Source organism: Vallitalea longa (genome assembly GCF_027923465.1).
GTDB classification, from domain to species: Bacteria; Bacillota; Clostridia; order Lachnospirales; family Vallitaleaceae; genus Vallitalea; species Vallitalea longa.
The window spans coordinates 115,344-230,686 of sequence record NZ_BRLB01000005.1 but is presented as its reverse complement, the minus strand read 5'-3'; the positions used below and the strand labels follow the sequence as shown (position 1 = coordinate 230,686).

Here is a 115,343-nt window from a genome sequence, read left to right as displayed (position 1 = left end):
TATAAAGTAGAAGAGTATTAATTTTATAAAATCAAAGTTACTAGAGTTATTCACAATTTAATGGAATTTATAAAAGTTATACACAATATGCATTAAGATATTAACAGATAGTAAGTGCGTATAATATTTATAATATCAGGAGGTATTTGTATGAATCTAAAAATAGCTTTACAGCTGTACACAGTAAGGAATGAATGTAACAAAGATTTTATTGGTACATTAGAAAAAGTAGCTGAACTTGGTTATGATGGTGTAGAATTAGCTGGTGTTTATGGATTGACCGCTGAGGAATTAAAAGTAGAATTAGACAGACTTAATCTAACAGTCATGGGAAGTCATATAGGTTTAGAAGAATTAGAGAAAAACCTAGACGATATTATCGAATATAATAAAACAATCGGTAATTCTTTCATCATTTGTCCTTATGCAAAATGTGAAACAAAAGAGCAATTAGAGGAATTAGCTAATAAATTAAATATTATCGGCAACAAGTTAAGTGCTGAAGGATTACAACTATTATATCATAATCATTCACATGAATTTGAAAAGATAGATGGCATTTATGGTCTTGATTTATTGTTTGACCTAACTAAGAATATGCTAATGGAGTTAGACACACATTGGGTAGAACGAGCTGACCTGGATGTTATAGATTATATGGATAAAAATAAAGATATACTGAAATTAGTACACATAAAAGATATGATTGAAATAGATGGCAAAAAAGATTTTGCCGCAATAGGTGAAGGTACAATGAATATTAAAGGCATTCTCCAAAAAACTGTTGAAATAGGTTGTTCATGGGTAATTGTAGAAAACGATCAACCAAAACCTACAGGTATTGAAAATGCTACTATCAGTATTAATAACCTTAAAAAGATGTTAGATTAATACACTATCTCCAGCCACTTTCTAAATGGCTGGAGATATTAACAGTTGTTATCTTTTCAATTCTAATTTCTCTTCTTTATTGTATATTACTATTGGATCACCATTCAAAAGTTTATATTCAACACCTTTTTCATCAACACTAACAAGTATTTTTCTCCCTTTGAACGAAATCCTGAAAGAATAAGAAGTCCATTTTTCAGGTAAGTGAGGAGAAAATCTCAGCATCCCTTTTTCTTCTCTCATACCACCAAATCCAAAAATTATAGACATCCATGTTCCAGCCATATTAGCTGTATGAACTCCCGCAGTAGTATTATTATGTATATCATCTATATCAGTTCTTACTGAATGAATAAAATAATCATATGCTTTATGGTAATAACCTAATTCATTAGCCATTATGCTAAAGATACATGTTGATAATGAAGAATCATGTGTAGTTATTTTTTCATAATAATCATAATCTCTTTTTTTTTGTTTATCATCAAACAGGTCATTAAGTATAAATTCCAATAGAATCAAATCAGCTTGTTTACAAACTTGGGCTCTATAGATATTAATAGGATGGTAATGCATTAGCAACGGATATTTACCTTTGCTTTTTTCAAAATCCCATGCTGGTTTTTGAAAAAAACTATCATCCTGTGGATATATTTTTTTATCTTCGTCATAAGGTATATATATATTAATATAAGCTTCATGAAACTTATTAATCTCAACTTCATCTATATTTAGATTATCTGCCAATTCTCTATACTTCAATGGATATTTGTTCTTCAAGAATATTACAGCTTCATAGGCATTTTTTAAGTTGTTCGCTGCCATAAAATTAGTATATACATTGTTATTTACTATAGCTGTATATTCGTCAGGTCCAGTGACACAACAAATATGGAACTTACCATCATCATTGAATTGTCCTATTTCCAACCATAATCTAGCCGTTTCTACCAATATTTCAACACCTTTTTCAACAAGGAAATCTTCATCTTCACTAGCTTCAATGTATTTGCATATAGAATATGCTATATCAGCATTTATATGATATTGAGCTGTTCCCGCAGGAAAATATGCTGAACACTCTTCTCCATTAATGGTTCGCCATGGATACAAGGCACCTTTATCATATTGCATTTCTTTTCCACGTTTTCTAGCTGCTTCTAACAGATTATATCTGTATTCTACTAATTCTTTTGCTATGTCTGGATTGGTATATATAAAAAAAGGAAGAATATATATTTCCGTATCCCAGAAGTAATGCCCTTCATAGCCTTCTCCTGTTAGACCTTTTGCAGAAATATTAGTAAGACCATCTCTTCCTACAGATTGTAGCAAATGATACATGTTGAATCTTACACCTTGTTGAACAGAATCATCACCGTCAATACTTATATCAGAATTATACCAGAATTCATCTAGATAATCTTTTTGTTTACATTTATAAAATTTATAACCATTGTCCATCACTTCTTTTAGTAGAATTATTAAATTGTCACTTGTGATTTTTTCTATATTGTCTTCAACATATTTATATGTCTTGTATAATACATACTTCTGAAGTATAATAGGTTCATTCTTCATAGCTTTCACATCATATGTATGTGACACCAATTCATTATATTCTGTGTAAGAAGTACTGCATTCACCAGTACAATCCAACCTGTTGCTCATGACACAAACTAATCCTAGATCAGATGATTTTGTTCTAGAAATTATTTTTCCTATATTATCATCTATACTTGACTTAATTACTCTCAGTTCATCTCCATTAAATTCAACACCTATTCTTGGATCATTCTCCTTAGTGATATTTTTTACATTCCCATTAATAGAAGAGATGATTTTAATGCTACCATCAAAATTAATAGGAGTAATCTTAACTTTTGATAATAGAAGATGCTTTTCATAAAAGCTTATCAACCTCTCACTTTCAAAGGATATCTCATCACCTCTTGGAGATATCCAAGTTAACTTTCTAGTCAAAACACCTTTTCTGAAATTGATTTCTCTAATATAATCTTTTGTTGTACCTTTCTCTACATTGAACAATTCTCCATTAATATATATGTCTATTTTTTTGCCATTGGTAACATTAAGCATAGCATGACTTCTACTTGGATACCCCTTATATTTTTCTCCATATGATAAATCATAGTAATCATAAAATCCATTAATGAATGTTCCGTCATATTCTTCAAGTTCTAATCCTTCTTCGAAATTTCCTCTAGTTCCAATATATCCATTTCCCAACGCAAATAAAGTAGCATTTAATGAATACTTAGTAGTATCAATTTCTTTTTCTGTAAGTCCCCACACATTTATGTCATTCATGTTGTTCACTTCCTATTCTTACTAACATGTCTATTACTTCATCTATAACTATTGTGTAATTGATTATTTGACTGCTCCAGCTGTAACACCTTGTATAATATGTTTTTGTGCAAAAATATAGAATATGATAACTGGTATGATAGTAAGGACAAGTCCTGCCATAGCCATATTCCATTGAATAGTGAATTCACCAAAAAAGTAAAATGTCGATAAAGGTATTGTCCTAAGAGATTTACTTGATAATATTAGTGATGGAAGCAAGAAATCGTTCCATATCCAAATAAGGTCAAGTATAATTACTGTTACAGTTGTTGGTTTTAATATAGGAAATATTATGTTCCAGAATATCTTCCATTTATTACATCCATCAATAGTCGCTGCCTCTTCAAGAGATATTGGTATACCTTTTATGAATCCATGAAATAGAAACACTGCCATACTTGTTCCAAAACCTATGTACATATATATAAGACCGAATCTGGTATTCAACATCTGAAAAATAGTATTTTTTGATATGAATCCCATGAATTGCATAAGTGGCATCATTACAGCTTGAAACGGAATCAACATTGTTGCAATAAAAGTAAAGAATATTATTTTACTAATAATATGTTTGGTCCTGACTAACATCCATGCAGTCATAGAAGCTAGTATTATAATGAATCCTATACTTAGAACAGCAATGAGTAGTGAATTTGAAAATGCTTTTATGTAATCCATTTTTTCTATTGCCCTTTTAAAAAACACAAAATCGAACTTATCCGGCAAAGCTAAAACATTATCATACATCTGAGCTCTATCTTTGAACGCGTTAACAATCATTATGTAAACTGGTAACAGATAAACGATACCAAGTAACAAAGCCAATACCTCAATAATTAATCTCTTCATTTTGTTCATTACATCTCAACCTCTCTTTTCTTGCTTAAATATACTTGAACCAAGGTAATCAAAGCCACAAAGAAAAAGAACATTACTGCTTTTGATTGTCCATATCCGAAGTTCTTGTAACTGAATATCTCATTATAAACATTCATAGCAAACATCTCAGTCGAGTTATAAGGTCCTCCACCAGTTAACGATAAGTTGACATCATATATCTTGAAGGAATTGGATAAACTCAGAAATAAACTTACAGTAAATGCAGGTGTAAGAAGTGGGAACATAATACTTTTAAATCTCTGGAAATATCCTGCTCCATCAACTTTTGCTGCCTCTAATAATTCTGTAGGAATACTCTGTATTCCTGTAATATATATAATCATTATATAACCAGCCATCTGCCAAGTACTAACTAGGATTATGGCAAATAATGCAAATTTCTCATCTAATATCCAATTAAAAAATATATTATCAAGTCCTGTAGAACTTCCTATTTGTTCAAACACTTTCATGAATATAAACTGCCATATGAAACCTAATATAAGTCCTCCAATAAGATTAGGCATAAAAAACATAGTTCTTAAGGTATTTCTTACTTTAAGTTTTTGAGTAACCAAAAGTGCAAACAATAATCCTAAAACATTAATGATCAATGCAGCTATTAATGTATATTTGACAGTTATCCAAATGGATGAAATAAATCTTTCGTCAGAAAACATATTGATATAATTGCTGAAACCAATAAATTTTTTCTCATGTAGAGCCATTCCATCCCATTCAAAGAAAGAGTATACAATTCCCATACTAAAAGGTATTAAGACTACTGTTAAAAAAATAAAAACTGTCGGTAATGTAAACACTGCGAACCACATTTTCTTTTTACTTTTTTTCATGGCTACCTCCTAAATATTATGTATAATAGATTGGTTGGAAAGCAATCTTTTCCAACCAATCTAATTAATGCTTTTTCATTTGTGCTTTTTATTTTGTTGCATTTTCCCAAGCTTTATCTAGTTCTTGTAAAAATTCATTACCTGTCATTTTCTCATTTGAGAAGAATTTCTGTGTAGCTGGAACAAAATCATTATTGACAATTCCTGCTGGCCATATGTTAAATACCCAAGGTAATGTTTTTCCAGAAGCAGTATACTCTGCAACTTCTTTTCCAAGAGGGTCTAGTGTATCTGTTTTCATATTGGTCATAGCAGGTATAAAACCGAATTTATCAACTATATATGATTGACCTTTTTCACTTGTAAATAACCAATCTAAGAATTCAAGGGCGGCTTTTATCTCATCTTCGGAAGCACTGGCATTAATTCCCCATGAATTTGGAATTCCAACACTTATTTTATCGTTTCCATTCACAGGCATTGATAAAATACCCATATCAAAATCTATATCGTAGCTATCAAACATACCATAAGCCCAGTTTCCTTGGTGAATCATTGCAGTTTTCCCAGTAGCGAAATCACCAGTCTGAGTATCATAATTAATCTCTAATGGATTCACTCCTTCACTTTTTATAATTTCCATAAATTTAGCCCATTCTTCAAAAATAGGATTACCAGTCATTTTCTTAGTACCATTGGTCAATTCTTCAACAAAGGCTTCTGGATCATCTTGAAGTGCAAATGGAACATTTAATATATGTGCTATCAAGAAATATGCTTCTTTTGTTAAACTCACTGCTTGAACATCTGATTCTTTCAATTCTTTTAATGTATTAGAAAAAGAATCATAATCTGTTATTTTTGAAGCATCTACTAAGGATTTATTATATACAAATCCAAATCCTTCAGCACCATATGGTATACCAATCAATTTACCATCTTTACTCCTAACCTCCATACCTGGAGCTATGTACTTAACGTATTCTTCATTGGATAGATCATACAGATAATCACTTAAATCTTCTGCTTCAGTACCAACCCCAGCAGAAAGTATTGTAGGTCCTTGACCAGCACCTAGTTTAGTTTGAAGTTGAGTCATATAATCATCACCAGTTGTACCCCATACTTCAACTTCAACACCATCTGTCATGTCACTGTATTCTTTTGCCAATTTTTCTAGTTGTTCTGTTATCTCTACTTTCGATTGAAATATAGTTATTGTTACATCTTTAACTTTTGAACCAGTAGTTTGTGTTGTATCTGTAGATTGAGTATCTGAAGCAGACTCAGATTTACAACCAACTGCAATTGTTGAAATGATCAAGATTGAAACTAATATGACACTTATTTTCTTTAACATTATTATTTTGCCTCCTTATTATATAAAACGTTTTACAATTTATAAAGCAATAATATCACTATAAAAACAAATTGTCAACTATGTTTTTATATAATATAGCCAATAATATTGTAATATATGTTATTTTTTTGTTATTTATACACTCACAAATATATAGTTGCAATATTATTTTGAAATACTTTTATCTTTTAATAAAACCTTTTATTAAAAAGGCAAAATTTTTTTTTGTTATCTACTTGTTTGTCTCCATCTTATATTTGCTTGTATTTTATTAGGTATTATGCTTTCTTCATGTTCCACTAGTATTCTGAATAATATAGTAGCTGCGTACATACCCCACTCATATTTTGGAGTTGATATAGTGGTAAGATGTGGTTCTAGATAATTAGCCAACTCAATATCATCAAATCCTATTACACTTACATCTTCAGGAATTCTTATATCTGATTCTTTAAAAGCTTTTATTACTCCTATAGCCATATTGTCATTTGCACAGATCACTACTTCTGGTATGTTCTTACTTATAATCATAAGTTTAGCTGATTGATAACCACTTTTTTCTGTAAAATCACCATGATAATAATTCTTAGATATAAATTCAATACCTTTTTCATTAAGCGTATCTTTCATGCCTTCATAACGCTCTATATTATCTTGAGTATGTTCAACACCACTAACATAAGAAAATCGAGTATATCCTTTTACAATCAATTCATTAACCAAATCACGCATGGCTCTATAATTATCTACAACCACTGAATAGATATTTTTTCCCTCTAGCTCTCTATCTAGCACAACAATAGGTAATTCATCACTTACTGCTGACAATATCAACTCATCTGAAACATTTTTATCTAAAACCATAGCTCCATCAATAAAACCATTTCTTAGAAATTTTTCTATTGAATGATGAGCACATATTATTAGGTCATAACCATTGTGTACCACACAGTCATTTATTCCCTTTATTATTTGGAAATAGAAATTCCTGTCGAATTCACTAAAACATAAAGCAACTGTTTTAGTTCGTTTAACTTTCAGATTTCTAGCCATAGTATTTGGGTAATAGTTCATTTCTTTTGCTATCTCCACTATACGCTTTCTTGTTTCTTCGCTAACATTTGCTCTACCATTAAGTGCATTAGATACAGATGATATGGATACATTCGCTTTTTTAGCGACATCTTTAATGCTTACCATATAACATCACCTTTCATAATTTTAAATTTTGTTTACATTAGATAATTGTATCATAGAAAACATATTCATGTCGACACAAAAAAATTAAAGAGGTATACCTCTTTATGAATCATATCAAATAATCAAAATAGAAGATACCATGGACCTTCATTTTATTTTAACTTTATTCCTACCGCTTTTCTTGGCTTCATACATGGCTTCATCTGCTCTTTCTATAATATCTTTTAAATGTAAATCATTTTTCTTCATACTTGTTAATCCGATACTTACATTAATGCTTATTCTACCTTTATGAGTATCAATATCCATTTCTGATATTTTGGTTCTAAGATCTTCTGCGGCTATAAAAGCTTCCATTTCTCCTATATCCATTATTATTGCAGCGAATTCTTCTCCTCCAATTCTACCGAAGATTGCATTTTTCCCTAGTGACTTCACACTTAAACGTGCCATGTTCTCAAGGACCATATCTCCTATACGATGTCCATAATTATCGTTCACGCTCTTAAAGTAATCAATATCTAACATAAGAACATTAAATTGTCGATTCTGCTTCTTAGCTAAATTGAATTCATTCACTGCAAGCTCCATGAAATAACTCCTATTATTAGAACCTGTGAGAGAATCTGTTCTAGCTTGTACTTTCAATTTGTTTTCATTGAATTTGTATGATACTCCTTCAAAAATTATGGTTAATAACAATAGTGTTGCTGCTATACTGAATACTATCAATATTATCTTTAAGAATTCTCTAATATCTTGATCTATATCCTTTTCTGAGATTAATTGTATTATACCCCAATTGTTCAATACGATTTCTTTATAATAAATATAATATGTATCATTCATATATATGATTTTCTTGTATTCTTGGCAATTATTATCTATAGAGCTAATACTATCTATGAGTTCATTCTTGAAATCAATATCATATTGGCTATCACCCACATAGGAATAAATATATTCTTTATTTTTATTAATCAAGAAATTCATTCCTTTTTTCCCTACGATATAATTTTTCATTATCTTAGGTATCTTTTCTAGATTAATATTTATTCCCATATAGCCGATAATATTAGAATCTTCCCGGAAAGCTTTTACTATCGATACAACCTGTTTGGAATTACTATATTCGGTATATGTATCAGTCAATATTACATCTGTTGAATTAGCAGCCAGATCTCTCCAAGGTCTTTTATATATATCATAATTCTTGTAATCTATATTATTATGGGCATCCAAATAAAAGTTAGCTTGTTCATTAGCTATCCAAATATTATCTATACCATCATTCAATTCTATAATATTATTAAAAGTTTTTATGATCTTTTTATATAATATATTGGTAGTTATATCTTTTCTTGTCGTCACTTCCTTGAGATATATTCTTATATCTTCATTGGCTTCTATTGTATTCAATATTATTTTGTTTTTCTCAAAAATATCTGATATATCTTTATTAACAAGTTGGGATTCAAGACGTATTTCCTTAGTAACATTACTGTGAAACTTTTTAGCAGTTTGCCGGTAGACAAAAATTGATGATAAACTAAATACAATAAAAACTATTATAAAACTTCTTATAATAATTTTAAAATTTAAGTTAGACTTAAATTTCCCACCCATATAATCGCCCCTAGTCCTAGTCTTATCATACTATTATATTAGGTATAATTCATTATAGTAAATATAATTTTAACATAATTTTACAATATTTTCAACTCTAATAGAATATATATAATGGTAAATTAGTATATAAATTAATCTATTTAATATAAAATTTATTAATTTAGAAGGTATTAAATTATCAATTAAATCAATATAAAAAAAATGAAATTATTGTTGACTATATCTATATATTTGAATATAATAATATATAGATATTAATAAAAGGAGTAAAAAATTATGAAAAAAGATAAAATCAAAGGTCATCAGGGATGGAGTTATATAATCATAATCGTTTTTTTTATATTAGGTATAGTCGACATAAGATTTGGTATACTAGGATTAGTTTGTATGGGAGCACCTATATATCATGCTCTTAGAGGTAGAGGAAAAATTCACTGCTCCAAATATTGTCCTAGAGGTTCATTTCTTGGTAAATTTCTTAAGAAAATATCAATAGGATATTCTCTACCAAAGTGGTTAAGAACCAAAAAAGCCAGAAACATTATACTGATTATCATGATTTCCGTTTTCAGTACTGTACTGACTTATGCCATCATCACTCATGGTTTCCATTTTGTAGTTATCGCTAAAGTGTTTTACAGATTTATGTTGATGTCATTTATCGTTGGTATCATCATAGGTATAATATTCAAACCTAGAAGCTGGTGTCAGATATGTCCCATGGGTCATGGATGTACACTAATCAAGGATGCTAAAGATAATAAATCAATAAAAGATAATCCTAAAATACCTGCTACTGATTAAATTATATTCTAAAATGATTATACTTACACTATACTTCTTAGTTTAGAATTCTTTTAATAAAAGCACTTATTATTATCTGTTCAGTGAACGAAACCAGAGTAATAATAAGTGCATATTTCTATTACAAACATTTTCATTATCTTATGTCAAGCTCTAATTGTCCCTCACAATCATCATTTCTGCTGTTTTCATTATTCAAATCATTTTCTGGTAAATCAAATTCCATATTCAGCTCTAATTGAATAGGGCAATGATCAGAACCTAGTATGTCTGATAGTATATCAGCACTCTTCAACTTATCCTCTATTTTTTTAGATACATTGAAATAATCCAAACGCCATCCTACATTGTTCTGTCTAGCACTAAACATATAAGACCACCAAGAATAAGCATCTTCCTTGTCAGGATTAAAATATCTATAAGAATCAATAAAACCAGCGTCCAGTAGATTAGTCAGTTTATTTCTTTCATCTATTGTGAATCCGGCATTTTTTACATTAGATTTAGGATTTTTTAGATCTATTTCTTTGTGAGCAACATTCAAGTCACCACATATCACTACTGGTTTAGTCTCATCTAATTTAGTTATATACCCTCTAAAATCATCTTCCCATTTCATCCTATAATCCAATCTGAGAAGTCCTCTTTTAGAATTAGGTGTATAAACATTAACTAGATAGAACTCATCGTATTCAACAGTTATGACCCTACCTTCATGGTCATGTTCTTCTATACCTATTCCATTCTTAACCGATAATGCTTCTTTCTTAGAAAATACAGCTGTTCCTGAATATCCTTTTTTCTCTGCATAATTAAAATACTGATGATATCCTTCAAGGTCTAGCTCTATTTGTCCTTCGGAGATTTTAGTTTCCTGCAAACACACAATATCTGCATCTACATCATTAAAAAAGTCTAAAAAACCTTTTTTGATACACGCCCTTATACCATTAACATTCCAAGATATTAGTTTCATGATGCTCTCCTTTCCCACAATTATTATATTTCATATTAATAATTTTTTATCTATATTCAACTTTCACACTTTAATCTCTATACAATGAAAAGCAATTACCTACTATAATCCGATTAAAGTAATGAAGTTGAATTAATTATATACTATGAACATGTGAAAAGCAAAGTAAATCACCATAAAACATCCTCTAAATTTTGCCTATCTATATATTATCTAAAATACTGTCTGACCTTATAATCCATGAACTTCTTTTAGATAATTTCTACTTATAGCCAAACTTTCAAATGCTTCAATTTCTCCTGAATCTCTTTCAATAGCAGCATATTTGACTCCTGCTCTATTACATGCTTCAATTATCTTATACCAATCAAAATTACCTGAGCCTATTTCAGCAAAATATTCTTGGTTGTCTTTTATGCCATAATCCTTAAAATGGACTACATCTACTTTTCCCTTTAATTTATCTATCCAACTTACAGGATCAGCTCCACCTGATTGAACCCAATATGTATCCAGTAAGATTTGAACACTATCATTAAAACCTTCTGCCATAATTTCCATAAAAGTTTTACCATCAACTTTTTCAAATTCGAATCTATGGTTATGGTATGTGAAAGTCAGACCCTCATCAGAAACTTTTTTTCCTATTTTATTAGCCCATTCTATGAACTCATTTATGTTTTCTTTATTCCTGTATTGTTCTGGCATGGCTCCTATACCGATATATTGGCAGTTCCACATTTTATGATATTTGATCAATGATTCCAACTCATCATTCAACTGTTCATAGCTCATATGGGTAACACATATTTTCAAACCATATATTTTTATCAATTCATTTATGAAATCAGCTTTTTCATCATCAATGTATCCCGCTCCTGATAACTGAATATAATCGTATCCCATTTCTTTTACTTTTTTAAAAGTCATTTCCATATCTTTTTTTGTTCCCAAAAAATCATGTACTGTATATAATTGCGCTGCAATCTTCATAATAATACCTTCTTTCATAATATATTGATTAAAATGTTCCCTTAACATCAAGTACCACATCTTTATTGTCTTTACTTACTACCGAATTCTTGATTTTATCTTGTAACATATCATAATAGAGATCTTCATCAATTGGTAGGTTCACCCAATCATCAATCCATGCCGATAAATGCATTGCATTAGATATTGTAAGTCCCCTAATGCCTTCAACACCAGGTGCAATCAGTTCTTTACCATCAAGTATAGCTTCAACTAGGTTGGTTAGAATAGCTACATGTTGCTGAAGCTCATTAGGTTTTACATCAATCTCACACTTCCAACATTCAGGGTTACCGAAGCCTCCCGTAAATGTTGCATTAAATTCTCTCTCTGAAACCCTTAATCTCCAGAAAGTTATTTTTCTATTTTCAACAACTATTTTACCTCTATCTCCACTTATTTCAAAACGATTAGTTCCTGGTGCATCACTTGTAGATGTTACAAATACTCCAGTAGCCCCGTTAGCATATTCCATATATGCTGTTACATCATCTTCCACTTCAATATCATGCATTTTACCAAATTGACAGAATGCTCTGATTCTCGTAGGCATACCACATATCCATTGCCATAAATCAAGTTGGTGAGGGTCCTGATTAAGTAATACTCCTCCACCTTCTCCAGCCCAAGTGGCTCTCCATCCACCTGAGTTATAATAGCTCTGTGGCCTATACCAGTCAGTAATAATCCAGTTGATTCTTCTTATTTCACCTAATTCTCCATCATCTATCAATTCCTTGACTTTACTATAGTATGGATCGGTTCTTTGATTGTACATAATAGCAAATACTTTATCTGTCTTCTTGCTTACTTCATTCATCTCTCTTACAGCTTTTGTGTAGACTCCTGCTGGTTTCTCGATAAGAACATGTTTATTGGCTTTCAATGCATCAATGGCAATAGATGGATGGTCATAATGAGGTGTTGCGACAATAATCGCATCTATATCCTTATTCTTCAACATATCATGATGACTACTGTAACATGTGACATCAGGATATAATTCTCTGCTCCTTTTTAATTTATCTTCATTAATATCACACACTCCAACTAATTTACCATTTTTCACTTTACCTCTATATATGGATTCTGCATGACTAGAACCCATATTACCAAAACCTATGATTCCAAAACGTACTTCACTCATTTTTATCCTCCTCTATAATCTTTTCAATAAATCTCTTAGAGCATTAGCAGCAACATTGAATTTAGCCGGTCCGCTATCTTCTAGACCCTCACTGACATCACCTTGTTCAAGTTCTGCAAAACCTTTGAAGTTACCTAAGTGAGGTTCTAATGATAAAAATCCTTCGTATGAAGTCTTCTTGACTTCCCTAAGTATTTTCAGTATTTGACCATCACCATAACCAGCTGGTACAACTTTATGTCCTTCATAAAGGGCATCTTTTATATGTAAATATACTATTTCTGATTTCAACAAGTTATATGCTTCCATTAAATCCTTTACATCACATTGAACGAAATTAGCAAAATCAAATATCAACTTGAACTGAGGACATTTCAGAGCTTCTGTCAATTCCAGACATCTTCTTGGAATATCTCCATAAATACTTTTTTCATTTTCATGTAGTAGAATGACATCATAGTTTTTGGCTGCATCCAAAAACATCTTCCATCTTCTGATAACCTCTTCTCTATAATTATCTGGGTTATCTCCTTCTGGTATGAAGAAACTAAACATTCTTATATATTTTGTATGAAAAATCTTGGATAATTTTAGAACATGTTTGAATTTTTCTAGATGAGGTTCAAAAGGGTCAGTTATCTTGATTTTACCTATTGGTGAACCTATAGCCGAAACCCCTACCCCTCTTTTACCAAGCTTTCTTTTTATTTCTCTTGCTTCTTCAATAGTGAGGTCTGCAACATTTTTGTCGTTGACACCACGTATTTCCATATAGTTGACACCATTCTCTTGTAGAACATCAAGTTGAATATCTATATCCATACTAGCTTCATCAGAAAAACCTGTTAATATAAATCTACTCATCATGTCACCCTCCTGTTTCATCAATCAACATTGCAAATATTGTCTTGATATTTCATTTTGTAATATGCATTGTTTCTACTGGAATTGTATATACCTTGTACTATCTCTAACGCTTTTAGACCTATATCTATATCTATATCAACCTTTTCTTCTTTCATTAATCTATCATACACATGATTAATAAATATCTTATGACCGTTTCCCCAATAACTTTTGGATCCATTAGGTTTCTTGTCTGCTACTATTTTCTGTATATTTTCATTTTCTCGCAACCATAATGTATCGTTATCCAATACAAGCTTACCTTTATCGCATATTATTTCGATTTCAATAGGTGAATTGGCAACATAATTATTACTACCATAGAAAAGACCGACTGCACCGTTTTTATATTTCAATGTAGCATCTGCCGTATCCTCTACTTCTATGACTTCATTAAGTATCCTCGTATCTATGTGTCCTTTTATTTCTGATATTTCACCTCCAAGCCACTGCATCACATCAAGAGTATGTATGGCTTGATTAATCAATAATCCTCCCCCTTCTGTTTTCCATTTTCCTCTCCACTCATCTTGATCGTAATATTCTTTATCTCTTTCCCATGTAATAAAAGCTCTTAACCCTTTTATATCACCCAACATATTAGAATCAAGTATTTCTTTTGCTTTCAATAATGATGGATTATATCTATTCTGGAAAACTACAGCTATTTGTTTATTCATCTTAATAGATAGTTCTTTCAATTCTTGAACATCTTCTAATTCAATTCCTGCTGGTTTTTCTAGAATGACATGTTTAGAAGCAAGTATTGCTTTTTTTGCCATTTCACAATGTAAATAGTGAGGTGTCAGGATATGAACCACATCAACTCTTTCATCTCTTAATACATCATCTATATTCACTGAGAATTCACAATTATATCTATCAGCTAAGCTTTTGACTTTTTCTTCATTAATATCAACTAAATACATCAATTCCACTTTATCATTATGAACTACAGTTTCAATATGGTTCGTAAATATAGTACCGCATCCCACAATTGCAATTCCTATTTTCTCAATACCCATTTACTCACTCCTTACAATCACAATAAATTTTTGATTTTCTATAGTTGAATTCTATAATATTATTGTAAAATATTCTATGAAAGTATTGCTTTATATATTGCATATATTGCTGTATAATTATATTGTATTTATAAGTATTTGACTCAACTTTTCTCATCAATAATTTATTGCAGTCAAATAAAAAGGGGTACCTGTTGTAAGTAATCAATGGAAAGTAGGTAATATTGTGGATAAATACACTCTAATTAAACAAGAAATGGATTTTATTTATTTTCATGCAACCTCATCAGGTTCCTATGATATCCCTCTTCACACCCATGATATTTATGAAATTTTCCTATGTATCAGTGATAATATTAATTATTATGTTGAAGACAAGGTATATAAATTAAATAAATATGATATAGTCATAACTAATGATAGAGAATTGCATAGACCTTTTTTAAGAAATAAAAATAAATATGAAAGGAAAATTATCCAATTCAGACCAGATTATCTATCTATTCTGAATTCAACTTATGATAATCCAATAGAACTTTTTAAAAAACGCAAATCAGCAAAAAACAATCTCATTAAAGCATCTCTAACTCTAGAGAATAATCTGCTCTATTACTTTATGGAGATTGATAAATATTATAAGAAACATTCTTCGGAATTGATGGTGAAGACGTTACTTCTACAACTTATAATAAAGATTAACTCTATAATATTTGATTCCAGCAAGACTAGAAATCATACGAAATCAGACCCTAAGATCGTATCCATACAGCAGTATATCAACGATAATTTAGATAATAACATAAATTTAGATTCGCTATCAGACAAGTTTTATATCAATAAATATTATCTATGTCACCTATTCAAAGAAAATACAGGAATAACGATAATAGAATATATCAATATAAAACGTATAGAAAAAGCAAAACACCTTCTATTAGAAGGTATTCCGGTTATAGGAGCTTGTTATTTAGCTGGTTTTAATGATTATTCCAATTTTTATAAAAAATTCAAGAAGATTGTAGGATTATCCCCTAAAAAATTTGTAGCGGATTATACTCATATATCAAAGTTACCTTAATTCTACTAATATATATATATATATTAATAAACCAATATAACAAGTTCCGATTTAGATTTTTTTTTTCATATTAATTTTTCATACGTATAAATCTAGTACCTAATATTAGATATACTATACCCATCAAGAGTAAAACCAATACAGGTGTAACTACCGCATCTATTCCATGACCATACATTATCATATCCTTAATTCCTTCCAAAGCCCATTTTTGCGGAGTAAGGTTAGCTATGAATAATAATGTCTTTGATTTAATCATCTCCAAAGGCCACATACAACCACCTAACATAGATGTGCTTACTGTAATTACAGGAACTATTGCTGATAATTGCTGCTGTGTCTTGAAAAATGATGATATAAATAATCCAAGGCATGTAACAGTAAATATAAAAGCTCCTAATATCAATAATATTCCAAGGTCACTTTTACCCCAATCTACATGGAATAAATATTTTCCTGCATAAACCATTACAAATATATTCAAAAAACCAACAATGAAAGTTGCCATCAGATTTCCTGATAATATAGCACTATTTTTTATGGGAGATACTAATTGTCGTTGCCATACATAGTTCTTCTTTTCTTCTATAATGGTTCCTATTCCGAAGAAAACCAGGAACATTGAAAAGAACAATGAAAATCCAGCTAGAGATTGCTTTAGGTTATCGTATCCATCATAAGTGCTATCTATAAACGAAGAATCAATCTTATAAAAAATTCTTTTATCCTTCAGCTTTTCTAGATCATTCATAATATTTTTGCTTAGTAAATCTTTATCTATCTCAATATTTTTGCTATTAAGATACTCATAAGTAATATCTGTAAGATTTATATTATTACGGAATGTCATAACAGCTGACTGTAATAGATTCTTAACCATCATTATATCAGTAGTTTCATTAATATACATTATAGATAGATTAATGTCGTTGTTCTTGCTTTGATTGAAAACTATTGCCGATATTGATTTTGAATTCTCTACATCACTTTCTGCTGCTTCATAACTGGTCTCTTCTATTTCTATATTATTACTATCCTTTAACTTGGAAATCATCATTCTGCTTATATCACTATCTATATTATCTACAACACTCACTTTAGGTTTATTGTCGTCAGAAGTAAATGAAGCTCCAAATATATAAGTGAAGATTAACATCATTGCAATAAAGCAAAGTAATAATGGTAACTCCTTTTTACAACCCAAGATTTTGACTTTTAGGACTGCAAACATCTATATTGCCTCCCTTCTTGTATTTATTATAATAGCAGATATTATTATGAATATGGCACCAGTACTAACCAAAATAGCATAATTGCTTAGCATGTCAATGAATTTATTGTTTCTCATAATACCTGTATATATTTTTATTACAACTCCACTAGTAGAAAGATAAGATAACTTGTTCATGAAAGCCGGCAGAGTCTCTACTGGTACAAAACTTCCTCCTATCAATGCTAGAAACTGAATGATTCCTAATTCAAATACATTAGCGAACTTATAATTTCCAGCAATCAGGGTTATTGTCGAAATAAAAATACCTAATCCACCAATAGCCACACTACTACTGATTACAGTTAATAAGACAAGTCCAATATCTCCCCAATCTATTTTTAATATAATACTAGAATATAATATCATAACTAATGACTGTAACATTGATATTACGAAGATCATTGAAAAATTGCTTACCATTATTTTGCTGAGTGGCACTCCTGCTACTCTATTCCTTTGATAAGTTATATTATCTTTTTCTTCCAGTAACAGTCTTCCACCATTACTGGCACTGTATAATATGAACATCGCCATCATAGCCACAGCATAGTATTGAAAACTTGTGATGTTCTTTTTTCCCTCTACGGTGATTCTCTCTATAGAATAATTATCTGAAACTTTATCATTCAATTGTTCCATCAAATATTCTATTCCTTCAAATGCAGTCTCCATATTGCTCAATCTCTGAACTTGATCGGTGAAAACCTCTTTATCCAAACAATAGTTATTCATGGTTTCACTGAATCCACTAATGATTTCTTCAACAACACTACCTCTGATATAAGAATCAGTATGTTTAATTACTTCTATATCAACTATATTTCTTATAGGTAAAATATAATTCATATATGTGTTATATATATAATTCTCAGGTAATATGACTACTGCATCTATTTGTTCTTCTTCTAACATTGCTTTTGCATTTTCTTCATCCTCAATAGAATAGGACATAAGTTTTTTGACACCATCCGAATCTAGGAATTCAAAAAATATATTTTCTACATTGTAATCATCACCAATAGATAAAAGACTTTTTCGGCTCTTTTCATCTATTCCATTAGCAAAAATACCATTTTTCATAGTCTCTTGAAATCTTTCAATATCTTCTTCTACATTATATTTCTTTACAACCGCAACATTAACAGAACCTATAGAAGATTCACTATCCCCAAACATATTACTTAGGGAAAATCCCAATATGGTCATAAGAACTATAGGCATCAAAATTATGATAGCCAATAATTTTTTATCATATATGATCTTTTTAATATCTTTGCTTATAATATATATAAGTTTCAAATTAGGTTCACCCTCTCTAATCTCTAAGTGCCTTTCCTGTTAAGTGTAAAAAGACCGTTTCTAAGTTAGGTTCATTAATGTCTATTGAACGGATATTGATATCTGTATTATTTAGAACATCTATAATTCCTTTAAAAGTCTCTTTCCCATTATTGACTGTTATTATTATTGTATTATCTTCGTAATTGACATCTGATACCTGTTCTACGTTACTTATATTTTTTATTAATTCGTCATCAGCATTATCAACTTTTACAAGAATACGCTTTTTGTCTTCAATCAGATCAACTAATTCCTCTTTAGTCCCATTTGCAATGATCTTACCATTATCCATAATACATACTCTGTTGCAGATATATTCTACTTCTTCCATATAATGACTAGTATATATTACTGTCATACCTTCTTTATTAAGTTCTAGAACAGTATCCAGAATATGTTTTCTCGACTGGGGATCAATTCCAACAGTTGGTTCATCCATTATAATCAACTCAGGTTCATGAAGAAGTGCAGCACCTATGTTGAGCCTTCTTTGCATACCTCCTGAATATTGTTCCACTTTATTTTTCAGTCTTTCAGTTATACCTATAATCTCAGAAATCCTCTTAATCCTATCCCTAAGTTTCTTACCTTTCAATCCATAAGCTCTACCCCAAAATTCAAGATTTTCTTTCCCTGTAAGATTAGGATAAAGTGCTATCTCTTGAGGTACATACCCTAGATTACCTTGAATCGCTTGTGGACTTTTTACAATATCCTTACCTTTATATTCAATAATACCAGCATCTGGCTTAAGTAGAGTTGAAATCATTGAAATAGTAGTAGACTTACCCGCCCCATTTGGTCCAAGCAGTCCCAATATTTCTCCTTCAACTATATTAAATGAAATATCATCAACAGCTTTTATGTCTTTAAAATATTTTTTCAAATGTGATACAGTCAATAATTCCATACATATACTCCTTCTAGATATATTTTTTTCTTCTAATTTATAAACCTAGGATTGAATCTAGATCTTTTAATTCTTTCATCTCAATAATGTCATCCTCTGCAATATCAGGAATATCTATAACTTGTTTTTTACCTATATCCCAATATTTATTGTTAAAAGATAATTTAATGGCTATTGGTTTACCATTCATCTTTTCAGAAATTCTCATATTCATCTCTATATTTTCTTCGATAAGGTATCCATCAAAATCAATATAAGCCTTAGCTTCAAAACTATCAAAAATAAGATTTGAAAAAGCTTCATTAATAACTTCTACAACATCCTCTTTTCTTATCTTATCTGTATTTCCCTCGTCATCAATTACATAAATGAAATCTTCTAAGATTCCAGAATCAATTATAGTATCAATAATGACTTTACTTAATTCATTTAATTGTTCATCCTGGATATTAATCGTTACTTCTTTAGCTTTTACTTGCCCTTCCTTTGTATCTACTATAGTATCATTACCCTTGAGAACATTTTCTTCCTTTAATAAATCTAACCATTTATCCGAAACCGCTTTGAATATATCATTATATTCATTATTGATAAATTTTTCTTTTGTTAGATTAATGTATTTATTGAGTACTGGAATTTTTACATATTGTTCATCACCATCTTTATAGTAATTAGAATCCAGTCCGATTCCGCCTAAATTCATATAAACATCTGTAGCTATCTTATCATCATCCATATCATACTTATTAGTAAGCTGATACATCATTTCACTATAATAATTTAACAGCTTGACTTCTTCCAATGACAAACCTTGTGTATCAAAATCAATATCCAACTTGATTTCTATAGATTGTTTACCAGTTTTCTCAGATTCAGTCTTAACAATTGCATTATTATAATCTATATATGCTTTTGTTGAACACCCCGTCAGAACTATTAATACAATACAAATGGATATAATTTCTTTTAATTTCTTCATATAATGCACCTCTATCCTCCAGTTATTAATCTTCCTTTAATTAATATACACTATAATGGAAAATACAACATGTATCTGATGTCACAATCAACCCATGACTTTTGGCACAAATCATTATTGCCTATATCTTATTTTTTATTGCAAAAATAGCCAATTGCGTTCGGTCTCTAAGATTCAATTTACCTAATATATTCGTGATATGATTTTTGACCGTCCCCTGACTCAAGAATAATTCATCTGCTATCTCTCTATTATTCAATCCTTCTGCCAGTAGACTACAAATATTTTTCTCCCTATCAGTTAATTTATTCACCTGTTCCAAAGATTCAGATTCATATTCATTACTAGCAAACTCTTTAAACCTGTCCATAACCTTAGTTGCCACAGCTGGATTAATCAACGTACCTCCATCGTACACAGTTCGTATAGCTTCAGATATCTCCTTAGGCATAGCATCCTTCAACAAATATCCTGAAGCTCCATACTTAAGAGAATCAAAAATATATTCATCATCATTGAAAGTAGTCAATACAATAATTTTGATGTCTTCCCTATGTTTTTTTATCTCTCTTGTAGCTTCCACACCATTCATAATAGGCATCCTAATATCCATCAATACCACATCTATACTTTCTCTCTTACACCTCTTAACAGCTTCCTCCCCATTCTTCACTCCACCTATTACCTTAATATCATTCTCCCGCTCCAATATCATACTCAATCCCTGCAACAAAATATCCTGGTCATCAACCAACAATACTCTTATCATCCTCTTATTTCCTCCATCTATACATTCTATTTCAACAAGATGTTCCCACCAATTTGGAATCCATCTTTACTCTCATACCAAAGCTCTCCTCCTAACAGATCAACTCTCTCTTTCATTCCTCTTAATCCATATCCTTCTACCACTTTATCACATCCAGCACCGTTATCCACTATACTAAACCCAATCCTATCTACATCATACATAATCACAATACTTATTTCCTTAGCTCTCCCATGCCTAACTGCATTAGTCATCGCTTCTTGAATGACCCTATACAAAGTTATGGTAACATCAGGTCCAAAAATCACCTTATCTCCCACAACCTTAAAATTTATACTAATACCGGTTTTTCTAGAAAACTCATCAACAAGTTCTCTAATATCATCTACATCATTACTCTTTTCACTTTCATCCTTAAAGGTTTCTACAATCTCTCTAACTTTTTTCAAGCTACTCCTAGCGTTTGTCTTAGAATCTTCCATGAGATTTTTTGCACTATCTATATCTTCATCCATCATAGTGCTAACCATCTCAAGTTGCATTATAAGACCAGTCATATCATGTCCAAGAGTATCATGAAGGTCTCTAGCTATTTTATTTCTCTCTTCTACAACAGTCAGATCTTTAATTTTATCAGCATAATCCTGTAATTTCTTATGAGCCTTCAATAATTCTTTATATAGGTTATCAATCTTTTCTCTTCCTTCTTGATGATACTTAGCAAATCCCAATATGACAATAACTAGTGAATTGATCAATATAAAAAGAAACATCTGCGAAATATTAGAAATAGTATTATTTATAGAAATCAGATTGATGAATTTATACATGGATCCAATAAATGATAAGAAATTGATTATATAACTACTTCTTAGATTAAGTAAAAAAGTAGAATCTATCATTATCAGTAAATATACTGCATGTATAAAATAATTTATAGCATATTTTGAATTGACTTCAATAAACAGCAATAATAATATTTTTATTATTAATGAAATAGCCTTTACTCTATTGTCACTAAAAAAATACTTAATCATACTCATAGTCAAATATGCCATAAACAATATTATCAGCAGAACAAATCTATTATCTTTTGCCCCTTCATAAGTAAAAGCAAAATAAAAAATAATTATGGTTATAATATCAATCACATAATATAGTGATTTTCTTGATTTCGTCATATACCAACATCCTAGCCTTTAGTATTTATTGTATATCTTCTTTAATAATATAAATTATAATCTATATGTGTACTGTTTTCAATTTTTGTGTTTCAAATTATTATTTATTTAGAAAAAGGGGCTATTCCTCATAGAAAATTTAAGGAAAATAGAAAGTAGCATTTTCTATTTAATTAAAAAATAGCTATCAAAAATGTTTTGATAGCTTTGAAAAATATTATTCAATATATTCTAACTTATTGTTACTTATGTTCTTTAACTGAACAAAACGCTTTTATTCTATAATGTTTTCTACGATAATATTCATCACTATAGAAGGAATAACATTACCATCTTCATCAATAACTTTGATCTGGATAGTATGTTCTCCATTATCTACAGTTGTAGTATCCCACTCTATAACCTCTGGAACACCTGAATATTCGTTAACTTTGTTATCATCAATATATAATTCTACAACTTCTATTGTTGTCTTTTCGTCTGCATTAGTGTTGATTGAGATAACATCATTAATGATATCGCCTTCATTGAAAGCATTTTCTTCTGATACAGCTAGGTCAGGTAATTCAACAACAGCTGCATCTAGTTTATCAATTTCGAAACTTTGAGTTGATTCAACAGGATATGTTGCAGTTAAAGTAAAATCAGTATCAAAGAAACTGAATGCTGATATTACTATTGAATATGTTCCTGTTTCAGTTGCATCATAAGAGATTGAATTTTTACTATTACCTATTTGATTATTATTAGGATCGTATAATTTCATTTTAAGTGATGTGTTGCTTCCTGATATTTCTAAATCAATAGTACCAGGAGCAGTTACATTAAGATCAACTTGTGCATTACCAAAAATACTTGCAGTTCCTGTATAAGTTTCAGTTACATAACCTACAGTTGTAGTATTATCTACAGTAACTGTAATTTCATTAGATAAACCTTCTTTATTAGATGTGTCTATTGCTTTTACTTTCAAACTATGATCTGCATTACTGACACTAGTAGTGTCCCAGTCATAAGTATAAGGTGCATTAGTATCTTCACCTATTTTATTATTATCAACATAAAATTCAACTTTTGCAACTGCTACATCGTCAGTTGCATCAGCATTTATTGTGATAGTACCATCAACTGTAGCACCATTATTAGGAGATGTGATACTACATGTTGGATCTTCTGTATCTGTTATATTATTTACTGTAACTGCTATAACATTAGAAGTTCCTACATTAGCAGATGTATCAATTGCTTTTACCTTAAGATCATGATTACCATTATTTACGCTAGCAGTATTGAAATCATAGCTGTAAGGAGCCTGATTATCTTCTCCTATTTTATTATTATCAACATAAAATTCAACTTTCTCAACTGCTACATTATCAGTTGCATTAGCATTTATAGTTAACATTCCATCAACTGTAGCACCATTGTTAGGTGAAGTAATACTACATGTTGGATCTTCATCATCTACTACAGCAGTACCGAAGTCCCCTGATGAGAAAAGAGCAAATGGTTGAGGTCCTTGTGGAACATTATATCCTTTTACTTCAACTGTATAATTTCCAATCTCTGGGTTATTAATGTAAATATTTTCTACGTTATTAACTCTATCGTAACTAGTATCATATGGTTGACTGAAATCATTACCATAATATACTGTTCCTGATGGAGATGTTATTTTAACATCTAAGTCATTAACTAAAGCTTTAGATGCTGAAGTTGATCCTGGATAATCTGACCATACTAGAGTTACTCTTAATGGAGTATTAGTTGACTCAACAGCATAAGTGAAGTTTTTAGTTTGATTAGTAGCTAAACTATAATCTTGATCTACATATTCATATTCTTTACTTCTTAATGAATCTTCTAAGCTAATACGTCCCCATCCTTGATCACGGCTTGGGAAACCAAAGCCTAAATCAGTACCACCATTGATTATAGCAGCTTTCATCATTGCTGCACTTGGTGTATGGTTCCATTCATCTACCATGTATTCACGAGCTACTGCTACTGCACCTGCAGTTAATGGAGTAGACATTGATGTTCCACCCATATATGCATAATAAGTATCGTAATCTTCCCAATAATTACTTACAGGAGCTACAGATGATTTTGTAGAAAGAATCCAAGTACCTGGTGCTACGATATCAGGTTTAGTTCTTCCGTCATCACAATCTCCACGACTTGAGAAATAAGCGATCTCATCAGGATTGTCGCCTGCAGTACCTTTGCTAGGACGATTGTTTTCAGTTGCACCTACAGTAATACAGTTTTTAGCAGTACCTGGTGCTCCTATTGAATTATATTGAGTTCCAGAATAACCATCACCTGAGTTTCCTGCTGAGAAAAGAATTATCATATCATCATTATTCCACACATATTCATCAACATCTTGAGAATCTGCAGTATATTGACCACCAACAGCAGCTCCCCATGAATTAGTATGAATACGAGCACCGGCATTATTACCTTGTTGGAACAATGTATTAAGATCATTTGGAAGACCTCCAAGTCCGCCACCTGAATCTAATACTGATTGCATTACAAGGTGTGCTTCTGGAGCAATACCTGTAATCTGACCATTTGAACGGTCTCCACTTCCTAATACTGAACCTGATACATGAGTACCATGACCATGAACGTCATCAGCTGTTGATCTACCAAGTGGATAAATAGCATCTATTCTACCTTGGAAATCTTTATGCATATTACTATTGTTAACACCAGTATCTATACCAGTATCACATACACATACAACTTGACCTTGGCCTTCATATCCAGTAAGTGCAAGATTATTAACACCCATATAACCTCTTGCTACATCATTAAATAGAACGCGTTCAACCATAGGCTCTATATATTTAACTGAACTAAGTTCAGCTAACTGTTCAATATCATTTCGATTCATCTCTACAATAACTTCGTCTTTAGTAGTATCAACTATAATTCCTTCTATTTTTTCTATATATTCATCAAGGACTGAAGGATCATCAAATGTAGCTATTCTAACTTCAACTTTTCCATTATCTCTAACTAAATTGTTTCTATTTTGTTCTAACAGTGGATTTATTTTATATTCTGGTTGGTATACAATGACTTCCTCAACAAAAGGAAGATCAACAACATCTGTAATTATCTCACTGGACAATCTTGATAAATATGAAAAATCAGGGATATATTCTACTAGTTCAGCACCCAATTCTATTACTTCTTCTTTCATATTTTCATCAATAGGTCCATTAAAAGCAATAATGTAATTCATATCTTCAACACTACTCTTAACCTTAGAAACTTCTTCAACATTTAATTCTGCACCTTTCAAATATATAGTCTGCGGCTTACTATTGTCGTTTTCTGTAGCTGCCAACAATGTTTTTGGAGCTAATGTAAAAGTTATTACCATAATAGTTAATACTAAGCATAACTTACTTTTAAGATTTCGTTTCATCTCAATTCCTCCTAATTATTTAATTATTTTTTTTATCTCTAAAAATAGCTGAAAGTTTAGAAGACAATCACCCTTTCTAATAAATATATATTATGTAATTTTAGGTATATTAAATAGACTACTTTGAGTTTTAAGTAAGAATTTGTAATTAATGAGAATATTAGAAATATGATAAGTTGGTGATATATTGAGTTTTTTTCAATTAATTAGATATGTTAGTAACAAGTTCAGACTATAATTTATAAATTATATAACATTATATTAACATATGTGGTAAAAAATGTAAACACTAATTAATAAATTTTTAATATTTTCCACTTGACTTATATATTAGTAAATGTTAATCTATTCATTGACAAGTATCTTTAACTTAGTCCAAGAGAGGCTAGGAAGGTAATATATAACGTGATTAATAGTGATATGATAGGGTTATGCTAGCATATAACCTATTGTAATATTAAAATAACTTATACCTTCCAATGATGGAAGTTTTTTTATGCCTAATATTCAAAGGTATTTTGCAAAAACTATCCTTAACTAGATATCTTGTTTGTACTTAATAACCTTTAATCTAGTACCGTGATGCTAAAAAGGAGGAACTACCATGTTAAAAGGTAAACATTTAATTGAACCCAGTGATTTTACAGTCAATGAATTAGAAGAGATATTCACTCTAGCAGATGACATCATTCAAGACCCTAATAAATATTTAGACGCTTGCAAAGGGAAATTATTAGCCACTCTATTCTATGAACCATCTACAAGAACAAGATTTAGTTTCGAGGCAGCCATGTTAAGACTTGGAGGTCAAGTATTCGGTTTTTCAGAAGCTTCATCTTCATCAGTATCAAAAGGAGAAAGTATTTCTGATACCATAAGAGTCGTAGGCTGTTATGCTGATATTGCTGTTATGAGACATCCAAAAGAAGGAGCTCCAAAACTCGCTTCTAAATATTCTGATATTCCAGTAATCAATGCAGGTGACGGTGGTCATCAACATCCAACTCAAACATTAACAGATTTACTTACAATTCGATCCTATAAAAAAAGTTTCTCCAATAATGTAATCGGACTTTGTGGCGATTTGAAGTTTGGAAGAACTGTTCATTCATTAGTTAAAGCCCTAAGTCGATATGAAAATATTAAATTCGTCTTTATCGCTCCACCAGAACTCAAAATACCATCGTACATTACTGAAGAATTAACTAATCATGAATTCTATCAAACTTCTAATCTTGAGGAAGCTATCCCTGAACTTGATATTCTATATATGACTCGTATCCAAAAAGAAAGGTTCTTCAACGAAGAAGAATACCTTAGACTTAAGGGATACTATAAATTAGACCATGATAAATTAAATAATGCGAAGGATGATATGATAATTCTTCACCCATTACCAAGAGTAGATGAAATAAGCCCAGAAATAGATAATGATAAGAGGGCAGTTTATTTCAATCAAGCCAAATACGGTATGTACGTTAGAATGGCATTGATACTAAAACTTCTAGGAGGGGATATAATATGTTAAAAATAAATGGTATAAAAAAAGGTATCGTCATAGACCATATAAAAGCAGGATCGGGCTATAAAATATTTAAAGAACTAAAACTAGATGAAGCAGATTGTACAACAGCCCTTATTAAAAATGCACCTTCCAATAAGTTAGGTAAAAAAGATTTGATTAAGATAGATAACGTAATCGATATTAATCTTGACGTCCTTGGATTAATCGATCCAGGCTTGACAATAACTATAATTGATGATGAAAAGATTGTTGATAAAATAAAATTATCCCTACCGAAAAAAGTTGTTGGCATATTGAAATGTAAAAATCCCAGATGTGTGACAACCATAGAGAAAAATGAAGAAATCACTTTCACTTTAGTAAATGCAGAAAAGAAAGAATATAAATGTGAGTATTGTGATACGAGAACTTCTCTATAATACTTTCATATTTGAATGAAACAATCCAATTAAATACTTAACTATAGGCTTTGCAGAATAAAATATATGATACTGTATTTTATCCCGCAAAGCTTTTAATCAACATGAATCATTTTATCCATATAATGATATTCAATATGTTATTACCGTTTATCAGCTTACCAGTACTATTGTATTAACTATATATTAAACTCATATATATTTCTTAACAACTTCATATTCTATTCTTAGCTATTAATCTCTTTCATAGCCAATATTTCCATTGACTATTGTTAAATCAACTTTTATATCTTTTATATTATCATGATCTATAATTAATATATCCTTATCAAGAACTACTAAATCAGCTAACATTCCTTCTTTAATGATACCCTTTAAATTCTCATCAAAAGAAGCATATGCCCCTTCTCTAGTAAAAGCACTTAAAGCTTCTTGAAGAGTCACTTTCTGTTCTGGTAGCCATCCGTCTTTTGGAAAACCTTCCAGAGTTTTTCTTGTAACCGCACAATATATTCCATGCAATACATTAAAAGGTTCTACTGGACAATCTGAACCATAAGGAGTATGAATGCCCATATTAATCAATTTCTTGAAATTATAACTATATTTTGCTCTATCTTTACCTATTCTTTTTTCTACTATGTTTATGTCTCCATCTAAGAATATAGGTTGTATGTATGCAATGACTTCTGAATCTCTAAAATCATCAAGTAATTGTTTCGTAGTAATCTGGCTATGTACAATACCATGTCTATGGTCTTTTCTTGGATAATTATTGAGAGCTTTCTTAATACTGCTAAAAGCCATGTTCATGATTTGGTCACCAATACAGTGTATGGCAATTTGCATATCATTTTTATGAGCCTTATCAATTAATGCGTCTAATTGACATTGAGTTAATTTACCAATACCACAAGTTGTTTTATCATCTTCATATGGTTCAGATAAGTAAGCAGTTCTAGCCCCTAGAGAACCATCTGCCAGTATTTTTAACGGTCCTATTTTGAAGAAATCATCACCAATGCCTGTTTTATATCCCTTTTCAAGAAATTCTTCTAAAATGTTTACGTCCCCTAGAAGGCACTGTTCATAGATTCTTACAGGTAGTTTTTCTTCATTTCTTAATTCTTTGTAGGCCTGTATGATCTTTTCATAATCATTGTCTGGAAAGTTATCTAAATCATCAGTTTGGATTGATGTAATTCCTTCACTCAATGCTATTTCACAAGCATTGAAAATCATATCTTTTATCTCTTCTTTTGTCGGTGAAGGCATCTTATTATAGACCATGTTCATTGCATTTTCTCTGAAAACACCCGTTGGATCATTATTGTCGTCTAGATCAAAATGTCCTCCTTCAATCTGTGGAGTATCACTTGTTATACCTAACAATTTCAAAGCATATGAATTAGTTACTAAAACATGTCCACATGCCCTGATAAAACAAACAGGTTTATCCACACTTATTCTATCAAGATCAAATCTATCAAGCATTTTGGGAATATGGAAATTATTTTGATTCCAACCTCTCCCCATAATCCATCCATTACAAAAATATCCATAACCAATATACTCTTTCGCTTTACTTATTATGGCATCTACAGAAGTCAGTTTAGATAATTTGACCATACTATTTGTATAAGCAAAATTGATAAGGTGCATATGACTATCATTAAAACCTGGTAAAAGAGATCTTCCTTTTAGATCTATCAATATGGTACTTTCTTTTTTATGTTCTAATACCTGTGTATCATTTCCTACTTCATATATTTTATTACCTTTTATGCATACCCCTGTAGCATTAAGTTTGTCATCATCCATTGTCACTACTTTACCATTATATAAGATTATATCCATTTTATCTCCCCTTAAATTATACTTTATATATAACAGATAATTATATATTATAAGTATAATTGTTTTTGGATAAAATTAAAAGGTATGCCAGCGTTTTTTCATCATATGTGCTGCTACTTTTGGTTGTCTTTGCCTTGTGAAAATACCTTTTCTATTTCCCATTATTCTTGTAGTTCCTTGTTTCGTAGCAAAATCAGCAAAATTCCATATTTGCTCCCCAATAACATAATCTAATCTATCAAAGACTCTATGAAAAGATTTCAACATCTCACATTGATACTCTTCAGTAAACATTTCAGGAGGATCTGAATGTAGACCCTGAATAGTATCGGCTCCATACTCAGTCATGATGATAGGCAAATCAAACTTGTCGTGCCAAGCTTGTAATTCATTTTCCAGTTGATATTCTATTAAATCCAACTGCCCACAGTCTTCGTACCAAGAATAATACTTATTCAAACAAATCACATCAAATAATCCTGCTACTTTGCACGCCTTTTCACCATAAGGGAATGCATAGTTAACCATTGTCATTGGTCTAGAATCATCTAACTCTCTTGTTCTTGCGGCTACTTTAGTGAAATATGGCACAGCTCCATCTTCCCATGAAGAAGGTTCATTAGCCACACTCCACATAACAACTGAAGGATGATTTTTATCTCTGTTGATCAATTCGTCCATAACATTCAAATGATGCTCTAGTGTGACATCATTGATTCTTTCATCCACAAAGACTTTTCTGTCTTCATTGAAAAAAGTCATTCCTACTGCAGGAGATTCGTCAATAACCATAATACCTAACTTATCTGCTACTTGTAATACTTCTTCGGCATATGGATAATGTGAAGTTCTAAATGAATTAGCACCTATCCAATTCATAAGATTGAAATCTTTTATGATAATGGAATTATCTAACCCTTTACCTTTAATATCCATATCTTCATGTTTACCGAAACCTCTAAAATACATAGGCTCATTATTTATAAGGAATTTCCCATCTCTAATACATACTGTTCTAATACCCACATTAAGGCAATATTCATCTACTATTTCATTATTAAGAATAATATGTATGACCATCTTATATAGATATCCATGTCCAGGTTTCCATAAAATAGCATCAGGAATTTTAACATTGCCTTGTAACCCTAAATTCATTCCTACTAGTTTATTGTCTTTATCAAATATAGATACTTTTATGTGTACTAGTTCATCATTACATACAATATCATAATCTATAATTCCATCATTATTTTCTATATCTGTATCTATGTCTACTTCTTTAATGAATATTTTAGGCGTTGTATATATCTTGATTGGTCTATGTAAACCTGCATAATTATAAAAATCATGAAAATATTTCTGAACTTTATGTCCATTAGGATATCTATGATTCTCTTTCATCTCAACAACTTCTCCTGGAGGAAGGGTAGTCCAGTCCAATACGTTATTGACACAAATGGTAATTCGATTCTCTCTTCCATACTCGATATATTCATTTATTTCCGCCTCGAATGGTAAATAACCACCTTTATGCTCTGCAACTTTTTTACCATTAACCCATACAATACCATAATGAGTAGCACTTCCCACTCTTAGTATAATCCTCTGATTGTGCCATGATTTAGGTATGATAACTTTTCTTTCATACCAAACATCACCAATATGGTCTTTAATTTCCTTGTTCTGTGTAATATCATTATAACTAGATGGTACTGGCATTAAAATAGTCTCTTGCAAATCTTCAAAATACCACTTTTCTTCTCTTCCTTTATTATTTTTGTCTAACTTAAAATTCCAGATACCTGATAGATCTTTAACTTCTCTTGAATAACTTTCTACTGGATAAAGCATGATGTCCTCCTTTATCTTAATTATGAAATTTTCTTATTATTTTATGTACGACTATTGACTCTAACTTAATCTTGACAACTAAAATCTACTATTTCCATAAATAGAAAAATGGAACGTAATATTTTTAACTTTAACATTATTATCAAATAAAATATCGTAATCCCCGTTCAACCTATGATTGAATATAATATTTTCTTTAAAAATCTGCACTTTACCCTTTTCCCACATATTTGTTCCATTCTTTTTGATATCAGCTATTATTGAATAATTATCACTTTTTTCTTTATTGGTTGTGCCTTTTATTAAGAAACTATCATTGTCATTATCAAAATACTCAAAAGAAATATAGCCCCTATAGTAATTATCTCTTAATCTCTTAGCTATACCTTCTTTAAATTTCAGATAGAGTCCCCCTTCATCAGAATAACTGATGATATTTTCATTTGGTAAGTTCACTTCCAGATAATCTATTGTTATTTGTTGCAAGACATTATCTAATAGTGATATTATCCCCTCAATCTCAAGCTTTGCCTCTACATAGCTTCCTTTTGAGACCATTATTCCTATTTCATCTAAAATAGATTCATAACAAATTGTTTCTAACCCAACTTTGTTCAAAAGATCTACTTTTTTTCTAAGGTCAAAAAGTTTAAAAGGTAAACCCATGCCGTCGGTGTTCTGATTAATACCCTTAAAATCTGCAGCATATTTTTCAGTAGTCAACAATTCTCTATATCCATCTATAATTGTAGGCTCTATTTGATGCCTTTCCGTATAATCATTCCATGAAACAATATATACAATATCTATATCACTTTTATTGACTGCATTGTATTTCCACATTTCTTCGTAAGTTCTACCATTATCTCTAGGTATGTGAGACAAATCATGCTTATCCCATGATGCACAGGCTCTATTGTCCATACCTGGTGCTGCACTGCTTATTTTTATTTTAAAAGAATCTTCGTACTTATCTTGTCCTAAGTTCAAGGTATCTAAATAATCTACTGTATCTTCTACCACTGCGTATCTATCCCAGTTATCATACTTGGTACCTTCTCCTTTTCTGACTCTAGTTGGCATCCATCCGAAAACTCCCTGCATTATGTCTAGCCATTTCGTATGTGTTAATTCATAATTAACCTTGTTTTCTGTAACCTGACCATTGATGGGTGCTCTAGTGAAAAACCAAGGATCTTTCAACCCTTGTGGAATTTTATATTCTTCACTCAATATGTTTTTAAATTCTTCAACAGTAGGACCTCCACCGAACATGAAGATTATTGGATGTCCATTAAATGTTACACCTGTTTTTTTACTGAATACATTATCTAATAAATATTGAAGAGATTCTTTAAATAGATTTACCTTATCTTGTCTATCATTTATGGTATGAAATTCTTCTATCCAATCATAAAAATGCCATGCATCACACCAATTTATACCTATCTCGAAATCATACTTCTTAGCAATTTCCATTATACCTAATAATTCTTTATTGCTTCTATGTTCTTTGAACCCCCATTCTACAAAAAAACCATCTATATGAGCAGCTTTAGCAAGTAAAATTTGGTACTCTATATAATGTGGATCATTTTGAGATTGTATACCAGTAATAGGATAGGACATTGCTGCAACATCATTTAACCCATTCTCTAATATTAAATCTCCGTTATAGTTAACTGTTCTATTTTTTACTTTGCTTTTTTTGGCAGTACCTGAAAACTTCCAATGTCCTAATTCACCATCAACAATCCTAGTACATCTTGGTCCATGATAATCGGCATAGACTTTTTTATTATTCTTATCCATAATCATCAACTCCTTCATTAATCTTATCACTATCTGATATTACATCATTTTGATAAAAATCATTCTAATATTATTTACTATAAATGTTGAAATCCAACGATATATTTCTAACTTTTCCATTCCCTCTGAAAACTAAATCCGAATCATTTTCTGCAGAATGATCTAACTTGATATTTTCTTTGTATAACCTTATTTTTGCCTGTTTCCACATACCTGTTCCTGTCTTAGAGATACTGCAAACATATGTAAAATCTCCTAAATCACTAGTTCTATCTGTAGCAGAAAAAACTTTTATGCTTTTTTTATCGTCATCATAATACTCGAATATCAAGTATCCTTCGTAATAGTTATCACGTAACTTATCACATAGTTGTTCACTAAATGTCATGAAAGCACCATTTACCACATCATAATCATTGCTTTCTTCATCAACATGACTTTCCAAACCATCATTTACATCATCTTTATTACTATCTTCAACATTATGTTTATTTATTGTAGAATCTGTTGAATCATTTTTATAGGCTAAGAGTTTTATTTCTTTGATTCTTACTCCTCGTCCCTTTTGTTCATTAGAATAAAATCTTACTTTATCAGTTTTGATAGGTGTTTCGAATTCAAATTCCATATCTTTTATTTTATTATTAGTAAATTTTGTATTAGGCATTGTATTCCAATTCATTCCATCCCAATATTGAAGTTCGAAATCACGAACTGCCCAACCTTTATCATCACCCATATATAATTCTGCTTTTACGATTTCACTTTCTTCGTCTAAATCTATTTCTAGCCAATGTTCATCTATATTTCCTGGTGTTTTCCACCTAGAATCTAAAGATATAATTCCATCAACCGCTTTTTCAGGACCATAATTTTTTAATGAGGCATTAGCTTTAACAAGTCTGTTTAGAGCTATATTCTCCATAGGTGGATAAATAACTACTGTATTTGATTCTGTTTTTGCCCCTTCATCATCATATGCTATTGCTTTTAAGTTATGTTGTTTACCTGAAATCTGGGCAATCTCATAAGTAAAAGTATCATCGTTTCCTTTCCACATTGTCCCTAAAATAATTTCATTATCAACTATATCAATTCTTTCTATCCGACCATCTATATCATTAGCTTTTACAGTAACTCTTATATTTTGACCATAATCATATTCTTCATTTTGTTTAGGATTGATTATCTCAACACTAGGGAACTCATTAGAAAACAATTTAATTTCTCGTATTATGATTGATGTATCTGGGGATTCGTCTATCCATATTCTGACACGATCAGTAGTAACTGATGATTCAAAATAAATACTAAGACTAGCCATATCATTATCAACTATTTCAATGCTAGGTATATTTATCCATTCACCATTGATAAAATACTGCAATTTAAAATTTCTTAATATACTGCTATCGTCTATTCCAGTAGCAATCGTAGTATTAGTTAAGTTATATGTATCCCCTAAATTTATTTCAACCCAGATAGGCTCAGATGAATTAATAGCCCTCCATGCATGATTATTTGACGTAACGCCATCTACAATGTATTCAATATCTGAACTATCATTATTAGTATTGATTTCTTTACCATAAGCTACATTTTTATCACTAGGAATCGAAATTGTTATATCATCTGATGGTATTTTTAATGAATGTTCTTCTGTTTTAATCAATCTTTCTAGCTTACTTACTTCAACTTCAATATTTCCTAATGATACCTTAGCATCATTGTATTCTTTAGAACTTATTTCTATCGCAACATCATCTAATTGATCCATCAACGAATCTATATCAAACCCTATCTTATGTAATTTTCTTACTCTTTTCCTTAATTTAAATATTTTTTCTGGTAGATCTACACCAGTAACATCCGATGTAATCTGTTTTAACTGTGCTGCATATTTCTCTGTTATCATTATTTCTCTATATCCATCTTCTACTGTAGGTTCTATTTGATGACCTTCGGTATAATCATTCCATGAAGCGATATAGACAGTATCTATATAATCTCTGTTTGTTACATTATAATTCCACATTTCTTCATAGACTTGTCCATCAGCTCTATCAATCATTTTTAATTCTGTTCCCCAACCTGCGCATCCTCTATTATCCATAGAAGGTGTTACGACACTATTTCTCAAAATGATATTATCATTTTCTATGAATGCATCTTTTAGAGCTTTTAGATATTCTATAGTATCTTCTTTAGTCGCAAATAGATCAAATTCATCAAAACCTGATTCTTGTGCATCTCTTATTCTATTTGGTATCCACCCAAAAGGACCATTAATTACATTATTCCACTTTGTAGCATTATATCTATACTCTACAGTATCACCTATTAGTTTTGATGACATTGATGCTCTTCTAAAGTACCAAGGTTGTAAAATACTGTCAGGTGTATCAACCGAACTTATTATCTCATCAAGTTGTTCATTATCGAAACCACCACCAAATACATAAATAATTGGATGACTTTCAAATAAAGCACCTGTTGGTTTATTATAAACTTCATCCAACAAATATTGTAAACTGTCTTTTGCCGCTTCAATTTTATCTTCATCTGTTTTTATATCAGGTCTTACTCTCTTTATCCATTCATTCATATGCCATGCATCACACCAATTGACTCCAACTTCAAAATCATATTTTTGTGCAATTTCTTGCATAACTTTCAATTGTTCATCCGATCCATGTCCTGGGAACCCCCATTCTACAAAGAATCCGTCAATATGTGCTATTTTGGCCAGTAATATTTGATATTCTATGTAATCCTTGTCTAATTGTGACTGCATCCCTACAATAGGATAAGCAGTTGAAGCTATCTGATTTTTTCCATTTTCATCAATGATATCACCATTAAATGCAAAATAATGTTTACTAGCACTGCTTTTTTTAGCATCTCCAACAAACTTCCAATTACCTAGATTTCCATCATGTTCCCTTGTATACCTTGGACCATGATAATCGGCATATACTTTTTTAATTGTATGAGAAGTAGTATTATCATTACTCGAAGGATTATTGGACAAAGTTTCACTTGCTATTGTAGTTTTCTTATCATCAATATTATTTAAACAATTTGGAACTGCTTCATTCTCTTCTGATGCATGAATTTCTAGATTTATGCGAAATGATATTACTCCAACCGATAAAACAATAAATAGAAAATATATAATAGTTCTCTTAGCTTTATTCATATAAACTGCCTCCATTTTCTAATTAATCTTTTTAAGTAATAATAATACAATATTTCCCTAGATTCTACAATATAACTTGAATTGACCTTAATTATAGTCAATCCAAGTTATTTTAAAAAACTGTCTAGTACTTATTTTAAATTACTAACTTTTTCATTATATCTGTCATAAGCAGTAGCATATATCTCTTCTAAACGATTACCGCCATGTCCTTCTAAATATTCAACAAATTTATCATAGTCTGACATGGAAGTTTCTCCTGTTATGAATTTTAATGAAGTTTCTTCTACATAAGTCAATAGATTAGTTTCGATTTCAGCTTTTTCTTCAAGTTCCTCTTCAGTAAAAGTTAAATTAATTCTATAATTATTTTCAAACATCTCTACTTCTTCTTTATATTTCTCTAACATATCTGTATATCCATCAATAAATTCTTCATAACCATCATCTTTTTCTATACGCATAAGACGATTATGATTTAAGCCCAAATCGTTTTCTCCATCAATAGTACCTTCTGGATTATAAGGTGCTTTAATTTCTTTCACATATTGTTTCATATCATTATCAACAATATAGTGTTTACCTTCTTCACCCCATTGTATTAATGTGGCTGCCTCATCTGAATACATATAATCAATCATTTCTAATACCCTATCCAAATGTTTTGTATGGGCTCCTACTCCAAAAGATGTCCAAATTCCCACAGTTTCAGCTATATTCAATCTTGGTTTTTCATAATAATTAGTAGTTAAAGGCATAATTGCTGATAATTGAAAATCTTGGTTGTCAGGATGTAATTTTCTGTAAGCCTCTGTTTCTGTTCTTGCTCTTGATGCATAATCTATTGTAAATACCCCAGTTTCATCTAATAATTTTTCTTCCCATTGTTGTCTTGAAGCAGTGAAGAATTCTTGATCCATTAATCCATCTTCCCAAAATCCGTTAAAATCTTCAACTAACTCTTTGAATCCCTCATTTAATGGTCCATATGTCCATTTTTCTTTATTTATGTCATAGAAAACACTTTGATTTGTATTATAATGTACACCGTAAGCCCATAAAAAATTCATTTTATTTCTGTTAACCATACCCACCATGTCTGGATGTTTTTCTTTGATGGCTTTTAATACAGTATGTAATTGATCAAAATCTTTTGGAATCTCCATATTGACTTCTTCAACTAAATCTTTTCTGATTATAGGTACACTCTTGAATTGTATTTTTTCAGAGAATCTAGGTAAATTGTAAATATGACCATCACTAGCTAATAAAGAGGCATATATATTAGGATCTTGTTTAACTTTTTTTTCAAAATTAGGCATTGCATCAAAATGCTCATCAAGTGCTATTAGAGCACCTTTAGCTCCGATTTCTTTTCCTAGATCTCCAGGTACAGGTGATATTATATCTGGAAGCTTATCCGAAGCAACCAATAATTGTAATTTTTCCATATGAGCATCTTTAGTATTACAATTGAATTTGATATTTATATTAAATTTATCTTTCATAATATTATTAATAATAAAATCCTCACCTGCATTGTTTTTATTATTAAGTAACATAAATTCAATATCAATAGGTTGCTTTCCGTTTTCTTCGTCTGTGTTTTGTGTTTGTTTTCCTTTATCAGCAGTAGCATTTGTTGATTTTCCTTTTTTACCACACCCAACAAATAAAGAACCTACTATCACAACTACTAAAATCATTGTAATCATTTTTCTTATCATTTTCATGTGCAAAAACCTCCTAGTTATTTTTTTTATATTATAATGTCCTATTTAAGAACTATTATAAGCTTTAACCTTTTAGTGACCCTATCATTACACCTTTTACAAAATACTTCTGAACAAAAGGATATACGCATAATATTGGAATCAACGCAACTATGATGGATGCACCAACTAGCATATCACTCGTTGGTGGTATCTGCCCCAATGCTTCCATTTCTTCCATACCAGAAAAATCTTGTTCTACAATCATATCCTTCAATATTACCTGTAACGGATATTTTACTTTATCTTTCATATAGATCATTGGATAGAAATAAGCGTTCCAATGTCCTACTGCATAGAATAAACCTATCGTTGCCAAAACAGGTTTTGATAAAGGAAGTACGATCTTACTGTATATCTGTAAATCATTTCCTCCATCTATCCTAACTGATTCAAAAATTTCTTCAGGTAATCCTTGCATATAAGTTCTTGTAATGATCATATTGTAAGTATTTATAGCTCCAGGTAATACAATGGCCCAAATACTATTATAAATACCTAAATTTTTCACAAGTAAGAAATTAGGAATTAAACCACCGCTAAAAAACATTGTGAAAATAACCAATATCGTAATTGTATTTTTAGCTATCAAATCTTTTCTAGATAAACAGAAAGCAAATGAACTGGTTAATAGTAGATTAATCACAGTTCCAACTACTGTATATAGAATAGTGTTTTTATATGCAACCCAGAAATATTTATCTGCAAAAACCTGATGGTAGGCTTGTAAATTAAATCCTTTTGGTATTATCGTTACTAGATTCGCTTGTACATATTCTGTTGAACTTAATGAGATTGCCAACACGTATAATAGTGGATATAACGTAATAATTAAAATTATTATCATCAATATTGTGTTAACGACATCAAATGTTTTTGAACCGAAACTCTTATCTTTTATCATTTATTTACACCCCTTACCATAAGCTAGTATCTGATATTTTACGGCTAAATTTATTTGTGACTATAATCAATACTAATGCTATCAATGAATTCATTAACCCAACAGCAGTACCAAAACTATAATTAGCTTTTAGAATTCCGTATCTATATACATATGTAGAAATGATATCAGCAGTTTCGTAAATTTTAGGATTATACATTAGAATGACTTTTTCAAATCCTACACTCAAAAGTCTTCCAAGCCTAAGAATCAATAAGACGACAATTGTCGGCTTAATACCTGGTAATGTAACATGCCACATACATCTGAATCTACCTGCCCCATCCATTTTTGCTGCTTCATAGAGCTGGGGATTAATACCTGCCATAGTCGCTAGATATATGATTGAGCCCCATCCAAATCCCTGCCATATACCAGATGATACATATAGATTTCTGAACCATCCTTTTTCCATAAAAAAGTTGATTTCTTGGCCGCCAAAAAATTCAATGATATTGTTAACAACTCCTCCATTAGGAGAAAGCATTGTTTTTAATAATCCAACTACTATAACCACTGAAATAAAGTGTGGCAGATAACTTACTGTCTGGACTGTACTCTTGAATTTTTTACTTTTTATTTCATTTAACAATAATGCAAATATGATAGGTATAGGGAATCCGAAAATCAAATCATAAAAACTTAATAGGAACGTATTCTTTATTAACCTCCAGAAATAAGGACCGAAAATGAACTGTTGGAAATATTTCAATCCAACCCATTGGCTTCCCCATATTCCAAATCTGAAATCATATTTTTTAAATGCTATTAATACTCCATACATAGGGACATATCTAAAAATTATATAGTATATCAAACCAGGTAATAGCAATAATAATAAATACTTTTGTTTTTTTGCTTTCTTTAATACAGAACATTTATTTTTATTACTTCTCAATATTAACAACTCCTTCTATTATTTTTTATATTGTAGGCTTAAGATATTTCCCTCTTCGCACAACTAGTTGACACATATTACGTTATCAATAATTGTTCTTACGGTAAAGAGTAACATTATTAAAATCAATGCATTATTTTCAAAACTATAGTGCATTATTTTAAATCAGCATAATGCATTATATTAAATGATTGTTTTTATGTATAATAAAGTCAATTTATTTTGTCACATTTTGTATGTTTTTAACAAAGACCAACCCTTATCTTTTTTGGATAAGGGTTGGTCTTTATAATTATTATTGTATTTATTTGTTTATATCTCTCTACTATCTTTTATGTTCAATCTGTACTCGTTTGGTGATATACCTACTTTCTTCTTGAATGTTCTGGCAAAATTATTATATGTACCGAATCCCACTTGCTCTGATATATCTTTTATCTTTTGATTACTGCTTTGAAGAAGGTCTTTTGATTTTTCTATTCTATATTCTACAAGATATTGAGAAAATGCTATTCCTTGATACTTCTTGAATAAAGTTGATATATATGCTGTTGATAGATTTATTGCTTCACTAATGATTTCTATTGAAAGTTCTTTCTCTTTGTAATGTTTTTCAATATAATCAATAACGAAATCACCCACATATTTGCTTTTATCTTCTTGAATTTCACTATCTTTGATTAATGATTTAAAGCTATCACTGAAATATTTTTTCCTCTCTTTTACAGATTGTATTTTAGTGATATCTGAATTGATCTTCTCTATATTACATTCAAATTTGAATTTAGTAGATACTCTAATATAAGCATTCATCATTTCCACTAGCAAATTGTTCATATATCTATTAGGAATATTCTTGTTTTTATCAAAGATGCCTACAATAATATCTTCTATAGCCTTCTTATTACCAAGATATATGTTTTCAACTAATTTTTGTTTGAAGTCCAGTGGTATATAAATACTGTTATTTGTTGCATTATCTACATTATATTTATATATGCCTGTTTCATTACTGCTATTGCCATAATTGATTATATTAACTGCTTGATCATAAGAAGTACCAATATCATAGATAGTTGTCACAATGTTTCCTATTCCAACAATAGCTTTTATATCATATTCACATTTTATATCCCATAAGCAATCAATAATTTTATCTTCTTTGATATTATCTTGATTAAGAATAACTATACAGTTATATTCATTTTCATAGATTTCTTTTATTATGCATTCATCAATCAATTTCTGTTTGATATATGCTATATAGTCACATAACGTGTTACCATCATCACTTATCATTTGCATAATGATAAATTGACTGAACTGGAATTTATTTTTCAACTTATTGTCTATAATACCATTTTTAAGTGCTTGTAGAATAAGTTTGTTTTCCTCATTATTATCACTTTCCACTTTAAGATAATTAACGTTACCCAGTATTTGAGCAAATTCATTTTTATATTCTTTTTTATTTTGTTTATCATCAAAACTATCTAGAATTTGAATGATAGGCTTGTAATATAATCTACTTGCTATAAAAGCAATTATCACTCCAAGAATAATAAGAAAAAGAATACTGTAAAACATCAATTTCTTAATATATTCAATATTTTTTAATATATTCTTATAGGGTGTTACAGTTAAGTAATACCAATCTGTGAACTCCGACCTAGAATATACTACCAAGTTATTATTATAATTGAAATTGAATCCGTCATTTTCGTTTATAACTTCTAGGTATCTATTATCTATTTTATTGGTAACAGAATTTTTGTCGGTACTTGATAAAATATTACCACTTTCATCTATAATATAAAAAGTCCCATAATCACTTATAACTCCATCATTAATAGAAGTTATTATTTTTTTTTCATTAATCATAGCAATAAATTTTTCCATCTCATTAGTATAACTTAAACTTGTATGAAACATTAAGTAATCACTATATTTTTTCATCTTCAAGTTATTATTGATCAAAACTTTCTGAGTAGGAAAATAATTAAAATTAGAGTTTGCCTCTATAATATCGCTGATAGTATCTTTCTCTATTGCTTTGAATTTATAATATTGTTTGAAGATATAATCTTTATTCATGCTTCCTTCATTATATAATATATATTTCTTATCAGTTCCATACAGCATACACATATCAACTAAGTTATTATTATATGCTAATTTATTTAGTTCACTTATTAAATATTTCTTATTATTCAAGTCGTCCATATTCTTGAATTTTGTTTTATTTTCATTGCTTTGTAAAAAAGAAAAAATTTCTTTACTTATATTATTGAATTTTTCATCTATAACTTTTCCATAATAATTCAAATAGTTTTTATTTATATCTATTTCCCTTGTTATTAAAGAACCCTTTAAGTAGTTATAAACCAAAATGCTTCCTATAGTAATAAATAAGATTATAACTATATAACTAAAGAATAATTTAATAAATGTACTTTTCATTTTATAAATTTTAATATTCTTCATAAAAAAATTAAGTCTTTTATTCATATTTTAGTCCTTATACACTTCAAAGTTTTTTCTTTAGTAAATTATTACCTATATAATATTACATTTTCAGACAATATTAGTCAAGTTTTTCTTTTTGCGATTCTACTATATTTTATTTTTTTATCTTATCAATAAAATCATTGGTTTTATCTACAAATTCATACATGCTGTTGACCAATAGATTATCAAATGCTTGCCCTGATCTCTTTTCCAAAAAGAATAAAGAAACTGCTCCAAGACCTACATGGGTACCTACTGCAACACCCATCTGCATAATATATATGTCACCTTTAAAATCTGTATCTCTTATCATTCTTTCTTTTAGATTTTCAGCATATTTTATATCCGAGGTATACCCTATTATTATAAAATTAGTATATCTTTCATCAACTCTTTTATTGAATTCGTTTATTAAATATGATAATACTCTTTTTCTTCCTCTTTCTTTTGCAACTATAGATCCTTTACCTTTTTTCATTGTCATTATCGGTTTGATTCTTAATATTTTCCCTATGAATGCACTAGCATTAGTAAGTCTACCACTTTTAATTAAATGATCTAGGTCATCTACAGTCAAATAATGTTTTACTTGTTTTTTGAAATGTTCTATCCATTTTACTAATTTATCATATTCGATACCTTTATCACGATAAATTGCTGTTTTCATTATTAGCCATCCGCTACCATGACTCATACATTTGGAATCTATTACAGTTATTCTAATATCAGATCCTTCATTTTCTTCATAAAAATAAGTTTTTGCCAGTTCTGCTGATTGATAAGACCCGCTTGTAGCACTTGACATACATATACATATAATTTCTGTATGTCCTTCATCAACAGCATTATTATATAATTTTAGGAATTCTGATGGATTAGGCATTGATGTTGTAGGTTCTTTGTCTAGTTCTTCGATTATTCTATAGAATTTATCTGCTGATATATCAATTTTATCTCTATATAATTTTTCATCGATATTAATAGTAAGGGGTGCAACACCTATATTGAATTTTTCGATTATTTCTGGTGACAAATCACAAGTTGAATCTGCAATTATTTTTATCATATTTTTACCTCCTGATGTCCATTTAATGTAGATTTTAGTTTATTTTTAAAATATGTAGCATCTGAATTATACTTACACTTAGTATACTCTATTTGCAATTAATTTAAAAGAATTGTTCTGGTACTTAAAGAAATTATTGTCAAAAAAAATTTTTCATATACTAAAAAAACTTTCCTAAATAAAACATTAAAAAAAGGCCCAATAGACCTTTTAAATATTTTTACCATATTGACTTTCCAATATTTTTTCTGTCAATAGCTTTGCATATCCATGTTCATTTATTATATGTTCCAATATAGCGAAAAACAGTTTAGGTAAGTTGTTTTTTATATTAGGGAGAGATTCTATGTTATCCTTCAATGAATATAATAATCTAATAAATTCTTCATTTATTTTACTGAATTCTTTAATGACAACTAGGATATTCATATTATTGAGTTTCGGATATATATTTGAAAGTTTGTAATTTACATCGTTGAATTTTTTAGTTATATTGTTAAATTCATTAATTATTTTCTTAGGGAGTTGTTTAGTTTCATTGGGACTGATGTTCATAATAATAGATGGATGTTCAGCACCTATGATGCTCCAAAAGTAGATCTGTCCATATATACATTGAATAGGATTTGTTCCAAGTCCCATTCTTCTAAAATTAGAGTTTATAACTACATTATCTGTGTTAACATCAGAAGTTATCATTAAAGGTCTGAATATTTCTTTTACATACATCTGTTCATATAGAATATGGTATGTAACTTGATATAATTCTGGGTAACCATTGAATCCTTCAAACTTCAATCTCTGCAATATCACCATGAAGTGATCATTTGCTATAAGGAACCTTTTTACCATAAAATAAACATTGGTATCTCTTTTTACATCAGCAAGTTCATCATAAATGTTATGAAATGATTTATACAACCTTTTTAAATCATTATTAAAACTCTCGTATACAACCCCATTGTTTGGTTTTGCAGAATTTATCAAAACATCTATATGTTGGTATGAATTTCTAGCCCAGTATCGAACAGTCTCTATTGTTACTGCATTTACAAAGGAGTAAATCCCACAATCAAACATATCCATAAAGCATCTCTCCTATAAAATATTAATATAACTTAATATTATTATAAGAAAGATAAAGTTGTTTTGTTACATTAACCTTGGTAATTGTCACAATAATATATAATTGCTTCTTTCATATATCTTGCTAATCCTTCTTTAGTTTTGTCTATATTTTTAGTAAAACGTTCATCTGCAACATATAGATTACCAAGACCTCTGAATATATCTATAGTACATTCATAGTAATTGTAAGTTATATGATTTCTCCAATCATCGATTAGTTTCTGAACATATGGATCGTCTACATCTTTATCCATATTGTCAGCTAATTCTTTATAGATTGTATTTGCTTCTTTATTGATTTCTTCCCACTTTTTCTTACTGTATTTACTGGTTTTCTTGTAGGTATTAATGGCTGTTTCTCCATATTTCTCTATTGCTTCTTCTTTATATTTTTCGTAATTTTCCATACTGAATGTATCTATCATGGTTATATCAAATCCTTCCTTTAAAGTTTTATCAATTGAGTTGATAATTTTGTTTAGTCTTTTTTTCTTCTCCAGTAATAGTTTTTTGTGCTGCATAAGTGCTTGTTCTTTATCAAATTGAGGATCGTTTATTATTTTTTTTATTGTCTCCAATTTGAAGCCTAATTCTTTGAAAAATAGGATCTGCCATAGTTTTTCTAGTTGTTCATTCTCATATATTCTGTAACCGGATTCGGTTAGTTTATGAGGTTTCAGCAGATTTATTTCATCGTAATAATGTAGGGTTCTTACACTTATATTTGCAATTTTGCTTACTTCGTTTACGGTCATTATAATCACCTTTGGTTTTATTAGTAATATCACTATGGTTTTATTATAGACTATTACGTAACGTATGAGTCAATACATTTTAATATTTTAATTTATTTTTTAGGAGTGTGGGCTAACGGATTGGTAGGATAATTAATTTAGTTAGTTTTTTGTGGACTAACGGTTATTGGCGTTAGTGATAAATAGTTAGTTTTACTTCGCCTTACTCCTGAAGGACCGGCCTTCGTAAAACTAACTATTTATCACTTTCTATTTTTGTGTAAGGAAGTTCGTATGGAATTATTATGGTGTTTATTTTTATTTGTATGTGTTTTATTGATTAATTAAGATATGGTCTAGATTAACGGATGAATAAGATTAATGAGTTTAGTTAGTTTTTTGTGGACTAACGGTTATTAACGTTTGTGATATATAGTTAGTTTTACTTCGCCTTACTCCTGAAGGACCGGTCTTCGTAAAACTAACTATTTATCACTTTCTATTTTTGTGTACAAGAGTTTAGATGAGTATTATATTATCTATTTTATATTGGTTATCATTTTATTTCAATTAGCTGTCAAATAAGAAGGATAAAGTGTTGTAATCACGCAGACCGACCGTTTTTCAGGGTAAGGCAAGTGATTGCAACACTTTACCATGACTTATGACCACCACTATCTATAAGTTAGTCTATTTACTAACTTACTAATATACAATTATTAGAGTTGGAACTAAAGATTAAAGTCAAGTCATAAGAATTATTACATTATTCTATGTCATATTTTTGAAAAAAGTTGAAATTGATACTATAGAAATATTATGTTTTTATCTTAAATTCTTTTTATAGTATAAAAAGGACTATTTTATAGTATAACTTCTATAAGATAGTCCTCTGATATTAATATTTTATTATCAATAATTTTATATTTAATTTATTTTTTCGGATGTTTTAGACTGTTGACATGTCTAATAGTTCTAGTTTTAATGTTTGTGCGTCGTTTGAGTCTGTGAGGATAATTAAGAAATCGCCTGCATATATTTTGTATTCTCCATTGGGGATAAGCTCTTTTTCTCCTCTTTTGATTCCTACTACTAAGCAGTTAGAAGGCCATGTTATATTTTTGATTTTTTTGTGTTCAATGTCTGAACCTAACATGACAGGTACTTCTAGTATTACTTTCTTCTCTCCTGCCTCTTTCATATAATTACCTTTATTATTTTTCAATAATTTTTCTAGAAGTAAATCGTATATTGCTCCTGAGTTAATCATACCTGTGACAACTTGTGCTACTAGGCAGATTGTGATGAGTGGAAGCAGATGGTTAAAGGAACCGGTCATCTCTGTAACTAGTATACTTCCTGTTATTGGAGCCTTCACTATGGCTGTAAAATAAGCTGCCATAGCTAAAGTGATGAAGTTGAGTATATATACTTCATCAATGTTAAATACTGAAACACATACTTGTCCATAAGTTTTTCCGATCAATGCACCTAATACAAGTACTGGTAGGAATATACCACCGGGTACACCTGAACCATAGGATATAACTGTGAATAAAAGTTTTAAAATGAATAGTACAATTAATATCTTAATGAGCATACTTTCATTTGTTAGTCTTACAATTAATTCATGTCCTCCACCTAATACGCTTGGGATAGTAAATCCTAATATACCTGAGATTACAAGAGGTATAACTGGCTTATATATTGATTTTATTTTTGTTGAACCATCTATGTATTTTGAAGCTAATAATAGTAGCTTATTAAATAGTTTTCCAAGGATAGCTGCTATAATACCTAATCCAACAATCATCAAATAATATTTTAATGGTAGAATCTCTAAATTAGTAAAATCAAATATAGGTTTTAGTCCGAAAAAGTTACTTGAAACAAAGTCAGCTGTTATCGATGCTCCCATTGCACACATAAGTATAATTGGGGAAAAGTTACGATGCAATTCTTCCAGCGCAAAAATAACTCCTGCAAGTGGAGCATTGAAAGCCGCAGCAAGTCCCGCACTTGCCCCAGCAGTAACCAAGTATTTCTCTTCCAAATGCATTCTTTTGAATATACGGCTAAACCCTAGTCCAGCAGTTGCTCCCATTTGAACTGAAGGACCTTCTCTTCCTAGAGAAAGACCGAATCCTATAGAAAGGATTCCGCCAAAAAATTTTAAAACCAATTCTTTTAACCAGCTGATATTAAGTTGTCTAACTAAGAATCCTTTGATCTGAGGTATACCACTACCTTTTATCATAGGATATTTTTTAATCAATAGTCCAAGTATTAATCCGACTCCTATAATCAATATGAACCATAGGATAATCATTATTGTTTTTCCGGACATAAATTCGTAGGCTTTTTCTCTGATTGTGTCTGCATGACTCAAGCATACTCTATATGCAACAATTATAATACCTGTGATAAATCCGATAAGAATTCCTTCTAATATTACTTTCAAGTCCAGTGTATACCAATGATTCAATGTATCTGTAGTTTTATTGCTTCTATTCACTTTGAGCACTCCTTAGGCTAATGAGATGGATTTACAATCTTCTAATATTGGTAATTTCGTATAACTATCAATGTAATCTTCTAGTCCTAATTTCTGCATTTTGATATATATTTCTTTATAAGCTTTATCTTCTAATGTAATGAAACAGGTCTGCTTGTACTTATTCTCATATAATCCTGAAATAGAACCACCTATTATTGTTTTTTTGATTTTCTTATCTAGACCGTCTTTTACTGTTAACCACAATACACTGTGTACACCATTTTCAATAGTCAATACACTTTCAAATATATTTTTTTTGCTTTCATCATTAATTGTACATAACACCAAGTACATTTTATTGCGCCTCCAATTTGCAACTATGAAATCCTAACTTTATTATTATCTTCGTTATTTTTATTGTGATACACCATTTTTAGAAGTATTGGTGTAATTATAGTCGTAATAATAACTACTATGATAAGTGGAGCGAAATATGTTTGATTCATAAGTCCGACTGAAGCACCTTTATCAGCAACAATTAGAGCTACTTCACCTCTAGATATCATACCAACTCCAATCCTCAGAGACTGTTTTCCATCGTATCCGCATAACTTAGCCCCTAAACCACATCCAACAACTTTAGTTAAGATTGCAATGACTAATAATGCAAGGGCAAACAGAATGATTTTCATATCCATATTTTCAACACTTGTTTTTATCCCTATGCTAGCAAAGAAAATAGGTGATAGAAGCATGTAGGATGTGATATCCATCTTTTCTGAAACGTACTCTGAATGAGTAACATTAGATATTATAATTCCTGCCAAAAATGCTCCCGTTATATCTGCAACTCCAAAATATTCTTCTGCTATGTAAGATAATATTAAACAAAACGCTAAGCTGTATATTGGAAGCCTTCTTTTCTTTCCATAGACATCAGACATTTTATTAAATACGTAGTAGAAAACAACTGCACAGACAGCAGCAAATACAAAGAATAATAAAATCCTTACTAAAATACTTACGATACTTACACTAGGATCTGCAAAACTTGAAACAATCGTTAATATAATTATTCCTAACACATCATCAATAACAGCAGCTCCCAGTATGGCTGTTCCAGACGGTGATTTTAATTTTCCCATTTCTTTTAGGGTTTCAACGGTAATACTAACTGATGTGGCTGTAAGAACAACACCTATAAAAATGTTTTCTAATAATTCTTGTTGAGTCATATGTATTAAATTACCAGCGAATAACCCTGCAACAACTAATCCTCCAACAAGAGGTAGTGCAACCCCTAATACTGCAATAATGAGTGATGCTTTCCCACATTTTTTTAATTCTTTCAAATCTGTTTCTAGACCAGCTGAGAACATTAAAACAATAACCCCTAATTCAGCCATCTTATCTATGAAATCACTTTCATGGACAACATTCAGTAGTGCAGGTCCAAGTATCAATCCCGCAAGAAGTGCTCCTACTACTTGTGGCATACGTATTCTTCTAGTCAATAAACCTAATAACTTAGTACTAAGTAAAATGATTGCTAAATCTAAGAAAAAACCATATGATAACATTATGTATATCTCCTTTTTATAGTTTTTTAACAAGTTTGGTATTTGTCTCTAAAGCTTAAATCACTTATTATCATATTAAAAGCTTGAATCACTTCAATGTTTTAATATATTAATAAATTAAAGTAAACAAATTAAATTTATACTGGAATATCATTACCTATTAGATTAATCCAACTTCAGTTGTTCTTCTAGATTACAATTAAATATAAACATATCAATCCGTTCACCTGTTTTCGTGCTAATATCATTATGAATACTAATTACTTTTGCTCCAGTTAAACTTTCCATAAGTTCTTCTAACTTAGGACGGATAATACTTTCTAACTGGATTCTGATTTCTTTTATTAATCCCTGACCTTGCTTAGTCATCGCTAACTGTTTTTCAGCTGGAGTAAGAGATTTTTTCATTCTAATGACAATCATATCATTACTGATATAAGTCTTAGCCCCTTCGGCGCCTCTACCCAATTGTTCTCTTTGGAAAGCTACCATTTTGTTGCTTATCAATGCTTCTAATTGACCTTTAGTCATTATATATTTCCTCCCTTAGAAAATAAATTCTAATAAAAAAAATCTATATAAAAGACCAGTTCAATTAAAGCTTATACTACTAAAAAGAAAGCTGTAAGAGAAACTGGTCCATAAAAATTGCTTATCAAAGATACTCAATATCATTTACCAAACTGTATCATATTCTTTACTTATAATATTATATTTAACTAAAGTAACTTTGTCAATGTTTTTGTTTTTAGAACAATTGTTTATTTTTTTTTACATTTTTTGTAATTAATTGTACATTCACCACTAATCTGCAACAAATTTTTAGTAAATTTCACAATAAAAAAGTTTATAAATTTATTTGTGAAAAATATATAAAAAAATTATTACAAAAATTAATTTCATATAAAAAACAATTTCATATAAAAAATTTTATAATAAATTTATTCCTGCAGCTTCACAGTCTTTTATCATTTCTTCAGGCCAGATACTAGCTTGTACTTCTCCGATGTGAGCTTTTCTTAAGAAATACATACAAATACGAGATTGACCAATACCTCCACCAATTGTAAGAGGTAACGTCTTGTTGAGTATCATTTTATGATATTTTAATTCTTTTCTACCTTCCGCTTTTGCAATAGCTAACTGTTTTTCTAGGGATTCTTCATCTACACGTATACCCATTGAAGATAATTCAAAAGCTCTATTAAGTACTGGATTCCAGAATACTATATCACCATTTAGTTCCCAATCATCATAATCCGGTGCTCTACCATCATGCTTCTTGCCTGATTTAAGTTCTTTTCCTATTTTCATAATGAATACCGCATAATATTCTTTGGCAATCCTATCTTCTCTCTCAGAAGGTACTAGATTCGGATACATATCTTCTAATTCTTGGGTAGTAATGAATTTGATTTCTTCAGGTAGATGCTTTCCTAGAAAAGGATATTTTTTATATAAAAATGACTCTGTATCCTTAAAAACCTTATATATATTTCTTACAACTTTTTTAAGAGCTTCTTCATTTCTATCATTTCTAGTAATTACTCTTTCCCAATCCCATTGATCAACATATATTGAATGGAGATTATCCATTTCTTCATCTCTTCTTATTGCATTCATATCTGTATAGATACCTTTACCAGCTTCCACCTTGTAACGATGAAGAGCCATCCTTTTCCACTTAGCAAGTGAATGTACTATTTCAGCCACTTTTCCTGTTTCTTTTATATCAAAACTTACAGGTCTTTCATAACCGTTAAGATTATCATTTAACCCTGTTTCAGGTAATACAAATAAAGGTGCTGATACTCTTGTCAACTTAAGTACGTCTGCTAGAGAATTTTCAAAAAAATCTTTTGTCTGCTTTACTGCTATTTCTGTTTCCATTATACTCATGTTTGAGTCATATCCGTCAATAATCATTAATCGTTTCATGTTGCCTCCTTATTCAAGCTTTAACGCTTTGCCTTTTTATTACATTAAACCATGATAATTGATAAATGTAAATACAATACTATAAATATACTGTTAGATACATAAAAAGTCAACCCAATAGAATTTCTGTAAAATATTAAATATTTTTACATAATTATGAAATTACTATTAAGAAACATACTGCGCTATTGAAATCGACATATATCTGCTATATAATCATATTTAGCATAAGTTATTACAAAAAATAATGTATATCATAACTTATGATTTAATCATATCGAGGAGGAGATATAAATGATTAAGAAAGTATTATTAAGTATGCTACTACTCTCACTGATTCTTGTGGGATGTAAAAGTAAGCCATCACTAGATGAAATGGTTAATAATGATAACCAACAAAACAAAGAAGAATCCACTGACGAAACAAATGATAATGACACTAAAGCAAAAGGCAATACTGATGTTGACAACAGTACTCAACCTGATTCTGATATCACATCCGCGGACCAAGTCAAGCAACTTGAGGACGTTGTAGCTGAAAAAGATAAGATTATTGAAGATCTTACAAATCAAATTAAAGATTTAAAAGATAAACAAGATGATAGTAAAAGCGCATCTAGTTCTTCTAATTCATCTAGTTCTAAATCCAGTGCATCTAGTTCTAAAACTACTGACACTTCAAAAACTTCTACATCTACCGCTACATCTAAAAAATATTATAGGGTAGTAGTTGGAACTTTTGATGATAAAGCTAATGCGACTGAACAAAAAGAACAACTTATCGCTAAGAATATTGATTCATACATAGCTGCCGGAGGCGGTAAATATCGAGTTGTAGCAGGTACTTTTGGTGAAAAGGAAAATGCTGATACCAGAAAAGAACTTGTAGATAAAGCTGGTTTTAGTTGTTTTATCATTCATGAATAATTGAGGATAAAAAAGCTGTCTTTTGTACATTGAATATTTGTACAAAAGGCAACTAATATCTTAAAATATCATATATCATTTAATAAAACTCTTTTCTAAATCCAATAGTTTTTCCTTAGTATCAATTCCTCCTGCATACCCTACAAGTTTTCCGTTTTTTCCTATCACTCTATGACATGGTATCACTATAGCGATTGGATTCTTAGAATTTGCCATACCAACTGCTCTACACGCTTTTGGATTATCTATTGCCATGGCAATATCTTTGTATGAACATATTGTTCCGAAGGGTATTTCAATTAATGCGTTCCACACTTTCTTCTGAAATTCTGTACCATTTGGATTTAATTTCAAATCAAAATCCATTCTCTGTCCTTTAAAATATTCATCTAATTGACGAAAAGTTTCTTTAAAGAAGTCTTCATTTCTGATCCATTTTTCAGATATATCAAATTTCTTGCCTGTTTTCGTTTCCAGATGTATGTAAATCAACCCCTCTTCATTTCCTACGACTATTATTGGAAATAAAGGTGAATCATATATTCCATAATACACTATATCACTCCTATTTTTTCTTTTTATATTTGTAATTGGCTTGACCTGTACAATCATCATTATCCCAAGATTGAGATTGAAACGCTAGAAATAATCCTACCCATTTATCAGAATTTTTATAATGAATAAATAGGCATCCATCCTGCCAAACACCACTATCTTTTTTCCATTTTCTAATATTTCCTTGATTCATATGAATATCATGCATACCCATTGAAGGAGTAAAATCGAAAATTCTATCTGGCTTACAATAATTACCTGTTTTCCATTTTGTACCATATATATAAATATCAGCATTTTCTGTTATTGCTCTATTTATGTAATGATTAAGTTTTTCATTTAGATCGTTATTAGGACCTGTTTTGTCGTGAGGAATTTTTTTCATCTTATCTCTATTAAAGTTCATATCTCCTCTAACATAATCAATAGCACAATCATTACTAAAATAAAATCCATATGGTAATTTAATAATTTTTGGAATAATGTCATGTTGAAAATTTTCATCAGTATAAAATAGTAATTCTGATAAAACATCATTAGATTTTATATTTATGGATATTCTATAATTCTCTTCATATGCTTTAACATGTATATGATAATGAGGTCTGTTGTTATCTCTTTCTTCTTTTGTTTCTATCGCTTTACATTTCAATAGTCCGTAAGCTTGTAGACTCATGAGGTACCCCTTTCTTTGATTTTTATTGAATTATTAAAAAACTGTACTTATTCATTATAACAAATAAATAATTTTTTACCACGAAAATTATCATAATATAAAAACCATGAATATAGATTAAAATAATCTACTATACCATGGTTTCTACTGTCTGTTAATGATTTACCATATCACTCTACAATCTATACTATAAATAAATTACTATAGTTACAGATATTTTAATTAATCCATAATTGAAGATTTTCATATGACACTATCCTACAATTATATTTCTATCCCTATTTCTTTCATTAAGTATACTGCATTAAAAGTGTTAGACACTCCCTTATATAATTTATAATCGAAATTGATTTTATCATTTTTATAGAATTCTTGGAAATGATAATTCTTCACTTTGGAATCTTGTTCTTTTTCTAAATCTGCTAATTCAAGATCATGGGTAGATACAAGACCTAATGTACTGCCTTTACATAATTTCTTGATAAGGGTTTTCGCTCCTATATGTCTATCTCTTGAATTAGTTCCTTTGAATATCTCGTCTAATAGATAAAAAACTTTTTCACCTTTATCAGTGGCCTCTATAATCTTTTTGATTCTTAGCAATTCTGCATAGAAAGAAGATATTTTATTATCAATATCATCTTTTACTCTCATTGAAGTATATATATTCATTATGGGGCATATGAATTCTTCTGCACATACTGGTGCTCCTGCATATGCCAACACTAAATTTATTCCTATAGTCCTAAGGAATGTACTTTTCCCCGACATATTAGAACCTGTAATAAGTAAAGATGCATATCTTCCTCCGAAACTGACACTGTTACATACTCTCTGATTAGCATTAATAAGTGGATGTCCCAATGCAGTAGCATATATCTTATAATCATCAACCACCTCTGGCATAACCCATTCTGGTTGTTCGTAAACGATAGTTGAAAGACTTGCCAAAGCTTCTAATTCTCCTAGTGCATCAAGCCATTTAACCATGTTTTTACCATATTTGTTTTTCCAACTTTCCAATGAAATAGTACATTGATAATCCCATAAAGTCAGTATATCGAATATCAAATAGAATTGTATATGTCTAACATTTATCATATCCATTATGCTATCTAATTTTTTGATTTGTTTAGAAGTCACTTCATTTCCAGTCTGCATCTGCTGTTGTAATTTGACCAATAGAGCAGAATCAAATTCTTGATTTTCAATAACTTCTATCATTTTTTCATATATCTGTACTTGTTTTCTATAATCATCAATCGATGATAGTCTATTGTTTCTCTTACCGAAATCTTTAAAAACCACAATAACTTGAATGCTGACAAATACTGCTGCATAAACCCATGAAAAAGAAGGTATTATAAAAGGCATTATTATACTACCTATAGATACAACAGGAAGAATCTTAACAAATAAATTCAATAAATTATTTAGATAGATTGATATTACATCTTTACTCCATCTTATCAGATTTCCTTCATCTTTACTCTTATTGCTATCTCTCATTCCAGCAGCTTGAAATTCATGGACCCAATTCATTTTGGTAGCCAACTCTTTTATGGCTTCTTGTCTTTCTTTTATTTGGTCAATATTTTTGTTAGGTCTTATATAAGCATCTCTTAATTTTTTCTTTCCTATTGGAGTGTTGGTATGATTTGTCCACTGGAATAGTGAACTTTTTCCAAATATATCTAAGTCCCAAGAATAATTATGAGTCTCATCAATAAATTCTTCTCCTGCTTCAATAAATTTTTTCCATTCACCTTTTAATCTTTTCAACCCATTTTCGTTTATTTTGATTAGAGCCTTCAATCTTGGTCTTTTTTCAATATATTTTTGATGTATCATTACTAAACTTATGAATAGAACTAATGTGATAATTAAACTATTTAAACTAAGTAGATAAGATTTTTTGGTATATGTCCATATTGTAATACCTAGACCTACTAATATAATAATAAGTCTTATGTTCCCGTAAAGATTTATCTTATGATTTAGCTTATCCAGTTCTTTTTTATACTTTTCTTTTCTCTTTACATAATCTCTTTTTGGATTCATATTTTCACACTCCATCATATTTATTTTCTTTTGTATTGATTTTATTTTCTATATTTTTTAATACAACAATAACACATATAAGATAATTTTTAAAGTGTGAAATATTCAAATCAAAAAATAGAGCCCATGAGGCTCTATTTTTTAATTAACTTCTATATTAAATGTATTTTGGGATTTTTCCTTTTTAGGAACTACAACCCTAAGTACACCATCTTTTAGATTAGCTGTAATCTTCTCTGGTACAATATCTTTCAAAAAGATACCTCTTTGCATAGAAGTTCTTTTTCTCTCTCTGTGAATATAGTGTTCTTGCTCTTCGTTAACATTTTCTTCATTACTTACGCTGATTGTTAATCTACCTTCATTATAATCTAGTTTGATATCTTCTTTATTGATTCCAGGCATTTCTGCTTCTACTGTATACTCTTTATCTGCATCTTTTACATCTACTTTGAAAGTATCATTGTACAGATTTCTTGGAAAAAAACTATTATCAAAGAAGTCATCAATCATGTCGTAAAAATCATTGTTAAGCGAGTTACTTTTTCTAATTGGATTAGTATTAAATGGTGTTAAGCCAAACATATTAATTCCTCCTCTATTTGATTTTTATTGTTAGCACTCGATTCAAGTGAGTGCTAACAATTTCTATATATAATATACCTCTATTATAAATTTTTGTCAAGTATATTATTAAATTTTTTTACAATATTTTATTTATAACTCAATTATGCAAAAAACATCAGATTAGTGCTTATTAAGATAAATTAATTAGAGATATATTATTACTACACCCCATAAAAGATTTCAAGAAAAATAGAAAGTAGAACTTTCTTACTTAATAAAAAAATCCATCAGTCATTTCAATTGAATTGATATGACTGATGAACCATAAATCTAAGCCTCTGCTAGTTCTTTATTATGAACAACAACTTTATCCATCCATTTTCCTTTTTTATAGAAATAATACATGAAGAAGAAACTAACGATGAATGATAATCCGACTCCTAACCATACACCTTTAATCCCTAATGGTGTATATGATAATGCATAAGCCAATGGAATTCTGAATACCCACAGGCAAATAAGACTAAGCCACATGGAAACAGATGCTGCTCCTGCTCCTTGAAATACATTGGACATGACAATTCTACATCCTACAAATGCATATAATAAGGTTATTCCATATATGTAATAACGTCCAATTGCAATAACTTCCTGATCATTTGAGAATATCTCAAAGAATACCGATGGGAATATTGCAAAAATAGCACCCATTATTACAAGAATAATAAATGATGATTTCATTGCATATTGTCCACTTTTATAAGCTCTATCTCTTTGACCTGCACCAAGATTCTGTCCAACCATTGAACTCGCTGCTTGAGCTAATCCCATTGTAGGCATTGCCAATAGAGATTCCAATCTATTTCCTATTCCATGAGCTGCCATAGCTATACTGCCAAATGCATTAACTCTTCCCATTATCACTGTTCCACCTAAACTTATTACCGCTTGAGATATACTAGATGGTACACCAATCTTAAATAACTGTTTTGTAAGATTAAGGTCAACTTTAAAGTTATGAAGATCAAGTTTTAAGAAAGTTTTACCTCTAAGTACTACATAAAAAATATATCCTGCCGCAAATATCCTTGAAATTACAGTTGCATATGCTGCACCTGATATTCCAAGTTCAGGGAAAAAGCCCCAGCCGAAAATCAAAAATGGATCTAATACCATATTAATTAATCCGGAAACTATACCTGCAATCATGGGTGTTTTGGTATCTCCTATTCCACGCAATATACCGCTCATAATAAAAAATATGAACATGAATAACATACCTACCATAATTATTATAAAGTAATCTTTTGCTATAGGTATAATATTTTCTGGAGTGTTCATAAGATTAAAAAGCTGTTTATAGAAAATTATTCCTCCAGCCACAAATATCAAAGCTATGGCACCAATTACTATTAGTGAAGTGTAAGTTACTTCATCTACTTTTTTATATTCTCTAGCACCATAATATTGAGCTGCTAATGTTGCAGATCCTATACCCAAACCGGCTGCTAAAGATACTAAAACAAATACAACTGAAAAAGTTACCGTTACAGCTGCAATAGCATCAGTACTATTTTCAAGCTGACCAACAAAATATGTATCTGTCATATTATATATAACTTGAATTAAATTACCTATCATTATAGGCCATGCCATTATCCATAGGTTCTTCTTTATATCACCTTTAGTAGTGTCAATATTATTGTTTCTCATAAGTAAATCCTTTCTCACTTAAGAATCATATTTATTTCAGTTTCTGTCTATTTGATTAATATTAATATAAAAGATATACTAAGTCAAGGACTTAAATATATCTCTTTTTAAATTTAATATTTGTATTATAATACTTGATATTCTATCAATTATTATTTAGATATTTATGCCTTATTATAATGATGTTTTTCTGATAAAAACAATATGCATAACAATATAAATGCTATTATACCAACAAAAGCAGTTAATATCCATCCTTGTGAGCTACTATGTGAGACTAAATACATTCCCATGAAATATGGAGCAGCAGAACGTCCAGCAGCCTGAATCATCCCTATTATTGAATTAAATCTACCTCTATGATTAACTGGTGAATGGTTAGAAATATAAACTCCGGTGTTAGTTGTTGCAATAATCTCACCTGTTGTCCATATGAATACTGCTACAAAAAATACCCATAATTCATTCACTATACCCATCATTCCAAAACCTATAATGTATGTTAATGATGCAATCGCTACATTAACTACAGGCTTTATTTTTCTTGTGATATGCATTATGACTGGTGTCAATACAACAACGATGATTGTATTAATTGCCATTACATTACCAAAATATTTCTCTCCATTTTCTGGGAATAACTCTATTAAATGAAAAGGCATAATAAAACCATGTTGATTATACACAAATCCTATTACCGAACTAATAAGTACAAACCCTAGTAAGTAAGGTCTCTTTAGTAATGCATTAATAATAGATCCTTTTTCTTCTTTTTCACCAACTCTATCTGAATCATTAATTTTCTTTATTTCATTCTTTGTAGGTCTAGTGTCTTTAATATAAAATACTACCAATAATAAACTAAGTAATGAAGTTAATCCATCACCCCAAAATATCCATTGTGTGTAATTTTTAAATAAATAAGCTGCAATGGTAAAACCAAAAGCAAGACCAATGTTCATACCCAAATACAATAATGAAAAACTTTGTTTCCTATTTTCAGGAGTTGTCAAATCAGCAGTCATAGCACCACTTGCAGGACCTGAAAAACTGGATATGAAACTAGATGCTATAAGTAAATATGGAATTACTATTGAATTACCAAGAAAACCACAAACAATAAAAACTAGTGCTGACAAAGTTCTAGATACAAGTAGAATTGTTTTACGATTGCATTTATCAACTAAATGGCCAGAAATAAGTGAACCAGGTATACCGACTAATGAACATACTAACATAAACACACCAATTACATCTTTCTCAAACCCTAATCTTTCGCTCAAAAATAAAGCTAAGAAAGCATAAACAAATCCACCAAGTGAATTAACGAATCGTTGAATAGCCAGGATATAAATCTCTCTCGGCAAACCTATGTACTGCTTAAAAGAATTAATAATTACCATTGCACCATCCCTTTCTTTTACTTTTTTAGACATTGTCATACTATAATGGACTAAATCGCTAATCTTGTCAAGTAAAATATCGGGAACTTAATAATATTCATTTTTCGAAATGTTCATAAATATCTTATTATAATTTGAATAAATTAAATGGATATTCAGCATTTGGTTTTAACTGAAAACTACAGATTTTATTTTCTTTCGGATGTTTAAAAGAAATACTTCCAGCCCATAGAGCTATTTGAGTCCATGTCCTCATTTTGACAAAAGTCTTATTATATTTATTATCTCCCCATAGCGGAAGGGATGCATTGGATAATTGAACACGAATCTGATGATGTCTTCCAGTTTTTAAATCCACCTTAATAAGACTTAACATACCATATTCTTCTGTTTCGATACTATCAATGCATTCATATTCTAATACAGCTTCTTTTGCATCTTTTATATCTTCAGAAACTACTTTAGATATATTATTCCTTCCATATTTCTTAAGATAATCTACTAATTGTCCTTTGTTTTCCTTTGGTTTTCCACAAACTACAGCATAATAAAATTTCTGAAATCTTTTTGTTCTGATTTCTTCACTTAATTTAGTGTTAGCAAACTTGGTTTTTGCAAATACCATTAACCCTCCAACTGGGCGGTCTAATCTATGAATTAATCCTATATATGGATTTTTCACATTATATTTCTCTTTTAAATAACCCTTTAATTCTGTTAACATATCTATATCACCAGTCTTATCATTTTGACAAGGTACTTTCGGTGGTTTCTCAGCAACAATAATATGATTATCTTCGTAAATTATATTTATATCCATATTTTTTCTCCTACTCCTATATATCATAATGTATAATCTATATACTAAATTTTTAAAAACATTCAATTTAGCAATTTAATTACCTTTATTTCAATTTCATACATAAGTATAATCTATATTCAATCAAATATCCATAACATTATTTAGATTATATAGAAGAAATAAAGAAACTACATCTACCTAAATGATTTTAAGTGAAATATAAAGTAGAACTTTCCTATTTAACAAAAAAGAGTAGGGTTATCTCTAACTCTACTCCATTAAATATCACCAATATAACTTCCAATCTTTACTTAAGCGGATGAGGGCTTCCATATAATAGTAGTCACCCCATGTATTGCATTCATCAACATTTCTGTTCCTACATGGATTATATGGAGATTTTCTTGCATAAACACCATGTAGTAATTGCCCATTGGATAATTTATTATCGTTAACTGCGTAATTATCAATTAATGATTTCAGTATCTTCAATGCAATATCTTTGTAGTAACTTGCTTTTTCTTCGTCAAGGTACTTCGACATTTCAAGCATACCACATACAGCTATTGCCGCCGCCGAACTGTCTTTCGGTTCTTCACTACCATCAGTGAATTTAAAATCCCAATAAGGTACCAGGTCTTCTGGTAGATGTTCTATAAAAAAGTCTGTTATTTTATAAAATTTCTCAATATAATCAGGATTCTTGGTATACATATAACTTAGCGCAGTTCCATATATTCCCCAAGCCTGCCCTCTTGACCATGCCGAATCATTACTGTATCCTTGCCTTGTCTCACCGTACAGTGGTTTTCCTGTATCTTTCTCAAAATAATATGTATGATATGTGGAACAATCATCACGCATGATAACCTTAAGGGAAGTATCTATATGCTGTTTAGCAATCTTAGCATATTTATCATCACCAGTTACATCACTTGTCCAGTACAATAGTGGAAGATTAAGTAAGCAGTCAATTATTAAACGATAATTATCATCTGCTCCAATATTTCCCCAAGCTTGAATGAATTTACCGTCTTCTCTATACCTGGAAATAAGATTATCTGCCGCTAGAATAGCTGCTTTCTTAGCATTTTCATTACCTATTAATTTGTATGCGGCAACACATGATAGACTATAGAGAAAACCCATATCATGATTATTGGTCTCAATCTTATTCTCTATTCTGTGAAGAAAACTGTCTACTTGGATTTCTGCTGCTTTTCTATATTTCTCATCACCTGTTACCTCATATGCCATCCATATCTGTCCTGTCCAGAAACCAGATGTCCATGAAATATTATCACTAGGAGCATAAAAATTATCAGTTGTCCCATTAATCTTGAATTTATATGTAAAATCTTCTAAATCTGTCTCTACCTGAGTTACTGCATCATCTAATGCTTGACTTATCTCTGAATCAGTGACTTTCTCATAATCTTTCATATTAACCATTATTATCTAGTCCTTTCATTAAGAATGGGTCATTTATTTTCTCCAAATAATCTATCAAACAATCATCATATTTTTTGCATTGTTCATCATCGCAACTCAATATCAATGGATTCAATTGATAAGGATCTTTCTCATTATCATATAAGTATCTTTTTTGCTTTTCATATGGATAAGTACCATTATCAATTACATAAGTGTGTGTTTTAGTTCGAATTCCCCTCCAGCCAAAAGATTTATGGTTTAATCCTCTTTTTCTGTAAGGTTCTATAAGTTCAGGCATACCAGGAATCATTGATAAAAATACTGTTTCTGGTTCATCCATCTTTCTATCCTTAATAATATCTTTAAAGCTTTTCCCTTGTACGGTTTTCGGAATATCAACTTCCAATAAGTCCAACAACGTTGGCATATGGTCGATACTTGAAAATAAGCACTGCGTCCTTCCAGGTTCTATATCTTTTCCTCTAATCATAAAAGGAATATTAATGGATTCTTCATACCAGATATTCTTACCCATTATTCCCTGTGAACCCATCATATCTCCATGATCTGCGGATAATACCACAATAGTATCATCTTCCAGGTCATTTTCTTTCAGATATTCCAATATTCTTTTGAACTTCTCATCTAGTCCTGTAACTGCTCCAAAATATTCTTTTATGGTTTTCAGATATTCCTCATCTTCTCTCATTTTTTCTGGAACATTTACCCTAAGAGGAATATCGTCATACATATCAACATATTTTTTAGGTACTTTATCATAAGGTGGGTGAGGTGGATTCCATGAAACGAACATACAGAATGGTTTACTCTTATCTCTATTTTGTAGATAATCAAGAGCTACATCTGTTTCGACTTCAGGAGACCATTTTCCTGGTTCGATTTTCTCTGGTGTATTTCTCCAATAATGTGGATTAAGATGCTTGTCCATCGCCCCATATGAAAACCAATAATCAAATCCTTGCCTTCTTTCTCCTTCAGGTGTGTAAGCATCCCAATTGATAGCACCTGACTCTGGATTCTTATTGAAATTCAATTCACTTGCATCCAGATGCCATTTTCCCACATAAGCCGTTTGATAACCATTTCTCTTTAGAGTCTTTCCTATAGTCTCTTCTTGTGGTTTCAACATAACTGTTTCATCCAATCCTATTTTACAATTTGTCCACATGCCACAACAATAAGGATACTTTCCTGTCATAAGCGCTGCTCTATGAGGTGAACAAAGAGGATATGTACTAATGGCATTATCAAAAACTTTGCTTTCCTTGGCAAATGAATCCATAGCAGGGGTTATTACCTTATCTTGTCCTTCTGCTCCTACTGCGATTTTACGCCATTGGTCTGCAAAAATATATAATAAATTCTTTTTCTTCATATGAATCTCCTTCCGAACAGCTTATACTAAAGTGTAAACTTCACCTTTTTTCCCTTGCAAAACGATATCTTCTTTACTGCTCTCTATTAATCCTTTACTATTATCAATTACAATCTTTTCTTTAAATCCCATTATAATTTCCAGTGACATTATTTTACCTTTTTCATAAGTAAGATTAATTTTGTGACCGCCTATTGTTTTTACTCCCCTGATACTTCCTTTTTCCCACGACTTCGGAAGTGAAGGTAATAAAAATACTTTTCCTTCATAGCATTGTACAATACACTCGATTACTGCTCTTGTGGCTCCTAGATTTCCATCTATCTGAAAAACAAATTGAGTATCTTCATTTCTTACAGTACATCTTGGAGGTCTAGGATGTAGGTCTAATAAGGCAGAAGAGGATAGCTCAGTAAGTAAATAACTTAATTGGTGATTAGCTTCTTCTCCATCTTGTAGACGTGCAAACAAACATGCTGCCCACGCTCTACTCCAACCAGTTCCACCACCATTTTGTGCTAGTCTATACTCTAATGATTTTCTTCCTGCCTCAAATTGATTGGTTCTATTAACCGGATTGAACAGTGTAGACGGGAATACTCCATATAGATGTGAGAAATGGCGATGTCCTTTTTCCACTTCCATCTTATCTTCATCATCCCACTCTAATAGACGTCCATCACTTCCAATTTTGAAATCAGGTAACCTACTTCTTAACTGTTCCCACTTAGTACACTCTTCTTTATCAATATCTAGTATTTTGGCTCCATCTATTGCATATGTAAAGGCATCATAGGCTAATTGTATATCCATAGCTGATGATATACACATACTCACTGGAAAATAACCTGTACCCTCAAAACGATTTTCAGGCGACTGACTTGGCATTATCTGCGCTACACCATCATCATCCACCTCAATATAATCCATGTAAAAATCTACTGTTGATTTGAAGAAAGGATAAGCTACTTCTTCTAAGAAAATTTTATCTCCATTATATTGGTAATGCCACCAATAATGTTGTCCAATCCATGCGGCTCCTCCAATCCATGCAGCATAATTATAAGCCTCAGGAGTAGACACAGCCCAATGATCTCCATTGAGTGATAATACAGTACCATTACAACCATATAAGGATTTTGCTGTTCTTCTACCACTTTCTGCAAACTTATTTACATAATCAAATAGTTGCTTTGAATACTCCGGATAATCCAATTGTTCTATGAACCAATAGTTCATCTGTATATTGATGTTAAAATGATAATCGCTGAACCACGGAGGTATTATATCACAGTTCCATTTTCCTTGGAGATTCAATGGAAGTTCTCCACAGATGGAACCTGAAACCATTAGGTATATACCGAATTTTGCATATATCTCTATTAGATTAACATCTTCATTTCCTTTTCTGACTCTTTCAATTCTTTCATTTATATATAAATCAGATAATTCATCTGTTTTGTTATCAGTTATATTAATATCTGTTTTACTCATCGCTTCAGAAAACTTTTTATTATGATTTTCTTTCAGTTCATTTATCTCCCCTGTAGGAAAAGGATAATCATTAAGTTCTTTTTCGATATTTTTATAAGAAACTCCTATATTGATAAATGTTTTTATGTATGTTGCATTTTCTATATGCATGCTCATATTACCATATTCAATTAAGCCATCTGTATCTACTTTCACAATAACTTCAAAACTACTTACTGAATCTATTTTACATGTGTAAATTATATGTTTTCCATCTATATTCATATCTTCTATTGCCTCATCTTCTTGTCTTTCGTAAAAAAGAGTACCGCCAAATTCTTTAGTACTCCTCCATGATGAGACCATTATTCCTGTTACACAATCAGCAAAAGCTTCTAATTCTACATCTCTTCTAACTACTTTAGCTATACCATTATGGATATCTAATATTCTTTCAACAAAATTTCCTTGTGGATTATCATATCTGAATACTAATTCACCAGCAGGTTTATATGAATCTTCTTGGCGTGGATAGGGGGAAATTCCCCCATTACCACCAAATGCCAAGGAAGCTAAGGCTGTTGCTCTAAAGTAATCTTTTTCTATTAGAAGTTCTCTTACTTTAGGTAAGTACTCATATGAAGTTCTATTTGTTCTATTTCCATGCTTACCAGTCCATAGATATTCATGATTCAGACTAAGTATATCTTTTTCATTATTTCCCCATACTATACCGTTAAGTCTGCCATTACCAATAAGCAATCCTTCTTTCCAGTCTTCTGAAAAGTTATTATACCTAAGCTTCATCTTTAATTCCATCCCTCACATATTATTTTCCTAAGAAAGTATCATAAGCTGTTTGGTTGATTTCTATAGCTCTTTCTATTCCTCTACTCTTTAATTCGTTGATGAATCCATCATAATCTTTTTCGAAGTCTGACGCTCCCAATAACCATTTTTGGAACATTTCATCAACATATGGTCTAATTTCTGACATGATTTTCTTATATTCTGCTTCATCATCAGTAGAATATTTCAATCCTAACTCACCATCTAGATATGGAGGCATATCTTCTCTATACCATTGTGGATTACTATTGTATAATTTTGCTGCAGCACTAGCTTCTGGTGTCATAAAAGCATATTCATATTCAGCATCTTGCAACATACCAATACGATATTGAATACCTAATGAACGTAAATATCCTAGAGGTGTCTGTTCACTATTAAGCACTGTATCTGTATAAGATTTTGTTCCATCATCATTAACAGTATATGTTTCGCCTTCAATACCCCAGTTCATTAGAGTTGAACCTTCTTCTGTAAACATATAATCAAAGAACTTAATAAGAGTTACAGGGTCTTCACATTGAGAAGAGATTCCCCAACCTACTCCTGGATATCTAGTTGTTCTTTCAATCACTTCACCATTTTGATTTGCAGGAGGAGCGATACTTACATTATTAAATCCTGGTATATCTTCTGCAAGACTTCTGTTATAATTTCCTGTACTTGGCCAATCATGGGTCATACCACCGATATTGGAACTATATAGTATATCTCTTGATTTTGCACCACGTGTTAGTATTTCTGGGTCGATCAATCCTTCTTTATACCATTTTACAAGATTAGTAACACCTACTTTGAAATTCTCTTCCATTGGTTCAAAAGTCATTTTTCCATCACGTGGATAGAATTCAGTACTTGTATCCCATAAGTATAAATATTCGTCTGGCATTTTCCATCCAGCTCTATCGAATAGAGGTATCTCATCTGCTTCACCATTTCCATTAGGATCATTATTCTTAAAAGCTGTCAATACATCATATAATTGATCTACTGTAGTTGGTACGTCTAAACCTAGATTATCTAGCCAATCTTGACGAACCCACCAAAATTCAGCAGATACCAGACTTTGATTTTTAGGTATATAATATATATTTCCATCAAGAGCTGTTGCGCCTTGTCTAAACTTATCATCATTATCAAGAACGGCTTGAATATTTGGAGCATGTTCTTTAATCAAATCATTAAGTGGCACTAAACCACCATCACGACCTAATTTTTCTAGTTCAGCTGGATTTTTAAATCCTATGATGTCTGCAAGTTTTCCTGATGAAAGCATTAAGTTGAAAGCTTCTTCTTCATTAGAATTAGATTGTGAAATCACACCTTCAAGAGAAATATTCGTTTTCTCTGCAATTTCCTGCCAAAGACGCCATTCTGGATTGAAAGGCATATTATTGAAATTGAGGAATATTGAAAATGTCTTTGGTTCAGAACTGATTAAACTTCCTTCCAATTCTTTTTCACCCGATTTATTCTCTGTTGTTTTTGTATTTGTATCTGTATCCTTTTCGTTATCATCTTTTTTACCACAACCAATAAATAATGTTGCCATCAAAGTAAAAGTTAACAAAATCGCTAATATTTTTTTTGTTTTCATAATTCTTCTCCTTTTCTCTTAATGTTATTTATTTCTTCATAACTAAAGTTTTTCTTATAGTTATGGAAAAATCATATGTACATCAGCCTTTTACTGCTCCAACTGTAGCACCTTTCTTGAAATATTTCTGTACAAAAGGATACGCTATCATCATAGGAATTATCGCTATGATAATTATTGAATATATGACTGTTGTCGGCGAATATAATGAATTAGCTGTTACTATTGCAGCTTCCGTTTCATTAGCCACTTTATCTACAATTAGTTTTTTCAATAAAACTTGTAAAGGTACTTTATTATCATCTTGAAGTAAATTCATTGCCCAGAAATAACCATTCCATCTAGTAACCGCATAGAACATACCAACTGTCGCAAGAGCAGGTTTTGATAGTGGCAAGAATATCTTTGAAAATATCTTCAAATTATTGGCCCCATCAATGAAAGCTGCTTCTTCAAGAGATTTCGGTATTTGTTCAAAGAAACTTTTCATTATTACAAGATTGTACGTATTAATTGCAAATCCCACTATTATTGCTGTTCTTGTATCCAATAGATTATAGTCTTTAAAAGCCATATATAGTGGAATCATACCTGCATTAAACCACATAGTGAATATTGCCATTAGAGTGAAGAACTTTCTGAATATCAATCTTTCTCTTGACAAAGCATATGCCATTGTGGTCGTAAAAAACATATTGACGACTACACCTGCTATCGTATAAAACATAGTATTTCCATACGCTATCCAAATACCATCTTTCATAAAAGCTTGCTTATAACTTTCAAAATTAAAACCTTTTAACCAAAACATTACATCTCCATTTTCAACAAAAATAGGTTTGCTAAATGAAGCGATCAAAACATAAAATATTGGATAAAAAGCAACAATTGATATGATAATTCCTACAACTGTCATTACACCATTGAATATCTTTTCATTTCTAGTAACTAGTTTATCTGATTTTGCCATGATTTATCTCCTTTCTCTACCAAAGTGATGTCTCAGAAAGACGTTTACTGATTTTATTTGCAAGGACAACCAATATCAATGCAACAAATGCTTCAAAAAGTCCAGCCGCTGTAGCTAATCCATAATTTCCGTTTTGTATACCCGTTCTATATACATAAGTAGCGATTACATCTCCAGTACTATAAGTTGTAGGTTTATATAGAAGTAGAATTGCTTCATATCCCACTTTAACCATTTTACCGATATTCAGTACAAGCATAACAACAACAATAGGCAAAATACCTGGTATGGTTACATGTTTAATCTGTTTCCATTTACCTGCACCATCAACCTTTGCTGCTTCATAAAGCTGTTGATCAATACCCATAATCGCCGCAATATAAACAATGGCACTGAAACCAGCAGTTTTCCATAGAGTCATCGTAGTGTAAACTCCTCTAAAATACTCCGGCTTAACCATGAAATATATAGGTTCAAACCCTAGTTTCTGTAATATGAAGTTAATTACTCCCGTACTTGGAGATAGGAAATTAATTGTCATACCACAAACCACAACAATCGATATAAAATAAGGTAAGAACGTAGCCGTTTGAGTTATCTTACTTACAACCTTGTTTTTCATTTCCGTAACTGCTATTGCTAATATGATAGGTATAGGGAAACAAATTACCAACTGCCAAAAAGCAATCATTAATGTATTTGTCACAGTCCTTGTGAAATCAGCACCCTGTATGAACTGAATAAAATTATCTAATCCTACAAATGTACTACCAGAAAAGCCTTTAAATATATTGAAATCATAAAATGCTGTTCGAAGTCCTATCATAGGTTTGTAAGCAAACATGATATACCATATCAGACCTGGCAATAATAAAAGGAACAAATCCCAGTCCCGCCTGAATCGTTTAGAAAATTTACTACTGCTTTTGACATAACTTCTATTATTTATGGGTAATGCCTTACTTGTTTTGCTCATATTATTGTCTCCTTTTCTTATCCCTTTCTTAATTGTTTATTTTTCACAATCAAAAGTTGTTTATGAAAGGATTATACATAATATTAAACAAAAAATAAATCATCAATTTACAACCCATTTGCTTTTTATACAAAACCATATCTGTTTAGAGACTAATTATATAAAAAGTTTTTTTATATGCATTTTTCAACTATATACATTTTGTTATTTTTATATCTATTTTCTATTACTTTTCAATTATTTTTTAATATATAAATAGGAAATTATACATTTTTCTTTGTATAAATCTATCAATTCTTCTTCATTAATATTTATTGTATTATTAAAATATAGACAAAAAAAAATGAGATACAGTTGATTTTATATCCATTTTCATCATGAATTTAATCTACTATATCTCTTATCTATCTTATAGCTGTTTAATTTGTTCTGAAAAAGCTTTTGGTGTCATCCCAGTGTACTTAGTGAACACTCTGATAAATGTATTAGAACTATTGAAACCAACTTGTTTTGCTAATGTTGAAACCTTAATTTTAGTATTACTATACATTATCTCTTTTGCCTTTTCTATCCTGTAATTGTTTAAATAATTTTTATAATTGTCTCCTACAGCTTTTTTAAACAAAATGCCGCAATATTTTTCAGAAACATTCATTTTTTTTGCCATATCCACTAACATTATATCTTCCGAATAATATTCATGAATATACGACAGCATCTCTTCTGCAATTGAATTCTCACTATCCTTTTTATTATTATTAACATACAACAATATTTCTTCTAAAATGTTTCTTAATTTTGGTATAATATCTTTCCTATTCCATTGATCTGAGAGAGTGGAAAAATCATCATTGTCTTTTAGGAATACATGAGAATCTATCTTCAATTCCTGAACTATTCTACTGATAGTACCAATAATGGCGAATATCAAGTTTTTGAAAGCCTTTGGTGATAACTTTTCTCCCGCACCATTTTCATTTATTAGCTCATTGAATATTTCTACTGCATTTATATCTCCGCCAAGTACACTGTGTATGAGTTTATTCTCAATAACCAAAGGATAATAATACGAATTTTGGTCTAAATCTTCTTTGATTTGTTTCATTGTCAAAATAGTCCTTTGATTATATAAAAACTTATATTCTAATATCTTTTTACTTTCTTCAAAACATTCTTTGATCTTTTTAGTTCCATAGGCTACATTACTGATAGCTACTCTTATATCATAATCATAATCAATTTCTACTGTCTCCAAAAGAGAATGTATCATGGTTATGGCATCTTTTACTTGGTCACATTGGATAATGATGGCACAAGTATAATAATTGATATTTGCATAACGCAATGTATTAACATCTTGTGTATATACAAGAATTTCGTTTTTATATAAGAAGATATTATCACCTACATCTTCATATGGATTATTGAGAAACTCTAGTACCGCTACACAATAATTGTCATCTTTCATTAGTTGGTCTTTGTATATGGATTTATTGATGTTTATACCAAACAACAAATCTCTGTTCAACCTTTGGACTATTAGATTATTTCTTTCACTTATTGCTACCTTCAACTGTTGATTGAGATTTTTTATCATATTAGAATTTTGCTTTAATATTTTAAATTCATCAACATCCTTTTGACTGCTATCATCAGAGAAAAAGTCATCTAAAACTTCTTTTATTGGTCTATACAATTTGTTCGTAATGATTCTTGATAGAAATATCGATAATAATGTAAGTAATACAAAAGGAATCATAAAATATATAAAAATCATAGCAGTATCAATATTCTTATCCTTATATGAATAAAGCAATATCCAATCTATGTTATAAAAAGATTGTTTGAATACATTATTATCTTTATAAATAAATTTGTTGGATTTCAATTCGCTATTCTGAAATGCTTTAAATATTTCATCTGATGGTATTTTCGCATCATTTTTCATTGCGAATATACCACTATTATTACATAAATACCAATCATTCTCTAAATTTTCCTCAACAAAAGAATTGTAATTTATAGTTGTGAAATACAATATATCTCTTTTCCTATATTCCTTTTTGGTTATGTAACATATTTGTGAAGTACCATTTGAATTTTTAATCGTAAAAGCCATATAACTAGAATTTTCATTAAAATGATTATAAATTTCCTTTATTTCTTTTTGACTTAAATTAAGATTTTCATTAAAATAATAATCTTTTGTTTCACTGGAAACAGGTGTAATAACTAATGAATCTTCATCTAAAAAAGTAGCTGAGATTTGGAAATTTACATTATTCACTTTAGAAGATGATTTTTTAATTTTATACTGCATTTTTAATGCTCCAAGATAAAACATCTCATTATTATCACTTTCCGACCAGCTCTTAGCTTCATCACTCTCTGTTACTAAATCAAGTGCACTATTAATTACCTCTAATTTTATTTGGCTGTTATTAAGTGTTGTTTTGATTGTATTAATGATGGTAGCTTCATACTCTTTAGATCTGTTATCGAAAACTATTTTTAAGAAAATGCTCATAAAACTTAAAATAATTAACGTAAACACAAGTAAAAATACTGTATTTAATTTTTTCTTGTATTTGCCACGTACCATAGTTCTTTCCACATCCTTTAATTTTATATATGCCAAATTGTCTTCTTATTGTAGATTTAAAAAATGATGGAGCGTTTATAGTAAAATAATACCACATAGTCACATAGCATAATTTATGTATTTTTTATAAATAGTCAATTGATGTAAATATTATAATAACATTAATGCACAAAAAAAACAAGAATAGAGTTATAATTATTGATTATAAGCCCTAACTTGTTAAAAAAAAATCTATTTTTTTATAAGTTTTGCATAGTAGCTGTCTATAGACTCATTAATTCTTATTTAGTACTATTTCTATAGGTTTTGCATCTTTACATGTAAATTCTAATTCCGTTTTTCCTGATTTGCTACTTAATAATCTACAGTTTTCATAAGAAGAACTAAGATTCCACTCACCATTTAACATCAACTTCACTGTTGAACTTCCACTTTCATTCTTGCACCACTGTCTAGAATATATACTTACTTCTTTCCTATTTCCGTTTTCATCATACTGACTTTCGTCTTTTCCTTCATATAGTCTCAAATCTGGATCAACAATACTAAGAACCATATTATCTTTTGATTGTTTTGTCATAATCATAGTTGGAGTATCTACACCTTCAACGATCCCTTTGTCTATGTTGTCATTTGCTTCAAATACTGCATAGCCAGTTGTATTCGTCAATCTATCCTTGACTATATGAGCGGTTTTATCTTTCTGTAATACAGTATATAAAGCTGTTTCTCTATTACTCATTTGCTTAGTGAAATCATTTATCTTTTCTTCATCTGTTTTCACAAGAATCGCATACTCATAGCCTTGGTTTTTCGGAGCTTTTCCATGATCTATCCAAGCTGTTGCAAAATCGCCTTTGGTATCTTTCTCATTTTTATGATTCTTTGAGTCTTGAGTACTGCGGCTTATTCCTATTTCATGACCTTCAGGAATGTAGTATCCATTGTTATTGTTATCCATCAACCAGAAATCTTCGTCTGATTTCAAATCTTTAACATAAGGGAATTCAGTAATATTTTCTTTACTGTTAACCCATATAGGCATATTCTTATCAGCCAAATAGTTCTGGAACATTGTTGTTTGTGTATTATGTGTACTATCATTATTTTCAATATCCGAACCTAATAGAATAATTCTGTCATCGAAGAAAAATACTGATTTCCTAGCTCTATGTGATTCATCATATTTAGGGTGTTCATGAAGTTTCATAGCGAACATGCCATTCTCACCTTCGATATTGAGGGCACCTGAATATGATTCATCAGATATCAACATTTCTTCAAAGCCTGAGAATTCATCAAGATTCTTGACATCTGATTTGAGTTCTTCAATTGGCAATTGGATAGTTGTTGTACCAGGCCAACGATTCCAATTGTATCCGTTAGGATTGTATCCACTGTCTTTATTGTTGATTGGGTCTCCTTGACTCATTATCTGAACTTGTCCATATGTGATGTAACGTCCATACAAGTTGGAATTGGTATATGACTCATTACCCCAGAGATATTTACTATGGCCTCTTACCCCTACCAACCAATCATCTCTTCTATGTAATGCTAAGTTGGAATAATTCATTGTCCAGTTTCCGTTAGGGTCATTTTCTGGAGTATAACCCATCTCCAGTAGCATCTTCGCTGTTTTACTTGGTTTTTCCAGATTGGTCAATCGCAAATATGCAGCAGCCACTTCTGGATCTATTTCTTCTTCACCATCAGGTATACCTGCTAATGCCATAAAACCAAAACATTTATCATTTATTTTTGAAGTTCCATCAACGCCACGTCCAGAAAGACTTACCAACCACTGATATTTATTGGTATATAGTCTTGTAACCATTATCACTTTTTTAAGCAGTTCATGTGCTTCTTCTTTCAAGCCGTACTTAGTTCCACTCATATAATAAACAACTGGTGTCAAACCGTTAAATGCAGGATTGGCATAACCTGGATATCCATTTCTGTGATGGAATCCTGAACCATCTTCCTTGAATCCTCCAATCAAACCAGGTGTTGTTTTCATACATCTGTTCATCCAATCAGAGAAACCTTGAAAATCTCTTACCTTATCAGGTGTATCATCTTTCACCAATATGCTTATCAACATACCTTGTATTGTAGTGTTCAATATATCTACGTTACATGGCTCTTTGTCCTCATAATCATATATTCTTCCCATACCTGTGAACCAGTATATGGATTTTTGCACTCTATCCAATAACCCTGCTTCTTTTAACTGATTTTGCATAAGGAAAACAGCATTATAGTAGCCACGCATATTGTATCCGATGTGATGGACTGTTCCAAGTATACTTCCCTCTTCCCAACCTTGATCCAGCATATGTTCTGTCATATCAATGAATATACTGCTTAATTCATCTTTATGTTCTGGATTGTCAGTAGAATGATATGCATTAGCTATATTGAACATGATATCTGTGTATTGTTTTCTTACGTTAGTGTGTTTCAGATCAATATATACCGCATCCAATAATTCTTGAGGATAGATTTGTTTTATAAATGGTAGATCTACTGAATTACCTGTTATAGTACTATCTTTTCTGACTATGTTGAAAGCATGGAATTGTTTTCTAATACTATTCATAGCCTTTTCATCAATATTCTTTTTAATGAATAGATTGTCATATAGTCTTTGTGAAATCATATCAAAAGCTTCCATGTCTTCCTTAGTGACTTCTTCTGGTAATTCTTCCTTACTTTCTAGATTATAGAATTTGTATAGTGATACCCAATGCTTATTAGCCATATTATCAGCCTCTACATTTACAAAAGGCACTTGAAAATCTCTATTCTGATGTCTAGAATCCACAGGATTAGTTAATATTATCTGATCGAAATATAATGTTCCCTTTTCTACATTTGATGGAGCTTTTATTCTCATCGTATCCATATCTTCTCGTGGTTTCCCTTGCATATCCCTTTCATAAGAAACCCATGCTGTACGCCATCCACTGAAATTAAGACCGAATGTGAAAGAACAGTCTATATCATCTCCTCTTCCGAATTCTATCAAAATTTCATCATCTACAGGTTTTTCATTGTATACCCAAAAAGCAAAAGTATCCAGCTTATTACTTCCAGAGCTCTCATCAAAAGCTTGAAATCCTATAGGTGTTGATAGAACCATTTGGGAACCTTTTTCATAATTCCACTCAAGTGATCTGTAACCACCTTTATGATGTTTCTCACTTAATGTCATTTTTGAACTGCTGTCAGCTTGCAGTTCTTCTGGTATACCTGATTCAAAAGTATATAATTTCGTATTCGTTTCTGCTGCTTTCTTTTCAATCACATTGGTTATAATTGATGTACCATTAACGTCTCTTAAGCTCAATGATTTGTATACCAGTGAAGCCAAATCATCTCTAATCAACATCTTATCAAATTTCTTCTTTTCATCATCTGTCCATCCGTTCTTTTCTTTTAATATTTCCAGAGCATTACTTTCATTTATATCTTCTTCATATCCTAAAAGTTTTAATAATGCAAAAGCAAAGCTATTACCCTCAATATTTTTCTTAGGATCGATTTTATCATCAAATATGATTCCTTTTTTTATTGCATATGCAATATATTTTTCTGCCCACTTAGATACCGAATTTCCATCAGTATACTTGTCCATTTCTGTTCTGACTTCATTTTCAGTTAATTTCTCTACTTCTTCAACTTTGTTACTTAATCTTAGAGCTATTATTATTCCTTCTTCTCTTGTTACTGGATAATCTAAATTCAATTGTATACTTGTGTCCGAACTACCTTTTACAAAACCGAAATCATATAATTTCTTTGCCTCTTTTTCATACTTCGGTTTAAACAATTCTGATGCCTGAATTGGGTTTACTTGCGTTAGGCATAGACTAACCAACAATAAAAACAATACCCCTTTTTCTAGAATTTTCATTTGTAATACCTCCTAATAAGCATTTAATTGTCAATCATCTCTCATTGTTTATTTATGACAAACAATCAACATCAGTCATTTAATTATAAGCATTATCCCACAGTAAATAAATCATTATTTTACAACTCATCTGCTTTTTGTACAAAAAGCAAATTAATAATCAGCATTTAATGGCAATATTTTTTTATGTGCATTTTTCAAATATATACCATTTCTTATATTTCATGTAATTTTTGGGATTATATTAATGATTTGACGTTATTGGATAAAGAGATAACATATATTTTTGAAATCGAATATCAATATATAAAAAATAATTTGAAATTACAAAAAAGGAATATTTTTTTGATAGCTAACGTTCAGAATGAGAATGGTATATGATCTTTTTACTTCGCCTTACTCTTTATGGACCGGTCTTCGTAAAACGAACCATATACCACTTTTATATAAAGTGATGACTTAGTAGAATCTATTAGTTTCAAGACTTTGTTTTTTTTACTAATATATTATGGTAACATTTTATTTCTGTTTATCAATTTTATTTTGATACTCTAATACAGCATTTGGACCAGAATGATTTTCCATTCCCGGTTTATGTTTTCTATATTTTTTATCATACTGACTTTTGAGGTTAAAGAAATCATCATTAGTTTTATCTATGTGTTTTTTTAACTTTTCTCTATACTGCTCAACGATATTTGAGTATTCTGGTTTTACAGCTAAATTGGTTTTCTCCAATCTATCATTTTTCATATCAAATACTTCTTCGCTCTTCTCTTCTAGATATACAGTATATTTGTAATCTTTATCCCTATACATTCTCCCTGGAACTATATATCCATCATATTCATCATACCATTCGGCACTGACATATTCATTGTTGACTGCATCACTTTCTCCAATGATTTGTTTATAATGGCTTATTCCTTCTTCTTTTTTATAAGTGGTCAAGCCTGCATACTCAGCTAATGTTGGATAAATATCAAGAAGTGAAACTAACCCATGAATTCTTCTTTTACCTTTTATACCATTTCCAGTGTATATTAATGGAACTCTATTGGTTTCTTCATAGAATGCTCCATATTTAGTAACTAAACGATGAGATGCCATACCTTCACCATGGTCAGCAAAAAACACTATCATAGTATCATCCTTTTGACCTGATTCTTCCAAAGCCTTTAATATTCTGCCGATTTGCTTATCAACAACATTGATGTAGTGATAATAGGCATACAGATAGTGCCTGAAATCATCTTCCCCCCAATGAATCGTTTGACTCTGTCGTCTATGACCACAGCACATGTATTGGATGAATTCAGGTCTATTAGGCACATCATCGAAATTATAATTATCTGGTAATGCTGGCAGTTCTTCTTTTACACCAAAATCTTTATGTCCAAATTCATTTTCACCAATATACGAACATATGTTATGAGGATTCTGTAAGTCTGCAACTAACAGAAATGGATTATCAGAAGTTTTTCTTTTCAAATATTCAACAGTTTTTCTCGTAGTGTCTTCATCGTAGAATGTTTCGTAATTGACTGTTATAGCAGGATTATCTCTTTCACTTTTGATTTGTTCATAATCCATTACATCAAAACCTCGTAATGCTCCATAATCATGCCTTTTACCAATATGTACACATTCATAACCATTTTTGCTGAATAGTTCACCTAAAGTTTCTATATCAGTAGAAACTGAATCAAAACCTTGATCTGGTAGATTACTTAATACTTTTGTTTGATGTGGGTATTTTGAACTCCAAAAAGATGCTCTTGCAGGTTGGCACAAAGGACATGTCGTATAAGCATTATCAAATATAACACCATTTTCTGATAAACTATCAATATTAGGTGCCTTAACATAATTATTACCATAAGCATTAAGAGCTGTAGCACTTAATTGATCACAAATAACCATTAATATATTTTTCACTTTTTCCACCTCTCCATATCTCTTTCGTTGAATGACTTTGCAATAAAACATAATATATATAATTCAATTATAGGCGCTATTGCCAATAAATAAATCATCAATTTACAAGTTATGTATTATTTCCTATGATTTCAACATTTTATAGCATATGAAAACGTTTCTATTCCATATATTTGGATTTTACTATAATACAAAAAAAGGTCATTCAAAGAAATTTCTTCAAATGACTGGGTAATGTGATGTATTTTATAATAATATTAAATTATTATAATCACTATTAATATTATAAACCTGTAATAAAATTCAAATTACTACCAACTTAAAAATCAGTAGACTTCTTGAATAAGATTTTTGACTGTATTGATATTGTCTCTATAGGATAATCATGATGTTCCATTCTATATAATAATTGTCTTACAAGTCTTTCACCTAAAGCATCATTTCTAACCTGTACTGTGGTCAAATCACCTGATAGATGTGTATACTCTCTACTATCATCATATCCTGAAATAGCGATATCATCAGGAACACTATAATTATTTTTTTTGAGATAATCCAATACAAAATTGGCTATGAAATCACTAGCACAGACAAAAGCTTCTGGCAACTCATCTAGATGAGATAGGAATTCATTGATTTCTTCAGCATATGTATAGATGCCTATACTATCTATAAGACAATAATCTTCATTAATATCTAAATTATTATTATTTATTGCAGCTGTAAAGCCTTCATATCTGGTATAGTTGGTTAAAGCATAGTTGATATCACCTATAAATCCTATTTTTTTACGTCCTTTTTTTATGATGTTCTCCGTTATATTATATATGGCATGATATCCTTCCAAGAGGACTAAATCACCAGTCAGGCTAAGTGAAGTAATCGCTGGTACCATATCTAGAAATACTTTTGGTATCGATAAGGAATTAATCAAACTCATAACTTTATAATCATAAATATTTAGAACTATTACTCCCTGTACCGTACCATCATATAAAATTTCAGGCAGTTTATAATTCTCATATACTTTAGCTGGAATATAAGTATACATAAGATTTATATTATATGTAGATAATGTTTTTGCTATATTATGAATAATATCCATCCAAAAAATAGAGGATTCCGGACGAGAAACAACTACAGATATAGTCGTTTTTTCATTACTTAAATTTGCTACTCTTTCTGTATTATTGTTTATATCATCGGTATGCAATTTTTGATAACCCAACTCATTTGACTTTTCTATTATTTTCTTACGTAATGTATCTGAAACTCCTGGATAGCCATTATGAACTTTCCAAACAGTTACACGAGATACATCTAGAATATCTGCAATAGTCTGCATTGTTATTTTTTTCATCATATAGCCCCTTATTTCATAAGTTATTTTAACATTTTTATTTAACATTTCTATTTAACATTTTTATTTATTATAAATTTTAACATATGTATTAACAAAAGAATCAACATTAACCGTCAATTAATGATAAAAGTCGTTAACTAGCCTAATTACTGTTAATCTCAAGTAACATATATATTCATTATACTACTTAATAAATTATAGCATATTGTAAAACATAGTACAATAACTTCATTATGTTAATTTGGTAGTTAAATGTAACCATCTTTTTTATCATTATGTAAACTAAATTACTGTTTTAGCCGGTATTTTTTAACAAATGTTAAATTATATTAATACAGTAAATAATTTTATTTAGTTAGTTATTCATTTTACCACTAAAAATGGCATATATCAAATACATAATATACATTTTAAACAACTAAAATATATAAAATGTTAAAAAAAGTTGCATTTTCATATTAAATATGTTAAAGTAAAGTTACACAAAAAAGCACAGAGAGGAGATTATAATTTATGGTAATGGTTAAGGGAACAAAAAAGAACAAACAGAAAATTAAAAATGTTAAAAGAAAATGGCGAAAAGATGATTTCGAATTAACATTACTAGCAGCACCAACTTTTATATGGTACATATTATTTAGTTTTATTCCAATGTTTGGTATAATTATAGCTTTTAAAAAATACGAAACGTTTCCTGGAAGAGGATTCATATATAATTTATTACATAGTGACTGGGTAGGGTTTGAAAACTTTCGATATCTATTTAAATCTAATACGCTATTTATTTTACTCAGAAATACAATTGGTTATAATCTAATATTTATCATATTGGGTATAATCGTTCCTGTTACTTTAGCTATTATGATAAGTCTTATATATAGTAAAAGAAAATCTAAAGCATATCAGACTATGATGTTTTTCCCACATTTCATGTCATGGGTTGTAGTTAGTTATTTTGTATTTGCTTTTCTAAGCATGGACAAAGGAGTTTTTAATAATATACTTACTTTCTTTGGTGGAGATTCAATTAAATGGTATATGGAATCAAAATACTGGCCCTACATATTAATCTTTATGCAGTTATGGAAAACCGTCGGTTATAACATGGTTATCTATTTGGCAAGTATTGCAGGAATAAGCGGTCAATTATATGAAGCAGCCGTTATTGATGGTGCAACTAAATGGCAGCAGGTGAAATACATAACATTACCATCATTAAAGACTATAATTGTTATGATGTTCATCCTTAATGTAGGTCGTATACTTAATTCGGATTTCGGATTATTTTTCCAGATAACAAGAGGTATACCTGGCTCATTATATAATGTAGCTTCTACCCTTGATACATATGTTTATATGGCACTACGATCTTCTTCTCCAATAGGAATGACAGCAGCGGCAACTTTCTTCCAATCAGTAACTGGCTGTATTACTATTTTATTAGCGAATTGGATTGTGCGTAAAGTAGATAATGAAAATGCTATTATATAGAACGGAGGGTAATCATAGATGAGAAAAAACAAAAAAAACAAACCAGATATTTTGAAATTCAATAAAATAAAAAAATCTTCCAATGTAATCTTTAATATTATTTTTATAATTGCTTCTATTATAAGTATTGCACCAATTATATATGTATTAATGATATCGTTAACATCAGAAAAAGCATTGGCAAGATACGGATATCATTTAATACCAAGAGAATTTTCATTAGATGCCTATATTTTCTTATATCAAGAAGCAGATGTAATATTGAAAGCATTACTTATCTCAATAATAGTTACATGTGTAGGAACTATTGTAGGTGTCATTCTTACATCAACTATGGGGTATGTATTATCAAGACCCAATTATAAATTAAAAGGTTTTTTAAGTTGGATAGTTTTCATTCCAATGATATTTAACGGTGGTATGATAGCAACTTATGTAGTATACACTAATTTTCTTGGATTAAAAGATACTATTTGGAGTTTAATATTACCTTTAGCTGTAAGTTCATTCAATGTTATAATCTGCAAGACATTCTTTAAAACGACAATACCTGAGTCCATTATAGAATCAGCTAGAATTGATGGTGCTTCTCAGCTAAATATATTTATTAAAATTGTATTACCTATATCAAAACCTGTATTAGCAACTATCAGTCTTTTCTTAAGTTTTGGATATTGGAATGACTGGTTTTTATCATCATTATACATAAACGATTCAAATTTGCTTTCACTACAGGCTTTACTAAACAATATACAAAAAAATATTGAATATTTAGCCAACAATCCTACTGCTGGAGTTTCTTTACAGCAATATAAAAACCAAATGCCAAAAGAAGGAGTAAGGATGGCTATTGCAATCATCATTGCATTACCGATCGCATGTATTTATCCATTCTTCCAAAAATATTTTATTTCCGGTTTAACTATTGGCGCTGTAAAAGGATAATTCTGATATATCATATTATATAGCTTTTATTCGCTGTAATAATATATATATATATAACAAATGTTACACAGACAATTAATGTCTATTAAAAGGAGGAGAAATGTTATGAAAAAAAGAAAGTTAGTGTTATGGGTAGTATTAATAGCAATGTTAATATCTATTGCTGGATGTGGAAAAAAAGCTGACACCAAAGATGATAATACAAAGGATGTAGCGTCAGAAACAGACGATAGTAAAGGAACTGAAAAAGATAACGGAAACGAACAAATACCAACTCTTATATGGAATACTGTTGGTAATGGTATGCCAACTAATTATGATAAGTGGCAAGCACATATTAATGAATATCTAGAAGAAAAAATAGGAGTTCATGTTGATGTTCATGTTATCCCATGGGGTGAATGGGATGATAAGAAGAGCCTTATAGTTAACTCTGGTGAATACTTTGATATATTATTTACTAATGAAGGTAGATATAATGCAGAAGTAAAATTAGGAACATTTATGGATATCACAGATTTACTTCAAACAGAAGCTCCTGATCTATACAACTATATTCCAGAAGATTATTGGAAAGCAGTTTCTATAGATGGAAAAATTTATTCCGTACCAACATATAAAGATAGTTCAGCAACACAATATCTAGTATGGGATACTGCAATGGTTGAAAAATACGATATAGATATTCAAAATCTCAAAAGTCTTGAACAATTGACAGAACCTTTCAGAAAAATTAGAGATGGAGAAAATGTTGCACCTTTCAAATTATACAAAAACGGACTAGATTATGTATATGTCAACTATGATTCAATGCAAGCTGGATTACCAGCATTAGGCGTTCGTTTTGATGATGAAAACATGAAGGTCGTTAACACTTTAGAACAAGAAGATGTACTTGAAAGATTAAATATATTACATCAGTGGTACGAAGAAGGTATTATCAATGCCGATGCCCCAGCTCTAGACGAGCAGTCCGGATATAGAGTTGCCTTTATTGCTCAAGGTTGGCCATCAGCTGCAAAAACAACATGGGGACCTAACACAGGTATAGATGCAGAAGCTGTACAATTATATGATACTATTGTTTCTAATACAACAGTTGGTGGTTCTCTCAATGGTATTTATTCAGGAACTAAATATCCTGAAAAATGTATCCAACTATTAGACTTAATCAATAAAGACTCTTATGTTAGAGATGCATTCTACTATGGACTTGAAGGTGATAACTTCGAATATACCAGCGATGGAAAAGTCCATAAAAATAATTCTGATTGGAATATGGCCGGATACACACAAGGTACTTTCTTTAATGTTACTCAAGAAGATATTGCTGAATTTAACCAATGGGATGAAGTAAAAGAGTTAAATGCTAATGCTATTCCTTCAACATTAATAGGATTCAGCTTAGATTCAACTAATATTGAAAATGAGTTAGCAGAATGTAGAGCCGTATATTTGAAATACAGAAGTGAATTAACAACTGGAGCAAAAGAACCATCTGAAATAATCAAAAACATCAATGATGAATTAGACGCTGCTGGATTCCAAAAAATCCTTGATGAAGCTCAAAAACAAGTTGATGCATTCAAGAAGTAAAAAACTTAGTTAACATTTAGTTAACTATAATAACACCATTATAATTTCTTGTATGGCAAGTGTTAGACTAAGTTTATAATCTTATATTCAATTATAATTATATACTTAAGATGTAAACTTTTGTTTTATGCTTGCCATATATATTAGTAATAATTTTAGCCCATATTATTCATAACAGAACTCATAACCAAAGAAAATATATGATGATAGATATGTCATGAATAATATGGGTTACCAAATGTTAATTTAAGTAAGGAGGACATACTAAATGACAAAAATTATTGGAAACAGTTTACCTAGTATACCTTGGCAAGATAGACCAGAAGGATATGAAATGCCAATATGGAGGTATGATAATAACCCTATAATCAAAAGAGATGCTATACCTAGTTCAAATAGCATTTTCAACAGCGCTGTAGTTCCATTCAAAGATGGTTATGCAGGTGTTTTTAGATGTGATAGCAAATCAATTAGTATGGATATATTTACAGGTTTTAGTAAGGATGGAATTAATTTTGATATATCTCATGACCCTATTGAATTCCAATGCGAAGAAGAAGAAATATCAAAATGCGAATTCCGTTATGACCCTAGGATATGTTATATTGAAGATAGATATTATGTTACATGGTGTAATGGTTATCATGGTCCTACTATAGGCATAGGTTACACTTTTGATTTCAAAGAATTCCACCAAATAGAAAATGCTTTTCTTCCTTTCAATAGAAATGGTGTACTATTCCCAAGAAAAATAAATGGAAAATATGCTATGTTAAGTAGACCCAGCGACAATGGTCATACTCCATTTGGAGATATCTTCTACAGTCAAAGCACTGACTTAACATATTGGGGACATCATAGACATGTTATGGAAACTGTAAAAGGTAATGAATCAGCATGGCAATCAACCAAAATCGGTCCTGGACCTATTCCTATTGAGACTGATGAAGGGTGGTTGTTGATATACCATGGAGTAATAACTACTTGCAATGGCTTCGTATATAGAATGGGTTGTGCTTTACTAGATATTGATGAACCATGGAAAGTAAAATACAGATCAAAGAATTACATAATGACTCCGCTAACTAATTATGAATGTATAGGTGATGTACCAAATGTTATATTCCCATGTGCTGCACTAACTGATTCCGATACAGGAAGAATAGCTCTGTATTATGGATGTGCAGATACAGTAACAGGTCTAGCTTTTACAACAGTTGATATACTTATCGACTATCTCAAAAAAAATTCATTCGATAGATAATAGGGAGAAAAATTATGAACTACAAATATAAAAATCCTAATTTGTCACCTATAGAACGTGCTGAAGACCTACTTTCATTAATGACATTAGAAGAGAAAGTAGGTCAACTAAATCAGAAACTATATGGATTCAGTATTTACGAGAAAAAAGATAATTCTTATTTTATAACTGATGAATTTAAAGATGAAGTTAAAAAATGGAGTGGTTTAGGTTTTTTATATGGCTTGTATCGCTCTGACCCATGGTCCAAAAAAAACTATAAAAGCGGTATTCCTAAAAATAAAGCTATGGATATCTATAATGAAATTCAGCGTTATGTTATTGAACATTCAAGATTAGGTATCCCAGTCCTAATTACCACCGAATGTCCCCATGGACATCAAAGTTTGGATAGTTACCTTCTACCTGTCAACTTGGCAATGGGTGCAACATTCAATACTAGGTTGATTGAAAAAGCTTTTGGAATCTGTGCCAAAGACGTATCCACCATGAATGTCGACTTTGCTCTAGTTTCAGTTCTTGATGTACTTAGAGACCCTAGATGGGGCAGAAGCGAAGAATGTTTCGGTGAGGACCCCTATCTGGTTAGTGAATTCGCAAGAGCAGTCATAAAGGGTTTACAAGAAAATGGTGTTTATGCAGTTGCAAAACATTTTTGTGGACAAGGCGAATGTACTGGTGGTGTTAATGCCAGTGCTGCCAGAATAGGAGAACGAGAGCTACGTGAAATACATCTTCCTCCAGCTGAAGCAGTTTGCAGTGAAGGTGTCAAAGGTATTATGGCAGCTTATAATGAGATTGATGGTATACCTTGTCATGCCAATAAATATTTGCTTAGGGATGTTCTTAAGTCCGAATATGGATTTGACGGCATTGTCATGGCTGACGGAGTAGCTATTGATAGATTGGATATAATGACTGGCAACAATGTCAAATCAGGAGGATTGGCTCTTAATTCAGGAATCGACGTAAGTCTATGGGACAATGGATTTACCAAGCTGACACATGCCTGTAATAACAACTTCGTATCTATGGAGACAATTGATTCGGCAGTGAAAAAAGTTCTTACCATTAAATTTGAGAGAGGTTTGTTTGATGATCCTTATATAAAATCCAAACCAAAGATTTACTCTTATAGTGATTACGATGAATCTCTTCAGATATCAAGAGAATCCGTAGTATTACTTGAGAATAAAAATGATTATCTGCCTGTTGACGTCAATCAAATATCATCAATTGCGGTAATTGGACCTAATGCAGATAATTTGTACAATCAATTAGGTGATTATACCCCCTATGTGAAAGAAAAAGATGGTATTACTGTATATGAAGGAATTAAAGATTATATTAAGTCAGAAACCCATAAACCAATAAAAGTAGAATACTGTGAAGGTATAAATAACACTGGTAAAATGGATAGTAACAAATTACAGCAAGCCATACAATTAAGCAGAAAATGTGATGTAACAATACTAGTATTAGGTGGAACATCCAGTAGATTTAACGAAGTCAAATTCGATAATAACGGTGCTGCTATAATTGATGAGACCAATGATGGTAGTAATTTCATGGACTGTGGTGAAGGAATTGACTGTGCCAGCTTAGCCCTTCCTGAGAATCAAAGTCATCTAGCGGAATATATTTATAAGAATGCCAAAAAAGTCGTCACTATAATGATACAAGGTAGACCTTATATCATTAATAATATTGTAGAAGAATCAGATTCAGTATTATCGGCTTTCTATCCTGGAATGAGAGGCGGACAAGCATTAGCAGAAATCATTTTCGGTAAGATTAGTCCTTCTGGAAGATTACCTGTTTCAATTCCAAGACACGCTGGACAAATACCCTCATATTACAACTACAAATTGTCTTATGATGCAATGAATTATTACGATATGAAAAAAGGTCCATTGTACACTTTTGGATATGGACTCACATATTCCAACCTAATATACAGTAACATAAAATTATCAAAAGATAAAATATCAAAGAAATCTTTAGATAAGGAAAATATTACTCTTGAATTTGAAATAAAAAATGACGGTAACTATGATACATATGCCGTACCACAACTTTACATCAGAGATGTACAAGCATCTGTAATAAGAAGGGTTAGAGAACTAAAATCATTCCAAAAAGTATGGATTCCAAAAAATAAGACTGTATCTGTAAGTCTTGAAATAACAAAAGAATCTCTTTGCTTATGGGATTATAGAATGCAAAAAGATATTGAAGAGGGAGAATTTTTATTATATCTATCAGATAACGGAACAGATTACTTGAGCGGTATCTTAAGAATCATCGGGGACGGTTCTTTTTGATTCAAAATCAAAAAGGTCCGTCCCTATTGATTACTATTGATTATTTAACAAAATAAACCTCATCATCATTTATCATCTTAGCATACATATTATTTATATTGCCATAGTAATAATAATTCTTCTGCATCTTATCGTTACTTGTCTCCGCAAGACTGAGGTTATTGTCATGAACACGAAGTGGGGCTGCTTTTTCAATTAATGACATATATGCACAAACATCATTTGTAAGTGTCATTAACTCTTGAGTAATTTCATTAATTCTGTCTCCATTAGTTTCGTTAAATAATTCATTAAGCATTTCTGAAACATTATATTCCTTATTAGATGTTGGTGCTGTCACAATTCTATCTTCTCCTGCTTCTAAAGGTTTCCACCCAGTTCTTACACTAGTTATATAATAATCATTATATGATTCCCAAGGATGGGCATAAGTTGCTGCACCTGCTAAGAACATACAAGATATCATTTTATCATCACCTTTAGTATGATCATTCCATACACCGAATTCCATTGGTTTGAAATCAATATCGAATCCAAATTCTGTCAACATAGTAGCCATAGCCTCACCAGTCAACATGAAAGATGGCCATGAATTTATTGTTGCAAGAGTTATTTTAACAACTTCACCTTTTTCATTAGCCCATTTACCATTGACTTTTTCCCAGCCTATAGATGTTAGATATTCTTCAGCTTTTTGAGGATTATAGCTATAGTCTGTCAATGTATCAGTAAAACCTTCTTTAGTGTAACTGTCATGTAATGATGGTAATAATCCTGTATTTTTAGTATCTCCCAAGAAGCTACCTGGTTCTGCTATGCTAACTAATGTCTTATGATCTACAGCAGTACATATTGCTTTTCTTACTTCTGGAATATCAAGAGGATATTTATTAACATTGAATGAATATCCTATTTGTGCGAGTTCTGGTACAAATACTTTCCTCATGGAATCTGCGAATTTCTTATCAATCTGAGCTGACATATCTGGACTAAGTCCACCATTCTCCATTGTATACTGTTCTTCCAGTAATGCTGTTGCAAATGCTGTCATTTCTCCAGGTCTTAGTCCTCTTACTTTTTTGACCAATAAATCTTTTCTGAAATGTTCATTAGCCTTGAATAATATTTCTGAGGTTGTCCCACCATCAATTACATATGGACCTGAACAGATAACATCTTCTGGATCAGGTTTAAATTCAAGAACACTATTATTTATTTCACCAAGTTTCTTATTAGCTTCTTCAGTATATGCATATGTATTGGTTTTTTCATTTAGTACTCTTCCCGTTTCAGCTATTTCTTTATACTGGTCGGCCCATTCTTTATAGACTTTTGCAGGTGTCATTATCGGTTGAACAAATGTGATGTTAAGTACTAATGGACTTTCTGAAACATATTCGATCTTAACAGTTAGATCATCAACTTTTTCAATCTTCTCTGCATATTTCCATACTGTACTTCTGCCGACATACATATAGAAATTAGTCAATATATCATCTGCAGTTAAAGGACTACCATCACTCCATTTGAGATTATCTTTTAATTTCATTGTCAATACTTTGTCTTCAAAAGAATAATTTTCAAGTAGGGATGTTGTAAATTTCTGCTCTTCATATGGGCTGAAAAAACATAAGTAATCAAACATCAAAGGCTGAATTGACCAATTAAGACCTGCCACATCAAATGGATTTCCATTAAATGCTGGTGGTGGATCCGCATTAATTAATGTAGTAAGAACTTTCTCATCATCTTTCAATGGCTCACCATCCAGCTTGAAAGTTCCTCCATGAGTTTGTGGTAGTACCTCAGCTTGTTGCGAAGAATTATCTAACGTATCTACCCCAGATCTATCCGTCTCCTCAGATTTATTTGAGCATCCTGAAAACATACCCAAAACCATAACTAGAATTAAAAATAATGATACGAATTTGAATTTTGATTTCATCATTATACCTCCAATTAATTTTTTATTTTACCTACTTACATTAATCTATTTCTACAGATAATATTTTTACTAATACTTGTCTACTTATTAATAGGTTAGACAAATTTTTAATTATAGCAGATATTCATATACTATATTAGTAAATATATTGTCTGTTAAAAATACTTGTTTGAACATTAACTTGAAGATTTAATATATCATTATACGTCTTTAGAGTTATTCATATATATAATAATTATCCATTACCTTTTTAAATTCAGATACCCTTTCACCTTGTTTATATAGAAATTGCTTCATATCAAAATTTATGTCCCTCACCTCGTTTGTTCCAAGTAATAAGTCAATAAAATGATGTCCCCCTTCTTTAAAAGGTTTTAACCATTGGAATCCACTACAGTTTCTTCTAATTTCATCAAGCATATATAAACCTGTTTTAAATGGTTCGAAGCTTTTTCTATCTGTTATATGAATTTGTATTCCATAACAATCTACATCCTTATATTTAGAGAAAGTGGGTCTAAAATAAGTCTGTCTGAATTTTACTCCATTCAGATTTTTTTTCTCCATGATTTCAATTATTTTCTTTGTATCAAGCCAAGGTGCGCCTATTATTTCAAATGGCTTAGTCGTACCCCTTCCTTCTGAAAGATTAGTCCCTTCAAAAACACAAGTACCAATATATATAAGAGCACTTTCAATAGTAGGTATATTAGGCGACGGCATAATCCATAACAAATCTGTTTCGTCATAATATGAATCTCTCTTCCAACCTGAACAAGGTACTACTATTAGATTACAACCTATATCTTTTTCAACATTTATTAACTTGGCGAATTCACCTATTGTTAAACCATACCTTGTTGGTATGGAATATTTTCCTACAAATGATTGAAATCTCTCATCCAACAATGTTCCTTCTGTTTTCTTCCCTCCAAGAGGATTAATTCTGTCTAGTACAATAAAAGGTATACCTTTCTTTTTACAGCCTTCCATGGCATAAGTCATCGTATAAAGGTACGTATAAAATCTTGCTCCAACATCTTGTATATCAAAAATCATGATATCTATATCTTCTAACATATCCGGTGTAAGGTTTTTGTTTTTACCATATAGTGATTTTACAGGTTTATTGGTTTCTTCATCTATGTATGACTCTACTTTAGCACCTGCCTGAATATTTCCTCTAACACCATGTTCAGGCGAATAAAGGCAGCAAAGATTATAATTTCTATTGATAATATCTATCGTTGGCTCTAAATTTTTATTTACACCAGTAGGATTTGTAATTAGCCCTATTCTTTTATTTTTTAATATATCATCTATTTCAGATATATTATCTATACCATTTCTTACAATAATACTCATTTTATAGCTCCTTTGTTGTTATAAAATTCAGTGACTATATTATTATGTAATAATTTTCTAAAACGTATGATTCCTTCATTTTCTCTTCCGTAATGAACACGATTTGTAAGTAGAACTACATACAATCCAGTTACATAATCAACAAATATGGATGTTCCCGTATAACCGGTATGTCCAAAGGAACCTATCGGAAACAAATCCCCTGCTGGATTTTCTCTAGTATCTTTTATGCTAAATCCCAATCCTCTACTTTCTGACATATTATAAGTATAATTATGGATTCCTGCATTAAACATGGGTATTGATATGAATTGTTTTCCATTTATTTTACCCCTATTAGAAAGCATTTGTGCAAATACAGCTGAATCATGTATATCAGAAAATAATCCTGCATTAGCTGATACACCCTCTAGATATCTTGCGTTCTCATCATGAACTATGCCTTTTAGATATACTTCCAGATCAGTATCAAATTCTGTAGCTGCAATGTTATCACTTTTTGGACAAAACTTAGTATTACTCATTCCTAAGGGTTCAAATACATACTTTGAACTTAATTCATCAAGTTTCATATTACCTATAGTTTCAAGTATCTTGCCAAGAATTATATATCCCATGCAACTGTAGACTACTTCACTTCCAATATCATTGCATAGAGGAGAATTGAGAATAGCATCAATCGCTTCATCTTTACTTTTACATTTATCTTTCAATAGGAAATGTGCTGTCAAACCGCTTGTATGGGTTAATAAGTTTAATATTGTGATATCTTCTTTATCATTGGGTACAGTTAGAAAATTGGATAATCTATCATGTAAATGTAGAAGCCCTTTTTCTATAAATCTATATGCCACCATAGTTGTTGCCATAACCTTGGTTAATGATGCCATATCATAGAGGGTGTTCATATCTGCATATATTTTCTTTGGATATATACTAGAATAGCCAAAAACTTTCTTTATGAAAATCTTATCTTTCTGCCCTATTGCAATTGCAGCTGAAGGGAAATACCTATTGTTTATGGCTTCTTTTATTAGTTTAATCGCTTCATCAAAATCCAAGGATATCCCTCCTAAAATGCGTTGACAAAAACTCTCTTGGACATTTCTTCAACGTTGAATGCCTGTGCATACTCTTTTCGTACTTCACAACCTCTTAATGCCATTAGATGTGAATAGTATTCTTTGTATTTAAATGAAGTACTATTAACAGTAAACCAATGTTGTGAAATAGCTTTCTCCCATAGCTTGAAGCCTTCCTCTGTTACTTCTACATATGTATAAGGTTTGAAACCATAAGGATCTTCCCAGTTTTCTGCATAATATGGACCTTGTGCATAATGTGGTGGATACTCCCTCTCAAATCCAGGTAGCCCAGCATAAAATTGAGCATCTTTTACAATTTGATGTGTAGCAGCGTGATCTTTATGAATGCTGTTTTTCCAATGGGTTATTATTACATTGGGTTTATATTTTCTTATGACATCGCATAACTTGAACTTAACTTCATCATTAACAGGAAGTTCTCCATCACTGTATTTGAATACTATTGCTTCTCCATTTAACATTTCTGCAAATTTATTGGCTTCTTCTATTTTCTGTTTTCTGTAATCCGCTACAGACATATTGGGTGGATTCCCTTTTTCTCCACCAGTTAAGGCAACTGTAATGATTTTATGTCCTTCTAAAGACATCGATGCAAGAACTCCACCTGCTGTCAACTCCATGTCACCTATATGTCCACCTATTGCCATTATTGTTTTTTTATCATCCATTTTGGTTTATCTCCTTCCTCATATCAGCCCATGTCTTTATGATTTTGAAACCTGCTGATTCATAAATATTCCTTGCAGGATTTTTTTCACCTGTGAAGAGTGTCATAAATGATGCTCCTTGGTCTTTTAGGCTTTTGCACAAATACGAAAATAAAACTTTTCCTGCACCAAGTTTTCTATAATCCGAATGTATTCCTATACCAGCAAAATATCCTCTACCACTTGGCTGTACATATAATGGTCCTGTAAATCCGCATACTTTTCCTTTGTGTTCAACGATTAATACAGGCTTACCGCCATTTTGTTCATTAACATTTTTCATTATAGTCTCTCGCCAAAGTTCATTATTGAAATCATCAAAAAGTTCATTCAACCCATGATGTTTGTCTCTGTCATAATAAGTTATAGTTATGTCTTTTTGCTTTAATTCTAGTATTTTCCTATGAATCTTATCTGAGAATTCAAAGTTTTCAAGTTCTCTATAATATGAATTCTCATAAGCAACATCTCTATATCCATTATTCTTAAAGAAAATATATCCTCCTAGAGAGACATCGACACCTGGTGCATTAGGATGGTCGTGTCCATTCGTTCTTGGAACAAACCATTCAAGATTGATAGGATTGAAGAACAATATATCAAATCGCGTTATTCTCCCTTTTCCAATCTTGAGAAGTTTGTCTTCCACTGCTTCCAGAAGCTTATTTCCTATTCCTTGAAATCTATATTCTTTTCTGATAAGAACAAAAGTTATATATCCTTGGATGGATTCTTCTTTATAACTTCCATTAGAGAAACCTATTATTTCATTTTGTTCTTTAGCGACAAAGTTCACTTTACGAACATCTTCTGATTCTCTAATGAATTGGTTATTAAAATCTTTGAATTCTAGATCTTTATGTACAAATTCTCCATTTCTGGCATATTCATTCCACATATTGTTAACTTTCAGAATGTCTTCACTTGACAATTCAACTATATCCAAGTTCATTTCTCCTTTCCATAAATATGTAGTAACCTCCCATTGCTGGTGAACATTCATTTTCTATCAGCACTAGTTCGGGTATCTGTTTTTTAATTAAATCAATAACAGTTCTTCTCACAAAATCTATTTTCATAATACTTCCACTAAAGGTTATATTTCCTCTATCAAGAGCCATAGATGTATTCAAAGTCTTTATCAATTCATATAATTTTTCCCCTGCATCAATAAAAATCTTAATAGCATTTTTATCATTTCTTTCAGCCTCTTTTAATATTACCGGTACTAGAGAAGCTATTTCACCTTTACTTGATTTGTAAACATAATCAATAAGATATTTGATTTCTTGTATATCCAAATGTTCTAAAATCTTTTTGCTTAGATTACTTAATCCTTGTTTTTGGTCTCTCTCATTAACTATTCCTCTGATGGCTTCCATCGCAATATAATATCCGCTGCCTCTATCATCTATTAAATGTCCCCATCCTCCACAACGTTCTATTATATGCTCTTTCTTACCATAAGCAATCGAACCAGTACCTGATATGAGTAATATTCCGTTTTTGCCTTTCAGGCGTCCATACATAGCTAATTTTGCATCATTAGTAATTATAATTTTTGTTTTATAATACTGCTTTAGATAATCTTTTATATAGTTTAATGCATCACCCGTTTCCGCTCCTGCTGCACCTACGACTATGCCTTCACATTGTGAATTCTCTAATGTCTGTATACATTCATCTATTGCTGTTTTTATATTGATTAGTGCTTTATCTTTATTAACTATCACACTACCATAAGAACTATTTGCTTCTTGCAAGAATTCTCCTTCTAAAGTATAAGCTTCTGAATGGGTTTTCGTACCTCCTGCATCAACACTTATTATGTAATTCATTGTGGTATCACCTTAATCATCTATTATTTTTTTTAATATCTTAACTGCTATTAATGAACTAACAGTTACTACTGCATTTACTATTATAGTAATTGTATATGCTACATTTGTTACTGTATCTTTTCTCGCTATTATATAAGCTGCAACAGTAATCAATAGAAGTGTACAAGACATAATTCCTATTGCTTTAATAAAGAAGGTTACATCTTTTATACTTAACTGCTTATTGCTCCTTTTTGTATTTGCCTTTTTTCGTTTATTTCCTGTACGTAATGGCATGCTACCAAACCTCCATCGTATTCCATTAGTTTAGGTTCTATCTCTACACATTTTTCTGTGTAATAAGGACATCTTGGATGAAATTTACATCCAGTTGGAAGATTCAACAAATCAGGCATATCTAATGAGCGAAGAGGAAGTTTGTTAACATATTCACTTCTAGTTGATGGATCTGCCTCTGGAACTGCTGCTATTAACGCATGGAAATAAGGATGTTTTGGAGATTTTATCGCTTCATGTATCTTATTAGTCTCTATTAATCTCCCAAGATACATAACCATAATTCTTCCATGAGAAGCGATATATCTTGCAGTTCCTAAATCATGAGTTATATAAACAAAAGATATTTTATATTTTTTATTCATTCTCGACATGAGGTCAAGAAGTGATATTCTTAACGATACATCTACCATAGATACTGGTTCATCTGCTACAATCAGTTTTGGTTTTACTGATAACGCTCTTGCAAGTAATATTCTCTGACGTTGTCCACCACTTAACTGGTGAGGATATTTTTCTAAAAACTGGCTTGCAGGATTAAGACCGACTTCATCAAAAAATTCAGTTAATATCTCTATTGCCTGATTGTGATTTCTAGCTATTTTATGCTGAAATAATGGTAATGAAAGTGATTGATATATAGTTTTATTTGGATTTAGTGCGGCATATGAATCTTGATGAACCATCTGAACACTAAGTCTATAGTCTTTGAATTGTTTTCCTTTCAATTTAAATATATCCTTCTCATTATATAGGATCCTACCTTTAGTAGGTTTGTGAATACCTGCTATCATTTTTCCAAGAGTTGTTTTTCCGCATCCGCTTTCACCGACAACAGCTATTATCTCTCCTTCATCTATACTCATATCTAAATCGACCACAGCACCAATCTTATTTTTCTTTTTTTTGCCTGTATTAAATTCAATGCTTGCATTCTGTATTTCTATCAACGACATATTTTATTCACCTTCTCCCACATATAGCATCTAGTCAACTGATCAGGACCTGAGGTATATAATTTATCTGTTTTTTTACTATCACCATCGCAAATCCCATCTTTATACAAATAACATCTAGGAGCAAATCTACAACTATCAGGTAATTCCAAGAGATTAGGTGGATATCCAGGAATTGCTTTCCTCTTAGAAACATCATCATGTAAAGAAGGAATAGCATGCATTAATCCGTATGTGTATGGATGAGTAGGCTTCTTAAAAATATCTTCAACCATTCCATATTCAACAAGCTCTCCTGCATACATAACTCCTAATCTATCTACTATTGAGCCTATTACAGATACATCATGAGTTAGAAATATCATCGTAATACCCATTTCTTCATGTACTTTCCTTAGTATATCCATTATGTACCATTGTGTTATTACATCAAGAGCTGTAGTAGGCTCGTCCAGTATTAAAATATCAGGACTCAATAGCAAACTTAAGGCAATAATTGTTCTTTGTTTCATTCCTCCACTTAACTGGTGAGGATAACTATCGAGTACTCTTTCTTCTAATCTTACATTCTTAAGTAATTCTTTTGTCTTATCCAATATTTCATGTTTAGTTAATTTATTATTGTGAGCCCAAGCTGTTTCAAGAAAATGTTCCTTTATCTTCAGCGTTGGATTTAATACATTTTGAGCCGCTTGGAATACTGTAGTAATATTGCTCCATCTATATTTGGCATATTCTTCTTCTGTTAATTTCAATAGATCTATTTCTTTATCCTCTTTATCACAGTAGATAATCTGTCCCTCTGATATTTCTCCCGGACTTTTGATTGTTTTTAAGATACCAGATGCTAATGTGGATTTTCCACTACCGCTTTCTCCGATGATTCCTACAATATCACCCTTATATATATCCAAAGAAACATTATCACAAGCTCGTAAAGTACCATTATTTACTTTATAATCAATTGATAGATTCCTTATTTTTAGAATTGGTTCCATCTTTCACCCTCCTAAGTTCTAAGTCTTGGATTAAGTGCTTCATCTAAACCTGTTGCAAATAAATAGCTACCTAATTGGAATAATATTAGATTAACTACAGGAGCTAAGAAGTATACAATTGAACTAGAACCTATAAGTGCACCTGTTGACGACATTGACAACTGTATCATCATACCCCAATGATTTCCCTTAAAAGGTACTAGACCTAGATACATCAGTCCGACACTTGCTAATATTGCCCCTTTCATGATTGCAATGAAGTTAACTGCAATATATGAAATTATATTAGGTATGATGTCATTAGTTATAATTCTGAATTTACTAATTCCCAATATTCTACTGGCTTCTATAAATTCCTTATGTTTAATACCTAGCACCTGAGCTCTTATAGCTTTTGCTAGTCCAGCCCATGACCACAAACTTAGAACTAATCCAAAAGTAAGTTGATTATCAACCTTAAGTACCATTGATAAAATCATTGTTACTGGAAAGCTAGGTATAGTAAGAACTACATTAGATACAAGCATTAATATTGCATCAACTTTGCCCCCAAATAAACCCGAAACTATTCCAACTATACAAGCAAATGCTATTGCAAAAAATGCAGCATAAAAAGCTACTAATAATACATCACGTGAACCCAATACAAGTTGCACCAGTATATCTTTTCCTGCATAGTCAAGACCTAATGGATGTTTCCATGAAGCAGGTTGTAATCTATGTGCATAATCTGATTTGGGATCTTGTAATATCATTGGTCCAAATATAGCCATGAGCAAGAAAAATATTAAGATTATCAATCCGATTCTGGACATCTTATTTTTCCAAATAGCTCTAAAAAATCCTTTTATACCATCCCCACGATTAAGTTTATATTTAACTGAATTCATTTCTTTTGCCATAGATCAACCCTCCCTTAATCTTGGATTCAATATTTTATATAGTAATTCTGCTATGAAACTTGATAAAACAACCATTATGATAATCATTAGAAACATACCCTGCATTAATGGGAAGTCACGTCTTGCTATAGCTATATTGAGATAATAACCTACCCCAGGATATAAAAAGAGATTTTCAATTAACGGTGAACCTCCAAACATTAATCCAAAGTTAACAGCTAGAATTGTTATCATAGGTAACATTGCGTTTTTACCTAGATACTTAATCAATATTCTTCTTCTTGGTAATCCTCTTACTTGTGCATACGTGATATAGTCTTCGCCTAATACACTAAGTGAATTGGCTTTCATAGATATAATCCATCCTGCTACTGTTGTAGTGAAATAGGCTAATACAGGAAGTATTGCATGTTTTAACATATCACCTATAAAAGCACCATTAAATCCTGGGGTTACATTAGAGCTATAAGGTCCTCTTGATGGTAGCCACCCTAATGTGACTGCAAAAACAATTACCAATAAATATCCGACTACGTAATTAGGTATTGCTCCAAATATGGATTGATAAATGATTAAAGCGGTATTCAAACCTTTTTTCCGTTTCCAAGCAATGTATATACCTAACAGGACACCAATGATAAATGAAAGTAATAAGGATATACTTACTACTAGTAATGTCCAAGGAAGTGCTCCCATAACAATATCTATTACATCTTTTTTATAAGACATGGAGGTTCCTAGATTTCCTGTAACTATTCCTTTTACATATTTGCTGAATCTATTAACCAATGGTTCGTCTGGATCATAATTGAGAATACTTTTTGCTCTTTGATAAGCTAACTCATATTCAAGATGTTCGTTTTTCACAATATCCTGAGCCATCATATCAACAGGATCACCAGGCATATTCTGAATAACAAGGAACATAACAATAAGAGAAATAAATACTGTTATAAGTGATATTAATATTTTTTTCAATTCATCTGCCCCTTTCTCATTATCTTTTGTTCTTAATTAAATTAAATCTTTCTATTGAATTACTAATATGGCTATCACATTCTTCTAACATTTTTTTTGCTGCTTTTACGTCAAGTCCTGTTTTTTTTATGAATATTGCTAGTTTCACATTATAATTAGTCAAATCCAATAAATCTGTTGCCTCATCATAATTAACTTCAGTTGCTTCTGATACTATTTTTTTGGCTCTTTCAATTAATTTAATATTAGAGGGTTTTAAATCAACCATTAAATTACCATAGACTTTACCTAGTTTTATCATCGCCCCTGTGGACAGCATGTTAAGCACTAACTTTTGAGCTGTACCAGCTTTCATTCTCGTTGAACCTGTCACTACTTCAGGACCTACAACGGGAGCTATCGGTATTTTAGTTAATTTAGTAATCTCTGAATCAGGATTGCATGTTACACCTATCGTTGTTGCACCTAATTTATTAGCATAATTAATTCCTCCAATTACATAAGGTGTTCTTCCACTTGCTGTTATTCCTACTAAGACATCATCTTTATTGAAATTTCGTTTCTTTAAATCTATCTCGCAAAGGTCTAATGAATCTTCAGCACCTTCTTGAGCTTTGAATATCGCGTTATACCCTCCAGCTATAATCCCCATAACCATTTCATCGCTAACACCGTATGTCGGAACACATTCAACTGCATCAAGAATTCCCAATCTTCCCGAAGTTCCTGCACCACAATATATCAAACGCCCATTTTTCTTGAATTTATCAGTTATCAAGTCAATCGCTTTCGCAATCGCACTTAACTCTTTTTCTACTGCATACGCAACAATTTTATCTTCTGCATTAATAATTTTTACCATTTCGTACGTAGAAACTTTGTCAATATTGTAAGTATTAGTGTTTATCATTTCTGTTACCATTTTATCTAATTTTACATCCATTTCTGTCTCCCCCTTTCTTAATTATTTGTTATATTGTTATAAAATTCAATAAATAAAGGAACTTTTTTATGCTTCTTTGCAACTTAAAAATCGAATATGGGGTTTTGTTTTGTTTATTTTTACTAATGTCATTATACACTATTATGAATTTAATTTCAATAGTTTTTTATACTTTATGAAATCAAATTTCATAAACAATTAAAAATTGATAAGAATATAAGTTTAGTGGGAAAATATGTAACGTTGTTCATAATTAGGTGATTGAAGCAATTGTTGCTCTATGGTAAAATCAAAATACTATCAATAATAATTTCTTAGAAACGACAAAGATAGAATTATCTTAAATAAATCAAGGTTATTTTTTGTAGGTTATTTTTTGTACATAATAGCATAACATCAACACATTCTTACACTAACTGTAAGTATTATTCTTCTGTGTCATTTGCTATAATTAGCGCAAAGAATATCAGGAGGCAATAAAATGAATTCAAATAGAGTTTTACAAGTTGAAAGTATTACAAAAGTCTACGGGAAGGATGATAATAAGACAGAAGCACTTAGAGGAATCAGCTTTGATGTACTTGAAGGTGAATTCCTTGGAATTATGGGTGCTAGCGGTTCGGGAAAAACTACGCTACTTAATTGTATAGCCACAATGATAAAACCAACTTCAGGAAAGATAATGCTTAAACATAGAAACATCTCGTCTTTCAAAGGAGGACAGTTGGCTGATTACCGTGGTAAAGAAATAGGTTATTTATTTCAGGAATTTGAACTTCTGGACAACTTGACAGCAAAAGAGAATATTATTCTTCCATTGTCACTTCATGGCATAACAGGCAAGCAAGCTGAAAGTAAACTATATGAGTTAGCCAACCGTTTGGATATTGTGGGTGTTCTGGACAAATTCCCATCGCAGATGTCTGGAGGGCAGAAACAGCGTGTGGCAGCAGCCAGGTCTCTCATTTCAAACCCGAGTATCGTTTTGGCAGATGAGCCCACAGGCGCACTTGACAGTAAAAATTCCAAGATTCTCATGGATAAGCTTTCCAAAATTAATAAGGAACATCAGAAAACAATTGTAATGGTCACTCATGATGCGAATGTCGCAAGCTATTGTTCGCGTATTCTTTTCATCCAAGATGGTTGCCTATTCCATGAGCTCAGAAAGAACATTGAAACAGAAAACACTGACAACTTTTACGAGCGCATTATAACTGTTATAGCTCAGATGGGAGGAGGGAGTGCAAATGTTCTTTAAATACGTTCAGCGTAATGCCTCAAAAAACAGGAAGAACAATGGACTGTTTTTCGGTTCCCTTGTAATAGCAATTGTCGCATTTTATACACTGTTATCTTTGGGTGACCAAGATGTTATGCTTTTTTTGAAAACAATGGAAAGCGACGCTGTCAGCAGACTAATGTTGATGATTCCAGTCATCTACATTATTTCACTTTTCTTTGTTTTCTTTTTGGTTTATTTTGCATACCGTTATCAGTTAGATAATCGTAAGAAGGAATTCGGATTATATATGATGATGGGTATGAAACGAAACAAGCTTTTTGCCATGCTTATGAGTGAAACGCTTTGGAACAGCATTATATCTGTTTTGATTGGCTTGCCGATTGCTTTACTCCTTACGGAGGGAATCAGCCTTGCAACGGCTAAAGTGGTGGGACTGGGAATAATCGGGCACAGAATCTCGTTTTCAATCTCTGCGGTACTTGGAACAGTTATTGGCTTTGTCATTGTTCAACTGATAGCTATGTTTTTTCTGTGTGTTGAATTCAGTCGCAAAGAGCCAATGCAGTTACTTCAAATGGATTCAGCAGACAAGCAAGTATCCATTCCACAAAAGACAGGCTGGTTATGTTTCGTACTTGGGTTGATATTTTTAATTCTGGCTTATGTGGTAGGAGTTATAATGCTGAGAGGGCTTGATTTAGGCATTGTGGCTTTGATTCTTGTTCTCGGTGGAACAGGAACTTTTCTGTTCTATCATGGTATTGGTGTATTCATTGGACGTAGAATCCATCAAAAAAGCTCTTCACAATCCGGTTTATTCACTTTTACTGGCAGACAGATACAAGAAAACGTTCTACATCAGTACAAAGCGTTGGCAATTTCTTCGTTACTTTTATTGATGGCATTAGCTTGTGTGTCATTCGGAATAGGTATTGCTTCTGGTCGAGGATCTGCAGATGTCAGAACGACGGATTTTTCCATTGAGGGTACTGAACAAGAGGTTAGTGAAGCTCTAAATGCCGAAGCAAACAGAAAATTGATTTCAACATATTATCCAATGTTTCTTAGTCATATGGACATAAATACTCATGAGTGTTCCATGGCAGGGTTGAATACAGCACTCATCAGCCAACCCAAAACAGAGCTTAGAAACAATATAATAGAAAATATTTCTAACAGAATAGATTATATAATATCAGCAACAAGTTATAACAATCTTCTTGAGTCAATTGGAAAGGAGCCAATCAGACTTGAAAAGAATCAAGTAGCATTATATACTTCCATGAAAGATAGCCGCGATTTTATAGATATTTTAAATGGTGCGTTGAAGTCCGGTGCTTATATAGAGATTGACAATCAACGTTACGAACTGTTGAACGACATTTATTATGATAATGTCGTTGCTGACCGCAAAATTACGCTATACAGTGCATTAATCGTTTCGGATGAAAACTACCAGAATTGGGTTACTGACAACAATGAACCATTTTGCTGGAACTTATTGTTAAGTCCGGATTTAGTAAAAAAACAAGGCTTGATGCAGTCACTTCTATTGATGGAAAAGAATCTTGCAGGAACGGGATTGGAATATGAAAGTTATATAGAAGGAGTGGGCAGAAATCTTTTCTATACAGTGGCTGCAAGCTACCTTACAATATATCTTGGTATTTTATTCATGATAATTGCAAACACTGTCATTGGATTGAAATACCTTATTCAGCAACGTACAAATAAGCATCGTTATCTCACATTGCTGATGTTTGGAGTTAACAAAAAGGAGCTTTGTGACTCAGCAAGAAAACAAATTCGATTATACTTCTTTTTAGTACTTGGTATGGCAGTTTGCAGTTCTGTCTTTGCGGTATGGTCCATGTTTACAAGTTTCATGAAGCTACCGGCAGGAGTATCGGCAAGTGGAGTGATTTTACTCTCAGGTATCGGTTTTATCCTGTTCGTTGTGATTGAATTTATTTATATTACCATAGTGGAACACGCTAGCAAGCGTGAAATACTGGAATTGAAGGTAACAGATAGGAGGTAATGCTATTTGAGCAAAATCATAGTAATTGAAGATGACATTTATTTGCGAGAAGAACTTGTTAATACCTTCTTGAAAAAGGGGTATTCGGTATCGAGTATTGATTCTTTCGCTACACCTGAGCAGGAAATTCTAGATAGCAAACCCGATTTGGCAATGATAGACATTAATCTTCCTGGCAAATCTGGATTTGAGTTGTGCAAGTGGTTAAAAGCTAGAGCGACTTTCCCAATACTCATTTTAACTGCACGGGATACCCTACCAGATGAATTATACGCATTAAAACTTGGAGCAGATGATTTTCTTACAAAACCGTGCCATCCTGATCGATTGATTGCCCGTGTAGAAAGACTGCTTCAGACATATGGGAAAATTCAAAGCTTAATACAGGTTGAAGGACTTACATTAGATACGGATACCTATAAGGTGATTTGCGGAAACACTCATGTAGTTTTGTCTGAAACAGAAGGCAAAATCTTGCAAGTATTGCTTGAGCAGTATCCATCAATTGTTAATAAGCAGGAATTGTTTTTTGCACTTTGGGGCGGTAAACAATATGTTGACGAAAATATCCTCCAGGTTAATATTACCCGCTTAAGAAAAAATTTAGACATTATAGGCCTTAGAAATATTATACGAAATGTACGAGGTCAGGGATATCGCTTGGAGGTGAGTAAGACATGAAGCAACATAGAGTGAATTTGAAATCAGGAACATTATGGCTCTTATTGTTGCTTATATCAAACCTTTTTTTTGCATTTGTAATGTGGTTGATAGCTCCTGAGGCTTTTGGAAGCATCATTGTAATGATTGTTCTTTTTACCATTATTATTATTATTGTAGGATATTGGATAAACCATAAAAAACAGAAAAAGCAGATGGAAGCATTGCAATCTTTTTTTACCAGTCCTGATGAAGAATCAAAACAAATTTTATTGGCAACGTTTGATAATTTCTGGCACCCTATCATTCAATGTGCATCAACACAGATGAGAGAGCAAGTTGAGATTATAAAAGATAAGCAATTAGAATTACAGAACTATCAGGAATTTATCGAAGCGTGGACTCACGAAATCAAAACTCCATTGTCTCTTGCTACATTGGTTCTGGACAATCACAAAGATGATATGTCTCCTTATGTTTACAAAAGGATGGAGCATGTGCGATATGTTATTAACAGCGATATTGAAAAGATATTATATTATGCACGTCTCCATGCTGATCACGTTGACTATAGATTCAAAAAGATAATTTTAACTGATTGTGTGAATGAGTGTCTTGAAGATTTCCGTGGAATAATTGATGAAAAAGACGTTAATCTACAATTAAACCTTATACCATTGCAAATTGTAAACGATAAAAAAGTCCTTATATTTATGATTTCACAGATTCTTAGTAATGCATTTAAATACACTCCATCTGAAAAAGCAGTTATCAATATCACCAGTTGGAGAGATACTCAAGATAATTCAAGAATACATCTTGCTATACGAGATAACGGTAGAGGTGTTCCTCCTGAAGATATGCCCTTTCTGTTAGACAAGGGTTTTACAGGAAATCATCCTGACCGACAGAATGCAACGGGGATGGGTCTATATTTTGTTAAGAAATATGGTGACGCATTATCCATTGAGGTAAATATCAGGTCAGTATCCACGGACTGTAAAGGATTTGAAATCGAATTAATTTTTCCTGAGGTTGTGTAAATTAACTTTGATATTATTTACTTGTGGATTAACTGCTCTTCTAAATAAAGAGAGTATTTAAAAAAGTTAAATACTCCTCTTATAGAAGACATTTTTATTATTTGTGAATGTCTATCATAAGGGGAGCATATCATTGAGTACAACATCGCTTATACTTATTATTTATAGTTTTAATTGAGATATCACTTCTCTTGTTTTCTGTAGATATTCCTCATTTTTATCAAAATTATTTTTTACTACACCAACGAATAATAAATCAACAATAAATAATTGAGCGTATCTAGATTGTACAGCTCCTATACGTATTTCATTTTCGGTATTAGGCAAAAGCAAACACATATCAGCAATAGAAGCTAAAGGTGATTTACCGCATTTAGTTACAGCTATACATTTTGCACCTTTTTTCTTAGCTGTTTCTACTGCAATATTTACTTCTCGTGTTCTTCCCCCATATGAAAATGCAATTACTGCATCCTTATCGGTTATATGAACTGCACTGGCTACTCCTAAATTATAATCTGTATAATATATACATTTTTTATTTATCCTCACTAGTTTTTGAAGCATGTCTTCAGCAACAATGCCAGATGCACCAATACCAAATAAATATATAATTTCAGCTTTTCTCAGAACATCAATTGCGGCTTCTAATTGTTTTGGTTTCAGTAGATTATAAGTCTCATTTAATGTAGAAGATATATTAATCATAACTTTTTTACTCATTTCTTCAAAACTATCATCTGAATGCAAGAGACAATCTAGGGATTCACTATTTTGTGATTCAACATCTCTAGCAAGTTGAATCATCATTTCACTATAACTATCATATCCTAATTTTCTGGTAAATCTCACAACAGATGCTGGCGATACCTTACTTGCTTTTGCAAGTTCATTTGCATTTAGTCCCAATACCTTACTAGTATTTTTAAGTATGTAGTTAGATATTTTCTTTTCAGAAGCAGTAAATTCTCCAGATAACTGCTTTATTATTGATAAACAACCCATAATATCACTCTTTCTAATAAGTTTTTTGCATCATGATGATTTAATGTCTCATATATTAAATTATATTATATATTGTTAATTTGTAAATAATTTCTTCACCATTATGTAGTATTTTTATGGATAAATTTATTATATATTGGTTTGCATAGTTTTGCAATATATTTTCATTAATTTATAGCTTATTTAGAAATTTCATTTCTAAGGATCATAGGGGACGGACCTTTTTGATTCATTCAAAATTTTTTTAATCATATACTTAACAATAATCATATTCTATTATGAATCAAAAAGGTACGTCCCTATTGATTCAGTTTTTGTTCGCATATATTTACTATCTTAGCTTTAGAAAAATCAATATCGCTTTCTAAGATATATATGATATTATCATTTTGAAATATTATTTCTGAATTATTATCTGATAAATAGTAACCTCTATCTGCTTCCCATGAATCATTATATACTTTACTTATACTTTTTTCTTCTGCCTTCGCTTTTTCTATATCACCGTATTCTCTATATTCTGATATTCTCTTTTCTAACCTTTTTTTCTGTTTTTCCACATATCCATCAAAAACATAATCTGCTATGCTCTTATTTCTACATTTAATATATGTAGTTCTTATAGATGTGATTTCATTCTCTTCCGTTTTTCTTCCAAGGCTTTCATAATACTCTAGGTATTCTGGAACCAATATACTTGATTTTTGGTGGCTACGTAATCTTTGTGGAACATCACTGATGCCAAAATCCGATAATTCTAATACTGCAATTTTTTCTGGAATAAAATCATTGCCATTAAAACTTCCAATAGTAAACATAATGCTCATTGTAAAACTAGCAGTAATGATAATGGTAGTTATTATGACAACGGTTAAAACAAATATAATATTATGTTTACGCGTATTTTTCTTTGTTTTAATTCTCCTATAACAATACCTTCCAACTATGAATGAAATTATAGCAGGAATAAGAGCTATTATTCCCTTAATATTTTTATAGCCATCTGTAATCCCAAATATTGCACACATCAAATATACTGCAATCATGCTCCATGAGATTGTAGTTAATACTAATCTACCTCTATATGAAATAAAATCCAATTCATTACCTCTACTTATATTAATCTTATTTCTTATGAACCATATTATTGATGGAACATACAACAACAAGCCTATGACTAATAAAAATATCGGAGATATAATGACAAACAAAGTCCTGTTACTAAATAAATCACTATAATCAAATCCCATTGCTTGGTTAAATGACATAGCTAACATCAAAACTATACAAAGCATAGCTATGAATTCTGTTTTCAAAAATATGTTCTTGATTATTCTATATTCTTCTCTACTATCAGTATGTATTGGAACAACATCTATATTTTCTTCTTTATAAAATATCTGATATATTTCATTACTTGCACAATATTTCCATCCACTATCTTCACATAGCTCTCTATAGTATTTTTCTTCTTCATAATCTGGATAATCAAATGGGGTTGAAGGATAAAAAAGGCTGACATTGAATGTCAAGTTTCTAGGAGTCACTTTCTTAAATATTAGTATATTCTTCTTAATCTCACTAAGCATCAATCCCATAGCTGCTTTTTTTTCAAGATATTTTTCCAGAGTTTTATATTCTGTTATAGATGTAACCCTAACAACTTTCTTAGTGTCTTTACTCATTTCTATCATCTCCCAACATCAAATCACCATCTGCTACCAATTGTTTCAACCTAATATGTTCTTGTCTTAATATATCTCTTCCTTTATCAGTAAGTTCATATATCTTTTTATTATCTTCTGTGGATACTTTAACAACGATATCTTCTTTTTCGAACCTAGATAAAAGTGAATACAAAGTTCCTGCTCCAACCTTCACTCTACCTTTTGTCATCTCTTTTATGTTTTTCATTATCCCATATCCATGTCTTGGCTTTATTAAATTAAGTAGTACATAATACATGGGTTCTGTTAAATTTTGGAGTTGTTTTCTTGCCATTTTCAATACCTCCATATATCGAGTATAGATATATTATATATCAATACTCGATATAAATCAAGAATCATTGAATCAAAAAGGTCCGTCACTAGTGATTTATCCATTGATTTTGATTAATCTCCTAGTCGTTACTCTATAAAATACTCTCATGCTTATAGTAAATATAATGAACAATATTGTTAATCCTAACATACTTATTAATAAATATTTACTACTTGCAAAATGAATTATCATCCAAATGTAAGCGCTAAGTCCACCAAAAATATATGTTATGCTGAATATCAATGATATTTCTTTTTTTATTGTTCTTATGATATCTTTTTTTTCAACACCCAGAAGCCTTAATTTCATGAATTTCTTTTTATCTCTATCAATATCTATGAATATTTTAAAATATAATATGGCTCCCGACGCAACGAAGAAAGTTATAGTTAATATAAAAATCAGAAATGAATAACTAATTTGATCCTTTATAGCATTTTTACTACCTGCATTAGCCGATTTAACTTTGACATTCAACTTATTTTTACTTATATATCCTCTTAAGATTTTTTCTTTTGATTCTAAATCAGTATCATTTTCAAAAGTGACTATTGAGTATTCCTGCAAAGTATTTTTTAGTTGTGAAAAAATTTTTTCGGATACTCCATATACTATGTCAGACCCATTAATTAAGATTACATCACTGTTAATATCTTTTACCAGTAAATTCATGTTATCCCCGTTTTCTAATGAGATTACCTTTTTATCACCTATACTTTTTACTGAATCACCATATATGATTATCTCTTCCTCATTCAAATGGGTATCTAATCTTATACTATCATCTATAGTATTATTATCCACAAAAAAATAACCATCATATACTAACCCTTCAAACTCACATTTAGGTTTTATATCTAATCCTAAATTTTTATAATCGAATTCCTCATCTGTACTTTGAATTATTTGCAATTCATTAGGATTCATTCTCTCGGAAATTTTTATATTGGAATAAAAGCTTCCTGCCATGCTACTACTGATTAATAAACCCATAAATACTGTTATTGACGTCAAATATAGAACTTTCTTATACTGACCGAACATGTAATTGATATCCATAAGATGTAGGATATTATTATAATAGTATTTCAGATTCTTTTTTGCTTTATAGTTAAAGAAATAGCTCAAATTCGATATTATTAAATATACTGATATAAAATACAAAAAGAATTTTACCAGCATAATCATTGAAAAATCAATTACATCAATAGAATCTAAAATTCCTATGATATATATACAGCTAAATAATATACATCCTATTATTAGTGAACCAAATTTACCCTTTGATTTGTTTCCTATGTCTTCATCTTTAATTATATATGTAATATTACTTTTTCTGATTTTACTTATGGATCTGACATTTGTAAATACATACAACAATAATAACACAATTATTGTTATAAATAGATTTGTCACATTGAAATGCAAAGATATCTTATTGAAGTATTCAATATCCACTAATATCCTATTCAATATTTCTGTTATAATCATTGATATGGAAATTCCTATAAACGACGCAACTATCATCAATACAGTATTTTCAATAAAAATAAATTTATATATATCATTTTTTTCTAATCCTAACGATAAATATATACCGAATTCTTTCGACCTTGATTTGTTATATGCTACTATCACATAGTTAATGAATACAAATGAAAAGAGTAGCAATACACAATATAAAACAGCCACCATTGGTTTTATACCGGTTATATCATAATCTGCATTACATAATACAATTCCTAGTTGATAAATGATGAAAGCAATAATTATATAACTTAGAATTAGGGATATATGATTTTTCAGATTATATTTTAGGTTTTTTATAATGATATTATTTTTTGTCAATCTTGACACCCCCTAAGATATTCTCATATCCCACTACCTTTTTTATAAATTCATCATTATCACTATCTTTTTTACTTATAGTATTATGTATTTCACCATCATGTAAAAAAATCACTTTATTGCAATATTTTGTTGTTAAAGCATCATGTGTTACCATTATAATTGATGTATTTTTTTCTTTATTCAATTTGGAAAATAGCTCTATTATATTATCCGTTGTATATGAATCTAGATTTCCTGTGGGTTCATCAGCTAATAACACCTTAGGACTATTTATTATTGATCTTCCAATAGCAGCTCTTTGTTGCTGACCCCCAGATATCTCATGAGGATATTTATCCCACAAAGAATCTATTTTCAAATATTTCATGATATCTGTTACTTTTTCTTCAATAAAGCCGACAGGCTTTTTGTCAAGTATTAATGGTAATGCTATATTTTCTTTTACATTAAGGCTATTCATTAATTGATAATTCTGAAATATAAAACCTAAATTAATCCTTCTGAAATTAGCTATCTCTTTTTCCCCTAACGACTCTATTTTAGTATTGTCTATAATTACACTACCTTCAGTTGGCTTATCATAACCTGCGATAATATTCATCAATGTGGATTTGCCACTTCCTGAAGCACCCATAATTGCAACAAAATCTCCCTCATCTATTGAAAAATCGATTTTTGATAGGGCTTGAAATTTATTGGATTCCAAACTCCCATAAATTTTAGTTAAATCTGCCACTTTTAATATTTTCATAAGTATATTCTCCTTTTTTTACTATTGAATTTAAAACATCATTACATTATTACTACATTACTTATGTAATGTAGTATATTACACTTGATTTATTTTGTCAATATCAACTAAAAAATCGTGATAACCCTTATCTAAAGGGTTATCACGATTTTTATTTTCTTCAACTGCCAAAACATCTTTTATCTAACATCAATCTGAATCAAAAAGGTCCGTCCCCAATGATTCACACACTGAATGCCCACAAATTATTAATCTGACCCATCAACACATCAATATCCCATTCTTTATTACTTCTTGAAATGCTATTAGGATCATTGACTGTTATTTTACCTTCATCTGTTACCCCAGTTAATATAATGAAATGTCCTGTGGTAGTAAAATCTCCTTTTCTTACGCTGACAATTATTGGTTTCCCATCTCTAAGATTCGATTTGATAATATTTTCGTCTAGAGGTAACACTTTTGATTTTAATCCTAAAGCCTCAGCTCCCTCTGACATAAGTGTCCAACTTGTACCTGCACCATCTACATAATAACCTTTCTCATAACTAAAATCGGACACAACTTTCGGATTTTTATCCGTATTACCTGTAAGACCTACAATAACCATTGATAAAGCAGTTGGTCCACATCCTGAAAGTGCTATAGGTGAATTTCCATAATTATAATAACCCCAACGCTGATCCCACTGTAAGAAATGTGGTATTTTGCCATCTTTGTAATCGTCAGTAATATCTATGTATTCTTCTTTTCCTGTTGTTGGATATTTAGTAGGAAAGTTTTTTACGAAATCAATAGTTTCAGGATTTCTTAATATCAGTTCCAAAAGATCGTCAGGATAGTTATTGGAATTCTTCAAAATTTCCTTTAAGTCTGGATAATCATTCGTTAAATCTATAAGTTCATCTCTATTAGGAATATCCATAGAATAATCGTCCACACTTATTGTATCTGTAGTATCAATATTCTCTGAAATTGTATTTGTTTCTTCTGGAATGGTATTCGAATCTTTCGATACATTATCTTTTTCATTAATGAATACTACTTCATCACGTAAATCATTACCCTTTATTAAACTTGGATTAAATATTTTATATGTGATAAAAGCAATAAGTCCACAACATATTAAAAATAGTGTACATACCATTGCTAATCTATATATTTTCTTTTTCCTTCTTCTTTCATATCTTACTTGTCTGTATTTATCTTGAGAGTTATCCATATTTGTTTCTTTCCTTTCTTCGTCTTTTCTATAATATAACAAAAATTCAAATTAGGAAAGTGTATTTTTCACTTAATTATTTCTTAAGATTTTATTAAGTTGATTTATTTATAATTGATTAATCATACTAGCATTATAGGCAGCACCAAAACCGTTGTCTATATTTACAACTGAAACCCCAGAAGCGCAACTATTCAACATTGATAATAATGCTGATAGTCCATTAAAATTAGCACCATATCCTACACTAGTGGGAACAGCAATAATGGGTTTATCTACCAATCCACCTACTACACTTGCAAGGGCTCCTTCCATACCTGCGATGACTATAACAACTTTTGCTTCTCTAATAATATCTAATCTAGCATATAATCTATGAATACCTGCAACTCCAACATCAGTGATTACTTTTACTTTATTACCCAATATCGATGCTGTTTCTTTGGCTTCTTCAACTACTGCTAAATCTGAGGTACCAGCAGATACTATAGCTATATAGGAATCTGTTTTTTTTATTTCATTTACCTCTAAGGTAATCGTTCTTCCTAATTCATTATATTTTAGTTTATTATCTAGGTCTTTTACTTTATCAAACATTTCTTTAGTAGCTCTTGTAGCCAGGATATTGTTGTTTTTAGTTAACATGAATTTTATTATTTCTCTTATTTGGGGTATGGTTTTATTTTCACAATATATCACTTCAGGATAGCCTACTCTTATTTCTCTATGATTATCTATTTTAGCGAAACCCAAGTCCTTAAATGGTAAATCTTTTATTTCTTGGTACGCATCTTCTACAGATACTTTATCGTTTTTTAATTCATCTAGTATTTTAAATATATCTTCTCTATTCAATAGAATCACTCACCTTCAAATCATTAATACTGAAATTACCCATTTTATAACCTTGTAGATCTAGTGTTATATAGTCAAATCCTATTTTTTTGAAATAATTGGTGATATCTTCTCTTATCTCTTGAGCAACTATTTTATCTATACCATCTTTATCTAGCTCAATTCTTGCTAGATTTTCATGTACTCTTACTCTACAAGCTCTCATACCTCTATCCATCAGATATTTTTCAGCCTTTTCTATCTTGTTAAGAGTCTCAACTTCAATGTTCTTATCATGTGGAATTCTTGTTAATAAGCAGGCATAAGATGGTTTGTTCCATACATCAAGTTGCTTGGTTTTTGCCATTCCTCTTATATCACTTTTGGTAATCTCACATTCTAATAGTGGACTAACGATTTCTAACTCTTTCAATGCTTTCATACCTGGTCTGTAATCTTTTGTATCATCAAAATTAGTTCCATCAATTACATATTTATAACCCTCATTCTCAGCCTTTCCTTTTATCATCTGGAATATGTGTTTTTTACATAGATAACATCTGTTTATTGGATTATATTTTATAGCTTCTACTATATCCACTTCTATAAAATCATGTTTTATTTCTAATTCTTGTGTGAATTCTTTTGCTTCTTCTATTTCCCAATTCGCTATATAAGGTGAATTTATCGTTACAGCTTTTACATTATCCCCTAATGCCTCTTTTGTTGCATATAATAAAAAAGTACTATCCACCCCACCAGAAAAAGCTATTATGACTTTTTCTAATTTTTTCAAGTAATCTATTAGAGTATTATATTTGTCCATAATCATTCTCCATTCAAATTAATTTTCGATACTTCATCATAAATGTATCTTATAGGTACTCCATTTGAATCTGCTAATTTTTTACAAACCTCATATTCTGGTTTCATCTTTATTACTTCTCCATCTAAAAATCCTATTTTCATAGGTATTTTTCCATATTTGGTTGAAATGGTAGTAAATTCTCTATTAAGCATGACTTTATTAACTTGGTACTCTCTAAGACCTAAAGTAGTCGTCTCAACTAATAGTATTTTTTCTATTTCATGTAAACTAGCCGTATTAGTTAATACACTCAATTTAATTGCAGGTCTGCCTTTTTTCATGATAATCGGTGTCTTATATACATCTAGTGCACCACTTTCAAATAGTTTATCTTCAATATGACCAAATAGCTCAGAATTCATATCATCAATATTAACTTCTATCATTGTCTGTATATCATTAACTTCATTACTAACTTCACCTAAAAAAACCCTTAATACATTTGGTATTTCAAAATCTTTGGTTCCAAGTCCATACCCTGTTTTTATTATTTTAAAATCCATCTTATCTGTAAATTTTCCAACCATAGTTTTTAAAATTGCCGCTCCTGTGGGAGTCGTTGTTTCAGAATTAACTTTTCCCTTACTTACAGGTATATCAGTAAGAATTTCTGTAGTCGCAGGTGCCGGTACTGGTATAATTCCATGAGCACATTTTACGAATCCGCCTCCTAATTCTACTGTGGAAGCGTAGATCTTATCTACTTTCAGTTTGTCTATACATATTGCCGCTCCTATTATATCAACTATAGAATCAACAGCTCCTACTTCGTGAAAATGAACTTCATCTATAGGTTTTCCATGTACCTTTGCTTCAGCTTTTGCTACAACCAAAAACATATCTTTACTCAATTTTTTTATGTTCTCATTTAAAGTACTGTCATCAATGATTTTATATATGCTATTTAGATTCCTATGCTCGTGTTCATGTATTTCAGTATGGTCATGGATAAACTCTTGCTCATGTTCATGTGAATGTCCGTGTTCGTGAGAATGTCCTTGCATATGATGATTAATATTATGGTTATGACTATGTTCATGAATATGATTTTTGTTCTGTAGAATCACATCTACTTTTGTTCCTGTAATACCCATCTTCTGACTTGTTCCCATTTCAATTTCGAATTCTTGTGAAATAGTAAGCTTATTCAGTTCATTTATCAAATAATCTTTTCCTACCCCTAGATCTATTAAAGCTCCTAAGTTCATATCTCCACTTATTCCAGCAAAACAATCATAATACAAAATTTTCATCTTAAGGTCACTCCTTTATTTTTAATCTTGTCATTTACTTGACTTAATTCTTCAATACAATTTTTATGCAATCAAACAGTTATTATGATCCATTAATCTATTGTGATCTTATTAAATTCGCCAAAGTCTTCTGCCATTTTTTTATAAACTTCCTTCCCAAGTAAGAACTTGTAAATCTCATCCGCTTTTTTCTCAGGTTCTATATCGCTGAAACTATCAGGGTATAGAACTTTTCCAAGATAATATGCATCAGCCATGGCAGTTCCTATATTGGTATGATAAAAATTATAAGGTAATTGTGAATACAACTCACCTGTTTTAAACGCTGTTAGAGTATCATAGAAATCAGGGTTTTTGTTATAATCATCTTTAACAAGATTAAGTCCACCATAGTCAATAAAGATTTTATCAGGATTCCATTCAATAAGTTTTTCTTTATCTATCATAATAGATCCTGTTTTCTCTACTTCATCAACTACATTGTTAGCATTAATCGCTTGAAACAATGAATAATTGCCATAAGTACTCTCTATACCATGACTACCTTTATAAGATAACGCACCTATGTATGTACTTGATTTTTTATCTTCTACAATATCTTTTGTTCTTACATTCAAATCTTCTTTGCAGTTTTTCATAAAATCAATAACTTCTGTTGCCCTATCTTCTCTACCCATTATTTTTCCGATCATTTCTAGTGATTCATATACAGCAGGATCAAAAGTCGATACTTCTCCATAACTTAATGCGACTACTGGTATACCAGTCTTTGATTGGAGTTCATCCACTGCAGATTTATCATATGCATACATGGAAAATATTACATCCGGTTTCACTGATAATATTTTTTCAGCATCCGGAGAATTATTTGGTCCTCCAGGTCCTATTACATCTAGTTCCTTTAATGATTCGTTAGCAAGTGCATACGGTCTTCCAGTAGGATGGTCTTTTTCAAGCTGCTCTATTCCTACTACTTTATCCGCACTATCTATGTAACAATATAATCTTAGTGCTCCTGGTCCAATAGCAACTACTTTCTTAGCATTGCCATCTATTGATACAGTCCTTCCTAACATATCTGTCAATGTCATACTATTAGAGTTTACGTCTTCCTTAACTTGAGAATTGGAAGTACAGCCAATAAGTACAACCGTCGTTATAATAAATATAATTATCAATAGCTTATTTCTCTTGTTCATAATCATAGGTCTCCTTAGCTAATATTTTTAATTTGATTATCCTATTAAATATTTCATTCATGCAATGAACTGATGGTAAAAAAATTATTTGTCAATTAAATCGGTACTACAACCATCCTACTGTTCATTTTTTCAATTTCCACTGGAACTGAATACACAGATTCTATATTTTCAGAAGTCATGATTTCTATTCCTCCTGCTGCAAAGATTTTCCCCTTTTTCAGTAATATATATTTATCTGCAAGTCTTAGAGCTAAGTTTAGGTCATGTATTGTAACTAGAGCAGAAATTTTCCTGTTTTTTACTACATTCTTGATTATGTTAATAACTTCTAGCTGATTTTTTAGATCAAGACTGCTTGTGGGTTCATCAAACATGAGTATCTTGGGTTCTTGTGCCAACGCTCTAGCTATAATTACTTTTTGCAATTCACCACCGCTTAACTCATCAATATATCTTAAAGAATATTTTTGTAATCCAAGCATCTCTATTGCCTTATCGACAATACGTAAGTCCTCTTCTTTAACATCCCATTTTATATATGGTTTCCTACCAATAAGAACAGTATCGAATACGGTTGTTCTAAAAGATTGATTAGTCTGAGAAACATATCCTATTCTTTTCGCTAGATCCACTTGGTTTAATTTCTGAACATCTGTTTTATCAACCAATACTGATCCTTTTTGT

89 protein-coding genes (1 of these 89 only partly in view) are annotated in these 115,343 nt (G+C 30.8%); 15 read left to right on the top strand and 74 right to left on the bottom strand.

Annotated features, from left to right (window positions below; genetic code table 11):
- Positions 1–150: 150 nt before the first annotated feature.
- Entirely contained in the window at positions 151–891 is a 741-nt protein-coding gene (locus QMG30_RS11460; protein ID WP_281815472.1) for a sugar phosphate isomerase/epimerase family protein, read from the top strand.
- Positions 892–939: 48 nt separating this feature from the next.
- Here QMG30_RS11460 and QMG30_RS11455 read toward each other — a convergent pair whose 3' ends face one another.
- The 6 genes from QMG30_RS11455 to QMG30_RS11430 form a co-directional block, all read right to left on the bottom strand.
- Positions 940–3,222 carry a glycoside hydrolase family 65 protein gene (locus QMG30_RS11455; RefSeq protein WP_281815470.1) on the bottom strand — a complete coding sequence of 761 codons (2,283 nt, stop codon included), beginning with the start codon at positions 3,220–3,222 and terminating at the stop codon, positions 940–942.
- Positions 3,223–3,285: 63 nt separating this feature from the next.
- Positions 3,286–4,122: a carbohydrate ABC transporter permease gene (locus QMG30_RS11450; RefSeq protein ID WP_281815469.1), complete on the bottom strand. Its 837-nt coding sequence runs from the start codon at positions 4,120–4,122 to the stop codon at positions 3,286–3,288.
- Positions 4,122–4,997 carry a carbohydrate ABC transporter permease gene (locus QMG30_RS11445; RefSeq protein WP_281815468.1) on the bottom strand — a complete coding sequence of 292 codons (876 nt, stop codon included), beginning with the start codon at positions 4,995–4,997 and terminating at the stop codon, positions 4,122–4,124. Before QMG30_RS11445 ends, QMG30_RS11450 begins: the two co-directional genes overlap by 1 nt.
- An 88-nt stretch (positions 4,998–5,085) precedes the next feature.
- On the bottom strand, positions 5,086–6,357 hold the full coding sequence (locus QMG30_RS11440) for an ABC transporter substrate-binding protein (RefSeq protein WP_281815466.1): 1,272 nt from the start codon (positions 6,355–6,357) through the stop codon (positions 5,086–5,088).
- 228 nt (positions 6,358–6,585) lie between these two features.
- A complete protein-coding gene (locus QMG30_RS11435) occupies positions 6,586–7,557 on the bottom strand; it encodes a LacI family DNA-binding transcriptional regulator (protein ID WP_281815464.1) in 972 nt (323 codons plus the stop codon).
- Positions 7,558–7,704: 147 nt separating this feature from the next.
- Complete coding sequence (locus QMG30_RS11430) at positions 7,705–9,183, bottom strand: sensor domain-containing diguanylate cyclase (protein ID WP_281815463.1); 1,479 nt, start codon at positions 9,181–9,183, stop codon at positions 7,705–7,707.
- A 279-nt stretch (positions 9,184–9,462) separates the two neighbouring features.
- On the opposite strand from QMG30_RS11430, the gene QMG30_RS11425 reads away from it, so the two are divergent.
- On the top strand, positions 9,463–9,990 hold the full coding sequence (locus QMG30_RS11425; protein WP_281815462.1) for a 4Fe-4S binding protein: 528 nt from the start codon (positions 9,463–9,465) through the stop codon (positions 9,988–9,990).
- Between the two features lie 136 nt (positions 9,991–10,126).
- Here QMG30_RS11425 and QMG30_RS11420 read toward each other — a convergent pair whose 3' ends face one another.
- The 5 genes from QMG30_RS11420 to QMG30_RS11400 all read right to left on the bottom strand — a co-directional run bounded on the left by QMG30_RS11420 (position 10,127) and on the right by QMG30_RS11400 (position 15,076).
- Positions 10,127–10,966 (bottom strand): exodeoxyribonuclease III, encoded by an 840-nt coding sequence (locus QMG30_RS11420; protein ID WP_281815461.1) that lies wholly within the window; start codon positions 10,964–10,966, stop codon positions 10,127–10,129.
- A gap of 231 nt (positions 10,967–11,197) precedes the next feature.
- Positions 11,198–11,959, bottom strand: coding sequence for a sugar phosphate isomerase/epimerase family protein (locus tag QMG30_RS11415; RefSeq protein WP_281815460.1), 762 nt, complete (start codon positions 11,957–11,959; stop codon positions 11,198–11,200).
- A gap of 28 nt (positions 11,960–11,987) precedes the next feature.
- On the bottom strand, positions 11,988–13,145 hold the full coding sequence (locus tag QMG30_RS11410; RefSeq protein WP_281815459.1) for a Gfo/Idh/MocA family protein: 1,158 nt from the start codon (positions 13,143–13,145) through the stop codon (positions 11,988–11,990).
- A 12-nt stretch (positions 13,146–13,157) separates the two neighbouring features.
- A complete protein-coding gene (locus QMG30_RS11405; protein WP_281815458.1) occupies positions 13,158–14,009 on the bottom strand; it encodes a sugar phosphate isomerase/epimerase family protein in 852 nt (283 codons plus the stop codon).
- A 20-nt stretch (positions 14,010–14,029) separates the two neighbouring features.
- Positions 14,030–15,076, bottom strand: a complete 1,047-nt coding sequence (locus QMG30_RS11400) for a Gfo/Idh/MocA family protein (RefSeq protein ID WP_281815456.1) — start codon at positions 15,074–15,076, stop codon at positions 14,030–14,032.
- Between the two features lie 226 nt (positions 15,077–15,302).
- Between QMG30_RS11400 and QMG30_RS11395 the strand changes: the two genes are divergently transcribed.
- Positions 15,303–16,154 carry a helix-turn-helix domain-containing protein gene (locus QMG30_RS11395; protein ID WP_281815455.1) on the top strand — a complete coding sequence of 284 codons (852 nt, stop codon included), beginning with the start codon at positions 15,303–15,305 and terminating at the stop codon, positions 16,152–16,154.
- A gap of 70 nt (positions 16,155–16,224) precedes the next feature.
- Here the strand turns inward: QMG30_RS11395 and QMG30_RS11390 are convergent, their stop codons facing one another.
- From QMG30_RS11390 to QMG30_RS11360, 7 genes are all read right to left on the bottom strand, one after another.
- Entirely contained in the window at positions 16,225–17,385 is a 1,161-nt protein-coding gene (locus QMG30_RS11390; RefSeq protein WP_281815454.1) for an ABC transporter permease, read from the bottom strand.
- Positions 17,386–18,726 (bottom strand): ABC transporter permease, encoded by a 1,341-nt coding sequence (locus tag QMG30_RS11385; protein ID WP_281815453.1) that lies wholly within the window; start codon positions 18,724–18,726, stop codon positions 17,386–17,388. It lies immediately after the preceding gene.
- A gap of 16 nt (positions 18,727–18,742) precedes the next feature.
- A complete protein-coding gene (locus tag QMG30_RS11380) occupies positions 18,743–19,678 on the bottom strand; it encodes an ABC transporter ATP-binding protein (RefSeq protein ID WP_281815451.1) in 936 nt (311 codons plus the stop codon).
- Between the two features lie 37 nt (positions 19,679–19,715).
- Positions 19,716–20,657, bottom strand: coding sequence for a hypothetical protein (locus QMG30_RS11375; RefSeq protein WP_281815449.1), 942 nt, complete (start codon positions 20,655–20,657; stop codon positions 19,716–19,718).
- A 121-nt stretch (positions 20,658–20,778) separates the two neighbouring features.
- Complete coding sequence (locus tag QMG30_RS11370; protein ID WP_281815448.1) at positions 20,779–21,426, bottom strand: response regulator transcription factor; 648 nt, start codon at positions 21,424–21,426, stop codon at positions 20,779–20,781.
- Between the two features lie 26 nt (positions 21,427–21,452).
- Entirely contained in the window at positions 21,453–22,607 is a 1,155-nt protein-coding gene (locus QMG30_RS11365; protein WP_281815447.1) for a sensor histidine kinase, read from the bottom strand.
- A 274-nt stretch (positions 22,608–22,881) separates the two neighbouring features.
- Positions 22,882–26,052, bottom strand: a complete 3,171-nt coding sequence (locus QMG30_RS11360; RefSeq protein WP_281815446.1) for an Ig-like domain-containing protein — start codon at positions 26,050–26,052, stop codon at positions 22,882–22,884.
- Between the two features lie 604 nt (positions 26,053–26,656).
- On the opposite strand from QMG30_RS11360, the gene pyrB reads away from it, so the two are divergent.
- Together pyrB and QMG30_RS11350 are read left to right on the top strand one after the other, a co-directional pair.
- On the top strand, positions 26,657–27,580 hold the full coding sequence (gene pyrB / locus QMG30_RS11355) for an aspartate carbamoyltransferase (RefSeq protein WP_281815445.1): 924 nt from the start codon (positions 26,657–26,659) through the stop codon (positions 27,578–27,580).
- Positions 27,574–27,996: an aspartate carbamoyltransferase regulatory subunit gene (locus QMG30_RS11350; protein WP_281815444.1), complete on the top strand. Its 423-nt coding sequence runs from the start codon at positions 27,574–27,576 to the stop codon at positions 27,994–27,996. The genes pyrB and QMG30_RS11350 overlap by 7 nt, the downstream gene beginning before the upstream one ends.
- A 234-nt stretch (positions 27,997–28,230) precedes the next feature.
- Here QMG30_RS11350 and QMG30_RS11345 read toward each other — a convergent pair whose 3' ends face one another.
- The 16 genes from QMG30_RS11345 to asnA all read right to left on the bottom strand — a co-directional run bounded on the left by QMG30_RS11345 (position 28,231) and on the right by asnA (position 51,782).
- Positions 28,231–29,853, bottom strand: a complete 1,623-nt coding sequence (locus QMG30_RS11345) for an amidohydrolase (RefSeq protein WP_281815443.1) — start codon at positions 29,851–29,853, stop codon at positions 28,231–28,233.
- Between the two features lie 75 nt (positions 29,854–29,928).
- Positions 29,929–31,707, bottom strand: a complete 1,779-nt coding sequence (gene uidA / locus QMG30_RS11340) for a beta-glucuronidase (RefSeq protein WP_281815442.1) — start codon at positions 31,705–31,707, stop codon at positions 29,929–29,931.
- Between the two features lie 78 nt (positions 31,708–31,785).
- Positions 31,786–33,519, bottom strand: coding sequence for a glycoside hydrolase family 99-like domain-containing protein (locus QMG30_RS11335; RefSeq protein ID WP_281815441.1), 1,734 nt, complete (start codon positions 33,517–33,519; stop codon positions 31,786–31,788).
- Between the two features lie 70 nt (positions 33,520–33,589).
- A complete protein-coding gene (locus QMG30_RS11330; RefSeq protein WP_281815440.1) occupies positions 33,590–36,718 on the bottom strand; it encodes a discoidin domain-containing protein in 3,129 nt (1,042 codons plus the stop codon).
- A gap of 131 nt (positions 36,719–36,849) precedes the next feature.
- On the bottom strand, positions 36,850–38,451 hold the full coding sequence (locus tag QMG30_RS11325; RefSeq protein ID WP_281815439.1) for an extracellular solute-binding protein: 1,602 nt from the start codon (positions 38,449–38,451) through the stop codon (positions 36,850–36,852).
- 64 nt (positions 38,452–38,515) lie between these two features.
- On the bottom strand, positions 38,516–39,394 hold the full coding sequence (locus tag QMG30_RS11320) for a carbohydrate ABC transporter permease (protein WP_281815437.1): 879 nt from the start codon (positions 39,392–39,394) through the stop codon (positions 38,516–38,518).
- Between the two features lie 13 nt (positions 39,395–39,407).
- Positions 39,408–40,331 (bottom strand): ABC transporter permease, encoded by a 924-nt coding sequence (locus QMG30_RS11315; protein ID WP_281815435.1) that lies wholly within the window; start codon positions 40,329–40,331, stop codon positions 39,408–39,410.
- A 312-nt stretch (positions 40,332–40,643) separates the two neighbouring features.
- The gene (locus QMG30_RS11310; protein ID WP_281815434.1) at positions 40,644–42,719 is read right to left on the bottom strand and encodes an AraC family transcriptional regulator; all 2,076 of its coding nucleotides are present in this window, start codon (positions 42,717–42,719) and stop codon (positions 40,644–40,646) included.
- Between the two features lie 232 nt (positions 42,720–42,951).
- On the bottom strand, positions 42,952–43,905 hold the full coding sequence (locus tag QMG30_RS11305; RefSeq protein ID WP_281815432.1) for a DegV family protein: 954 nt from the start codon (positions 43,903–43,905) through the stop codon (positions 42,952–42,954).
- 210 nt (positions 43,906–44,115) lie between these two features.
- Positions 44,116–44,991, bottom strand: coding sequence for a DUF2935 domain-containing protein (locus QMG30_RS11300; protein WP_281815431.1), 876 nt, complete (start codon positions 44,989–44,991; stop codon positions 44,116–44,118).
- Positions 44,992–45,062: 71 nt separating this feature from the next.
- Positions 45,063–45,788: a MerR family transcriptional regulator gene (locus tag QMG30_RS11295; RefSeq protein WP_330680722.1), complete on the bottom strand. Its 726-nt coding sequence runs from the start codon at positions 45,786–45,788 to the stop codon at positions 45,063–45,065.
- A gap of 928 nt (positions 45,789–46,716) precedes the next feature.
- Positions 46,717–48,282, bottom strand: coding sequence for a ClC family H(+)/Cl(-) exchange transporter (locus QMG30_RS11290; RefSeq protein WP_281815430.1), 1,566 nt, complete (start codon positions 48,280–48,282; stop codon positions 46,717–46,719).
- A gap of 12 nt (positions 48,283–48,294) precedes the next feature.
- Positions 48,295–48,618 (bottom strand): hypothetical protein, encoded by a 324-nt coding sequence (locus tag QMG30_RS11285; RefSeq protein ID WP_281815428.1) that lies wholly within the window; start codon positions 48,616–48,618, stop codon positions 48,295–48,297.
- A 23-nt stretch (positions 48,619–48,641) separates the two neighbouring features.
- Positions 48,642–49,844, bottom strand: a complete 1,203-nt coding sequence (locus QMG30_RS11280; protein WP_281815427.1) for a cation:proton antiporter — start codon at positions 49,842–49,844, stop codon at positions 48,642–48,644.
- 165 nt (positions 49,845–50,009) lie between these two features.
- Positions 50,010–50,375, bottom strand: coding sequence for a Na-translocating system protein MpsC family protein (locus QMG30_RS11275; protein ID WP_281815425.1), 366 nt, complete (start codon positions 50,373–50,375; stop codon positions 50,010–50,012).
- A gap of 399 nt (positions 50,376–50,774) precedes the next feature.
- Positions 50,775–51,782 carry an aspartate--ammonia ligase gene (asnA, locus tag QMG30_RS11270; protein WP_281815424.1) on the bottom strand — a complete coding sequence of 336 codons (1,008 nt, stop codon included), beginning with the start codon at positions 51,780–51,782 and terminating at the stop codon, positions 50,775–50,777.
- 294 nt (positions 51,783–52,076) lie between these two features.
- Between asnA and QMG30_RS11265 the strand changes: the two genes are divergently transcribed.
- Complete coding sequence (locus tag QMG30_RS11265; RefSeq protein ID WP_281815423.1) at positions 52,077–52,709, top strand: SPOR domain-containing protein; 633 nt, start codon at positions 52,077–52,079, stop codon at positions 52,707–52,709.
- 75 nt (positions 52,710–52,784) lie between these two features.
- Here QMG30_RS11265 and QMG30_RS11260 read toward each other — a convergent pair whose 3' ends face one another.
- The 17 genes from QMG30_RS11260 to QMG30_RS11180 all read right to left on the bottom strand — a co-directional run bounded on the left by QMG30_RS11260 (position 52,785) and on the right by QMG30_RS11180 (position 79,000).
- On the bottom strand, positions 52,785–53,264 hold the full coding sequence (locus QMG30_RS11260; RefSeq protein ID WP_281815422.1) for a methylated-DNA--[protein]-cysteine S-methyltransferase: 480 nt from the start codon (positions 53,262–53,264) through the stop codon (positions 52,785–52,787).
- 10 nt (positions 53,265–53,274) lie between these two features.
- On the bottom strand, positions 53,275–53,940 hold the full coding sequence (locus QMG30_RS11255; RefSeq protein ID WP_281815420.1) for a YukJ family protein: 666 nt from the start codon (positions 53,938–53,940) through the stop codon (positions 53,275–53,277).
- 264 nt (positions 53,941–54,204) lie between these two features.
- Entirely contained in the window at positions 54,205–56,001 is a 1,797-nt protein-coding gene (locus QMG30_RS11250; RefSeq protein WP_281815418.1) for a MutS-related protein, read from the bottom strand.
- A gap of 141 nt (positions 56,002–56,142) precedes the next feature.
- Entirely contained in the window at positions 56,143–56,586 is a 444-nt protein-coding gene (locus QMG30_RS11245) for an Hsp20/alpha crystallin family protein (protein WP_281815417.1), read from the bottom strand.
- A 312-nt stretch (positions 56,587–56,898) separates the two neighbouring features.
- A complete protein-coding gene (locus QMG30_RS11240; protein ID WP_281815416.1) occupies positions 56,899–58,281 on the bottom strand; it encodes an MATE family efflux transporter in 1,383 nt (460 codons plus the stop codon).
- A gap of 164 nt (positions 58,282–58,445) precedes the next feature.
- Entirely contained in the window at positions 58,446–59,684 is a 1,239-nt protein-coding gene (locus QMG30_RS11235) for an MFS transporter (RefSeq protein WP_330680721.1), read from the bottom strand.
- A 127-nt stretch (positions 59,685–59,811) separates the two neighbouring features.
- Positions 59,812–60,504, bottom strand: coding sequence for an RluA family pseudouridine synthase (locus QMG30_RS11230; RefSeq protein WP_281815412.1), 693 nt, complete (start codon positions 60,502–60,504; stop codon positions 59,812–59,814).
- A 267-nt stretch (positions 60,505–60,771) separates the two neighbouring features.
- The gene (locus QMG30_RS11225; RefSeq protein WP_281815410.1) at positions 60,772–61,938 is read right to left on the bottom strand and encodes a glycoside hydrolase family 88 protein; all 1,167 of its coding nucleotides are present in this window, start codon (positions 61,936–61,938) and stop codon (positions 60,772–60,774) included.
- Positions 61,931–63,316 (bottom strand): sulfatase family protein, encoded by a 1,386-nt coding sequence (locus QMG30_RS11220; protein ID WP_281815409.1) that lies wholly within the window; start codon positions 63,314–63,316, stop codon positions 61,931–61,933. Before QMG30_RS11220 ends, QMG30_RS11225 begins: the two co-directional genes overlap by 8 nt.
- 21 nt (positions 63,317–63,337) lie before the next feature.
- Complete coding sequence (locus tag QMG30_RS11215; protein WP_281815408.1) at positions 63,338–65,596, bottom strand: glycosyl hydrolase family 95 catalytic domain-containing protein; 2,259 nt, start codon at positions 65,594–65,596, stop codon at positions 63,338–63,340.
- A 22-nt stretch (positions 65,597–65,618) separates the two neighbouring features.
- On the bottom strand, positions 65,619–67,235 hold the full coding sequence (locus tag QMG30_RS11210; protein WP_281815407.1) for an extracellular solute-binding protein: 1,617 nt from the start codon (positions 67,233–67,235) through the stop codon (positions 65,619–65,621).
- 82 nt (positions 67,236–67,317) lie between these two features.
- Positions 67,318–68,205 (bottom strand): carbohydrate ABC transporter permease, encoded by an 888-nt coding sequence (locus QMG30_RS11205; protein ID WP_281815405.1) that lies wholly within the window; start codon positions 68,203–68,205, stop codon positions 67,318–67,320.
- Between the two features lie 16 nt (positions 68,206–68,221).
- The gene (locus tag QMG30_RS11200) at positions 68,222–69,181 is read right to left on the bottom strand and encodes an ABC transporter permease (protein WP_281815404.1); all 960 of its coding nucleotides are present in this window, start codon (positions 69,179–69,181) and stop codon (positions 68,222–68,224) included.
- Positions 69,182–69,590: 409 nt separating this feature from the next.
- Entirely contained in the window at positions 69,591–71,783 is a 2,193-nt protein-coding gene (locus QMG30_RS11195) for a helix-turn-helix domain-containing protein (RefSeq protein ID WP_281815403.1), read from the bottom strand.
- 274 nt (positions 71,784–72,057) lie between these two features.
- A complete protein-coding gene (locus tag QMG30_RS11190) occupies positions 72,058–75,702 on the bottom strand; it encodes a chondroitinase family polysaccharide lyase (RefSeq protein WP_281815401.1) in 3,645 nt (1,214 codons plus the stop codon).
- A 519-nt stretch (positions 75,703–76,221) separates the two neighbouring features.
- Positions 76,222–77,640, bottom strand: coding sequence for a sulfatase family protein (locus tag QMG30_RS11185; RefSeq protein WP_281815398.1), 1,419 nt, complete (start codon positions 77,638–77,640; stop codon positions 76,222–76,224).
- Positions 77,641–77,959: 319 nt separating this feature from the next.
- The gene (locus tag QMG30_RS11180) at positions 77,960–79,000 is read right to left on the bottom strand and encodes a LacI family DNA-binding transcriptional regulator (RefSeq protein WP_281815397.1); all 1,041 of its coding nucleotides are present in this window, start codon (positions 78,998–79,000) and stop codon (positions 77,960–77,962) included.
- Between the two features lie 516 nt (positions 79,001–79,516).
- Between QMG30_RS11180 and QMG30_RS11175 the strand changes: the two genes are divergently transcribed.
- The 5 genes from QMG30_RS11175 to QMG30_RS11155 all read left to right on the top strand — a co-directional run bounded on the left by QMG30_RS11175 (position 79,517) and on the right by QMG30_RS11155 (position 86,623).
- Complete coding sequence (locus tag QMG30_RS11175; RefSeq protein WP_281815396.1) at positions 79,517–80,494, top strand: ABC transporter permease; 978 nt, start codon at positions 79,517–79,519, stop codon at positions 80,492–80,494.
- Between the two features lie 18 nt (positions 80,495–80,512).
- Positions 80,513–81,439 (top strand): carbohydrate ABC transporter permease, encoded by a 927-nt coding sequence (locus tag QMG30_RS11170; RefSeq protein ID WP_281815395.1) that lies wholly within the window; start codon positions 80,513–80,515, stop codon positions 81,437–81,439.
- Between the two features lie 105 nt (positions 81,440–81,544).
- Complete coding sequence (locus QMG30_RS11165) at positions 81,545–83,035, top strand: ABC transporter substrate-binding protein (RefSeq protein ID WP_281815393.1); 1,491 nt, start codon at positions 81,545–81,547, stop codon at positions 83,033–83,035.
- 268 nt (positions 83,036–83,303) lie between these two features.
- Positions 83,304–84,299, top strand: coding sequence for a glycoside hydrolase family 130 protein (locus QMG30_RS11160; protein ID WP_281815391.1), 996 nt, complete (start codon positions 83,304–83,306; stop codon positions 84,297–84,299).
- Positions 84,300–84,313: 14 nt separating this feature from the next.
- Positions 84,314–86,623 carry a glycoside hydrolase family 3 N-terminal domain-containing protein gene (locus tag QMG30_RS11155; RefSeq protein WP_281815389.1) on the top strand — a complete coding sequence of 770 codons (2,310 nt, stop codon included), beginning with the start codon at positions 84,314–84,316 and terminating at the stop codon, positions 86,621–86,623.
- 40 nt (positions 86,624–86,663) lie between these two features.
- On the opposite strand, the gene QMG30_RS11150 is transcribed toward QMG30_RS11155, so the two are convergent.
- The 12 genes from QMG30_RS11150 to murQ all read right to left on the bottom strand — a co-directional run bounded on the left by QMG30_RS11150 (position 86,664) and on the right by murQ (position 98,640).
- The gene (locus QMG30_RS11150) at positions 86,664–88,568 is read right to left on the bottom strand and encodes an ABC transporter substrate-binding protein (RefSeq protein ID WP_281815388.1); all 1,905 of its coding nucleotides are present in this window, start codon (positions 88,566–88,568) and stop codon (positions 86,664–86,666) included.
- 216 nt (positions 88,569–88,784) lie between these two features.
- Complete coding sequence (locus tag QMG30_RS11145) at positions 88,785–89,933, bottom strand: exo-beta-N-acetylmuramidase NamZ family protein (RefSeq protein WP_281815385.1); 1,149 nt, start codon at positions 89,931–89,933, stop codon at positions 88,785–88,787.
- Entirely contained in the window at positions 89,930–90,994 is a 1,065-nt protein-coding gene (locus QMG30_RS11140; protein WP_281815383.1) for a serine hydrolase domain-containing protein, read from the bottom strand. Before QMG30_RS11140 ends, QMG30_RS11145 begins: the two co-directional genes overlap by 4 nt.
- A gap of 11 nt (positions 90,995–91,005) precedes the next feature.
- Positions 91,006–91,707 (bottom strand): PIG-L deacetylase family protein, encoded by a 702-nt coding sequence (locus QMG30_RS11135; RefSeq protein ID WP_281815382.1) that lies wholly within the window; start codon positions 91,705–91,707, stop codon positions 91,006–91,008.
- Positions 91,700–92,692 (bottom strand): GNAT family N-acetyltransferase, encoded by a 993-nt coding sequence (locus tag QMG30_RS11130; RefSeq protein WP_281815381.1) that lies wholly within the window; start codon positions 92,690–92,692, stop codon positions 91,700–91,702. The genes QMG30_RS11135 and QMG30_RS11130 overlap by 8 nt, the downstream gene beginning before the upstream one ends.
- Positions 92,679–93,584: a BadF/BadG/BcrA/BcrD ATPase family protein gene (locus tag QMG30_RS11125; protein WP_281815379.1), complete on the bottom strand. Its 906-nt coding sequence runs from the start codon at positions 93,582–93,584 to the stop codon at positions 92,679–92,681. The genes QMG30_RS11130 and QMG30_RS11125 overlap by 14 nt, the downstream gene beginning before the upstream one ends.
- A gap of 12 nt (positions 93,585–93,596) precedes the next feature.
- A complete protein-coding gene (locus QMG30_RS11120) occupies positions 93,597–93,863 on the bottom strand; it encodes a hypothetical protein (protein ID WP_281815363.1) in 267 nt (88 codons plus the stop codon).
- The gene (locus QMG30_RS11115) at positions 93,800–94,819 is read right to left on the bottom strand and encodes an ABC transporter ATP-binding protein (RefSeq protein WP_281815361.1); all 1,020 of its coding nucleotides are present in this window, start codon (positions 94,817–94,819) and stop codon (positions 93,800–93,802) included. Before QMG30_RS11115 ends, QMG30_RS11120 begins: the two co-directional genes overlap by 64 nt.
- Positions 94,810–95,817, bottom strand: a complete 1,008-nt coding sequence (locus tag QMG30_RS11110; RefSeq protein WP_281815359.1) for an ABC transporter ATP-binding protein — start codon at positions 95,815–95,817, stop codon at positions 94,810–94,812. The genes QMG30_RS11115 and QMG30_RS11110 overlap by 10 nt, the downstream gene beginning before the upstream one ends.
- An 11-nt stretch (positions 95,818–95,828) precedes the next feature.
- A complete protein-coding gene (locus tag QMG30_RS11105; protein WP_281815357.1) occupies positions 95,829–96,719 on the bottom strand; it encodes an ABC transporter permease in 891 nt (296 codons plus the stop codon).
- A gap of 3 nt (positions 96,720–96,722) precedes the next feature.
- Positions 96,723–97,697, bottom strand: coding sequence for an ABC transporter permease (locus tag QMG30_RS11100; protein WP_281815355.1), 975 nt, complete (start codon positions 97,695–97,697; stop codon positions 96,723–96,725).
- 19 nt (positions 97,698–97,716) lie between these two features.
- Positions 97,717–98,640, bottom strand: coding sequence for an N-acetylmuramic acid 6-phosphate etherase (gene murQ / locus QMG30_RS11095; RefSeq protein WP_281815353.1), 924 nt, complete (start codon positions 98,638–98,640; stop codon positions 97,717–97,719).
- A gap of 481 nt (positions 98,641–99,121) precedes the next feature.
- Here murQ and QMG30_RS11090 point away from each other — a divergent pair, with 481 nt between their 5' ends.
- The 4 genes from QMG30_RS11090 to QMG30_RS11075 are packed head-to-tail and all read left to right on the top strand — an operon-like array spanning position 99,122 to position 103,630.
- Positions 99,122–99,901, top strand: a complete 780-nt coding sequence (locus tag QMG30_RS11090) for an ABC transporter ATP-binding protein (RefSeq protein ID WP_281815352.1) — start codon at positions 99,122–99,124, stop codon at positions 99,899–99,901.
- Complete coding sequence (locus QMG30_RS11085; protein WP_281815349.1) at positions 99,891–101,927, top strand: FtsX-like permease family protein; 2,037 nt, start codon at positions 99,891–99,893, stop codon at positions 101,925–101,927. The genes QMG30_RS11090 and QMG30_RS11085 overlap by 11 nt, the downstream gene beginning before the upstream one ends.
- A gap of 6 nt (positions 101,928–101,933) precedes the next feature.
- The gene (locus QMG30_RS11080) at positions 101,934–102,608 is read left to right on the top strand and encodes a response regulator transcription factor (RefSeq protein WP_281815347.1); all 675 of its coding nucleotides are present in this window, start codon (positions 101,934–101,936) and stop codon (positions 102,606–102,608) included.
- On the top strand, positions 102,605–103,630 hold the full coding sequence (locus tag QMG30_RS11075; RefSeq protein ID WP_281815345.1) for a sensor histidine kinase: 1,026 nt from the start codon (positions 102,605–102,607) through the stop codon (positions 103,628–103,630). Before QMG30_RS11080 ends, QMG30_RS11075 begins: the two co-directional genes overlap by 4 nt.
- Before the next feature lie 162 nt (positions 103,631–103,792).
- Here the strand turns inward: QMG30_RS11075 and QMG30_RS11070 are convergent, their stop codons facing one another.
- From QMG30_RS11070 to QMG30_RS11020, 11 genes are all read right to left on the bottom strand, one after another.
- Complete coding sequence (locus tag QMG30_RS11070; protein ID WP_281815344.1) at positions 103,793–104,635, bottom strand: MurR/RpiR family transcriptional regulator; 843 nt, start codon at positions 104,633–104,635, stop codon at positions 103,793–103,795.
- 299 nt (positions 104,636–104,934) lie between these two features.
- A complete protein-coding gene (locus QMG30_RS11065) occupies positions 104,935–106,320 on the bottom strand; it encodes a DUF2812 domain-containing protein (protein WP_281815343.1) in 1,386 nt (461 codons plus the stop codon).
- Complete coding sequence (locus tag QMG30_RS11060; RefSeq protein WP_281815341.1) at positions 106,313–106,636, bottom strand: PadR family transcriptional regulator; 324 nt, start codon at positions 106,634–106,636, stop codon at positions 106,313–106,315. Before QMG30_RS11060 ends, QMG30_RS11065 begins: the two co-directional genes overlap by 8 nt.
- 96 nt (positions 106,637–106,732) lie before the next feature.
- Entirely contained in the window at positions 106,733–108,526 is a 1,794-nt protein-coding gene (locus tag QMG30_RS11055; RefSeq protein WP_281815340.1) for an ABC transporter permease, read from the bottom strand.
- Positions 108,513–109,280: an ABC transporter ATP-binding protein gene (locus QMG30_RS11050; protein ID WP_281815339.1), complete on the bottom strand. Its 768-nt coding sequence runs from the start codon at positions 109,278–109,280 to the stop codon at positions 108,513–108,515. Before QMG30_RS11050 ends, QMG30_RS11055 begins: the two co-directional genes overlap by 14 nt.
- 223 nt (positions 109,281–109,503) lie before the next feature.
- Entirely contained in the window at positions 109,504–110,502 is a 999-nt protein-coding gene (locus tag QMG30_RS11045; RefSeq protein WP_281815338.1) for a C39 family peptidase, read from the bottom strand.
- 108 nt (positions 110,503–110,610) lie between these two features.
- On the bottom strand, positions 110,611–111,366 hold the full coding sequence (gene larB, locus QMG30_RS11040) for a nickel pincer cofactor biosynthesis protein LarB (protein WP_434784555.1): 756 nt from the start codon (positions 111,364–111,366) through the stop codon (positions 110,611–110,613).
- Positions 111,350–112,162 carry an ATP-dependent sacrificial sulfur transferase LarE gene (gene larE / locus QMG30_RS11035; protein WP_330680720.1) on the bottom strand — a complete coding sequence of 271 codons (813 nt, stop codon included), beginning with the start codon at positions 112,160–112,162 and terminating at the stop codon, positions 111,350–111,352. The genes larB and larE overlap by 17 nt, the downstream gene beginning before the upstream one ends.
- A gap of 2 nt (positions 112,163–112,164) precedes the next feature.
- Positions 112,165–113,457, bottom strand: coding sequence for a nickel pincer cofactor biosynthesis protein LarC (gene larC, locus QMG30_RS11030; RefSeq protein ID WP_281815335.1), 1,293 nt, complete (start codon positions 113,455–113,457; stop codon positions 112,165–112,167).
- A gap of 92 nt (positions 113,458–113,549) precedes the next feature.
- Complete coding sequence (locus tag QMG30_RS11025; protein ID WP_281815333.1) at positions 113,550–114,656, bottom strand: iron ABC transporter substrate-binding protein; 1,107 nt, start codon at positions 114,654–114,656, stop codon at positions 113,550–113,552.
- Positions 114,657–114,751: 95 nt separating this feature from the next.
- On the bottom strand, positions 114,752–115,343 hold the 3' portion of the coding sequence (locus tag QMG30_RS11020) for an ABC transporter ATP-binding protein (protein ID WP_281815332.1). The gene runs 161 nt beyond the window's last position; 592 of the gene's 753 nt are visible here — the last part of the coding sequence; the start codon falls outside the window, past its right edge; it ends in the stop codon at positions 114,752–114,754.

Coding starts and splice junctions, on each gene's coding strand:
- QMG30_RS11275 (WP_281815425.1), bottom strand. CDS start 50,375: ATGACTAAAGGTCAATTAGAAGCATTGATAAGCAACAAAATGGTAGCT.
- QMG30_RS11390 (WP_281815454.1), bottom strand. CDS start 17,385: ATGTTTGCAGTCCTAAAAGTCAAAATCTTGGGTTGTAAAAAGGAGTTA.
- QMG30_RS11280 (WP_281815427.1), bottom strand. CDS start 49,844: ATGTTATCATATGGTTTTTTCTTAGATTTAGCAATCATTTTACTTAGT.
- QMG30_RS11225 (WP_281815410.1), bottom strand. CDS start 61,938: ATGGTTAATATGAAAGATTATGAGAAAGTCACTGATTCAGAGATAAGT.
- QMG30_RS11460 (WP_281815472.1), top strand. CDS start 151: ATGAATCTAAAAATAGCTTTACAGCTGTACACAGTAAGGAATGAATGT.
- QMG30_RS11430 (WP_281815463.1), bottom strand. CDS start 9,183: ATGGGTGGGAAATTTAAGTCTAACTTAAATTTTAAAATTATTATAAGA.
- QMG30_RS11075 (WP_281815345.1), top strand. CDS start 102,605: ATGAAGCAACATAGAGTGAATTTGAAATCAGGAACATTATGGCTCTTA.
- QMG30_RS11320 (WP_281815437.1), bottom strand. CDS start 39,394: ATGATAAAAGATAAGAGTTTCGGTTCAAAAACATTTGATGTCGTTAAC.
- QMG30_RS11085 (WP_281815349.1), top strand. CDS start 99,891: ATGTTCTTTAAATACGTTCAGCGTAATGCCTCAAAAAACAGGAAGAAC.
- QMG30_RS11410 (WP_281815459.1), bottom strand. CDS start 13,145: ATGAGTGAAGTACGTTTTGGAATCATAGGTTTTGGTAATATGGGTTCT.
- QMG30_RS11065 (WP_281815343.1), bottom strand. CDS start 106,320: ATGAGTAAAGACACTAAGAAAGTTGTTAGGGTTACATCTATAACAGAA.
- QMG30_RS11125 (WP_281815379.1), bottom strand. CDS start 93,584: ATGAATTACATAATAAGTGTTGATGCAGGAGGTACGAAAACCCATTCA.
- QMG30_RS11455 (WP_281815470.1), bottom strand. CDS start 3,222: ATGAATGACATAAATGTGTGGGGACTTACAGAAAAAGAAATTGATACT.
- QMG30_RS11330 (WP_281815440.1), bottom strand. CDS start 36,718: ATGAATAAAGCTAAGAGAACTATTATATATTTTCTATTTATTGTTTTA.
- QMG30_RS11155 (WP_281815389.1), top strand. CDS start 84,314: ATGAACTACAAATATAAAAATCCTAATTTGTCACCTATAGAACGTGCT.
- QMG30_RS11165 (WP_281815393.1), top strand. CDS start 81,545: ATGAAAAAAAGAAAGTTAGTGTTATGGGTAGTATTAATAGCAATGTTA.
- QMG30_RS11375 (WP_281815449.1), bottom strand. CDS start 20,657: ATGAAGAAATTAAAAGAAATTATATCCATTTGTATTGTATTAATAGTT.
- QMG30_RS11190 (WP_281815401.1), bottom strand. CDS start 75,702: ATGAAAATTCTAGAAAAAGGGGTATTGTTTTTATTGTTGGTTAGTCTA.
- QMG30_RS11350 (WP_281815444.1), top strand. CDS start 27,574: ATGTTAAAAATAAATGGTATAAAAAAAGGTATCGTCATAGACCATATA.
- QMG30_RS11240 (WP_281815416.1), bottom strand. CDS start 58,281: ATGAGAAACAATAATATTGACACTACTAAAGGTGATATAAAGAAGAAC.
- QMG30_RS11025 (WP_281815333.1), bottom strand. CDS start 114,656: ATGAACAAGAGAAATAAGCTATTGATAATTATATTTATTATAACGACG.
- QMG30_RS11135 (WP_281815382.1), bottom strand. CDS start 91,707: ATGGATGATAAAAAAACAATAATGGCAATAGGTGGACATATAGGTGAC.
- QMG30_RS11415 (WP_281815460.1), bottom strand. CDS start 11,959: ATGAAGATTGCAGCGCAATTATATACAGTACATGATTTTTTGGGAACA.
- QMG30_RS11150 (WP_281815388.1), bottom strand. CDS start 88,568: ATGAAATCAAAATTCAAATTCGTATCATTATTTTTAATTCTAGTTATG.
- QMG30_RS11265 (WP_281815423.1), top strand. CDS start 52,077: ATGATTAAGAAAGTATTATTAAGTATGCTACTACTCTCACTGATTCTT.
- QMG30_RS11120 (WP_281815363.1), bottom strand. CDS start 93,863: ATGCCATTACGTACAGGAAATAAACGAAAAAAGGCAAATACAAAAAGG.
- QMG30_RS11235 (WP_330680721.1), bottom strand. CDS start 59,684: ATGGTAATTATTAATTCTTTTAAGCAGTACATAGGTTTGCCGAGAGAG.
- QMG30_RS11210 (WP_281815407.1), bottom strand. CDS start 67,235: ATGAAAACAAAAAAAATATTAGCGATTTTGTTAACTTTTACTTTGATG.
- QMG30_RS11445 (WP_281815468.1), bottom strand. CDS start 4,997: ATGAAAAAAAGTAAAAAGAAAATGTGGTTCGCAGTGTTTACATTACCG.
- QMG30_RS11450 (WP_281815469.1), bottom strand. CDS start 4,122: ATGAACAAAATGAAGAGATTAATTATTGAGGTATTGGCTTTGTTACTT.
- QMG30_RS11045 (WP_281815338.1), bottom strand. CDS start 110,502: ATGGATAACTCTCAAGATAAATACAGACAAGTAAGATATGAAAGAAGA.
- QMG30_RS11400 (WP_281815456.1), bottom strand. CDS start 15,076: ATGGGTATTGAGAAAATAGGAATTGCAATTGTGGGATGCGGTACTATA.
- murQ (WP_281815353.1), bottom strand. CDS start 98,640: ATGGATGTAAAATTAGATAAAATGGTAACAGAAATGATAAACACTAAT.
- asnA (WP_281815424.1), bottom strand. CDS start 51,782: ATGAAACGATTAATGATTATTGACGGATATGACTCAAACATGAGTATA.
- QMG30_RS11195 (WP_281815403.1), bottom strand. CDS start 71,783: ATGGTACGTGGCAAATACAAGAAAAAATTAAATACAGTATTTTTACTT.
- QMG30_RS11105 (WP_281815357.1), bottom strand. CDS start 96,719: ATGGCAAAAGAAATGAATTCAGTTAAATATAAACTTAATCGTGGGGAT.
- QMG30_RS11285 (WP_281815428.1), bottom strand. CDS start 48,618: ATGTACTTGGTGTTATGTACAATTAATGATGAAAGCAAAAAAAATATA.
- QMG30_RS11325 (WP_281815439.1), bottom strand. CDS start 38,451: ATGAAAATGATAAGAAAAATGATTACAATGATTTTAGTAGTTGTGATA.
- QMG30_RS11060 (WP_281815341.1), bottom strand. CDS start 106,636: ATGGCAAGAAAACAACTCCAAAATTTAACAGAACCCATGTATTATGTA.
- larE (WP_330680720.1), bottom strand. CDS start 112,162: ATGGACAAATATAATACTCTAATAGATTACTTGAAAAAATTAGAAAAA.
- QMG30_RS11230 (WP_281815412.1), bottom strand. CDS start 60,504: ATGGATATAAATATAATTTACGAAGATAATCATATTATTGTTGCTGAG.
- QMG30_RS11145 (WP_281815385.1), bottom strand. CDS start 89,933: ATGAGTATTATTGTAAGAAATGGTATAGATAATATATCTGAAATAGAT.
- QMG30_RS11335 (WP_281815441.1), bottom strand. CDS start 33,519: ATGGATAAGAATAATAAAAAAGTCTATGCCGATTATCATGGACCAAGA.
- QMG30_RS11160 (WP_281815391.1), top strand. CDS start 83,304: ATGACAAAAATTATTGGAAACAGTTTACCTAGTATACCTTGGCAAGAT.
- QMG30_RS11115 (WP_281815361.1), bottom strand. CDS start 94,819: ATGTCGTTGATAGAAATACAGAATGCAAGCATTGAATTTAATACAGGC.
- QMG30_RS11370 (WP_281815448.1), bottom strand. CDS start 21,426: ATGATAAGAGTATTGTTGGTTGATGACCAGGATATTTTGTTGCAGGGA.
- QMG30_RS11435 (WP_281815464.1), bottom strand. CDS start 7,557: ATGGTAAGCATTAAAGATGTCGCTAAAAAAGCGAATGTATCCATATCA.
- QMG30_RS11360 (WP_281815446.1), bottom strand. CDS start 26,052: ATGAAACGAAATCTTAAAAGTAAGTTATGCTTAGTATTAACTATTATG.
- QMG30_RS11440 (WP_281815466.1), bottom strand. CDS start 6,357: ATGTTAAAGAAAATAAGTGTCATATTAGTTTCAATCTTGATCATTTCA.
- QMG30_RS11200 (WP_281815404.1), bottom strand. CDS start 69,181: ATGAGCAAAACAAGTAAGGCATTACCCATAAATAATAGAAGTTATGTC.
- QMG30_RS11255 (WP_281815420.1), bottom strand. CDS start 53,940: ATGAGTCTACAAGCTTACGGACTATTGAAATGTAAAGCGATAGAAACA.
- larC (WP_281815335.1), bottom strand. CDS start 113,457: ATGAAAATTTTGTATTATGATTGTTTTGCTGGAATAAGTGGAGATATG.
- QMG30_RS11405 (WP_281815458.1), bottom strand. CDS start 14,009: ATGAGTAGATTTATATTAACAGGTTTTTCTGATGAAGCTAGTATGGAT.
- QMG30_RS11090 (WP_281815352.1), top strand. CDS start 99,122: ATGAATTCAAATAGAGTTTTACAAGTTGAAAGTATTACAAAAGTCTAC.
- QMG30_RS11380 (WP_281815451.1), bottom strand. CDS start 19,678: ATGGAATTATTGACTGTATCACATTTGAAAAAATATTTTAAAGACATA.
- QMG30_RS11175 (WP_281815396.1), top strand. CDS start 79,517: ATGGTAATGGTTAAGGGAACAAAAAAGAACAAACAGAAAATTAAAAAT.
- QMG30_RS11070 (WP_281815344.1), bottom strand. CDS start 104,635: ATGGGTTGTTTATCAATAATAAAGCAGTTATCTGGAGAATTTACTGCT.
- QMG30_RS11050 (WP_281815339.1), bottom strand. CDS start 109,280: ATGAAAATATTAAAAGTGGCAGATTTAACTAAAATTTATGGGAGTTTG.
- QMG30_RS11425 (WP_281815462.1), top strand. CDS start 9,463: ATGAAAAAAGATAAAATCAAAGGTCATCAGGGATGGAGTTATATAATC.
- QMG30_RS11305 (WP_281815432.1), bottom strand. CDS start 43,905: ATGATAAAAATAATTGCAGATTCAACTTGTGATTTGTCACCAGAAATA.
- QMG30_RS11245 (WP_281815417.1), bottom strand. CDS start 56,586: ATGTTTGGCTTAACACCATTTAATACTAATCCAATTAGAAAAAGTAAC.
- QMG30_RS11300 (WP_281815431.1), bottom strand. CDS start 44,991: ATGGATATGTTTGATTGTGGGATTTACTCCTTTGTAAATGCAGTAACA.
- QMG30_RS11215 (WP_281815408.1), bottom strand. CDS start 65,596: ATGAAGCTTAGGTATAATAACTTTTCAGAAGACTGGAAAGAAGGATTG.
- QMG30_RS11170 (WP_281815395.1), top strand. CDS start 80,513: ATGAGAAAAAACAAAAAAAACAAACCAGATATTTTGAAATTCAATAAA.
- QMG30_RS11110 (WP_281815359.1), bottom strand. CDS start 95,817: ATGGAACCAATTCTAAAAATAAGGAATCTATCAATTGATTATAAAGTA.
- QMG30_RS11180 (WP_281815397.1), bottom strand. CDS start 79,000: ATGAAAAAAATAACAATGCAGACTATTGCAGATATTCTAGATGTATCT.
- QMG30_RS11205 (WP_281815405.1), bottom strand. CDS start 68,205: ATGGCAAAATCAGATAAACTAGTTACTAGAAATGAAAAGATATTCAAT.
- uidA (WP_281815442.1), bottom strand. CDS start 31,707: ATGCTTTATCCAGTAGAAAGTTATTCAAGAGAAGTTAAAGATCTATCA.
- QMG30_RS11345 (WP_281815443.1), bottom strand. CDS start 29,853: ATGGATATAATCTTATATAATGGTAAAGTAGTGACAATGGATGATGAC.
- QMG30_RS11295 (WP_330680722.1), bottom strand. CDS start 45,788: ATGACCGTAAACGAAGTAAGCAAAATTGCAAATATAAGTGTAAGAACC.
- QMG30_RS11420 (WP_281815461.1), bottom strand. CDS start 10,966: ATGAAACTAATATCTTGGAATGTTAATGGTATAAGGGCGTGTATCAAA.
- pyrB (WP_281815445.1), top strand. CDS start 26,657: ATGTTAAAAGGTAAACATTTAATTGAACCCAGTGATTTTACAGTCAAT.
- QMG30_RS11250 (WP_281815418.1), bottom strand. CDS start 56,001: ATGAATCCAAAAAGAGATTATGTAAAGAGAAAAGAAAAGTATAAAAAA.
- QMG30_RS11365 (WP_281815447.1), bottom strand. CDS start 22,607: ATGACGAAATCAAGAAAATCACTATATTATGTGATTGATATTATAACC.
- QMG30_RS11220 (WP_281815409.1), bottom strand. CDS start 63,316: ATGAAGAAAAAGAATTTATTATATATTTTTGCAGACCAATGGCGTAAA.